We start from the raw sequence: 114,273 nt of genomic DNA on the forward strand, positions 1-114,273 counted from the left end.
CATATAATAAAAAACAGAATCTTTAATGAGGGCATGGAATATGACGCTTCGCCTCTTTTTCCATAGTGATGACCTCAAGGCTAACGTGGAAGTCCTGGATTGCTCGCCGCACGAGAACGAATTCGCTGTGGTGCTGCGCGCCACACTGTTTCATCCCCAAGGTGGCGGACAGCCCTTCGACACCGGCTGGATCGGCGAAAGCCGGGTGCTGCGTGTGGTCCAGGACCCGGACCGGATCATCCATTTCGTCGACCGCCCGGCCCCTCTCGGCATGACCCCGATTCGTGTCGATGAACCACGTCGCCAGTTCAACACACGCATGCATTCCGCCGGCCATTTGATCGGCCATTTCGTCCAGGCCATGGGCTGGATGCCGATCAAGGCGCATCACTGGCCGGACGAGGGACGCGTGCAGTTCAAACCCACGGACTCCGCGCTGGAGGTAGATGCCCGGACCATCGAATACGGCCTTGAACAATGGATCGCACATGACCTGCCGCGCCTGACATCGTTGCGCGAAGGTGTCCGGGAAATCGGTTTCGGTGAACTGCCCGCCTACGGCTGCGGCGGCACCCATGTACGTAGCCTGAAGGAGTTGGGCACGGTCACGATCGCTTCCGTTTCGCAAAAGAAAGGAACGCTGTCAGTCCACTACAGCGTGGACTGAGCACTTGAGCGATGCCGATTCCGGCATCGCTTGACGCCGGGGGAGCCTGCATTCGCCGGTTCCGTTGACTATCCGATAGATGGACCTGAACCATGATGCTTGACGTCGAGCGTCTCGATGAGACGTGCATAAAAAAACTGGCCAACGAAGAAGTCCTCGCCATCCGGGTCAAGGGCTTCCTGCCCCCGCCGTTGGCAACACAGATCGGCGACAAGATTCTTGCCCCCGGCTTCGAGGGCTACATCAACGCGCCGAGCATCGGTCGTATCGGCATGGCGTTTTATGAAGCGGAAAACCAGCCACTGCTGATCGAGGACTATTTCGAACGCGCCACACGCAACATCGCCGAATTGCGCGACCGTTGCGCGCCCTACTCGTCCCCGGTCGACACCCTGCGCTGCATGCTCGATGAGTCCTGGCCGGCGGGTGCGCACCTGGAAAACCTCTACGGCCGCAAGATGTATGTCGGGTTGTCCCGAGTGGTGAAACCCGGCGTGTGCTTCCTGGCCCACCACGACATCTTCGCCAAGGACGCTCCGGACAGTTACCAGGCCAAAAGCCTCGACGCGCAGTTCGCCTGCAATGTTTACCTGAACATGCCCGCCGAAGGCGGCGCATTGCAGATGTGGGATCACGACATTTCTCCGGACCAGTTCGATGAAATGCGTGGCGACAACTACGGCATTGATCCGGTGCTGCTCGGCGCTCCGATCCTGGAGGTCCTTCCGGAACCCGGTGATTTCATCATGTTCAATTCGCGCTGCATGCACTCGGTGACACCGGGTGTGGCCGATCCGCGCCTGAGCCTTTCGTTCTTTGTCGGTTATCGCGGCAATGCTTCACCCCTTACGTTCTGGAGTTGAGATGCAGTATTCGAATTACCTGGGCGAGTTCCTGGCGTTGGCGACGATTCACTTTCTGGCCGTGGTCGCCCCCGGTCCGGATTTTGCGGTCACCATCCGCCAGAGCGTGCGTTTCGGTCGATGGGTAGGCATCTGTACTGCGCTGGGCATCGGTGCGGGCATTTCCGTGCACGTGCTTTACACCCTGCTGGGTGTCGGCGCGCTGATGCACACCACGCCCTGGCTGCTGACCGTGGCCAAGGTGATCGGCGGCGCCTACATTTTGTACCTGGGTGTGAGCCTGTTGCGCAGCAAGCCCAAATCCGCACTGGAAGGTGACAAAGAAGCCGACGAGCCGGTAGTCGAACAAACGCTGCTGAAGGCGTTCACCACGGGTTTTTTGACCAACGCGACCAACCCCAAGGCCACGCTGTTTTTCCTCGCGATCTTCACCACCCTCATCAGCGCCACGACTCCACTGAACATTCAGGCGCTCTACGGCCTCTGGATGTGTTTCGTGAACGCACTGTGGTTTGTCATCGTTGCCCTGTTCTTCTCCAGCAGCCGGGTCCGCGTGCTGTTCATGCGCATGGGGCATTGGTTCGAACGCACCATGGGGGTGATTCTGATCCTGTTCGCCGGGCGCCTGATTCTGTCGATGTAAAACGCCGCCCATGCAAAAGGCCCGCTCAGTCTGACTGGCGGGCCTTTTTTTCAGGCTTGGATACATATTTTGCACAAACAAAAACGCCGCTCAATGAGCGGCGTTTTTGTGAATTTGGAGCGGGAAACGAGACTCGAACTCGCGACCCCGACCTTGGCAAGGTCGTGCTCTACCAACTGAGCTATTCCCGCAAATGGCGTCCCCTAGGGGACTCGAACCCCTGTTACCGCCGTGAAAGGGCGGTGTCCTAGGCCACTAGACGAAGGGGACACGCTGCCCGGAACACATGGTGTGTGTTTCGGTGCCCAGACCCGCATCCGAAGACTTGGTTCTGGTTTCACTCAGCCCTGCCCGAAAGCAACGCTGTTTAAAATTGGAGCGGGAAACGAGACTCGAACTCGCGACCCCGACCTTGGCAAGGTCGTGCTCTACCAACTGAGCTATTCCCGCATATTGGCGTCCCCTAGGGGACTCGAACCCCTGTTACCGCCGTGAAAGGGCGGTGTCCTAGGCCACTAGACGAAGGGGACACACGTACAACATTCACTCCCTACCGCGTTTCGCTGTGTGCTTTACGCTGTAAGTGGCGCGCATTCTATGGATGGATTGAGAGGTCGTCAACCCCCAGATATAAATTTATTTAAATCAATGACTTCGCCCTGCTTTGGGCGGCGAATACGGCTTTTTGCTCGCCCGGTGTTTGACGCCTATATTCTGACACCCGCCAAGACGTTATAGTCCACCCACGCAACAGATGATGGCAATGTGCACCTCGCACACGATTACTTATATAAGCAGGGTTGCGGTCGATACAGGCATAAGCCCGTTCGTTTCAACCCGTCGAGCGGCCCTATGCGCTCCCCTGCCAAGCCACTACACTCGCACGCGAATCCCATAAAGAGGTCTTACCGGTGACACCACTCATGATCACCCTGCTAGTCGTAGCCGGGATCGCACTATTGATCGCCATTGGGTACATGAACCATGTGGTGGAAAACAATAAACTGGAAAAGGCCCGCACCAAGGTTGAACTCAACGACCGTCTGCGTCGTTGTGGCGAAATTGCCGAAACGTTCCCGGGCCAGTTGATGACACCGGCGCTCAAGCTGCTGTTGACTCGCCTGGAACTGAACGTCTGCCAGCGTCTGTTGAATCTGGAAAAATCCAGCGCCAACCTCAAGGTGCGGATCAGCGAACTGAACACCCTGGTCGCGCAGGGCGAATCGATCCCGGTCAACAACCCGCCGGCACCGATCCAGACCGAAGCCAAAGCCAAGGATGTACGCTTCCTGCTCGAAGCCCTGCACGGGCAGATCACTCGCGCGGCACAGGACGGTTTTCTGCCGACCAACGAAGCCAAACGCTGGATCCGTGAAGTTCGCCACATGCTGGTCCTGTTACACATCGAATTCTTCAACAACCTCGGCCAGCACTCCTTGCAACAAAACCAGCCTGGCCAGGCTCGCCTGGCGTTCGAACGTGGCGTGCAGTACCTGCGCAAACAGCAAGAACCTCAGGTCTACGCCGAACAACTCGAATACCTGGAAAAACTCCTGGCCCGCGCGAACGCACAAGTCATGGACAACATTGCGCCGGCTGAAGGCGAAGTGAACCAATTGACCGAAGGCCTCAAAGATGTCGAGGCGGATGCGGACTGGAAGAAGAAAGTGATTTACGACTGATCAGAACCGTTGAGAAGAAACCACCTGAAGAGGTGGTTTTTTTTGGCGTTGAGTTTGATGGGCAATTACATCCGGTAAAAAGGGTCGGCTGTCAGGCCGCCATCACTGACAAGCCAGCGCCTACAAAAGCAGACTGGCGTATACCCGCTGTTCACCACTCAACAGGTCGAGCGTGATCTCCCCTGAGCTTTTGATTTGGTTCCTTTTGTGGCGTTTGCCGCAAGGGCGAAACCGGAAGTGGCCTTTACCGCAGAAATGGAGATGTGCACCAACAAGAGATTCTTCGGTTCAAGGGTCGTCATCGCCGGCAAGCCGGCTCCTACAGTGGATCAGCGTATACGTCAAAGCCTGAAATGCCCGACCATCCCCTTCAACTCAACCCCCAACTGAGCCAACTCGATACTCGACGCCGCATTCCCCTGCATCGCCAACGAAGACTGATCCGCACTCGCGCGAATACTGGTCACGCTGCGGTTGATCTCCTCGGCCACGGAACTCTGCTCCTCGGCAGCCGCTGCGATTTGCTGGTTCATCTGCTGAATCAACGACACTGCCGCTGCAATACTTCCCAAGGCACTTTCGGTCTGAAGTGCATCACTGACCGCCAGCTTCACCAACTCGCCACTACTCTGGATCTGATGCACCGACGCCTGCGCTGCCGAACGCAAGGCGCTGACCAGTCGTTCGATCTCTTCGGTCGATTGCTGGGTCCGCTTCGCCAGGGCCCGCACTTCATCGGCGACCACCGCAAACCCCCTGCCCTGCTCGCCAGCCCGTGCCGCCTCGATGGCCGCGTTCAGCGCCAACAGGTTAGTCTGCTCGGCCACGCTCTTGATCACGCTGAGCACCGTGCCGATATTCTGGATTTCCGCACTCAGACTCTCGATGCTGGAGCTTGCCGAAGACGCCGAGTCGGCCAGCTGTTCGATCCGCGCCATACTCTGGCGCACCACCACCTGGCCACTTTCGACCTTGTCGTCCGCCGTCTGCGCAGCCTGGGCAGCTTCTTCCGCGTTACGTGCAACGTCGTGCACGGTGGCGGTCATCTGGTTCATTGCCGTCGCGACCTGCTCGGTTTCTTCCTTCTGACTGCTGACTTCAAGATTGGTCTGCTCGGTCACCGCCGACAGCGATTGCGCGGAACTGGCCAACTGCTCGATGCCCGCCTGCAAACCACTGACAATGCTGCTGAGCCCCGCGCCCATTTGCTGCATGGCCTGCATCAGTTGGCCGATCTCGTCCCGACGGGTCACTTCAACCGTTGCACTCAAATCGCCCGCGGCAATCTGCTGAGCAACACGAATCACACTGCGCAACGGCCCCACGATCAATCGGGTAATCACCCACGCCGCGATCAGCCCGACCAGCAAGGCCAGGGCCGATGAACCGATAATCAGCAGCGAATTCTTTTTCAGCTCGGTCTGCATCGACTGGTCTTCGGCGACATAGGCCTGATCCACACGCTCCACCACCTGCGAGGCGCGCTGGTGCAGCTGTTCATAGACGGTTTTTTCCTGCGCCAGCAGGCCGGTGTACTCGGCAAGTTTTTCGCTGAAACCGCCAATGTGCCCGACCACCTCATTGAGGACAGTCTGATAGCCTTCATCCTTGACCGTGGTCTTCAGCTGCTCGGCCTGAGCCAGTGCCTGGTCGGCCTGCTCGATCTTGCCCTGGCCGGCACTGTCGTCACCCTTGCGGCTCTGGTCCAGACGCACGCGCGCTTCGTTCATGGCTTGCAACATCAGCCGCGAAACCTGGCTGACCTGATTGGCCTGTTCAATGAACTGGCTACCGTCCTTGCCTTCGGAATCCTTCAAGGTATAAGCGCCATCGTCGGCGAGGCCGGCCTGCAACACATCAAGGTTGTTGGCCACGCTGGACACCGACCAACTAGCCATCTCCAGCGCCAGGTCCTTGGCCTGACTCAGCGAGACAAACTCGTCAAACGCCTTGCGGTACGCTCCCAGCGATTGCTCGACGTCGTTCATCACCGCAACGTTGGCCGGTGATTGCGCCTTGAGCTGGTTTGCCAGGGCGACCAGGCCTTCAACGCCCTCATGCAACGCAGTGACGACTTTCGGGCTCCCGTGCAAGGCATATTCCTGCTCGAGCAGTCGTACCTTGAGCAGGCCACTGTTGAGCGACGACATCTGCTTGAGCCCGTCGAAGCGCTGGCTGATGGTTTGCAGGGACCATACGCCGATGGCCGCCACCAGGGCTGTCAACAGCAGCACCAGCAGAAACCCGACACCCAGTTTTTTTGCCATACCGAGGTTGGCAAAACGTCCTTGCACGGCCGAAATCATTGCACTTAGTCCCCTGACATAGTCTGTTAACGCAGATTCGCAACGGGCCTGTGTCAACACAAGTCTCTGGCGTCGGAATAATGGCAAAAAGCTACGCCAACGTCGCTTTCAGAACGCTTGAGGTCGATCCGAAGCGGTGGCCTGAAAAAACGCCCGGGCGCGCGGATCACAGGCATAAGCCACATTGATGCGCTGCCAGTCATTGGCTTCGCCGGCGGGACTGAAAGCTGTCGCAGAAGACAACAGGACACCACAGCGCCGAGCCTGCGTCCGCACGTGAGCGTAGTCGGACTTACGCGATCGCGCCCAGATGAACAGCCCCCCGACGGGTTTGCCGAAAACCTCCCACTCGGCGTCCTCCAGCATCTGCAATGCGGCCTCTCGGTCACTGCTCAAACGCTGCCGCAGACGCAGCACCAATTTGCGATAGGCGCCACTCGCCAACAGGCAGGCCAGCACCGACTCGCAAAACCCGGAAGTGCTCATGCTGCTGATTCTCTTGACCTCGGCCAGCCTTGAGATGACTTCAGCACCCGCCACGACAAACCCGACCCGCAACGAACTGCTGAGGATCTTGGAGTAGCTGCCGAGGTAGATCACGTTGTCATCGGTCTCCAGGGCAGCGAGCCGAGCGCCCGAGCCACTGTGCAAATCCGCGTAGACATCGTCTTCGATCACCAGCGCGCCATGGGTTTTCGCCAGTTGCAGGACTCGTTCTGCCACCGCCGGCGACAGGCTGCTGCCTGTCGGGTTGTGATAGAAGCTGTTGATGAACAATGCCCGGGGCTTGTTCTCCCGCAGCAATAGCTCGAGCACTTCGATGTCCGGCCCGCGCGGTGTGCGCGGTACTTCGAGCATGTGGACACCGCGAAGCCTGAGCAACTCGAACAGCAAGGAATAACCGGGACTTTCCACCACCACACAATCACCTGGCTTGAGCAAGGTGCGCACGATCAGGTCCAGCCCCTGACTGGCGCCGGTCGTTGTCATGATTCGACTTTCTTCTGCGGTGATATCCAGCTGCCTCAGGCGCTTGAGGATTTGCTGACGCAGCGCCCGCAAACCCAACGGCGTGCTGTAGTTGAACAGCGCAGCCATATCAGTGCGACTGACCTGACGGATCGCGTAGCTCAGGTCGTCGGTTTCACGCCAGCTTTCGGGGAGCCCGCCACACCCCAGCGGTAGCTCACTTCCTCTACCGCGCGGATCAACCTCTGCACCCTCGGACCACGGCGAATCCGCGGCCACCAACGCCGGGGTTGCGACGATGAATCCCGCGCCATGACGCGAAGCCAGCATGCCTTGAGCCACCAGGCGCTCACAGGCCTCAACGACGCTGGACTGACTGAGCAAATTGACCCGTGCGATTTGCCGAGCAGAAGGCAAACGCATCCCCGGCTCTATCTCGCTATGACGCAGCCAGAAGACCAGCGCGTCGACGATTTGCTGTACGACCGGCACCATTGCCTGTCGATCGATTCTCAATTCCATGAGCAAGCAAACTCCTGTTCGTTTGGCGGAAAACAGTTAATCACAGCCGCGCAGGATGGGCTGTGCGACAACGCCGCCAAAACTCATGGTTCTAACCATTTGAAACACATTGCCCGAGTCATTCCCGAGGCAAAAAAAACCCGCACATGTGCGGGTTTTCTGCCGTTGCATTGCCCGACTTCAGAACGCCGTGACGCCACCATCCACTGCCAGCGAATGACCGGTGGTGAACGCGGCACCGTCGCTGCACAGGTACAGCACCGCACTGGCGATTTCTTCGACTTTGCCGATGCGACCCACCGGGTGCATGGCGTTGGCGAACTCGCCCTTCTTCGGGTCTGCTTCATAGGCACGGCGGAACATGTCAGTGTCGATCACCGCCGGGCATACCGCGTTCACGCGAATCTTCTTCTTGGCGTATTCGATCGCCGCTGATTTAGTCAGGCCGATCACCGCGTGCTTCGACGCCGCATAGATGCTCATCTTCGGCGCAGCGCCGAGGCCAGCCACCGAAGCGGTGTTGACGATCGCGCCACCACCCTGAGCCAGCAGCAACGGCAGCTGATACTTCATGCACAGCCAGACGCCTTTGACGTTGACGCCCATGATCGCGTCGAACTCGTCGACCGTGCCTTCGGCCAGTTTGCCTTTCTCGATTTCGATGCCCGCGTTATTGAAGGCGTAGTCGAGACGGCCGTAGGTTTTCACCACTTCGTCCATCAGGTTTTTTACATCGCTTTCCAGGGTAACGTTGCAGCGCACGAAGGTCGCTTCGCCGCCCGCCGTGCGAATCAGTGCCACGGTGCCTTCGCCGCCGGCGGTGTCCATGTCGGCCACCACCACTTTCAACCCTTCGGCGGCGAACGCTTGGGCGGTTGCGCGGCCGATACCATTGGCGGCGCCCGTGACTACAGCGACCTGGCCGGAAAACGTCATGCTCATTGTGGTGCCCTCGAAGAAAAAAATGCGCAGGTTAACGTGCGACCAGTCTAGCCACAGGCACGACCCGCGCGGCAGCACTATCAGAAGGCCGGTTAAGTGACCATGAGTCGCAGTGATAGAACCGCCTCACCGACTATCACTGCACTGGATCGACATGCATTCGCCGCATCAGCCAAACTTGCGGGGGCGCCCATGAAGGTCTATCAACAAAGCTTCATTCATCTTGAGTGCCTGTCATGACTTCCCAGACCAATCGCCAGTTCCTGCTCGCCAAACGTCCGGTGGGCGCGGCGACCCGCGAGACATTTACCTATCAGGAAGTACCGGTCGGCGAACCGGCCGCGGGTCAGATCCTGGTCAAAAACGAATACCTGTCCCTCGACCCGGCCATGCGTGGCTGGATGAACGAGGGTAAGTCCTACATCCCGCCGGTCGGTATCGGCGAAGTCATGCGCGCACTGGGGGTAGGCAAAGTCGTGACGTCCAGCCACCCGGGTTTTGCGGTCGGGGACTACGTCAACGGCGCCCTGGGCGTGCAGGATTACTTCCTCGGCGAGCCGCGAGGCTTCTATAAAGTCGATCCGAAACTGGCGCCGCTGCCACGTTATTTGTCCGCGCTCGGCATGACCGGGATGACCGCCTACTTCGCCCTCCTCGATGTCGGTGCACCAAAAGAAGGTGACACCGTGGTGCTGTCGGGTGCTGCGGGAGCGGTGGGCAGCATCGCCGGGCAGATTGCCAAGATCAAAGGTTGCCGCGTGATCGGCATCGCGGGCGGTGCGGACAAATGCAAGTTCCTGATCGACGAACTGGGTTTTGACGGTGCCATCGATTACAAGAGCGAAGACGTCGTTGCCGGCCTCAAGCGCGAATGCCCGAAAGGGGTGGACGTGTATTTCGACAACGTCGGCGGCGACATTCTCGACGCCGTGCTGAGCCGTCTCAACCTGAAGGCACGAGTGGTGATTTGCGGCGCCATCAGCCAGTACAACAACAAGGAAGCGGTCAAAGGGCCGGCCAACTATTTGTCGCTGCTGGTTAACCGCGCACGCATGGAAGGCTTTGTGGTGATGGACTACGCCACGCAGTTCGCCGCAGCCGGGCAGGAAATGGCCGGGTGGATGGCCAAGGGGCAGCTCAAGAGCAAGGAAGACATTGTTGATGGGCTGGAGACATTCCCGGAGACGCTGATGAAGTTGTTCAGCGGCGAGAATTTCGGCAAGTTGGTGTTGAAGGTTTAACGCACTACCTGGCGGCAACAATACCCTGTGGGAGCGAGCTTGCTCGCGATGACGGACTGGGATTCACAACCAATGCTGAATGTTATGGCCCCATCGCGGGCAAGCCCGCTCCCACAGGTTTAGCGGCGTTTAGGCGATTTCGGCTACTACGGCAGCCAACGCCTTGGCCGGATCCGCCGCCTGGCTGATCGGACGGCCGATCACCAGGTAATCGGAACCGGCATCCAGCGCCTGACGCGGTGTCAGAATGCGGCGCTGATCGTCCTGGGCGCTGCCCGCCGGGCGAATCCCCGGGGTCACCAGTTGCAGCGACGGGTGCGCCGATTTCAAGGCCTGGGCTTCCAGCGCCGAGCACACCAGACCGTCCATCCCGGCTTTTTCCGCCAGCGCAGCAAGGCGCAGCACTTGTTCCTGCGGTTCGATGTCCAGACCGATGGCGGCCAGGTCTTCACGCTCCATGCTGGTCAGCACGGTCACGCCAATCAGCAGCGGTTTCGGGCCGGTGCGCTGATCGAGCACTTCACGGCAAGCCGCCATCATGCGCAGACCGCCGGAGCAGTGCACGTTGACCATCCACACGCCCATTTCCGCCGCAGCTTTTACCGCCATGGCGGTGGTGTTCGGGATGTCGTGGAACTTGAGGTCCAGGAACACTTCGAAACCCTTGTCGCGCAAGGTGCCGACGATTTCCGAGGCGCAGCTGGTGAACAGTTCCTTGCCAACTTTGACCCGGCACAGTTTCGGGTCCAACTGGTCGGCCAGCTTCAGTGCGGCGTCACGGGTGGGGAAATCCAGGGCGACGATGATAGGAGTCTGGCAGACGGACATGTGCGGGCTCTCAGGCAGGACGAAATCGGCGCGCATTGTAGCGGAACCAGCGCGGCTGCGGGACCCGATGATCGGTAAATCGTCGTCGGTGCTCAGCCAAGACTAGCCCTTTCGCCGATTGTGTCGAGACCGATACACACACGACACGCCCGCAACACCCTTCCCCGCTACCCTCGGCAGCCGCAACACGTCCTTACAGCACTTCCCGCCTCCGGGCCGGACGCCTATGCTGAAGCCACAACCTCGCAGCCCATCTTTGTGGTTGGCAGCCTACCTGGCAGATGAACGCACGCATGCACAACACCCACGCCCCTGTGAACGACGATCAAAAAGCGCCCGGCGACGACAAACGCTGGAGCATTCGCGCCCTGATCGTCGACGATGACGTCCCGATCCGCGAACTGATGATCGACTACCTGGCCCGGTTCAACATCCACGCCAGTGGCGTCACCGATGGCGCGGCCATGCGCCTGGCGCTGCAAGCGGAACATTTCGACGTGGTGGTGCTCGACCTGATGCTGCCCGGCGAAGACGGTCTGTCGCTGTGCCGCTGGTTGCGCGCCGAATCGGACATTCCAATCCTGATGCTCACCGCGCGTTGCGAACCCACCGACCGGATCATCGGCCTGGAACTGGGTGCCGACGATTACATGGCCAAACCGTTCGAGCCGCGAGAACTGGTGGCACGGATTCAGACCATTCTGCGTCGGGTGCGCGACGACCGCACCGAACAGCGTGCGAACATTCGCTTCGACAATTGGCGCCTGAACAGCGTGCTGCGCCAGTTGATTGCGGCGGATGGCCTGGTGGTGCCGCTGTCCAACGCCGAATTCCGTTTGCTGTGGGTGTTCATCGAACGTCCGCGCCGAGTGCTCAGCCGCGAACAACTGCTGGACGCGGCACGCGGTCGCTCGATCGAAGCCTTTGATCGCAGCATTGATTTGCTGGTCTCGCGCCTGCGCCAAAAACTCGGGGACGACCCGAAAGCCCCACAGTTGATCAAAACCGTTCGCGGCGAGGGTTACCTGTTCGACGCACGAGACATCGGCTGATGCGTGCGCGCTTCGATACGCTGTTCGGTCGCCTGTTTGGCGTGCTGCTGTTGGCGATCATCCTGGCGCATCTGCTCGCGTTTGCCTGGTTTCACCATTACGGCCCACCTCCGCCGCCGCCACCGCCCGAGTTCTCCCAAGGTGTCGACGGACAACGCCCACCGCCGGACGCGCGTTTCGACACCCGGCCACCACGACCCTGGTTCGGTGGGCCGCTGGTGCCACTGACATTCCAGCTGATTTCGCTGATCATTGCCGCCTGGTACGGCGCCAAACTGCTGAGCCGGCCGATCCAGCGCCTGAGCGACGCCGCCGAGCGCCTGAGCGAAAACCTCGACAGCCCGCCGCTGGATGAGTCCGGTCCACGGGAGGCCAGGCAAGCGGCCTACACCTTCAACCTGATGCAAAAACGCATCATCGAACAGATGCAGCAGCGCTCGCGAATGCTCGGCGCGGTTTCCCATGACCTGCGTACGCCGCTGTCACGCCTCAAGCTGCGGCTGGAACAGATCGACGACGACAGACTGCAAGGCCAGATGCGTCAGGATCTGGACGACATGATCAGCATGCTCGACGCCACCCTCACCTACCTGCACGAGCAGCGCACCAGCGAGGCACTGCAGTGGATGGACGTGCAGGCGCTGGTCGAATCCTTGAGTGAAAACGCCCAGGACCAGGGTGCCGATGTCGAGGCCAGCGGCCATTGCGTGCCGTTGCAGGTGCAGCCGATGGCCTTGCGCTCGTGCATCAACAATCTGCTGGATAACGCGCTGCGCTATGCCGGACAGGCGTTGATCGCACTCGAAGACAATCGCGAACATCTGGTGATCCGGGTCATCGACCATGGGCCGGGGATTGCGGCAGATCAACGTGAAGCGGTGTTTGAACCGTTCTTCCGTCTGGAAGGTTCGCGCAATCGCAACTCCGGCGGTGTCGGTCTGGGCATGACCATTGCCCGCGAGGCGGCTGAACGGCTGGGTGGTCAATTGACGCTGGAAGAGACCTCCGGTGGCGGTTTGACCGCAGTGATCCGCTTGCCCCGCGCCTGAGCCCGACACAAGTTCCCTTGCGGGAGCGAGTCTGACCGGCGACATGTGTACCACTCGGTACAAACCCCACATACCCAGGACAACTTGCTCCTTGAGGCTGCATAAGCCGGTGCACCCACCGGTTTTCCATTCCAGGGAGTGAGCCCAATGATCGGTAGCGTCAGCAACTACACGAGCTATACCAGCACCAGCAGCACCACAATCAGCAATGCACGCAGCCAGCAATTTCAGAAAGAACTGCTCACCAAACTCGACACCAACAGCGACGGTTCGGTGGATCAGGACGAGCTCACCAGCGCTCTGTCGCAGAAAACCGAGGACGGTCTACTGGTCAGCCTGAGCAAGAATTTCGCCGACCTGGACAGCGACGACAGTGGCAGCCTGAGCAGCGAAGAAATGGCCGCGATGGCGCCACCGCCAGCGCGGCCGCATGATCAGGCACCGAACACCGAACTGGCCGACGCGCTGATCAGCGCTCTGGACGCCGACAGTGACGGCGCCATCAGCAGCGATGAACTGAGCAACGGCCTGACCAGCGCCGGCAGCAGTGCCGACAGCACAGAGATCTTTTCGGCGCTGGACAAAAACGAAGATGGCGTCGTCAGCAAGGATGAACTCACCGCCAGCCTCGCCCCACCACCACCCCCGCCGCAACAGGTGTCCAGCGACGAATTGTTCAGCCAACTCGATGCGGACAGCGACGGCAGTGTCAGCGCCAGCGAATTGAGCAGTGCATTGCAGGCCAGCAGCAGTTCAACCACCAGCAGCGAAAGCAGTGGCGACGTCAGCAGCGACGAGTTGGAAGCCGCGCTGCAAGCCGGTCGCGAGAAAAACAGCAACAGCGCCACCGATCAGACAAACGTGACGCAAGCGTTGAACAAAATGATCGCCAACCTGAGCAAGCAGTACTCGCTCGACAAAGTGGCGACGGTGGGCAAGTACCTGAACGTCACGAGCTGATCTCGTAGGAGCCGGCTTGCTGGCGATGGCATCACTGCGGCGTTTCAGGTGAACCGCGGTGATGCTATCGCCGGCAAGCCGGCTCCTACAAGTGATGTGAAGGCAGTCAGGGCCGGCGGTCTTCCACCCGCGCCTGACTCTTGCTCCAATCGGTCAACAGGCTATAGGCCACGGCCAGCAACGTCGGCCCGATAAACAGACCGATGAACCCGAAAGCGATCAACCCGCCAAACACGCCCAGCAGCACAATCACCAACGGTAAATTACCGCCGCGACTGATCAGGTAAGGCTTGAGCACGTTGTCGACCCCACTGATGATGAACGTCCCCCAGATCCCGAGGAACACCGCCATCCCGTATTCACCTTTCCAGGCGAGCCACGCCGTGGCCGGAATCCACACCAACGGTGGCCCCATGGGAATCAGGCTAAGCAGGAAGGTGACGATGCCCAGCACCAGCGCACCCGGCACCCCGGCAATCAGGAAGCCGATCAGCGCCAACACCGCTTGCGCCGCCGCCGTCCCGATCACACCGTTCACCACCCGTTGCACCGTCCCCGCTACCAGTTCGATGTAGTAACCGGCGCGATCACCGATCAACCGCTGCAGCAGCCCATGGACAAACGCTGCTAAACGCGGCCCGTCCCGGTAGAAAAAGAATACAAACACAATGCTGAGTGTCAGTTCGAGAATGCCGCCGCCAATCTGCGCACTACGCGCCAACAGCCAGTTGCCGACCTGCCCCAGATAAGGTTTGAGCGACACCATCATCGCCGCGCCCTGCTGATCGATGCTGTTCCAGATCACCACCAGACGCTCGCCCACCAGAGGAACACTGCCCAGCCAGCCCGGGGCCTCCGGCAGGCCATCCATCTGTACGTCCTTGATGAACGCCGTGGCATCACGCACATGGTCCGCCAGGTTGAAACCCAGCCACACCAGCGGCACCGCCACCAGCAACATCCAGCCGAGGGTCAGCAAGGCCGCCGCCAGGGATTCTCGCCCATTGAGCCATCGGGTCAGCAAACGCATCAGCGGCCAACTGGCGAACGCCAGCACCGCGCCCCAGAACAAGGCCGACCAGAACGGCGCCATCACCCAGAAGCTCGCGCCAAACAGCACCAGGAGCAGGATCTGCACCAACAGCCGATCGTTATTGATCATCCACGTCTCGAAAAAAGTCAGTCAGCCAATAGAGTAGGCGAACGCGGCAAGCACGTTCGCCGGCCCCAGCTTATCGCAACAGCTCGATGTGCAGGCCAGAGCCTTCGACGGTGCCGGTTTCCATCCTGGCCGTACGCACACCCTGGCCGATCAGGGCCTGACGCCAGGCTTCGGCCTGCGGCCCGGAAACACTGACCCGCAACGTGGTGTCCAGATTCAGTCCACGGGATATCAAGCGCAGCCAGGTATCGTCAGGATCGCCGGTCAGCTTGGGGAAATCGAGTTCACCGGTGCTTTTGAGCTCTCGAAGCAAGGTGGCGGAAGTCGGCAGCAAATCACCCAACGGTGCGGCGGCGTCGAATTGCTCGACGTGCAGATAGGCTTTGCGGTTGCCGCGAGTGATGCTGTAAAGCGCCACCAGGCTGTTGTCCCGCGGCGCCGCCAGACGCAACAGCAAATACGCCTGCTGATCGTCGGCCCCATAGAGCTTGGCGTTGCCGAAAACCTCATTGGCCCACAGGCTGCTCTCGCCGCAATCGCGGGCCTGGCACCAGAACAGCAACTGGGCGTCCTGCTTCTGCAAGGCTTCGCGAGCGGCGGTGAAGGCTTCGGTGGAAGAATGCTCCGCAGGCAGCTCGTAGGTCACCGAGGTGGTTTGGCCGCGGGCGCTGACCTGACCGTCGAAGCGCAACTGTCCGCTGATCTTGCGGATTGAGCCCAACGGGTAGATTCGCTCAAGCTCAACCGGCGGGCGATAGTCGACGATCTGCGAATCGGCTAACCGCGGCACGATTGGCAGGTCCTGACTGCCCGACACATCGGCGGCAAACAACAAAGGACTGAAACAACACAGGGCCAGCAGGCTGATGGAGCGCATGGACAGGTTCATCGGATCAGCATGGCCTGGGCACCCTTGACGACACTGGCATCGTCGATGCGTTCCGGCACCAGCAGGCCGCGCTGCACCGCCGGACGCGCCTCCATCGTCGCCATCCAGCGTTGCAAGGCCGGCAAGCCGTCCACTGCCACACCGGACCACTCGTGACCGCGGACCCACGGATAGGTCGCGATGTCGGCAATGCTGTATTCGTCCGCCAGAAACGCTACGTCTTGCAGGCGCGTGTCGAGCACTTCATACAGACGACGGGTTTCATGCTGATAACGGTCGATGGCGCCCTGGAGCTTTTCCGGAAAGTAACGGAAAAACACGTTGGCCTGACCCTGCATCGGATCGACTCCGCCCATCTGGAACATCAGCCACTGCAACACCACCGAGCGCCCTTTCGGGTCCTTGGGCAGCAGCTTGCCGCTCAGTTCTGCCAGATAAATCAGGATGGCGCCGGATTCGAAAACGGCAAAATCGCCGTTGGCGCGGTCGACAATCGCCGGAATCCGGCCATTGGGGTTGATCTTGAGGAAGTCCGCGGACTTCTGTTCCTTTTTGTCGAAACTCAAGGCGTGCACCGTGTAGGGCAGGCCGAGTTCCTCGAGCACGATAGAGACCTTGTGGCCATTCGGAGTCGCAGCGGTGTAGAGATCTATCATGGTTGTCTCCCATTTCAACCCGCCCAGCCTCGACAGTTGCCCGGCGCAAGTCAAGGAACGGCGAAGAACCGATTGAAACAGTCTGCGACAAGGTCGGCGCCGGGTTCGTCATTCAGGTGCAAATGATGACCGCCAGGCAGCTGTTCACGGCTAAAGGGTAGACGCTCCAGCAACTCGGGATGTTTGGCGAGCATGCCGTCGGCCGCGACGACCAGCAGCGCAGGACAACTGACGCGCTGGACGAAGGCCATCGCTTGCTCGGTGGTAAGACGCAGCGGCGATGGCAGCGTCAGTCGGTTATCGGTGCGCCAGGTGTAACCGCCCGGCACCGGCATCAAGCCGCGTTGCGCCAGTAATTCGGCGGCTTCGCGACTGACCGCCACCAGGCCTTTCATGCGCGCTTCGATGGCGCGATCAAGGGTGTTGTAGACCGGCTTGCGTTTCTCCCGCAGGTCCAGTTGCGCTTGCAGGGCCATGCCCATGCGCTCGGCGGCATTTTCGCCTTTGTCTGTAGGAGGAATGATGCCGTCGATCAAGGCCAGGTGCGTGATCCGCTCCGGTAGCGACCCGGCAATGATCAACGAAGCGATTGCGCCCATGGAGTGTCCCATCAGCGCAAAACGCTTCAAGCCAAGCTGTTCGGCGACTTGCAGCACGTCATGGGCGTAGTCCCACATCGCGTAACCGGCACCTGCCGGGCGATGCCCGGAATGACCGTGACCGGCCATGTCCAGCGCGATGATGCGCAACCCTTTGAGCTTCGGTGCCAAGCGGGCAAAGCTGTTGGCGTTATCCAGCCAGCCGTGCAAGGCAATGACCGGCAAACCGTCCTCGGGGCCGAACAGGTGCGCTGCCAGCTCTATGTGCGGCAGGCTCAGGCGAACTTCCTCGACGGCATGGCTCATGCGCAATCCTGCAGATGGCGAGCGTCCCAGCGGCTGAACAGGTTTTTCAGCAGCGTGGCGGTGTCCTGGGGACGTTCGAGGGGAAACATGTGGCCGCCGGGCATAGTCAGGGATTCGCCCAACGGCATGCGCCCGACGGAACTGGCGTGATGACGCATCACCACGCGGCTTTTGTGCCCACGCACCACCGCCAGCGGCACTTTCAGTTGCCCTGCGCGACCGGGGCTGGTGTGCGGTACGCCCCGGTAGATACTGATTTCCGTGGCGGGGTCGAAACGCAGGCGCAGTTTGTCGCCGACTTTGTGCAAACCGTGTTGCAGGTAAGCGTCGAAACATTCCGGATCGAAACCGCGAAACAGGGTTTTGCCAGCAAAATAACGGCGGGCACTCTCGATATCGGCGAACTCTTCGCGCCGCCCCAGTGTGCGGCCGGCCGGCGTCAGGCGGTCGATAAAACCGAAACGCTTGGCGGCGCGGATCACCCATTGATCGGCACGGGTCAGCACTGGCGAATCGAGCATCACCACGCCGCGATAGAGCTCGGGACAGCGCAACGCCGCATGCAGGTGCAGCACGCCACCGAAGGAGTGGCCGACACCCCACACCGGTTCTGCCTGTTGCTTGAGGTGATGAATCAGCTCGTCCACCAGGTTGTGCCAGTTATCATCCGCCGGAAAACGCGGGTCATGGGCATGCTGCTGCAAATGGGCAACCTGATACTCAGGCGCCAACGCCGCGAACAGCTTGCCGTAGGTTCCCGAGGGGAAACCATTGGCGTGGGCGAAAAATATCTGCTGCGGCATACCGGTCGTTCCATCAACGAAAAACAGAACCCGATTGTCCGCAAGCCCACCGGGAACCGCAATGACCGTAACTGCCAGGAATGATGACAGTCGTGCCGTGGCTATGAGCGGCCCGGTGGGCCCGACCTGTTATTTCTGACAGTTGACAGGCAATCCTCATGACGCGGATAAGAGCACTTTCGCCAAGCCTCGGGCAACGCCTGTCATGACCCACGCCAACACGCCCGCCATTGCAGTGATCGACTCTCGCGGGCTGGGCGTGCGTGCTGTGGCCTATCACCGCCGCGATTACTGCGCAGCTGAAAGCTGCATCACCCAGCAGGTACACAATGTTGTCGGGCGGGCGGTGTTGAGTCGCGACCCACGGTTGTTTCTTTTACACCAGGCAGGCCAGAGCGCCGCCAATCAAATCAGCGTGTTCAGCCTGTCAGGGACGCTGTTGTTATCGGAAAACAGCGATGCCGGCTGGCGCCTGGGTTTGCCCGGCGAGGATGGACAAAGCGTCGAAGGATGGGATCAGAAACTCAGCCATAACCGCGTGCACTACGACGGACAGCGCCGGCCGATCGCTTCATTCGAGCACGCCCACGGTGACGCGGAACACTGCATCGCAAGGTTTTCCTACGCTGCCGCCAGCGCCGATGAAAGCCTTAACCGGCGTGGCCAATTGATTCGGCAGGACGACACCGCCGGCACCTTGCAATACATCACATTCGGCCTTGGCGGCACCCCACTGGAACACAGCCGTACCTTTGTCGAAGATCCGCAATGGTCCGTGGATTGGCCCGCGACGGAGAGCGAATGCGATGGTTATCTGGAAGCTGAACCTTTGATCACCCGCCTCCACTGCAACGCGGTGGGCGAACCCATCAGGCAGACCGATGCAAAAGGTAACGTTCAGAGATTCATTCAGACCCGTGCTGCAGAGTTGAAGGCAGTCCACCTGACACTTGCCGGACAGCCCCAGGAAAAAACCCTGGTCAGTGAAATCCAGTACAACGCCTTTGGACAGGTCAAACGGCAACGCGCGGGAAACGGCGTCATTTCATGTGCGACATTTCGCCCGGAGGATGGGCGGCTGGAACACCTGAAGACTTACGTGTCAAATCACTCCGGGCTTCAGGACCTGACTTACGAATACGATGCGGTCGGCAATATCACGGGCCTGAGCGACACCGCCGCCCCGACTCGCTTTCACCGCAATCAGCGAATCGACCCCACCCATCGCTACCGTTATGACAGCCTCTACCGACTGATAGCCGCCAGCGGCCGACAGCTTCGCAATGCCGCCAGTGGGCCGCAATTACCGGCCTTTCAATCTGCATCCGACCCAGGGCAACTGGAAAATTACACGCGTATTTACACCTACGATGTGGCCGGCAACCTGGAGCTCATGCAACACCTCGCGGACAGTGGCAACCGCACCGAACGCACAGCCATCGCCGCTTCCAGCAATCGCAGCCTGCCCGAAAGAACCGATGGCAAGCTGCCCAACGACAACGACATTGCTGCCGGATACGACGTGAACGGCAACCGAATGACCCTTCAACCGGGACAAGACTTGCTTTGGAATCTGCGCAACCAGTTGCGCCAGGTCGATCGGGTGGTGCGTGAGGACGAGCCCGACGACACCGAGATTTACCTCTACGACGGCAGCGGCCAACGCCTGCGAAAGATCCGCCAGACCTACACCGGCACGTTGACCCGCACCCACGAAACCCGCTACCTGCCGGACCTGGACATTCGCACATCGGCAGACGAGATCCTCCACGTCATCACGATCAAGGCCGGGCGCGGGACGCTGCAGGTACTGCATTGGGAACAAAAACCGGCGTCGGGCATCCCTCAGGACCAGCATCGCTACAGCTTCACCGATCACTTGAACTCCAGCACCGTAGAACTGGATGAAGAAGCCAGACTGATCACATCGGAACGTTACTACCCGTACGGAGGAACGTGCTGGTGGGCCTGGCGAAACACGCTGGAGGCGAGTTATAAAACCATTCGTTATTCGGGTCAGGAGCGGGATGCAACCGGGTTGTATTACTACGGATTTCGGTACTACGTGCCGTGGTGCCAGCGGTGGTTAAGTGCCGACCCGTTGGGTACGGCGGACGGGTTGAATTTGTTTGCAATGGTGCATGGCAATCCCATCGGACATGTCGACTTGCAAGGGTTGATCACTGCGGGTGAGGTTTTCAGCGCTGCCAGCGCCTCTATCGGCCGCGACGGCTTGAGCGCGTTGGCGGGCGGGCTTATTCGATACGGAGCAGCACAAGGGCTGATGCAGTTAGCCACAAACACCTCCGATGATCCGGACGCTCAGACCGTAGACGCCACCGCCAATTTGGCTTTAACCGTCGCAGGCACCGGCGTCGGTGCGTTGGTCGGAGGATCAATGGGCATGGGTGCGGGCAGCAACATCGTTTCCCGATACAGCAACAGTCGCACCGCACAAAGAATTGGAGCGGGCATCGGCGCTTTTTTGGGCGCGGCCACGGGAGCAGCGGCGCCAATCCATGCGTATTTGAGCAACCCTGAAGCACTGAACGTTGTCGCGCTCAGCATCGTCACCAGTGTGCCCGGGAATCTGACACGAGAAACAGGGCAGCGAATTTCCCCAGAACTCGGCCCCAGAGTCACGCTTGCCCCCTCCGGACTGGCGATGGCCCTTCGTACGCCAGTTTATGGAGCGTTACTGTTTGCGGGCGGAACAAGTCGCGCAGAGATGCCAGCCTGGGCCGGCGTGCTCATCAGCGCCGGCTTCGAAGGCCTCGACGGTGCGTCCATCACCGCCATCAACTCACTACTGGGAGGCACTTTTGTATCGGGCACCAACGAATTTTCCATGCCACGGTTTTGGGAGGTGATGTACGGGTGGTTTACCCGTACGGCCGGGTCAGGATTAACCGCTTCGTTAACATTCCTGTCCAGTCCGCTGACAAGCGCTATCGCAAACCCCAATGTGCAGATGGGCACCATGGCGACCATGGCCACGCCCACAGTAGCCCGCACCTACCTGGGGCAACATGTGCAACGCGGCACCGCCATGTTGTTCAGATTTGACGACAGTGATTTCAGACTGGACCGTTTCTCTCCGCCAAACCGCGAGTGGGCTACTTCTGCGCCCCAGAGCTATCACCCGGAGCTGCCCACTATGGGGGACTTGCCCATGACCTTAACCCGTCGCGGCTCTGCCCATGCCTGAACAGCCGGTTCAGCGCACCGGTGGATTCTCCCCCAACGGCACCACCGCCATGGTCAACCGCGACACACAACTGGCCTTGCCCTCATCGCTGGTCAGCCGAATGTCCCAGACATGCGTCGTGCGCCCGATGTGAATCGCCTTGGCCACCGCCGTCACCCGTCCGCTGCGCAACCCGCGCAAATGGTTGGCGTTGATCTCAAGGCCCACGCAGTAAAATTTGCTGGCATCGATGCACAGATAACTGGCCATGGAGCCGACCGTTTCGGCCAACACCACCGAAGCACCGCCATGCAGCAAACCATAAGGCTGGTGAGTGCGATGATCGATGACCATGCTCGCCGTCAGCGAGGCTTCGTCGAAGGCTTCGAAGCGGATATCCAGCACTTCGCCGATGGTGTTTTTCTGGATTGCGTTCAACTGCTCGATGTTGGGGGTGGTACGCCACAAACTCATTGCACACATCCTTTGTTGGTTTTATTCGTGACTCAATCCTGCCACAGCACCGCTTCGCTGCGCTCGCTCCATTCTTCGAACCGGGCCCCATAAGCCGCTTCGATCACATTGCGCTTGATCTTCAGGGTCGGTGTCAGGAAGCCGTTTTCTACGGCCCAGCTGTCTTTGACGACCACGAGCCGGCGCAGGCGCTCATGTTTATCGAGGGCGCCGTTGACCTCCTCAAGAAGTTTTTCCAGGCTTGAATGCAGGCCTGCACGCGCGGTTCCACCGGCGTCCTGCTGCCCGACCGCCGAGAGCACGCACAACCCCAGCGGCGCGCTCAACCCATCGCCGACCACGCAGACTTGTTCGATGCGTGAATGTATCGCCAAACGATTTTCGATCGGCGCCGGCGCCACGTACTTGCCTTTGCTGGTCTTGAAGATTTCCTTCAGGCGCCCGGTCAGGCGCAAATAGCCTTCGGCGTCCTGTTCGCCCTTGTCACCGGTGCGCAGGAAGCCGTCCTCGGTGATGGTATCGGCGGTCTTTTCCGGCTCCTTGAAATAGCCGAGCATGGTTGCGCCACTGCGCACCATGACCTCGCCCGATTCGGCGATCCGCACTTCAACCTCCGGGCAAGGCTGGCCAATCCAGCCCGGTTTGTTGTCGCCGGGCCGGCCGATGTGGGAGTAACCGCAGCTTTCGGTCATGCCGTAGACCTCCAGCACGTCCAGCCCAAGTTTGCGGTACCACAGCAACAACGTCTGCGGCACCGGCGCGGCGCCGGACAAGGCGACGCGCAAAGCGTCCAGCCCCAGCCCGGCGAGCACTTTGTGCCCTACCCGCTTACCGATGAAGGGCAGGCCGAGCAGGAAGTCGAGGCGTTTGGCCGGGATCTTGCCGTACACGCCCATCTGGAATTTGGTCCAGATACGCGGCACGCCAAACAGCGCCGTCGGCCGCGCACGCTGCAAATCGGTGAGAAAGGTGTCGAGGCTCTCGGCAAAAAACACGGTTTGCCCGGTATAGATCGACGCCAGTTCGACGAACATACGCTCGGCGACGTGGCACAGCGGCAGATAGGACAACAATCGATCCGACTCATTGAGGCCGAACAACTGCGAGCCGCGGGTGGTGGCAAACCCCAGGTTGCCGAAGCTGTGCATCACGCCCTTGGGCATGCCGGTGGTGCCGGAGGTGTAAATGATGGTCGCCAGTTTATCGGCGGTCGGTTGGGGATTGTCCTGGATCGGCGAGCAGGTTTGCAGGTCGGCCCAGCTGAAATCGAAGGTGCCAGGTGGATGCAGTGGCAGGCTGATGGTCGGCAGGTCGGGGTTGACCCCGCGGGCCATGCCCGGCCAGTCGTCGAGTTTGCCGATGAAGACCAGCGCTGCTTCGGAATGTTCGAGTACTTGCGCCACGGAGTCGGCGGTGAGGTTCGGGTACAACGGCACCGACACATGCCCGGCCATCCAGATTGCGAGGTCAGCGATGATCCAGTGCGCGCAGTTTTTCGAGATCAGGGCGATGTGGCTGCCTTGCGGCAGTTCGCGGGCGCGTAGCCAGTGCGCGGCGCACCGGGCCTGATGACCGACGTCCTCCCAGGTCAGGGTTTCGACCTGGCCGCCGCCCGTGGGCTGAACCAGGAAGCGCTGGCGGGGATGACGGGCTTCGCGCTCATAGAAGGCGTCCAGCGGCAAACGAAAAGCAGCAGACATGCGACTCGCTCCTTTATTTTTGATCTGGAGCAAGCGTAGTCAACCAAGCGGTTGCTTGGTTGACTATTTCATTACAAAAAATCAGTAACGCCACCGCCCCTGTGGGAGCGTGGCTTGCCCGCGATGCAGGCACCGCGGTGTATCAGGGAAACCGAGTAGATATCATCGCGGGCAAGCCACGCTCCCACAGTTGACCGAGGGCACCTGAGGCTACGGGTGCTTGATGCCGTTGAGCTTCATCGCCCCGGCCAGCGGCAAATCGCCTTCCAGCTCGGCAAGGCCGGCGGTTTTCACCGCTTCCGGTTGTTGTACATGGCCGTGTTGCAGGTAACCCAGCAGATTGCCCACCAGCGGGTTATGGCTCACCAACAACGCGTAATCGACCGACACCAATTGCTCTGCCACCGCTTGCGGGCGGTTGTCGGGGGTCAGCCATTCGACGGTGCGGATGTCCGGCTGGAAACCCAGTGCTTCCCGCACCAGTTCCGCCGTCTGCTGCGCTCGCAGATACGGACTGGCATAGATGGCCGTAATCGGCTGACCGATCAGCTCGGCCGCACTGCGCAGTGCCTCTTCACGACCGTGGGCGGTCAGTGCCCGCTCGGGGTCCGGACGCGAGCCGAAAGGCTCGGCTTCGCCATGACGCAATACCCAGAGTTTCATAGCTTGGGTTCCTCATCTCGGACCGGATGCGGGGCAGGCGCCACGACGTGGGGCGCTTCACCTTCCGGCGTACGCGGCGTCGGCCAGTCGGCGAACGGCCACGGTTTCTGGTCGCTGTGAAACGTGCCGAAACGACCGATCTGCGCCAGGAACTGGCTCAGGCTGTCGCCGAAATTCATCAGGCTGGCGCTCGGGGCGCCATAGATCAAACGATAGATCAGTTGCACCAGCACCACGGCGCCGAGGATGAACTGCGCCACCTGCCAGACCAGCAGGAAGACGATCATCCACAACACCCGCAGCAGGATGGATTCGTACTTGGCTTCTGTTTTCGGATCGTTCATGTGCAACTCCCTGCTTTTCTGGAAAGCGTGATCAGTTGAAACCACTGGTGGAAATAAAGTCGACGTCGGTTTTCGGTTCACCACGCATCAGCAGCTCAATCACCTGGTTCAGCGTGCGCCCTTCGAACAGGATCGCGTGCAGCCCGGCGACCAGCGGCATATACACGCCCACCTCTTGAGCTTTGGCCTTGAGCACCTTGAGGGTGTTGACGCCTTCGGCCACTTCGCCCAGGCGCGTCACCGCGTCTTCCAGGCTCAAGCCCTGACCGAGGGCGAAGCCGACCTGGTAGTTGCGGCTTTTCGGCGACGAACAGGTGACGATCAAATCCCCCACCCCCGCCAGTCCCAGGAACGTCATCGGGTTGGCACCCTGATTCACTGCGAAGCGGGTCATTTCCGCCAGCGCGCGGGTGATCAGCATGCTCTTGGTGTTTTCACCCATGCCCAACGCCACGGCCATGCCGGCGATGATCGCGTAGACGTTTTTCAGCGCCCCGCCCAACTCCACGCCGAAGCGGTCGGCGCTGGCGTACACGCGAAAGGTGCGCCCGTGCAACGCTTCCTGAACCCGCTGACAGAGTTCTTCGTCCTCGCTGGCGACGACCGTGGCGGTCAGCGCGTGCTCGGCGATTTCACGGGCCAGATTCGGTCCGGACAGCACGCCGATGCGCGCTTGCGGGGCGATTTCTTCGAGGATCTCGCTCATCAGTTTAAAGGTGTGGGCTTCGATGCCTTTGGTCAGACTCACCAGCAACTTGCCGCTCAAGCGATCGGCGTGCGGCACCAGCACCGAGCGCAGTGCGCTGGAAGGCAACGCGACAAAACACAGGTCGCAGGCGTCCAGCGTGGCTTGCAGGTCAGTGACCGCCTCCACGCCTGGCAGAATCTTGATGCCCTTGAGGTAACGCGGATTCTCGCGATTGACCCGAATGGCCTCGGCCTGTTCGGGGTCACGCATCCACTGTCGGACCTGATGCCCATTCTCGGCCAGCAGATTAGCCACGGCGGTACCAAAACTTCCGCCTCCCAGGACCGCAATTGGGCGCTGTTCAGTCATATGCAATCCGTTAATCCATACCAGTGGCGATGTCGGCATTATACGGAGCGGCCCAGTGGCGGCCAGCCCTCGTGTCAATTACCGGCACTTGTAGAAAGAAGACTGATAAAACCGAGGAAAATGCCGGCATCGTGACTGAAAAAGTCGACCCGCTCGGTTAACATGCGCGGCACCTAATCGCTATCAAGGATGTGTTGTGTCGTTTGGCCCTGCCGCACCTCGCTCGCCGCTGGTTCTGGCGCTGATCTTCAGCCCCCCATTGCTGGCTGACGACCTGTTTCTCGACAACGAGTCGCTGCCGCAAGTGCTGACGGCTACGCGTCTTAAACAGTCGCCGGCAGCGGTTCCGGGCAGCATGACGGTGATCGACAGCGAACTGATCAATGCCAGTGGCGCCCGGGACATCAGCGAATTGCTGCGACTGGTGCCGGGAATGATGGTCGGCAACATCAGCGGCAATCAGCCGGTGGTGAACTATCACGGCACCAACGCCAGCGAAGCGCGGCGCATGCAGGTGCTGATCGACGGCCGCTCGGTGTACCGCGCCGGCCTGGCCACGGTCGACTGGAGCGACATTCCGGTGGCCATGGAAGACATCGAGCGCATCGAAGTTTTCCGTGGTCCGAACACCGTCAGCTATGGCGCTAACGCGTTGATGGCGGTGGTCAACATCATCACCCGCAACCCGGCCGACAGCCACGGCACGCGAATGAAAGTCACCCGTGGCCAGCGCGGCATCGATGACTTTTACGCCAGTCAGGGGGTGGGTTGGGACGGTGGCGACCTGCGTCTGTCGCTGTCCGGCCAGCAGGACGACGGCTTTGACTCGGACCGCAAGGGCGCCGATTACCGCGACAGCCGCCGCTTGAACCGCTTCAACCTCGCCGTCAGCCAGACGCTCAACGAACAGCAAAGCCTCGACTGGCAATTGAATGCCAAGGACGGCAGCAACCAGCGGCCTTATACCTACCGCCCGGTGTTCTCGGGGATTACCGCCGCCGGGAACAATTCCGACGTTGTGGCCAAGGACTATGCCGGCTCTCTGCGCTGGAACCTCGATATAAATCCTGATCACAGCCTTTATATCCAGGGCTCGGCCCAGCACTGGGATCGTCAGCAGACTTGGCGCGCCTGCGACGCCGAGGTCTCGTTCAGCCCTGAACTGACCGAGCTCTGGCAGCTCAATCCGAATTACACCGAGCGTCTGGCGCGCAACATCGAGCGCTACGTCGTCCCCGGCGCTCCGTCCGGCACGCCGGCAGAACAAGCCTTGGCCAATAAAGTGCTCGACCAGTGGCGCAAGGGCGCCGGACAAACCCTGTGCGGCGACATCGACCAGAGCACCCGAGAATCGCGCTACGACCTCGAACTGCAAGACACCCTCAGCCTGTCCGACAGTCTGCGACTGGTCAGCGGCCTGAACTATCGTTACGACCGGGCAGACTCCGAGACCTACTTCAATGGCACACTCGACGACACGACGTGGCGTGCGTTCGGCCAGCTCGAATGGCGCGCCAGCGAACACTGGTTGCTACAGGGCGGTGCGATGTTCGAAGACACGCAATTGATCGGCAGCTCGCTGACGCCGCGAGTGGCGGTCAACTACCTGATCACGCCTCGCCACGGTTTGCGTGCGGTGTACTCGGAAGCCATCCGCTCGCCGGACATGTTCGAGAACAACGTCAACTGGAGTTACCGGGTGACCAACCTGCAACCCGCCGCCTATGGCCAGAACAGCGCCCGTTACTTCGTCAGGACCCGCGGTCCGGGTAACCTTGAGCAAGAACACATGCGCTCAAGAGAACTGGGTTACAACGGTTTCTTCGCCGAGTGGGGACTGGCGCTGGACGTGAAGGTGTTTCACGACGAAATCACCGGCATGATCAGCGAGCCGCTGCGCAACAATCAGTACATCGCCAGCAACGCCAACAGCTCGCGCTTCACCGGCACGGAAACCCAGCTCGACTGGCACCTGAGCAGTGCCGACCGCTTGCGCCTGACGTACGCCTACGTCGATGCCGAGGCGAGCAATCCGCTGGATGCGCAACAGACCGCGCGCAACAGCGGCTCCGCCGGCTGGCTGCGCGATTGGGGCCACGGGTGGAACAGCGCGCTCTTCTACTATGGTGACGACGCGTTGAACGGCTATCGCTTTGAGCGCGTCGACACGCGCATCGCCAAACACCTTGGCCTGGGCAAGGCCAGTCTGGAACTGGCAGGCGTGCTTGCGCAGCGCCTCGACAACCAACCCACGACGTTCATCGACAACCGCTACGACCAGCGGCGAGTGCTCTACTTCAGTGCGGAGCTGGCGTTCTAGATGCTGCGTTCTCTATCGCGGAAGATGCCAAACCCTGGCCGCCTGTTGGCCGGGTTGTGCCTGGTGTTTGCCGGGTGGCTGGGTAGTCACTCGGCCAGCGCTGCCGAGATTCTGCTGGCCGGTGCCGACGATAGCGCGGGCATGCAGTCTTTCGCCAAGGCCCTGAGCGACTTGCGCCCCGCCGACACCGTTCGCTTTCAACCACTGGCCAATCTGCCGGCACCGGACAAGCTACCCATCGGCACGCGGTTGATCCTGCTCGATCTGCCGAGCCTCGACTGGCGCCTGCAAGACGCCCGAGGCCCGGCGACGCTGGTGCTGCGCATCAGCCGCCTGCAAGCCCGTCAACGCCTGGGGGCGACCTTGCCGGCACATTTGAGTCTGCTGTGGAGCGATCCACCGCTGGAACGGCAATTACGCCTGACTCGAATCCTTTTGCCTCAGGTCAAACGGGTCGGGGTGCTTTACGACAGCCACAGCGAATTTCTCTTGGACGAACTGCGCGAAATCGCCAGGCCTTTGGGCTTCGAAATCGTCACTGAGCGCTGGGACAACACCCATGACAGCCGACCGCTGCAGACGCTGCTGAAAAACAGTGACGTGCTGCTGGGCCTCGACGATCCCGATCTGTACAACCCCAAAACCGCGAAAAACCTGCTGCTCAGCAGCTACGCACGGCAAACCGCGCTGATCGGGCCCAACGCCGGGTTCGTCAAGGCCGGAAGCCTGGCCAGCACCTACAGCGATCAAAGCGACTGGCTGGCGATTCTCGACGACCTGCTCGACCAGCCACCGGCCATGTGGCCGCGCACGCACTACGCCGATCGCTTCAAAGTCTTGAATAACCCGCAAGTGACTCGTTCATTAGGCATTGAACAGATCAATGAAGCGTTGGTCGCAACACAGTTGGCCGAAGGAGAACGCCGCCCGTGACTTTCCATCGTCGTTGGGACATCAACACGCGAACCCAGATCATCAGCCTCGGCCCTGCCCTGCTGCTGACCTTGCTGCTGATCAGCTTTTTCACCTTCGTGCGGATCCAGGACCTGCGTCAGGAGCTCAACCACACCGGTCAACTGATCGCCAACCAACTGGCACCGGCCGCCGAATACGGGGTGATTTCCGGCAACAACGAGGTGCTTGAAAGTTTGCTCAAAGCCACCCTGGCGACGCCCAATGTGCGCTTTCTGGAAGTACAGGACAGCGCCAACCGGATTCTGTTGTACGTCGAGCACCCCTCGGAAACCCACACCCGCTCGCAACAGGTTGAAGTGTTCCAGTCGCCGGTGCGTTTGCAACGCATCGCGTTGCACAATGATTTCTTCCAGGGCAGTAAAGCCGCCATCACCGTCCCCAGCGAGGATTATCTGGGTCGGGTCATCGTCGGTTTGTCGAATGACGCCTTCAACAAGCGCCAACAGGAAATCCTCCTCAAGGCCGGCATCCTGGCGCTGTTTGCCTTGCTGTTTACCTTCCTGATCGCCCGACGCCTGGCCGGCAGTCTGTCGCAGCCGATCCGCGATATCGGCAACGCGGTCAAGGCGATTCAGAGCGGCGACTACAAAACGCCGCTGCCGATTGTCGACGACACCGAACTCGGCGCGCTGTCGCAGCACATCAACAACCTCGCCAGCGGTCTCGAACAGGCTAGCCGCGAGCAGCACCAGGCCATGGCGCAGTTGATCCAGACGCGCGAAGAAGCGGAAAAGGCCAACAACGCCAAATCGGATTTCCTGGCGATGATGAGCCATGAATTGCGCACGCCGATGAATGGCGTGCTGGGCATGCTGCAACTGCTGGAAACTACCGAGATGACCGAGGAGCAGGTCGAGTACGCGGCGCTGGCCTCGGAGTCCACCGAACACCTGCTCAAAGTCATCAATGACATTCTCGACTTCTCGCGCATCGAACGTTCGGAGCTGGAACTGGAGCACATCCCGTTCAACCTCACGGACCTGATCAGCAGTTGCGCCCAATCGTTCTCGCACAGCGCGCTGCAACGCGGACTCGACCTGGCGTTGCTGATTCCCGAGGACATGCGTGCGTTGCAAGTGCAGGGCGACCCGACGCGGATCCGGCAAATACTGGTGAACCTGGTGGGCAATGCGCTGAAATTCACCGAGCAGGGTCGCGTCAGCATCGAACCGCAGTGGCAGTCGCTGGATCACGAACTGTTGTGGTTCACCTGCACCGTGCGTGACAGCGGGATTGGCATCTCGGCCGAAAGCCTGGAGTTGATGTTCAACGCGTTCCAGCAGGCTGACAGCTCTATTTCAAGGCGTTACGGCGGCACCGGGTTGGGCCTGCCGATTGCCCGCACCCTGGCAGAACGCATGGGCGGGACCTTGCGCGCCCAGAGTGAAGAAGGTCGCGGCTCGGTGTTCACCCTGGAAATCCCGTTGGCGCTGTATAAACAGAAGCTCCCGGTACTGGCACCGCGCACACCGACCGGCAGCGGCGATGGTGAAGGACGCAATGTATTGCTGGTCGAAGACAACCCGGTCAACCAGACCGTGATCGAAGCAATGTTGCGCAGTCTGGGCTTTACTGTCAGCGTCGCCACGGACGGCGCGCAAGCGGTGCGAAGTGCCGAAAGTCTGATTTTCGAAGCGATTCTGATGGACTGCCGACTGCCAATCATCGACGGCTACGAGGCCACCCGCCAGATCCGCCAACTGCCCGGCTGCATCGACCTGCCGATCATCGCGCTGACTGCCAATGCCCTGCAGGGCGACCGCGAAGCCTGTCTAACGGCGGGAATGAACGATTACCTGGCCAAGCCCTTCAAACGCACTGATCTGCAGCAAATTCTGCAGCGCTGGGTGCAGTAGTGCAGGCCTTTCGACCATCTGCGACTGGCGTGAAAGGCGAAAGTGCGGCAGTCTTAGGCACCCGAACAGGCCCGAAAAGGGGCTTGAATAAAAATTTCAGTGCACAAGTGTACATTCATGTCCTTGGTGCTGTGACTTTCACCACAACGCAATAGTCTATGAGTAGGCTGCAGACTCGAGGCATAAATGCTTCGATCGGCCGGGAAGATTTGCCCCACCTGCCGCATGGGACTATTGAGGAGCTCGCATGACCCAACAAAACGCCTTTACTCGGGAAGACCTGCTGCGCTGCAGTCGCGGTGAGCTGTTCGGCCCAGGTAACGCACAACTGCCCGCCCCGAACATGCTGATGGTGGATCGCATCACCCATATCAGTGCCGAGGGTGGCAAGTACGGCAAAGGTGAATTGGTCGCCGAGCTGGATATCACTCCGGACCTGTGGTTTTTCGCCTGTCACTTCGAAGGTGACCCGGTGATGCCGGGCTGCCTGGGCCTCGACGCCATGTGGCAACTGGTCGGCTTCTTCCTGGGCTGGCAAGGCCTGCCGGGCCGCGGTCGCGCGCTGGGTTCGGGCGAAGTGAAGTTCTTCGGTCAGGTCCTGCCGACCGCCAAAAAAGTTACGTATAACATTCAGATCAAGCGCGTGCTGAAGGGCAAGCTGAACCTGGCGATCGCCGATGGTTCGGTCAGCGTCGACGGCCGCGAGATCTACACCGCCGAAGGCCTCCGGGTCGGCGTTTTCACCTCCACTGACAACTTCTAAGGGTTATCCGCATGCGCCGCGTCGTTATCACTGGTCTGGGCATCGTTTCGTGCCTGGGCAATGACAAAGAGACCGTCTCCGCTAACCTGCGTGCAAGCCGCCCTGGCATCCGGTTCAACCCGGAATATGCCGAAATGGGTCTGCGTAGCCAGGTTTCCGGCTCCATTGACCTTCCCCTCGAAGAGCTGATTGATCGCAAGATCTATCGCTTCGTCGGCCACGCGGCGGCTTACGCCTACCTGGCCATGAAAGACGCCATCGCCGACTCCGGTCTGACCGATGAGCAAGTCTCCAACCCGCGTACCGGCCTGATCGCCGGTTCCGGTGGCGCCTCCACGCTGAACCAGATGGAAGCGCTGGACATCCTGCGCGAGAAAGGCGTGAAGCGCGTTGGTCCTTACCGCGTGACGCGGACCATGGGCAGCACCGTTTCCGCCTGCCTGGCCACGCCGTTCCAGATCAAGGGCGTGAACTACTCGATCTCTTCCGCCTGCGCCACCAGTGCTCACTGCATCGGTACTGCGGTCGAACAGATCCAGCTGGGCAAGCAAGACATCGTGTTTGCCGGCGGCGGTGAAGAAGAGCATTGGAGCCAGTCGTTCCTGTTCGACGCCATGGGCGCCCTGTCCACCCAGTACAACGAAACCCCGGAAAAGGCCTCCCGCGCCTACGACGCCAAACGTGACGGTTTCGTCATCGCCGGCGGTGGCGGCATGGTGGTGGTCGAGGAGCTGGAACACGCTCTGGCTCGCGGCGCGAAAATCTACGCGGAAATCGTTGGCTACGGCGCGACCTCCGACGGCTACGACATGGTTGCCCCAAGCGGCGAAGGCGCCATCCGTTGCATGCAGATGGCCATGTCCACCGTGGATACCCCAATCGACTACCTGAACACCCACGGCACCTCGACCCCGGTCGGCGACGCCAAGGAAATGGAAGGCGTGCGTGCGGTATTCGGTGACAAGGCTCCGGCCATCAGCTCTACCAAGAGCTTGTCCGGTCACTCCCTGGGCGCCGCCGGCGTTCATGAAGCGATCTATTGCCTGCTGATGATGGAAGGCAACTTCATCGCCGGCTCTGCCAACATCGACGAGCTGGACCCGGCAGTGGCTGACATGCCGATCCTGACCAAGACCCGCGAAAACGCCACCATCAACACCGTGATGAGCAACAGCTTCGGCTTCGGTGGCACCAATGCGACCCTGGTACTGAAGCGCTGGCAGGGTAAGTAATACCCCGCCTACGCAGCACACAAAAACGCCCCGACTGGTTCGGGGCGTTTTTTTGTGTCTGAAACAAGTGGTCAGACAATGCACAAAACCTGTGGGAGCTGGCTTGCCAGCGATAACGGAGTGTCAGGCAACATAAATTTTTGCCATGTCGACGCCATCGCTGGCAAGCCAGCTCCCACAGGTTTTGCGGTGTTCGAGCCATCGCGAACATGAAGCTTTTGTCATGAAACTAAGCACCCTGCGACCGAATGCCGCGTATTCCGCGGCCTGCAGGACTTTCTCCATTTTTGCAAAAAACCGTTGGCAAACTCTGTCGTTTACTTAGCAAGCTATCAAAATATATAACGGAGTCCTGCACACGCCTTGCTGCAGATATCACAGAGATTGGAGCCAGCAGATGACTGTAAAAGTAACTGAACGCGACGATTCACATAAATCCCACGAAGGCGTAGCCGCCGGTACCCGGATCTGGGACGTGCACCAACAAGGCATGTTGGTCGGGATGTTCCACTCCGAAACCGACGCCCACGGCTACAAGGCCGAACTGGAAAAACTGGAGCAGCAACGAGAGCTCCGGTCCGCCTGAGCAACGACAGCATTGAAAACGACAAACCCCGCCATGAGCGGGGTTTGTCGTTGTGGCAGCCGTTAACCGCTTACCACATCAGATCGTCAGGAATCTGATAGGCCGCGTACGGATCGTCTTCAGCCGCCGCTTCTTCAGTCTGCACGTTCAACTGAACGATGCGCTGCGGATCGCGCTCCTGAATTTTCAGGGCCGCCTCACGCGGGATCACCTCGTAGCCGCCGGCATGGTGCACGATCGCCAGCGAACCGTTGCTGAGCTTGTTGCGCATCAGCGCGTTGACGGACAGGCGCTTGACCTTCTTGTCGTCAACGAAGTTGTAGTAGTCCTCGGTGGTCAGCTTCGGCAGGCGCGAGACTTCGATCAATTGCTTGACCTGCGCGGCGCGGGCCTTGGCCTCGGCCTTCTCTTGCTGCTGACGGTTCAGTTCCTGGTCACGCTTGACCTTCTCGGCCAGTGCTTCCTGCGCCAGGCGCTGCTGGGTATCGTCCTGTTCGATCTGGCCTTTATGGACCAGACGCTGCTGTTTCTGTTTCTCTTTGCCGACCTGTTTGGCCTGCTTTTGGTTGACCAGCCCTGCTTTGAGCAACTGGTCGCGAAGGGAAATGCTCATGGTGCTTATTTCTCACTTAGGCCACTGCTCAACCGCAGCTGGGCAAATTCTTTTCCTGACGTTTGGCTTCGCCCCACAGGACGTCCAACTCTTCGAGGGTGCAATCTTCTATGGGACGGTGGGTGTCGCGCAATGCCTGTTCGATAAAACGGAAGCGTCTTTCGAACTTGCTGTTGGCACCGCGCAGGGCCGTTTCCGGATCAACCTTTAAATGACGCGCCAGATTGACCACGGAAAACAGCAAGTCACCGACTTCATCGGCAATCGCTGCCGAATCGTTATCGGCCATGGCTTCGAGCACTTCATCGAGCTCTTCGCGGACCTTGTCCAGCACCGGCAACGCGTCCGGCCAGTCGAAACCGACCTGCCCTGCGCGCTTTTGCAATTTGGCTGAGCGAGACAACGCCGGCAATGCGGCGGGCACGTCATCGAGCAGCGACAACTGCTCGGGCGCGGATGCCCTCTCGGCGCGCTCCTCAGCCTTGATCTCTTCCCAGCGCTGCTTGACCTGTTCTTCACTCAAACGCGGAACATCCAGCGGCGCGTACAGATCGCCGCTGGGAAACACGTGGGGATGACGACGGATCAGCTTGCGGGTGATGCTGTCGATGACGCCGGCAAATTCGAAGCGCCCTTCTTCCCGGGCCAACTGGCTGTAATAAACCACCTGGAACAGCAAATCGCCCAGTTCACCCTGCAAGTGATCGAAGTCGCCACGCTCGATCGCGTCGGCGACTTCGTAGGCTTCCTCAAGGGTGTGCGGGACGATGGTCGCGTAGGTTTGCTTGATGTCCCACGGGCAGCCGAACTGCGGGTCGCGCAGACGGTTCATCAGGTGCAGCAAGTCTTCAAGGCCGTACATCATTTATCTCTCACCACAAAACCTGTGGGAGCTGGCCTGCCAGCGATGGCATTACCTCGACTCTACTGAAAGACCGAGGTGCCTGCTTCGCTGGCAGGCCAGCTCCCACACGGGGGCATCTTCAAGGGGTACGGTTACGCCGGGTTTCGATGATGTTCGGCAACTGGGAAATCCGCCCCAGCAACCGCCCAAGCGCATCCAGTCCCGGAATCTCGATGGTCAGGGACATCAACGCAGTGTTGTCCTCCTTGTTCGAGCGGGTGTTGACCGCCAGCACGTTGATCCGCTCGTTGAGCAGCACTTGCGAGACGTCACGCAGCAAACCGGAACGGTCGTAGGCGCGGATGATGATGTCCACCGGATAGGTGAGCACCGGCACCGGGCCCCAGCTGACCTGGATGATCCGCTCCGGCTCGCGCCCGCCCAGTTGCAACACCGAGGCACAATCCTGGCGGTGAATGCTCACACCGCGCCCCTGGGTGATGTAACCGACGATGGCATCGCCCGGTAACGGCTGGCAGCAGCCGGCCATTTGCGTCATCAGGTTGCCGACGCCCTGGATCTGAATATCGCCGCGCTTGCCCGGTTTGTAGCCGGTGGCCTTGCGCGGAATCAGTTCCAGTTGCTCGTTGCCGCGTTCCGGCTCGACCAGTTGCTGCGCCAGGTTCACCAGCTGCGCCAGACGCAAATCGCCGGCGCCCAACGCGGCATACATGTCTTCGGCGGTTTTCATGTTGGCCTTGTCGGCCAGCTTGTCGAAATCCACCGCTGGCAAGCCAAGGCGACTGAGTTCGCGTTCGAGCAGGGTTTTACCCGCCGCGACGTTCTGATCGCGCGCCTGCAATTTGAACCAGTGGACGATCTTCGCCCGCGCCCGCGAGGTGGTGATGTAACCCAGGTTCGGGTTCAGCCAGTCGCGGCTCGGGGTGCCGTGTTTGCTGGTGATGATCTCGACTTGCTCACCGGTTTGCAGGCTGTAGTTGAGCGGTACGATGCGCCCGTTGATCTTCGCGCCACGGCAGTTGTGACCAATTTCGGTGTGCACGCGGTAGGCGAAGTCCAGCGGCGTAGCGCCTTTCGGCAAGTCGATGGCGTGACCGTCCGGGGTGAAGATGTAGACCCGGTCCGGCTCGATATCGACCCGCAGCTGTTCGGCCAGGCCGCCAATGTCACCCAACTCTTCGTGCCATTCGAGGACCTGACGCAGCCAGGAGATTTTCTCTTCGTAATGGTTGGAGCCGGATTTGACGTCGGTGCCCTTGTAGCGCCAGTGCGCGCAAACGCCCAGCTCGGCTTCTTCGTGCATGGCGTGGGTGCGGATCTGCACTTCCAGCACCTTGCCCTCAGGGCCGATCACCGCGGTGTGCAGCGAGCGGTAGCCGTTCTCTTTGGGGTTGGCGATGTAGTCGTCGAATTCTTTCGGGATGTGCCGCCACAAGGTGTGGACGATGCCGAGCGCGGTGTAGCAGTCGCGCATTTCCGGCACCAGCACGCGAACGGCGCGCACGTCGTAGATCTGGCTGAACTCCAGACCCTTGCGCTGCATTTTGCGCCAGATCGAATAGATGTGTTTGGCCCGGCCGCTGATGTCGGCATCGACGCCGGTGGCCTGCAATTCGTTCTTCAGTTGGCTCATCACGTCGGCGATGAAGCGCTCGCGATCCAGACGCCGCTCGTGCAGCAGTTTGGCGATCTGCTTGTACTGATCAGGCTCAAGGTAGCGGAAGGACAAGTCCTCCAGTTCCCATTTGATATGACCGATACCGAGGCGGTGGGCGAGCGGCGCGTAGATGTCGAAAACTTCCCGGGCCACACGGTTGCGCTTCTCGTCGTCGGCGGTTTTCACCGCACGGATCGCGCAGGTGCGCTCGGCCAGTTTGATCAGTGCAACACGCACGTCATCGACCATGGCCACGAGCATTTTGCGCAGGTTTTCCACCTGGCCCTGCGTGCCCAGCACCAACGATTGACGGGGGCTCAGGCTGGCGCTGATCGCGGCCATGCGCAACACACCGTCGATGAGTTTGGCGACCACCGGACCGAAGCGCTGGCTCACGGCCGGCAGTTCGATCTGGCCTTCGCGCACGCCGCGGTACAGAACCGCCGCAACCAACGAATCCTGATCGAGTTTGAGGTCGGCGAGAATCTCGGCGATCTCAAGGCCGGTGCGGAAACTCGAGGTCCCTTCGGACCACAGGTTTTTCGCCGCATTGGCTTGTTGTTCGGAGGTGCGAGCGAACTCGCACGCGTCCTTCAAGGCTTCGCGATCCAGTGCCAGATCGACACTGACCGCATGATCGAGCCAAGCCTCGAGATTGATACTGCCGTCGGTGTTGATCGGCTGGTGTGCTCTCACCTGTACCATCTTGCTTACCTTCCCTACGACGCAGATTCAATGCGTCAAATCGCTGACCTTCGCTGCCCATGAGCCCACATCGGGCTGGTACGCGGCTGCACGGGCGGGCCAGTCGGACCAGACGAGCCTTCCTAGCTCGCTTCAAATAACGCCATGGCTTCGACATGTGCCGTCTGAGGAAACATATCGAGAATCCCGGCACGTTTTAACCGGTAGCCCTGCTTGATCAATTCCACCGTGTCGCGCGCCAGCGTTGCCGGATTGCACGACACGTACACCAACCGTTCGGCACCCATCGACTTGAGCTTGCGCACCACCTCGAAAGCACCGTCACGCGGTGGGTCCAAGAGTACCGCACAAAAGCCTTCACGCGCCCATTCGGCATCGGTCAAAGGCTGGGATAAATCGGCCTGAAAAAACTTCACGTTATGCAGATTGTTGCTAGCGGCGTTCGCGGCTGCCCGCTCGACCATCGCCTGCACACCTTCGACCGCCACCACTTCGCGAACGGCTTTGGCCAGCGGCAAGGCAAAGTTACCCAAACCACAGAATAGATCGAGAACGCGTTCATCCGCGTTCGGCTTCAACCAGTCCAGCGCCTGGGCGACCATCGATTCGTTGACCGCCGCGTTGACCTGAATGAAATCTCCCGGCCGGTATGCCAGGTTCAAATCCCACTGTTCAAGGTGATAACCCAACGACTGATCGGCCTCGACCGGTTGCGGTCCGTCCTCGCCATGCAGCCACAATTGAGCTTCATGGAATGCGCAAAAATCTTTCAGGATCGTCAGGTCGGACTCGGACAACGGCGCCATGTGCCGCAGCAAAACCGCCAACGACGAACCACTGAACAGTTCCACATGCCCCAGTGCTTGAGGTTTGCTCAAGCGCCGCAACATTTCCGGCAAGCGGGTCATGATTGGCTGCAAAGGCTGTACCAGCACCGTGCATTCGTTGATCGCAACGATGTCCTGACTGCCCGCGGCGCGGAAACCGACCTCGAGATTTTTCGCTTTCATGTCCCAGCGCACCGCTACACGGGCGCGACGGCGGTAAGCGAACTCTGCACCGCTCAACGGCGCGGCCCATTCTTCGGGTTCGACACCGGCGACCTTGGACAGTTGCTCGGCGAGCATGCGCTGTTTCAGGGCGAGTTGTTCGGTATGCGGCAGATGCTGAACACTGCAGCCACCACAGCGACCGGCATGCGGACACGGCGCCGGGCGACGCAGTTCGCTGGCCTGGAACACCCGTTCGGTGCGCGCCTCGACCACTTTGCCGTGGGCACCCAACACGCGCGCCTCAACTTCTTCACCGGCCAATGCGCCGATGACGAACCAGGTGCGACCTTCGAAAAACGCGATACCACGACCGTCATTGGCCAGACGCTCGATGCTCAAGCGCTGCTTTTTACCGGTCGGAATTTGCGGGGCCTTGCTGCCGCCGGTGGGCTGGAAGCGCAGGCCTCTCTCGTGCTTGGCCATCAGTTGGGCGCGTCGAAAATGCCGGTCGACAAGTAACGGTCGCCACGGTCGCAGATGATCGCGACGATCACCGCGTTTTCAACTTCTTTGGACAGGCGCAGCATCGCTGCCACGGCACCGCCGGAGGAGACGCCGCAGAATATGCCTTCTTCGCGGGCCAGACGACGGGTCACGTCCTCAGCCTCGCTTTGCGCCATGTCGACGATGCGGTCGACGCGATCGGCCTGGTAAATCTTCGGCAGGTATTCCTGCGGCCAGCGACGGATGCCCGGAATCGCCGAGCCTTCCATCGGTTGCAGGCCAACGATCTGCACGGTGTCGCTCTGCTCCTTCAAGTAGCGCGACACGCCCATGATGGTGCCGGTGGTGCCCATCGAACTGACGAAATGGGTGATGGTGCCCTCGGTCTGACGCCAGATTTCCGGGCCGGTGGTGGTGTAGTGCGCTTCTGGGTTGTCACCGTTGGCGAACTGGTCCAGCACCTTGCCACGGCCTTCGGCTTCCATTCGCTGAGCGAGGTCGCGGGCGCCTTCCATGCCTTCTTCCTGAGTCACCAGAATCAGCTCGGCGCCATAGGCCGTCATCGCGGCTTTGCGCTCGGCGCTGGAATTGTCCGGCATGATCAGGATCATTTTGTAACCCTTGATCGCGGCGGCCATGGCCAGGGCGATCCCGGTGTTGCCCGAGGTCGCCTCAATCAGCGTATCGCCGGCGTGGATCTGCCCACGCAACTCGGCGCGGGTGATCATCGACAGCGCCGGACGGTCCTTGACCGAACCCGCCGGGTTGTTCCCTTCGAGCTTGAGCAAAAGGGTGTTGCTGGTGGCGCCGGGCAGGCGCTGCAAACGGACCAGCGGAGTGTTGCCGACGCAATCGGCGATGGTTGGGTACTGCAAGGTCATGGCGTATTCGCAATCCAGACTGCGGGGGCGCCTATCATACCGGCAAACGTTGGAAGGCCATATCACGCAAAGTGCGGTGCTTATGGCTTATGGGAATAAGGGGCGGAGCGTGGCTGGCTCTTGTGAATTTTCGTACATGCCTAAGGGCACTCTCCGTAGTCCTTTGACCCCACGATGATAAAAAAACATCCTCCGAGCGAGAAACCTTCTCACTTGTAGGACGATTCCTGCAAGTTGCAGCGACTTCGAAGAAGTACAAAATAAAACTATTTATCTATATTCTTTAAATACAAATTATCGCAGCGTGCTCTTAAGCAACTTAAAACTCGCGATTCAAACCGTGGGCTTGATTATTCGCATGCCAGCCAAGCAGAAAATAAAAAACGGAGATCTAAAATATGACGAATAGAGAACTGGAGATCCTAAGGCTGCTATTGAATGGAAAGAGCAACAAACAAATCGCAATTACGTTTGGTATAAGCGATTTCACAGTGCGTGACTACGTATCGTCGATTTTAAGAAAGAACAATGTAGGTTGCAGATCTGAACTTTTCGCAGCAACACTCAAAAACATTACAGCAGCAGAAAGCGATAAAAAGTCCGACTCCGTTGCCAACCACAATGAAACGGAACTTACACCCAATAGAAACAAAACAGGGTATTACCCATGAGCCTTCAAAAATCTCTTGCAGCACTATTCCACCACTCAAAAAATGAAGGATTGAGCGGCATATATCAGTTCAACTGCACAGATAGGCACATGTGGATTGATACAGATTTAGACAGTTGCGTGAATTGGGGTCTCCATCCAAAACCGGACGTCACTATCACGATTTCTGAGAACGACCTTTTTAATGCACTAAGCGGAAGCGCAGACATAGAGGAACTGTATGCAACTGGCGATCTCACAATCAATGGTGACATCGGCTTGGCAACGATTCTACCTCAGCTAATACAACGCAAACTAACCACCACCCATAATATAGAAACAACAACCACTAACAAACGCCATTCCGCACGCAAGCGCTTTAGTGAAATAATTTCAGCCAACGCAAAACCTATTTTAGAAATAGAACGGCGCACCCATGATGATTTTTCTATTGAACATTTTAGATCCCACTATGTAAACTCAGGCATACCATTGATAATTTGCAACTCGATTACTGATTGGCCATTACTCAATATTAGCAAACAAGACACCTTAAAATATTTTGAAGGACTCCAAGGGATTGCACGTAAAGGAGACTATGCAGATCAAGCCTTTTCAAACAAAAGAAAATTCCAAACTGTCTCAATGGTAGATTTCGTACAATCTATCGACACACCCGAAAGCACTCACACACGATCAGATCTGCCTGCATATCTAGGGAACAACATACTACCCGAGAAACTCTTAGAACTTATAAAGCACCCTTTGTATTTTGAGAAAAACCAGTACGTCGCTCCCAGAATTTGGATCGGACCAAAAAACACGCTAACACCTTTACACCGGGACGATGTAGATAACTTATTCGTACAAGTGCGCGGCTCTAAACGTTTTATACTTGCCGCCCCTCACAATAGAGCCGCGCTTGGCGCATGGTCAACCACAGCTGCTGGCGGGTTAGATGGTTGTGATTTTGATCCAGAAAACCCTGACTACAACTCCTTTCCAAACTCACAGCAAGTGCATTTTTTAATATTCGAATTGGAGGCTGGACAAATACTATATTTGCCAGAGGGCTGGTTCCACCAAGTTAGATCCTTAAGTTCATCGATATCAGTGAATTTCTGGACCCATTCGTTCCGGCATTAATAGCTGAGAGCCGAAGAAATCAACGCAGAGGAATAATGTCGCTGCATCGACGCCTTGCCCACGAGTTTCGCTTCACTGCAGCTACCACCCTGTACCAAAGAGACCAACACCTCTATTCAGAGACGGACTTGGCTTTTTGAGCCTCAGACAAACAGCGGGGGCATCAATAGCGGTGGTTATTTCAAAACCTCCATAGTTCCTGATCACTTGGTAATAGCGATAAGAGTTAGACTACTCCGCAACAGTGGTTTGAAATCCAGTAGCGAGATCATCGGCTTCAGCAAGTAGTGTCAACGCACCATCAAATGAAATTAGTCTATCGGTTGTGGCTTTCCAGTCAGCAAGACGGTGGTAGGCATTGATAAACCAACTCAGATTTTCGCACAAGTTGCCAAATGCCGAATTTATCTGCATGACATCACCGAACATGATGCTGCCGGAGAAAAATCGAGGAACGGCCAACAGGCTGCTAAACACTAGGGAGAGTTGGCTATAACTCTCGGTAAACAACGACAGACGCATTTTTACTCGAATGGTGCGGCGCATATTGGCTAAGCTGACCTCTAGCTTTTCGCTGATACTTTCTTTCTCGAAATGACGCCCGGTGTCGGTTGAGGGCACCTTTGAACCGTCACGAAAGCGTATAAGAAAATACCGGAGATCGGCCTCCGATCGCTGCTGGTTATTACTAAGGAGAACCAGCTTGAAACCGATTCTCTGGCTGATATACGTACCCAGCAAGGCGTAAAGGATCGCAGCCCAGAACATATAAGCCGGAACAGTAATCCCCCAGAACATCGCATCGCCCGAAATGCTGATCAGCACTGCACTGAAGGATACGATGCTGGCCAAGGTATAAATAAGGCCGCAGGCGAGGTCAATGGTTTCAAAGGTGAACTTGTTGATGTCCTCGGCGATACGTTGATCCGGGTTGTCGACACACTGCTCAACCTGATCGGGCCGGATCGACTTGACGATCCATGCAGAAAGATAGTAGTTGGTCAACCAGCGTCGCCATCTTAGTGCAAATATATCCACCAAATAGGTGATCAGCACTGACCGCCCCACTGAAAACGAAATGATAGCGAGGAACGCTGCCACCAAGTTGTAAAACTTATGGGCGTCGAGATCTTGAATGGCATTGTAGAAATGTTTGTACCATTCGTTGATAGCCAGGGCAGTCGCGACGGCCAGCAGCGAGAGTACAACGAGCGCAGTAAGCGCACACCAAGCAAAAATTTTCTCCTCGCCTTTCCAGTACAACGAAAGTACGGAGAGTGTATTTCGCAGGAAGGGCTTTTCACTGAAGTTCGTAGCCTCCTTGTTTGTCGTATTGTGATCCATTAGTGCCTCTCGATAGCGTCCTGAGTTTTATTTACGTGCTTATTGCTAATAAGTTCTACCTATTCGTGCTCAGAGGCACTCGACTATAACGCCCAAAACCCCAAGCGCCCTAGGCTCGCCGCCAGTTTTAGTCGAGCCAACTGCCAGTTTTTCAATGTATTTATATGTTGTTGTTCCGCTGCCGCATATGCACTCAATGCGTTAAGAAGTTCGGTCATATTTCCAGCACCAGAGCTATAGCGGCCTTGCACAACTTGTAGAGCCTGATTGGACTGATCCACCCAATCAGTGGTTCTTTCCAGTGAGCGCGTTTCAATAGTCAGCGTTTGATAGTTGGCCCACAACTCCAACGAGATACGCTGCTCCACATCCGAAAGTTCCGCTTCACTTGCCTCGAACTGTGCCTGAGCCCCTCGTAGCTGATAGACCCGCTCGAAACCTTCAAACAGCGGAATATTCAGTTGCAGACCAACGCTGTTATCACGCGTTCGACTATCGCCGTTGTAGTCCATTGATTGGTTGGTCCGTACATCGGAGATGTTTGCGATAAACGATAGGGTGGGACGCCCGACAGCTCGGCTTTCGTCAATGGCAGCCTTCGCCGCATCCAGCTTGGCCTTGGCGGCAATAAGCGATGGATGATCCTGCCGGGCTTGTTCCAGCAACTCGTCAACGCTTTTGATAAACAGGGTGTCCGGACGCCGACTTAGGCTCCCTGCCAACTCTAAAGATGTTTGCGGCGGCAATCCCATACGCAATGCGATAAGGCCTTTGGCGTTTCGCAAGGCACCAGTGCTGCGAACTTTGTTCAGGCTCGCCTGCGAGTATGCTGTTTGCGCCTGCAGACGGTCAGAGAGCGCTGCGGCTCCCGCTGCATACTTGGCGCTTGCGGCGTTGAGGTTTTCGGCCGCCAATGCGGCGACCCTGTTTGCGGCAGTCTGGCTACCTTGCGCAGCGAGAGTGTCGTAGTAAAGTTGCGCTGCCAGCACAAAGGCTTCCTGCAACTGCCTGTCCTGATTGGCGTTTGCTGCAATTAGCAGTTGCCGAGCATTTCGCAGCGCCGCTTCGCGGCGCCCGAAATCAAACAACACCCAGCTCAGGCTCAAGCGATTTTCGAGCTGACGCTGATGACCGCGACGAGAGTATTCCCCACGCTGTTCATACGAGGTGTCGTTACGACCACCGTTGACACCAGAACTACCGTTGAGCCTTGGGAGATAAGCCGATTGCTTCACGCCGACTAAGGCAGCTTGGACCTTGGCATTAGCCCAGGAATGACGTAACTGCGGATCGTGACAAAGTACACGCTCTATCATTTCTTCCAGCGTCAAAACTGCAGGCACCCCTCCCACTTTGCACGACCAAGTCAAGCTATCATCGTCCCTGATCGCAGTGCGAGAGAAATCCCGATCGGTCTTAAATACATCCATTTCCAAAGCCACGGCACACGGTGTCCAGACGCAAAGACAAGCCAGTAGGTTGTTTGCCAAAGTTATATTCATCACAGTGCGACAACACCAGTCGAATGAAACATCGATACTGTGGTGGGCTGGTCCAAGACAATCCGGCCACCTTCCAGTATCACCACTCGATCTGCTGAGGCGATCGTCTCCAAGCGATGAGCGACAATGATGCGAGTAATCTCAAGTGTTCGTATTCCGTCATTTACCTGCTGCTCGCACTTTACGTCCAAATGACTTGTTGCCTCGTCAAGAATCAGAATGCAGGGTTTCCTGTAGAGCGCTCTGGCAAGCAACACACGCTGCTTCTGCCCGCCGGACAACACCGTCCCCATGTCACCAACCAGGGTGTTGTAGCCCATCGGCATAGCCACTATGTCGGTATGAATTGATGCCCTGCGTGCGCATTCCATCGCCCACTCCAGGTCTGGCTTGGATTCGAAGAATGCTATGTTGTCTGCAAGTGAGCCGGCAAACAGACAATCATCCTGCATCACCGTGCCGATCATGCTGCGGAGGGCCTCCGTACCCAAGTGGTGCAGTTCGTTACCGGCAATTTTTATGTGGCCTTGGGTGGGCTGGAAGATTCCCAGCAACAGACTGATCAGCGTGCTCTTTCCGCAGCCCGAAGCTCCAGTGATGGCCACCGACTCACCCTGAGCAATGTGTAGATCTATGTCATCCAGCACGAACGGTTCTTGATCGGAATATCGGTACTTCAAACCTTTGATATCAATATCAACCGGGCACGGGATACAGGTCACGGAACTCAAACTTCCGCGGTTGTCTTCTGGTGGTTGCATGACAATGTCGGCGAGGCGTTCGCCTTGCAAACGCAGCATGTGCAGTTCGAACAGATGATCGACCAAACTGGCCACGCGACTTACAAACTGGGATTTGTAAGCGATAAAAGCCATTAGCACGCCGACGCTGAATTGATTGTTCATCACCATGGATGCGCCCAGCCCGAGTGCCAGTAGATTTTCCAGTCCGAAAATCAAGCCATTGAGCTGGGTGTAGATCAGTTGCAGTTTTTGGGTTCGCAAACCCGCATTGATCTGCTCCACGAGCAATCCAAGCCAGGTGGAGCGTCGTTCACTCTGGCGTTGGAACAGTTTTATTGTGCGCATGCCGCGCACCGTTTCCAGAAAGTGGCTTTCCTGTCGAGCAGCGTGAGTGATCTGCTCTTCGCTCGCTCGGCGTAAGGGTTGGTACCAAGCCCAGCGAACCATTGTGTACAAGGACATGGCAGTCACCGCAATGGCTGCCAGCAACGGACTGTAGATAATCATGAGGACGAGCGTCGCGATGGTTATCAGCCCATCCAGAATCGTAGAAAAGAAGGCCGCTGTCAGTGTTCCTTGTATCGCGCCAATAGCACCGAAGCGCGAGACGATATCGCCCAAATGGCGCTTTTCAAAGTATTGGATCGGTAGGCGGAGCAGGTGGCTGAATACGTTTGCCTGCCATTGCACGCTCAACAGGGTGTTCGTGTGCATCATCACCCAGGCTCGTATAGCGCTGACTAGTTGTTGCATCAGCAGTAACAGACCAAAGCCGATGATCAACGTAGTCAGCAGGTCACGGTCTTGAGTGACTAGTACGTTGTCGATGATCCACTGCAGCAAAAAAGGACTAATCAGCGAGAATACTTCCAGCACCAGAGCCAGTAACAGAATCTGCGCCAAGGCGCGATAAAGACCGCTTACCCGTCCCAGCATGCTCATCAATTTGACTTGGGGCTTGGCTTCCTGCTTTTCAAAGTCGCTGCTTGGCCATACCTCAAGGGCAACACCGGTGAACGACTTGCTAGCCTCGGTCAGGCTCAACTGGCGGATGCCATGAGCCGGGTCATGCAAAGTAAGACGCTGACCGTCTACGACCTTGAGCACGACGAAATGGTTTAAGTTCCAATGCAATACACAAGGCAGATTGAGCTTGCTCAAGTCCTCCAGTTCAAGCCTCACCGCCCTGGTGCCGAGCTTCATCTGATCAGCTGTCTGTATCAGCTGTTTGAGCGTAACTCCCTTTAGCGACACGCTGAACTGGCGTCGCAATTCCATCAGTGTTGCATGACGACCATGGTAGCCCGCAACCATCGCAAGACAGGCTAAGCCGCACTCTGTCGCTTCGGTCTGTAGGATCAGGGGCAGCCGCCGGCCCAGGCGCAAACTGATTGCGTCGAGATAGTTCATGCATCCGCTCCTAGAGCTTTCCAGTCAAGCTGTAGAGAGGCTCAAGTACCCACTCATAGAGGCGGCGAGTCTCATGCAGAATGTCTGCATCAACCAGCATGCCGGTTTGTAACGGTCTTGGTTTGCCGTAAGCCAATACGGACTGCGCTTCGATATCAACACGAATGCGATAGATCTGTTCGCCACTCAGCCCCAGCCCCGGCACACTTCCGGTCATGCTCGCAAGCTCAGCGGCAGACATAGTGGCTTTGGAGAGAGACAACACATTGCCGCGATGTTGGCCGAATTTCTGGTATGGATAAGCCTGGTAACGAACCATTACTGGGTCGCCTTTACGAACGAAGCCGATCGCTTTACTCGGTGCGTACAGCTCTACTTGTAGGCGGGAATTTGCGGGCACGATGCTCATCAATGATCGTGAGCTATCAACGGTCTGGCCCGCCTCAACAAGAATGGCGGTTGCTACGCCTTCTTGGGGGGCCGTAATGATCAGCGTGCGCTTGGCTTCGCTTTCGATAAGCTCCTGCTGGACACTGGACAATGACCGCTGGATGCTGGCGAGCTGATTCTCGTGCAATGCCGAGAGCCCCGAAAACTCGTGTCGGCGCTCGACCAATTGCTGTGTCAGCGCCGTAGTTTCACGAGCCAGGCCCTGAAGAGTCTGGCGCTGGCTCAAGAGTTCAGCCTGACGTTGCTGAAGCTGATCCATGGAGATGTAGCCTTTATCCATCAATCCCTGATAACGACCGGCGGCATTGGTTGCCAGCTGTACAAGCTTCTCCTGGCTGGCCGCTTGCTTCGCCAATGTCACCAACTCTTGTCGTAAACTTTCGAGCTTGCTTTTCAGGCTTTGGCGCTCTTCAGCCTGAAGCTGCTTTTGTTTCGTCAACTCTTCACCCAGGGATCGATGTCGTTGCGCAAGCTGATCGCTGACTTCTGCCTGTATCGGTCCCAAATTCCCCGCAAAACGCTCACTGGAAAGGAGAAACAGTTGTTCCCCCTGTTTGACTGACTGCCCTTCATCAACAAAACGCTCGAGCACCACACCGTATTGTGGCGAGTAAATTTTCAGCTGCCCCGAGGATGGAACCAACTGACCCGGCACCGTACTGCGCTTGGTATAGCTCCCGCAGATGAAAAACGTGACTACCAACGCGGCAAACAACACTGCAATCAGCGTCAGTACGGTGAATGAAACAGGCCTGACCAGCACGATTTCACCGAGCCAGTTACCCTGCCGCGAGGCCAGCGCTTCAAGTCGAAACAGCGGTGTCTTTGGTGTCACATATCTTTCCTTCACTAGACCGTGCCCAGATCGTTACCTAGACACTACGTTTCCCCGGCATGAATGCCAACTTACATACCCTTTGAAGACATTAGCGGCAAACAGAGCTCCGGGAGGCAAATTCATAACTTGTACATTTGAATCAACCACAACATTTCTGCATCAATTCTCCGTCGGAATGGCGCGCCTGCCCCAAAACTTTAGCTCATCACCGCTCCATCTGAGCGTCCGTGCGCGGAGAATAACTCTAAAAGTACAGGCAAATAGCGTGATGTAACGCGCCTATTATTAGATGAACGAACTAAGTATAAATTAGCCGCAAACTGCCCCCCCTAATTACACCGCAAAGACTCACATATCAAACTTTCGCACGATGCTAAGCCCGCGACCACCCCTACAGATGTAGGGTCGACTTGGTCAGTATTTAGAGATAACGTATTTGCCTGAAGTCACCATTATGTTTTCTTTTGCATGTGAAGGTATTTCCCGATGGCTACTCGATGGCTACTGCTTATGAGGACAGGTGAAATTTGCCGGCAAGGTAAAGGCCTAGTCGTTGATCGGGTTCGGAATAGAAGTGACCAACTATGAAAGAAGGAATGCAGCTGTCTGATTTACAGGAACTTTTTTTAAACTTTGAAACCATCAAGCTTGAAGGATGCCGGGTTGTTTACTTAAACAAAACACTGGCCGATGGAAAATCTTCGGAAGCTATTCTCGAAGCCTACAGCTATGCCGTGAGTTCTGACTCAACGCCCCCCCTTGGCCAATCTTCAGTCAAAACATTCATGGCCGAGCGCTATGGTGGCGACGGCATACTCAGTAATGGCGGCGGAGGACGCTGCGGCTTCGATGGTGTATGGCAACTTAAAGGGCTCGGACCCAATCAATTGGTTGGCAAAGATGTCGATGCAGATCATGGCGATGGCAATCTATCTTTAGACACGGCTATATATGAATCTATCTGGTCCGAAATTATAAATGCGGCACTTCCCTTCGGTGCCATTCGGACCGTTGCAGTCTTGGACTCTGGACGCTCGTTTGAAGAGCGGGGGATTTCAACTCCCCGTGGACTATTGGTTCGCCAGCCCGTCGTGCGCCCGGCTCACTTTATTAGAGCTATCTACTTCAAAGAACAACAGTTCGACAGGCTAAGCGAGGATGCTCTGCGAGTTAAAGCTGTAATAGTGAAGTTGATTGATTTTCTACCTGGTACAGGTGTTGCGACAACAACGAGCAATATGAGCGATCGATTGAGACTCGGATTATTTGAGCTGGCTGCGCGATTTGCAGAACAGTTTGCCGCGGCCAAGGCGAAACATATTATTCATTACAACGTGAGCGCATCGAATCTCTCACTTGATGGGGCGTGGCTAGACTTGAGCGGCACCCGTTTATTCACTAAACTTATTGGAATTGATCAAGTTGATATTGACAGATTCAACCTTGAACATTTCCCCGCAGTACAAAGCCTGCAGAGCTTATGTTATTACTTGGGCAAATATTCTGTAATTTCTGCCGAAGACTCTGTTCATATCCTGGATAAAACAACCAAGCACTTTGCGAAAATCTACAACGAGCAGTTGAGTCTATATCAGGTAGCGCAGGCGGGTTTCCCTCTATGGATACTACGGCTGACAATGGGTAGCCCGGAGCTTTCAAAATTTTCCCGTAATCTGGGTAAAGTTCTGGCGCTCAATGATTTTACGGTCAATCAAATTACCTCGGAGGGAGGATGGAACGGTTATGAACGCTGGACTGCTCGGCTGTTCAGTGAATTACTATTAAGCAGAGTCAATGCTTCAGCGACCAATTTATCCTGGCTCAAAGCGGATGCCACGGTGATCAATAAATTGCTATCAAGTTACAGACAACTATTTATCCTAGCCTCAAAAATTGCCAACGAACAAAATGTAAACCTGCAAAATTTTAATCGCTGCGTGTTAATAAACCTAACACGACTTAATCGTAGCCATAGTGTGCTGCACGATCTAAAAATAGAAATTGAACGCATCAGAATCAATACATCGGGGGATGAAATGGTAGCGTATAAAGCGCTGTCAGACGAGGCTACGCTTGCCGCAACACTAAATCTAGGTAATGAGCAAGGGCGAAGTGTTCCATTCTGGTTAAGTCGAACGCTATCGATCTGGTTTGATCCTGCGTCAGGAATGTTTACGTTGCAAGAGGCTGATAGCCGCTCGCTGTCGATCGAGTCTCTTCTTGAACTCAGTGAACAGCGACCAAACATCACTATAGCACTGAGTTTTTACCGTAACGACTGGAACAATATCAATGAAACAAAAATTTGATCTTTTTACAGAATGCCATAATATCACTATCAAGGATAAGGCTATATTGCTCGGCTATGCCAACATGATCATATTTATGTGCCGGCCCTATTCAGACTTTCGGATTCTAACATTGGATTTTTGGATATCACCAGCGATTGAACATAGACAAATTATGTTCTTGTTTGATAGTACAGCCAAACCTATTGGTTATGTCACTTGGGCACATCTAGCACTCGATACGGAGCAACGCCTGCTGAAGGATCAAAATTTTATTCTCCATCCTTCTGAGTGGAATGAAGGTGGGCGAACTTGGATCATTGATTTTTGTTTTCCTCGTGGAGGGGTGAAAGAAGCTATTCACAAGCTAAAAGTATTTTTTCAGAATGAAAATATTAACCATATATTTTGGGTACGGAAGAACATTGATCCTGCTCAAAAAGGTAAAAAGCCTTATGCTTCGATGTCCAAGTTAGATACTCGACTAAAGAGATTCTAACAAAAAAACATTACAGAGGAAATACGACATGCACTACTTATAGATGTGTCACACTAAAACAATCTGGAAATTAAATATTAACACTATGGATACTAACTAATGCGCGATTTAACGTTGGCCGAAGCTGAAGCTGTAAGCGGTGCTGTTGGACCTCCTGGAGCGGCGGTTGGAGCGGTTGTCGGCGGCATCGGATATATCGGAGCACAAGCCGGCGCAGGATCGGCGCCTACAATTTCAGGAGCCGCAACTGCCGTAGTAGCCGGTGGCATAGCTGGATTCTTCACGCCGACTACCACCGCACAAGCCGCTGGAGCGGGCTTGGCTGGCTTTTATGCTGGATTCGGAGGCGGGCTTATTGGTCGAGCGTTTGGCGGCGGCAGTGAAGCCGCCTAATTTACTTCTGATCGAAATCTTGGTCGATACTGACTGAGATTTCACAACTTCGATATAAACATAGACTTTCGTTTCTTTGCTATCAACCTTTACCCGAAATGCTGTCGTCGTTCACACCCTACTATTGCACACTTAGGAGCACTTCCATTGATAGAGTCTTTTAATATTTTTGGGTGGAGCATGATCGTTTTGATTTTCACCAAACTCGTTCTATTTTTTTTAAAACAAACTACTAATCTTGAGCTTCCACAAAATATCAAAGCAGTTTTTTTTGTCCCATTCATCATTGGCACAGCGCTAATGTGCGCAAAAATTATGCCTATATTTTAACCACCCAAACTCAACATGCAAAGTCTTAAACAAAGCAGGGAAACTGCTCATCAGTAGCCCTAAGGTGTGATCGAAAAAAATAAAACATACAGGAATTAACGCCACTTTAACTCATTAAAAATCGGCACCAGCGACTATAAATGAATTAATAGCCTCTGACAAAAAAACATGAACCCCCACCTCAAAATAATCCCACAAAAATCGCGAACTATACAATACCCATGACCTTAACAATAATTTTATCAACACTCTTGGCTGCAACAATGACAGTCACATTGAAAGGGGTTTTGAAACTCCTTAAAATTTGGTTCATCACGGATTACCGGGAAAGACGCTCTTGATCTTCATGAAGAAGAATTCGCTATCCCGGTAACCGTACGCCATCCGTTTGATGACCTTTATTCGGTTGTTTATTCCTTCCAACTGACCTGTGTGCATCGGCCAGCGAACCCGGCTCACGATGCCCCGCCAGTAGCCTTTTAGCCGTTTGGCGAACTGGATCAGAGCCGGTATTTCGCTTTCATGAGCATGCCGCAGCCATTGCTTCCAGGCCGATCGTCAGCCCCAGGCCATGGTCGGTGTCCAGAGTGTTTTGAGTTCAGCCTTCATCAAATAGACCGTCATCAACGCTTGGTTGGCCGCCAGCAGATCCTCCAAGCGGACCTGTTGCTCTGGCGTTTTCAAGTTCTGCGGATTGCGCAGCAACAGCCATCGCGCTTGCTTGATGACCTTGCGAGCCGGCTTGTCGTGACGCAGCCGGTTAGCTTCATCGACGCGGACCCGATCAATCACCTCGCGGCCATATTTGGCCACCACTTGGAACAGGTCGTAGACCACTCGCGCTTTCGGGCAGTGCTGACGAACCTCCAAGTCAAACGCAGTGTTCATGTCCATTGCCACTGCCTCAATTCGAGCACACCCCTTTGGCCCCAGCTCTTCGAAAAAGGGCCGAACTGCCGCCCGGCTGCGGCCTTCGCCGATCCATAGCACTCGTCGCGTATCGGCATCCAGCACAACACTGGCGTAACGATGCCCTTTGAACAGCGCAAATTCATCCATCACCAGACGCCGTGGTTGCGCCTTCGGCAACTCGCTCAACACCGTCTGCAAGGCTCGACGCTCCAGCAACCGAACGGTGTCCCAATGCAGCCCAAACATCTGGGTCACGTGCAAGGTGGGAAGGCGCTCACAGGCCTGAACAACTGCATCGGCCAAGCGGCGCGTCATGCGCGCATAGCGATCCAGCCAACTGACGGCCTCCATACGTTTGCCGCAATCACGGCAGCCCACACGTCTGAGCAACACACTCAGACGCACCGCACGACCGAGGATGGGTAAATCACGAAAAGTTCGCTCGCAATACTCATGAGTGGTTGAACAGGGCTTTTGACACCTGCCACAGGAAGGGAATCGGGTGGCGTGGGGTGTCAAATCGATCTGGAGGGCGTCACCATCAGGCTTGATCGTGACGACAGAAAAGTCCTCCCAAAAAGGAAGGAAAGTATCAATATCGCGCATAAGAACGCCGGTTTGTTAGATGTGTTTGCTCGCACGAACATCATCAAACAAATCGGCGTTCTTGTTTCTGTCTTTCCCGGGATTCCGTGATGAACCTAAAATTAGATTCGGCCGCACCCTCTCCGGCTCCTATATCTGGTCATTCATTACTCCGGCCATAGTAATTTGCGCAACAATTATAATTCAAAAACTGCAAACCCACTTAGTACCGCTTTAAGTGATGTGCAAGAACTGCAGCTATTCTTCAAATCATCTGCGATGATGCGCGCATTAAACCACAGTGAAATCTTGATGCTATTGACTGAGACACTCATCACTATCATATAATAATAGCTCATCATTCACCGCTGTTAATCTTCACCCAATATATCGTCATTAATGATCACCAACCACGCATCCAGGACGCACTTCTGTTTATAAAGCCCATTAATATTTTCGAATGAAACATGATCGTTTTTACTTAGACAAATCTCATTTTTCTTTAAAACAAATAACTTTAAGCCTCTTCAGAACATAAAAGCAGTACTCTTTTCCAATTCATAGTTAACACAACGCTAATGTGCGCAAAAAAATTGCGCTTGCCATTCAACAATATGAACTCAAGAATTAATGCAACGAGAACTTTATGCCTATTCGTGTACTGCACACAATAGTGTCGGCAGTGCTGACACTATTGGAGATTGGGTGATTATGAGTTCAAGTTCGAAATGTGCGCCTTTGATCGAGGTTTGCTCTGGGTGAAATGATCAGGTTGTGCGATTAGGGAATTGTCGCACCGGCGGTGCGACTCTCACTCAGTTTGGCAGGTCTTAAAGATCCGACGGTTGTGGGCCCAGGATAATTGCCTCACCCGCGGTGAAACTTTTTCGTGAGGGTGACCCGAAGGGCCTCTTCGCGGGCAAGCCCGCTCCCACAGGGTCCGGGGATTGTTCAAACAAACTGTGGCCGACACGCATCCACTGTGGGAGTGGGCTTGCCCGCGAAGGCGTCTTCACTGACAACACCATCATCGGCCAATAGCCGCATATTCAGCCGCAACCCGGCCCCGCTGTTCTCCGCCCAAAGCCGCCCGCCCTGCCGCTGCACCGCATTGCGCGCAATGCTCAACCCCAACCCGAATCCGCCATTTCCGGGCCGCGAACCATCAAGCCGCGTGAACGGCGAGAAGATCCGTTCCAGTTCCTCTTGCGCCACCCCGCCCCCTTCGTCCTCAAGCCACAGGTGCCAGAAGTCGCCATCACGCCTTCCGTCCAGACGCACAACCCCGCCCTTCGGTGAATGGCGAATGGCATTGCGCAGGATGTTTTCCAACGCCTGCGCCAAGGTGTTGAGATTGCCGCGCACCCAGCAGGATGACTCCACCACGCACTGCAGTTGGTCGGAGGGACAGCAACTTTCATAGCAAGCGTTTTCCGTGAGCATTTCCCACAGTGCCTGAATCTGGATCGCTTCGTCGGGCAAGGGCGTCCGTTCGGTGTCGAGCCAGGCCAGTTGCAGCGTGTCTTCGACCAACCGCTGCATGCCATCGACTTCGCGGCCAATGCGTTCGCGTAGTTGCGTCAGGCTTTGCTCGCCCTCGCTCGCCACGCGTAAACGGCTCAAGGGTGTGCGCAATTCGTGGGACAGGTCGCGCAGCAGCTGTTGTTGCAGGGCCACCGTGCTTTGCAGGCGCTCGGACATGTGATCGAACGCGCGGCCCAGCTCACCCAGTTCATCGCTACGATTGGTCGTGCGGCTCGACAGGCGCACGCCCAACTGGTCGGCGCGCCACGCGTTGGCCTGCTCGCGCAGTTGATTGAGGGGCACAACCAGCAATCGATACAGCCCGACACACAACAGCAAAGTGAACAGTCCGGGAATCACGCCGTTGGTGATCACGCGCCAGAACACCCGGTAGCGCCCGGGCATGAACCGCTGGGGCATTTCAATGACCAGGCTACCGACAGATGAATCGCCGGGAAACGGCACGCGCAGCCACGGCAGGCGTTTTTTGTGAATGGGCCAGTCCAGGCCACGCAGAAAAGTCAGGTGCTGGATTTCCGGGTCCGTCAGCGCATAGCTGCTCAACGACTGTAGATCCCCGCCAATCACGCCCACCCAGCCAGCTTCGCGTTGTCGCATCTGTTGCAGCCAGGCATCGACGCCTGCACTTTGCCCCTGCTGCCACGCCTGTTCGGCTTCGGCGGCATACCCCGTCAGAGTGCCTCGGGCCTCGTCCGACAGGAACTGGTTGCGCTCCTCCATGTAACGGCCCCAGGACCAGCTCAGCCAGATCATCAGCAAACAGAACGCCACCAGCAGGCAAGCAAGTTTCCAGAACAGCGAATGCCTGCCCGGCAGGTCAGACCACTTCATGGTCAGCACTCAAGACATAGCCTTTGCCCCACACCGTGCGCACTTCCCGCTCGGTGTAGCCGATGGCCTTGAGCTTGCGACGGATCTGACTGATGTGCATGTCGAGGCTGCGGTCGTGAGCTGCGTAGCCCCGTTGCAGCACGTGCTGATAAAGGAAGGCTTTGCTCAGCACCTCATCGCCGTTGCGGTGGAGCGTCTCCAGCAACCGGTACTCGCTGCGGGTCAGGCCGGCGGAGTGTTCACCATAGAACACCTCGGCGCATTCATCGTCGAAACGCAGACTGTCCGCCGCCAGGGCAACCGGCGCGGGTGCGGGTGCGGGTGCGGGGCGACGATCCAGTGCCACGCGCCGCAGGATCGCTTCGATACGCACGCGCAACTCAGCCATGCTGAAGGGCTTGGGCAGATAATCATCGGCGCCGAGGCGAAAACCGCTGATGCGATCGGCTTCGGCACCCAGCGCCGACATCAGCACCACCGGGGTGGAATGGCTCTGGCGCAATTGGGTCAGCACATTCAGCCCGTTCATGCCCGGCAGCAGAATATCCATCAGCACCACATCGAAGGCTTGCTCACGGGCAATCGCCAGGCCCTCCTGGCCGTTTTGGCACCAGGTCACCTGGAACCCATTGCGGCCCAGTTGCTCATGCACGTAAGCGCCGAGCACCAGGTCGTCTTCGATGGAAAGGATGCGGGGATGGCCAACAGAGATGGGAGTCATGAGTATCTGCAAATAATTCTCAGTTGGAGATTATTCAAGATTGCCTCGCCAGGAGCAACCCAAGGTTTGCCAACCACGCAAAAGCGCTGGACTGCCCGACGAATGACGACATCAATTTTACGAGGATTGCCCGCAAGCAAATCGATACACTGCGCAAGTGGCGTGTACCGGATGTACGCGCAGGTTCTTAAATGGCTGGATGCAGGAGAGATGCGTGCTCAAGAAACTGGGAATAAAAGGCCGCGTGCTGTTGCTGACCTTGCTTCCGACCAGCTTGATGGCCTTGGTTCTGGGCGGCTATTTCACCTGGATGCAGCAATCCGACCTGCAAACCCAACTCATGCAGCGTGGCGAAATGATCGCCGAACAGCTCGCGCCCCTTGTCGCGCCGGCCATGAGCCACAGGGACACTGAACTGCTGGAACGCATCGCCACCCAATCGCTGGAAACGCCCGACGTGCGCGCGGTGACGTTCCTCGCCCCGGACCGCGCGTCACTGGCGCATGCCGGGCCGACCATGCTCAATCCGGCGCCGCAGGGCAATGGTTCGCAGATGCTGCGCCGCAGCGGCAACGATGCGACGCGTTATCTGCTGCCGGTGTTCGGCAAGCACCGCAACCTCGCCGGCGACCTGATACCGGATGAAGCTGACCGGCTGTTGGGCTGGGTCGAACTCGAACTGTCTCACAACGGGATGTTGCTGCGCGGTTATCGCAGCCTGTTCGCCAGCCTGCTGTTGATTGGTGCGGGCCTTGCCGGTGCGGCGCTGCTGGCGTTGCGCATGGGCCGTACGATCAATCGGCCGCTGAGCCAGATCAAGCAAGCGGTGGCGCAGCTCAAGGAGGGTCATCTGGAAACCCGACTGCCACCGCTCGGCAGTCAGGAGCTGGATGAACTGGCGTCCGGCATCAACCGCATGGCCGGCACCCTGCAAAACGCCCAGGAAGAATTGCAGCACAGCATCGATCAGGCCACCGAAGACGTGCGCCAGAACCTGGAAACCATCGAAATCCAGAACATCGAGCTGGACCTGGCGCGTAAAGAAGCCCTGGAAGCGAGCCGGATCAAATCCGAGTTCCTGGCCAACATGAGCCATGAAATCCGCACGCCGCTCAACGGCATTCTCGGTTTCACCCATCTGTTGCAAAAAAGCGAGCTGACCCCGCGTCAGCTCGACTATCTGGGCACCATCGAAAAATCCGCCGACAGCCTGCTGGGGATCATCAACGAGATCCTCGACTTCTCGAAAATCGAGGCCGGCAAACTGGTCCTCGACCATATTCCGTTCAACCTGCGCGACTTGCTGCAGGACACCCTGACCATCCTCGCCCCCGCCGCCCACGCCAAACAACTGGAACTGGTAAGCCTGGTCTATCGCGATACGCCGCTGTCGCTGGTCGGCGATCCCTTGCGACTGAAGCAGATCCTCACCAACCTGGTGAGCAACGCGATCAAGTTCACCCGCGAGGGCACTATCGTCGCCCGCGCCATGCTCGAAGATGAGCATGAAGACAGCGTGCAATTGCGCATCAGCATTCAGGACACCGGCATCGGCCTGTCGAACGAGGACGTGCGCGCACTGTTCCAGGCCTTCAGCCAGGCCGACAACTCGCTGTCCCGGCAACCGGGCGGCACCGGCCTGGGGTTGGTGATTTCCAAGCGCCTGATCGAACAGATGGGCGGCGAGATCGGCGTCGACAGTACACCGGGCGAAGGTTCGGAATTCTGGATCAGCCTGAGCCTGCCGAAAACCCGCGACGATGCCGAAGACTTGCCCGGCCCGCCGTTGCTCGGACGCCGGGTCGCGGTGCTGGAAAACCACGAACTGGCCCGTCAGGCGTTGCAGCACCAACTGGAAGACTGTGGCCTGGAAGTCACACCGTTCAATACCCTGGAAAGCCTGACCAATGGCGTGACCGGCGCGCACCAGACCGATCAGGCAATCGACCTCGCCGTGCTCGGTATCACCAGCAACGACATGCCGCCGGAGCGCCTCAACCAGCACATCTGGGACCTGGAACACCTCGGCTGCAAAGTGCTGGTGCTGTGCCCGACCACCGAACAGACGCTGTTCCACCTCTCGGTGCCGAACCCGCACAGCCAGCTCCAGGCAAAACCGGCCTGCACGCGCAAGCTGCGCCGAGCCTTGTCCGATCTGGTCAATCCGCGTCAACTGCGCAGCGACCCTGGCGAGCCGGTGGCCAGCCGTGCGCCGAAGGTGCTCTGCGTCGACGACAACCCGGCCAATCTGTTGCTGGTGCAAACCCTGCTCGAAGACCTCGGCGCCAAGGTGCTTGCGGTGGAAAGCGGTTACGCCGCGGTCAAAGCGGTGCAGACCGAGACCTTCGATCTGGTGTTGATGGACGTGCAGATGCCCGGCATGGACGGACGCCAGACCACCGAAACCATTCGCCAGTGGGAAAGCGAACGGCATTGCACGCCGCTGCCGATCGTGGCCCTGACCGCTCACGCGATGGCCAACGAAAAACGCGCGCTGCTGCAAAGTGGCATGGACGATTACCTGACCAAACCGATCAGCGAGCGGCAATTGGCGCAGGTGGTGTTGAAGTGGACCGGCCTGGCACTGCGTAATCAGGGGCCCGAGCGTTCCAGCGACAGTCATGGCGGCAGCCACGAGTTGCAGGTGCTGGATCACGAAGAAGGGCTGCGGCTGGCGGCGGGCAAGGCGGATTTGGCGGCAGACATGCTGGCGATGTTGCTGGCATCGCTGGAGGCCGACCGCGAAGCCATCCGTTTCGCCCGCGAAACCAACGATCACAACGCATTGATCGAACGCGTGCATCGCCTGCACGGCGCCACCCGTTATTGCGGCGTGCCGCAGCTGCGCGCGGCCTGCCAACGCAGCGAAACCCTGCTCAAGCAACAGGACCCGAAGGCTCCCCGGGCCTTGGAAGACCTCGACCGGGCTATCAATCGCCTGGCCGCGCATGCCCGTATAAATGCTTGATGCAACGCAATTGCACTGATCACCATCAGCGCTAGTCTCACCGCAATCCCTGTAGGAGCTGGCTTGCCAGCGATGGGGCCGTCGAGTTCTACGTTGCCCTTGAGGCCGCCATCGCTGGCAAGCCAGCTCCTACAAGGGACCGGGGCGAGATTGAAGTTTCCGGCCGCAGGCACACAGCGTGAATTTTCCAGGAGGACCGCATGCGCACGATTCTTTTCAGCAGCCAGACCTACGACCGCGAGAGTTTTCTCGGCGCCGACCTCCCCGACGGCATCGAGCTGCACTTTCAATCGGCTCGACTAAGCCTCGACACAGTAGCGCTGGCGGACCATCACGAAGTGGTCTGCGCCTTCATCAATGACGACCTCAGCGCCACGGTACTCGAACGCCTGGCGGCGGGCGGCACCCGTCTGATTGCCCTGCGTTCTGCCGGTTATAACCATGTCGACCTGGCGGTGGCGAAGCGGCTGGGTTTATCGATCGTGCGGGTTCCGGCCTACTCGCCCCACGCGGTCGCCGAGCACGCAGTGGCGCTGATTCTGGCGCTCAATCGACATCTGCACCGCGCCTACAACCGCACCCGCGAAGGCGACTTCAGCCTCCACGGGCTGACGGGTTTCGACCTGGTAGGCAAAACGGTCGGTGTGGTCGGCACCGGGCAAATCGGCGCGACCTTCGCGAAAATCATGAACGGTTTCGGCTGTCAGCTACTGGCCTACGACCCTTACCCCAATCCGCAGGTCGAAGCCCTCGGCGCACGTTATCTGAGTTTGCCCGAGCTGCTGGCCGAATCGCAGATCATCAGCCTGCATTGTCCGCTCAATGAGCACAGCAAACACCTGATCAACCGCGAGTCACTGGCGCACATGCAAGCCGGCGCCATGCTGATCAACACCGGTCGCGGCGGACTGGTGGACACGCCGGCGCTGATCGACGCGCTGAAGGACGGCCAACTCGGTTATCTGGGACTGGATGTGTATGAAGAAGAGGCGCAGCTGTTCTTCGAGGACCGTTCCGATCTGCCACTGCAGGACGATGTGCTGGCGCGCCTGCTGACTTTCCCGAACGTGATCGTCACCGCGCACCAGGCCTTCCTGACCCGTGAAGCCCTGGGCGCGATTGCCGCGACGACGTTGCAGAACATTGCAGCCTGGGCGGCCGGCACGCCGCAGAATCGGGTCGAGGGCTGACCGGATCAGGCCTTGGACAAAAGGATCATCAAGGCCAGCCAGCCAAAACCGAGCAAGCGCTGTCCCACTGAATGCCCACGACGCAGCAGGAACCAGACAAAGAACGGCGGCAGAAAGAAAATCATCAGTTTCAGCCAGAGTTCTACCGGACGCGGACCATTGAGCGTCGGCGCAGTAACCTGAGTCTCGACATCGGTTTTGCGTTTACGCCCGAACGCGGCCGGAGTCACCCTGGGCACGCTTTCATTGCACGGTAACCGCCCGAAAGAAAGCCCTGCCGACGCAGGCTCTGCCGTCGAAGTGGTCGCTTGCGCCCTTCCTGCTGGCGCACCGCAATGAATGCAGGCAGGCGCTGTTGAACTGATGCGTTGCTTGCACTCAAAACATTCGATTAACGCCATGTCCCTTCCTTAGAAACGCAAAAGCGGCAGTTTGCCATGAGTTGCCAGGTCATTTGAACCTGATCGAAGGTCATCTGCTTGCGCAATGCTGCGTGCAGGCCCGTGCTAGCATACCGCGCATATTTGGAGGACCCATGGTCGAACACGATTTTCGCTATAGCCTGATGAACCCGCAACACACCCTCACCGAATGCCGTGCCCTCGTGCCGGGGCGTTATCAAGTCACCGGCAACGGTGGCTCGATTCGTAACAACGACGTGCTGGTAGTGACCCTTAAAGGCAGCAAGGACTTGTCCATGCGCCTGACCGTCGAAACCGTTCGCCATTTGATCAACCCGCCCGGTCAATGGGTGGCGGTGGCCAGTGGTCCGATGTTCGGTGAACTGGCGATCCACACCTGGAAAGTCAACTGCGACAGCTGCGCCAAAGAGCTGAGCTTCGAGTTTGCGGTCGATGCCAAACTGGGTAACAAGGCTGAAAAGCCTGCCGCCACCGCGCGGATCGCCGAGTTGGGCTGGACCGCCATCGGCGAAAAGCACCTGTGCCCGAAATGCCAGGAGCCTGCGTGATGAAACGCCTTGCTCTGACCGCAATGGTCGGCGCCAGCCTGCTGGGCTGCGCCGCCGAGCCGGTCCAATTGCAGCAGAACCGCAGCTACATCCTGGAATGGATCGGCGAACGCCCGCTGATGGATTACAGCCACCTGACCATCACCCTCGGCGAAGACGGCCGGGCCTACGGTAACGGTGGCTGCAACCACTGGTTCGCGCCGTACACGCTCGAAGGCGACAGGCTGAGTTTCGGCAAGGTCGGCAGCACTCGCAAACTGTGCGCACCAGCGTTGATGGAGCAGGAAAAACGCTTCCTCCAGGCCCTGGAAAACGTGCAGCGCTGGGATGTTTCACCGATCGACCAGATGCGCTTCTGGCCGGAGCAAGGCAAGCCGTTGCGTTGGTGGCTTGAAGAGGGTTAACCCTCATACCTTTGTAGGAGCTGGCTTGCCGGCGATGGTGGCGGACCCATCAACATTGATGGTGTCTGACACACCGCTATCGCCGGCAAGCGGGCTCCTACGGGTCCGCGTATCAATTCGTCGCTTTTAACGCCTCAAGCTTCGCCATTACCCCCGCCGCCGTCTGTTCACCCATCAACTGTTCCCGCACCTTGCCCTTGTTGTCGATGATGTACGTCACCGGCAACGCCTCGCTGCGCGGCAGTTCGAACAACTCCGCCGGATCCGAGGCCAATACGGTGAACTTGATCCCCAGTTTCTCACTGGCGCTTTTCAGCTCTTCACCTTGCACGTTGTCGAAATTGACCCCGAACACTCCGATCTTCTTGGCCTTCAACTGCTCGGCCAGCCCGTTCAGTTCCGGGATCTCAGTCCGGCACGGACCGCACCATTCGGCCCAGTAATTGAGCACCAGCCATTGTTTGTCCAGACGTTCGGCAGCGACTTTATGGCCGTTCTGATCGATGCCATAGTCGTTGCCGCAGCCCCCCAGCATCAGCGAACCGATGATCGCCAATGCCGCTGCCAGTCGCCTTGTCATGTCGTGATCCTTGTTCAAAATTGAATGCGCCTGCGACCCATCGCCTCCCAAGGTTCTGGATTACGCGCTGCACAGTTAGAATAGCCGCCACCTTACGCAAGATGCGACCCGCACATGACCGATCTGACGCTTTATCACAACCCGCGCTGCTCGAAATCCCGCGGTGCGCTCGAACTGCTCGAAGCCCGGGGCCTGACCCCGACCGTGGTGCGCTACCTGGAAACGCCGCTGAACGCCGCGCAACTCCAGAGCCTGCTGAGTAAACTCGGGATCGGCGCCCGGCAATTGCTGCGCACCGGTGAGGACGAGTACAAAACCCTCAACCTCGCCGACGCCAGTCTGAGCGAGGCGCAGTTGATCGCCGCCATCGCTGCGCACCCGAAACTGATGGAGCGACCGATTCTCGAAGTCGGCGACAAAGCCGTCATCGGCCGTCCGCCAGAGAACGTGCTGGAGTTGCTGCCGTGAGCGCGCCTTACATTCTGGTTCTGTATTACAGCCGCAGCGGCTCGACCAATGAAATGGCACGGCAGATCGCCCGTGGCGTCGAGCAGTCCGGGATGGAAGCGCGCCTGCGCACCGTGCCGGCGATCTCTACCGAATGCGAAGCGGTGTCGCCGGACATTCCGGACGAAGGCGCGCTGTACGCCAGTCTCGACGACCTGAAGAACTGCGCGGGCCTGGCACTCGGCAGTCCGACGCGCTTCGGTAACATGGCGGCACCGCTCAAGTATTTCCTCGACGGCACCAGCAACCTGTGGCTGACCGGCGCGTTGGTGGGCAAACCGGCTGGCGTGTTCACCTCCACTGCGAGCCTGCATGGCGGTCAGGAAACCACTTTGCTGTCGATGATGCTGCCGTTGCTGCACCACGGCATGCTGATCACCGGCCTGCCGTACAGCGAGTCCGCGCTGCTGGAAACCCGTGGCGGCGGTACGCCGTACGGCGCCAGTCATCACGCTGGCGCCGATGGCAAACTCGGTTTGAATGAACATGAAGTGGCGCTGTGCCGGGCCTTGGGTCTGCGGCTGGCGAAGACTGCGCAAAAGTTGGTGAGCTGACATGGCGAAGAAGCCGAAGGTACTGCCTTCCATCGAATGGCTCGAACCACGGGTTCGGGCGATGCGCGTCATTAGCCTGCTGTGCTACTTCGGCCTGGTGGGATTGCTCTGCGCTTATTACCTGGTGGTCGCCGACCTGCACGGCGCGCGACCGTGGGTGATTCTGCTGATCGAACTGGTGCCGTTGCTGTTGCTGGCGCCGGGGATGATCGTCGGCAGCGCGCGCGGGCATTCGTGGATGTGTTTTGTGGTGAACCTGTATTTCATCAAGGGCGCACTGGCGGCGTATGACCCGAACCGGCAGCTGTTCGGTTTGCTGGAGATGGGCGCAAGCCTGGCGGTGTTCTGCTCGGCATTGTTGTATGTGCGGTGGCGGTTTCAGTTGAATCGCAAACTGGCTGGCGAGGGCGAGATCTCCGTCGCCTGATATAACGCCATCGCGGGCAAGCCCGCTCCCACAGGGTTCATGTCGTTCACAAATAATGTGTTCACAGCGATCCTTGTGGGAGCGGGCTTGCCCGCGATGGGGGCCACTCGGTCTTTAATGATTGGCGGTGTACGCCAGCATCATCGAAATCTGGCTCATCGGCCGCCCGCCGCTCTCTTCATGCCACTGGTTGAACACGCCCTGCACCGTCGCCAGATCCCGCAGGCTGGTCGGCACTTTGTCGACGATCTTCTGCGCGTTCAACGCCGCCACCACGTCATAGCTCGGCACGAACGTGTCCTTGCCGACCATGCGCAAGAAGCGCGGAGCCGATAACCCGCCCAGTTGATGACCGCGTTTTTTCAGGTAGGTCCACAGCCCGACGATATCGGTCACCGGCCATTCGGCGATCAACTCACCAAAGCTGCCCTTCTCATGCGCCACGTCCAGCACGAACTGCGCATTGCGCGGCACGCTCTTGAGCTTGCCCAGGTGGCGGATGATCCGCGCGTCCTGCATCAGGCGTTCAAGGTGTTCGGCGCTCATCAGCACGACTTTTTCCGGGTCGAACTTGAAGAATACTTCCTCGAAGGCCGGCCACTTGGCGTCTACCAGGCTGTGCTTGAGCCCGGCACGGAACACGCGTAGCGCCATGGTCGAGAGGTAGCGGTCGTCGCTGATCTGGCGCAATTGCGCCGCAGTCTTGGGAACGGGCAGATGGGCTTCCAGTTCAGCTGCTGAACCGAAGCGGTTCAGACAGTATTCGTGCAGCCACTTGTAATCGCGCATGCCCTCTCCTGAGGTAAAGAACAACCTGTGGGAGTCAGAGGTTGACTACGTTGACGAACCGCGACATCGCGGTTTCGTCGATCCGCAGATTGGTGAAGTCAAACAGGTTGCGGTCCGCCAATTGCGACGGGATCACGTTCTGCAAGCTGCGGAAAATGCTTTCGGTACGGCCCGGCGTCTTGCGCTCCCACTCTTGCAGCATGTCCTTGACCACCTGACGCTGCAGGTTTTCCTGGGAGCCGCAGAGGTTGCACGGGATGATCGGGAATTGCTTGAGGTCCGAGTAGGCCTGAATGTCTTTTTCGTTGCAGTAGGCCAGCGGGCGGATCACCACGTTGCGGCCGTCGTCGGCGCGCAGCTTGGGCGGCATGGCCTTGAGCGAACCGTTGAAGAACATGTTGAGGAAAAATGTTTCAACGATGTCGTCGCGGTGGTGACCGAGGGCCATTTTGGTCGCGCCGATTTCGTCGGCGAAGGTGTAGAGCGTGCCGCGACGCAGGCGTGAGCACAGTGAGCAGGTGGTCTTGCCTTCCGGAATCAGTTCCTTGACCACCGAATAGGTGTCTTTCTCGACGATGTGGTACTCGACGCCCAAGGTTTTCAGGTAAGCCGGCAGCACGTCTTCAGGGAAACCCGGCTGCTTCTGGTCCATGTTCACGGCCACGATCTCGAACTTGATCGGGGCGACTTTCTGCAAATGCATCAGCACGTCGAGCATGGTGTAGCTGTCTTTTCCACCGGACAGGCAGACCATGACCTTGTCGCCGTCTTCAATCATGTTGAAATCGGCAACAGCCTCGCCGGCCTGTCGGCGAAGGCGCTTTTGCAGTTTGTTCTGGTTGACCGTGAGAGTGCCCATGACGCGGAATCCGTGAGGTGTGACGAGAGGCCGGCATTTTACGCAAAAACCCAGCGCCGGCGAAGTACCCGCTCCCACAGGGATTTTCGCCGACAGTCCCTGCGGCGATTAACAGGTTGGTTTACAGCGCGATTTGCTCTAAGCCCCTATCACCTGCGTGGTTAAGACCTTTCTATACTGCGACATAAGGTCGCACACATATCCAGACCTTTACTTACGTGGCCACTTTGGCCTGTAGGCGCTCCACTGGGGGGCGACGGTAAAACCAAGAGGAGTGACTGGCATGATCCATCACGTAGTGGGGCTCTTCACCCACCCCGACCAGGAATGGAAAGAAATCCGTGGCGACCAAGAGGAAAGCATCAGCCACATGTACCTGACCCACACGCTGATTCTGGCGGCGATCCCCGCCGTGTCGGCGTTTATCGGCACCACGCAGGTCGGCTGGGTGATTGGCAGCCGGGCGCCGGTGATGCTGACGCAGGAAAGCGCGCTATGGATGACGATCATGTCGTACGTGGCGATGCTCGGCGGCGTTGCCGTGATGGGCGCGTTCATCCACTGGATGGCCCGCACCTATGACGCCAACCCGAGTCTGGCCCGTTGCGTTGCGTTTGCGACCTATACCGCGACCCCGCTGTTCATTGGCGGCCTTGCGGCGCTGTACCCACACATGTGGCTGGGGATGGTCGTCGGGACGGCGGCCATTTGCTACACGGTGTACCTGCTGTATGTGGGGCTTCCTACTTTCATGAACATTCCATCTGACGAGGGATTCCTGTTTTCAAGTTCGGTGCTCGCCGTCGGTCTGGTGGTGTTGGTGGCCATCATGGCATTCACGGTTATTGTCTGGGGACTCGGCGTGGGCCCGGTCTACACGAATTAGTCACGCTCTCCACCCAAAAACAAGATCTGCCAATACAGGCCGCCGCAAGGCGGCCTTTCAATGTGGAGGTAACGACCATTCGGCGCCTGAGCGATTCGCAAGGCCTGAGCGTTGCGGCATACTCGACGTCTCTGGAGATCCATCAAGCATGCCCGAGCCACTCAATACCCGCGTCGAAGACTGTTACCAACTGGCTGAATCCTTTTTCAAACGAACCTTCAAACGCCCCGTGGTGAGCCTCAAGCTGCGCGGGCAAAAAGCCGGTGTCGCGCACTTGCACGAGAACCTGCTGCGCTTCAATCCGCAGCTGTACCGCGAAAACACCGAAGACTTCCTCAAGCAGACCGTCGCCCATGAAGTCGCGCACCTGATCGCTCATCAACTGTTTGGCGATCGCATCCAGCCGCACGGTGAAGAATGGCAACTGATCATGCGTGGCGTGTATGAACTGCCGCCCAATCGCTGCCACACCTATGACGTCAAACGCCGCAGCGTGACGCGCTACATCTACAAATGCCCGTGCGTCGACAGCGATTTCCCGTTTTCGGCGCAGCGCCATGGTTTGGTGCGGCAGGGGCGGCGGTATTTGTGTCGCCGCTGCCGCAGCACGTTGGTGTTCAGTGGCGAGATGCGGGTCGAGTAAGCTGGATTTGTGGTGCCTGTCCTGGCCCCTTCGCGAGCAAGCCCGCTCCCACATTTGAAATGCGTTCCAAAGTGGGAGCGGGCTTGCTCGCGAAGGAGCCAGAACAGGCGCTAGAGAATCACCTTGGCACGCCGCAACTCGGCAATCCGCTCAGCACTAAACCCCAACTCTTCCAACACTTGATCCGTATGCTGCCCCAGCGCCGCGCCGATATGCCGAGGCTCAGGCAACCCCTCTGAAAACTTCAACGGACACGCCATCTGCGCCTGGCTCATGCCATCCCCCCGCGGCACGTCGGTTACCAATTCCCGCGCCTGCAACTGCGGGTGCCGAACCGCCTCACCCAAGGTCAACACTGGCTCGACACACGCATCGAGTTCGGCAAACAGCGCACACAATTCGGCAAAGTCGTGTTTCTCGAATTCAGTCTGCAGCGCTTCCTTGAGCTTCTTTCGCTGGGCCGGTTGCGGCGACAGGCCCAGCGTCGCCAATTCCTCCAGCCCCAGCGCTGTGCACAGTTGCTTCATGAACGGCGGTTCCAGGCTGCCTACCGACAACCAGCGGCCATCCCGCGATCGGTAATAGTCGTAGAAGCTGCCGCCATTGAGCAACTGGTCTTCCCGACCCGGTTCGTCGCCGCAGGCCAGGTACCCGGCACCGGCCATGGCGTTCAGGCTGAACGCGCAGTCGGTCATGCTCACATCCAGATGCTGCCCCAACCCGCTTTGCTGCCGGGCGATCACCGCCGCCAGCAGGCCGATTACCCCATGCAACGAGCCGCCGGCGACATCCGCCACTTGCATGCCCAAGGGCAACGGGCCGTTGTCGGCGCGGCCGGTATAGCTCGCCAGCCCCGCCAACGCCAGGTAATTGATGTCATGGCCGGCGCGGTCCTTGTAGGGACCGGTCTGCCCGTAACCGGTGATCGACACGTAGATCAGCTTCGGATTGATCGCCTTCAGCGCTTCATAGCCCAGGCCCAGACGCTCCATCACCCCCGGGCGGAATTGCTCCAGGACGATGTCGTAGTCCTGTAACAGCTGCTTGATCACCTCCAGTGCCTCAGGCTGCTTGAGGTCAAGCGCCAGGCTGCGCTTGTTGCGATTGAGGTACGCGTGGCTGGCCGACACGCCTTGGTCATGGGGCGGCAGCACGCGCAACAGGTCCATGCGGGTCGGCGATTCGATGCGCAATACCTCGGCGCCCATGTCGGCCAATAACAGCGAGGCGAACGGCCCCGGCAACAGTGTCGAGAAATCCAGAACCTTGAGTGATGCCAATGGACCGAGCATGTGTGATCTCCAATGCGATGCCTCCAGCCTAGGCAGCCAATCGCATTGCAGCAATCACCTGATGTGTCAGCAACTGTGACCGTTACGCTCAAATGCCGGGCAAGAAAAAACCCGCCGAAGCGGGTTTTTTCATAACAACACGTGTTACTTGACGTTGCTTGGGGTTGGGCCTTCAGCCACGCCCAGGTCGTCTTCTTCACGCTCGTCGGAGATACCACGACCGCCCGAGGCCAGCTCGGCTTGCAGCACGTCGGTGTCCAGCTCTTTGACCCACTTGGCCACAACGATGGTGGCAACGGCGTTGCCGACCAGGTTGGTCAATGCACGGGCTTCGGACATGAAGCGGTCGATACCGAGGATCAGCGCCAGGCCGGCAACCGGCAGGTGGCCGACAGCGGACAGAGTAGCGGCCAGTACGATGAAGCCCGAACCGGTCACGCCAGCTGCGCCTTTGGAGGACAGCAGCAACACCACCAGCAGGGTGATCTGGTGCGTGATGTCCATGTGCGTGTCGGTTGCCTGAGCAATAAACACTGCCGCCATGGTCAGGTAGATCGCAGTACCGTCGAGGTTGAACGAATAACCGGTCGGGATCACCAGACCCACCACGGATTTCTTCGCGCCCAGACGCTCCATCTTGATCAGCATGCGTGGCAGTACCGATTCCGAGGAGGAAGTACCCAGCACAATCAGCAGCTCTTCACGGATGTAGCGAATCATTTTCAGGACGCTGAAGCCGTGAGCGCGAGCGATACCGCCCAGTACCACCAGGACGAACAGCAGGCACGTGATGTAGAAGCACGCCATCAGCTGACCCAGTTGCACCAGCGAACCGACACCGTAGGCACCGATGGTGAACGCCATGGCACCGAAGGCACCGATCGGCGCGAGCTTCATGATCATGTTGATGATGTTGAACATCACGTGGGCGAAGCGATCGATGAAGTCCAGGATCGGCTTGCCGTAGGCACCCAGGCGATGCAGGGCGAAACCGAAGATCACCGAGAACATCAGCACTTGCAGGATGTCACCCGTGGCGAACGCGCCGACGATGGTGGACGGGATCACGTTCAGCAGGAAGCCAACCACGCTTTGATCAGCACCGGCCGCGACATAGGCCGCCACTTTCGAGGCATCCAGCGTGCTCACGTCGATGTGCATGCCGTTGCCCGGCTGGACGATGTTGACCACCAGCAGGCCGACCAGCAACGCGATAGTCGAAACGATTTCGAAGTAGAGCAGCGCGTAACCGCCGGTCTTGCCGACCGACTTCATGTTCTGCATGCCGGCGATACCGCTGACAACGGTGCAGAAGATGATAGGGGCGATGATCATTTTGATCAGTTTGATGAACCCGTCACCCAGCGGCTTGAGGGCTACACCGGTCTGCGGGTAGAAGTGACCAAGCAGGATGCCGATGGCGATGGCAACGATCACCTGGAAATACAGGGATTTGTACAGTGGCTGACGAGTCGTCATTGCAAAGTTCCTCAAGAGTGCCCGGTGACAACATCCATCTGTTGCCCACGACACCTGAATTGCGAACCCTCCTGCACTGGAGGGATTTGTTTTTTCGAGCTGCGCGACGGCAGGCATCTGCTCGTCACATCGCAAGCGGCGTGCCACCTTTGCCAAATCCCTTGCGAGCCTTTTGACATCAGGGGTTACAGGTTCACCGTGCCATGGACGCCTTACCAAACGGTGGCGGGTTTCCGCCCATCCGCCAAACCTCGTCCTGCAATTTGGCGGATATCCGCCTTGTTCATCCTTAGGCAGCATGCCTACCATCCGCCGTCCAATGACGGATTTGCCTGTTATGCGCGAACGCACCATCGCCAGTCATTTCGCCCGTGCCGTCCTTGGTGGCGCGCGCCGCCTGGGTTACGACTGTTCAGACCTGCTGCAACAACTCGGTATCAGCCCGGAGTTGCTCGATGAACCACGGGCGCGAATCGCGCCTGAGCAGTTCACCCGATTGATTCAGGGATTGTGGCTGGCACTCGACGATGAGTACCTCGGCTTCGGGCCGGTGCCGAGCAAAACCGGCAGCTTCGCGATGATGTGCCACGCCGTGATTCACTGCCGCAATCTGGAGAAGGCGCTGCATCGCGGGTTATTGTTTTATAGCCTATTCCCCGGCGGTCCGCGTCTGACCCTGACCCGCGAAGACGAAATGATCCGCCTGAGCCTGGACGATTCGAAGTTTCAGGACCCCGACCATTTCCTCACCGAAAGCCAATTGATGGTCTGGCATCGCCTCGGCAGCTGGCTGATCGGCCAACGCATTCGTCTGGAACAGGCCACTTTCAGCTACCCGAGACCCGAACACGGCGCCGAATACGAGTTGCTGTTCCCCTGCCCGATGGAGTTTTGCGCGTCGCAGAGCAGCCTGCTGTTCCACAGTCGCTACCTGAACATGCCGCTGTTGCAGGACGAGCGGACCCTCAAGCATTTCCTCGAACGCTCCCCCGCCGACCTGTTGTCGCGCCCGGACGACGGCGACAGCCTGAGCAGTCAGTTGCGCCGTTTGCTCAGCCGCGACAGTGCGCGCTGGCCGGACCTGGAAGCGGTGGCCGCGCACCTGCACATCAGCCCGCAGACGTTACGCCGGCATTTGCGCGAAGAGGGTTCGAGTTTTCAGGAATTGAAGGATCAGTTGCGCCGCGACATTGCGATTTATCACCTGGGACGCGCGGACCTGTCGTTGCAACAGATCGCTGAACAGCTGGGGTTTTCCGAACCTTCGGCGTTTCATCGGGCGTTCAAGAAGTGGACCGGGCTGACGCCTGGCGCTTATCGCGCGCAGGAAAATTGAACCTGTAGGAGCCAGGCTTGCCGGCGATGGCGATTTCATGGACGCCATCGCCGGCAAGCCGGCTCCCACAGGGATCTCTGCGAACGCAGAATTTGTGACCGACGATAAAACCTGTGGGAGCGGGCTCGCCCGCGATGGGGCCCGAAAGAACGCTAAAGAATTCAGATCAAACCACCGGAAAATGAATCCGGAACGCCGCCCCGCCCATCGGCGAATCGCCCAGGGTCAGCTTCGCGTTGTAACTCTCAATGATGTCCTTGACCACCGCCAGCCCTATGCCCTGCCCCGGATGCTGACGGTCCAGCCGTTCGCCGCGCTGCAGAATCCGCGCACGCTGATCCGGCGGGACACCCGGCCCGTCATCCTCGACGCACAACTCGACGCCGCTGAGGGTTTCGCGCGCGCTGATGCGCACTTCGCCGAGGCACAGGCGATAGGCGTTTTCCAGCAGGTTGCCCAGCATTTCCAGCAAGGCGCCCTGCTCGATCGGCACGTAGCATTGCTCCGGCAGATCGAAGGCCACTCGTACGCGTTTGTCGCGGTAGACCTTGTCCAGTGTGTCGCAGAGGCTTTGCAGCACCGGCCGCAGACGCACCTGATGGCGCACCAGGCCGCTTTTGCGCAGGCTGGCGCGCTGCAACTGATAGCTGATCTGTTGGCTCATGCGCTCGATCTGGGTTTGCAGCACCCAGGCCTGATCGCGATCCGCCGGGCGTTGCGCCATGTCTTCGCTTACGCCTTGCAACACCGTCAACGGGGTTTTCAGGCTGTGCGCCAGGTCGTCGAGGGAATCCCGATAACGGCTGCGCTGTTCGCGCTCGCTGTGCAGCAAGCGGTTGAGCGAGCCGGTCAGGCGCAACAGTTCACGCGGGTGCTGTTCGCTGAGGCTTTCGCGGGTGCCGCTTTCGATTTCGTCGAGTTCCTGACTGAGCCGGCGCAATGCCTGCAAGCCCCAGGTCAGACCGATCCACAACAATGCCAGCAGCACCAATAACGCGGCACCGAAACCCAGATAGAGATTTTCCCGCAGGCCTTCGAGGGTGACTTCGTACTCGCGCACCGGTTGCAGTGCGACGATGCTGAACGCCGCGCTTTTGCCGCCGAGCAGCTTGACTTCAACGTCATAGACGAAGAATTCCTGGCCGCTGGCTTCGCGGATCCTCGCGAACTCGTTACCGCGCCCGTCGTAACGCGGTTTGTAATTGATGTCCTCTTGCTGGGTGCCCTTCGAGCGCCAGACCAGGTGACCTTCGCGGTCGTAGATGTAGCCGAGCAAACGGCTGTCGGTGAGGTTGAAGCGCTCATCGGGCAATTGCGCCGGCATTTGCAAGCGGTTGCCCTCGACCCGGGCGGCGGAGATCAACGTGGTGACGTCCGACGCCAGGCGCTGTTCGATGGAATCCTGCAACGCCAGGCTGAACGCGCCCTGCATTGCCGGCAGCAACGCCAACATGAACAACACCGCCAGGATCGTGGCGGCGAGCATCAAGCGGACACGAAGCGAACGAATCAAGTGCAGCGCTCATTGAACAGGTAGCCGAGGCCGCGCACGGTGTCGATCGGCTTGAAGCCGGCCGGGCCTTCGAGTTTGCGGCGCAAGCGGCCGACCAGCACTTCGATCACGTTCGGATCGCGCTCCTCGTCATCCGGGTAGAGCTGCTCCATCAAGCGATCCTTGGCCACCACTTGCTGGTGATGGCGCATCAGGTATTCGAGGATTCGGTACTCGTACGCGGTCAGCGCCAGCGGTTGTTCATCGAGGGACGCCTGTTTGCGATTGAGGTCGAGCAACAGCGGCCCGGCGACGATGGTCGACTGGGTGAAACCGCTGGAACGACGCAGCAAGGCATTCAGGCGCGCATCCAGCTCTTCGAACTGGAACGGCTTGACCACGTAATCGTCGGCGCCGGCGGCGAGGCCTTCGACCTTGTCCTGCCAGTTGCCGCGCGCGGTCAGGATCAGGATCGGGAAGGCCTTGCCCCGCGAGCGCAGTTGACGGATCAGGTCGAGCCCGCCCATGCCCGGCAGGCCGAGGTCGATAACTGCCAGGTCGTGGTTGAACTGCTCGGTCTGGTACAGCGCCTCCTCGGCGTTGGCCACGGCCTCGACCACGTGGCCACTGTCCGTCAGGCGGGTTTGCAGGTGATGGCGCAACAGCGCTTCATCTTCGACGACCAGCAATTTCATAACGCTCTCCCGGGCAAATCAACCTCTGCTGAGGTGCAACGGCGTAGTTCAAGACAGATCATAGCGGCCCATGAGGTCCTCCTGACGGAGTTTAATGCCATTGTGAGAGACCGACACGTTGGCGTAAGTGGCGCAGTAATCGGCCTGGTGGTTCGGTTGGCCCAACTGCGCCCCCCAGGCACTGTCATGACTGACCACGCCGTTGGTGCTGAGGCTGTGCAGGACGAGGGACTTTTTCGGTCTCTCGCCGGTCTTCCCAAGAGCAAGGCTGGCGACATTATCGTCGGCAGCGAACGCCACGGTGCTCGCGCTCAAAACGGTGAATGCCAGCAGCAGGTTTTTAAAGCCAGTCATTGGGAGTGTCCTCATGCGCAGATGCTTTGGGTACGAAGCTAAATTACGCAGCGGCCCCTGAACTCCCCCTGAACGCACTCTGAACCTGAGCTGAACCAGATCGACTAGGCTGTGTTGACGACTTTTTTGCAGGAGATCCGACCATGCGTGTATTCCTTGCCCTGTTTTTGCTGGCCGTGAGCGGGCTCAGCCAGGCGACCATCAAGGCTCAGGAAATTCCCTACCAGAGCCCCGACGGCACGAAATTGATCGGGTATTACGCTTACGACGACGCGGTCAAAGGCCCCCGCCCCGGCATTGTGGTGGTGCATGAATGGTGGGGCCTCAACGACTACGCCAAGCGCCGCGCCCGCGACCTCGCCGGTCTGGGCTACAGCGCCCTGGCCATTGACATGTATGGCGACGGCAAAAACACCGAACATCCCAAGGACGCCATGGCTTTCATGCAAGCGGCGATGAAAGACAGCGACGCGGCCGGTGCGCGGTTTCAGGCCGGGCTGGACCTGCTGAAGAAACAGCCGCAAACCGATCCGGAAAAAATCGCTGCGATTGGCTACTGCTTCGGTGGCGGCGTGGTGCTGAATGCGGCACGTCAGGGCTTGCCGCTGGCGGGCGTGGTGAGTTTCCACGGGGCGCTGGCGACCAAGACCCCGGCGACACCGGGCAGCGTGAAAGCGAAAATCCTGGTTGAGCATGGTGCGCTGGACAGCATGGTCACGGCGGAGAACGTCGCGGCGTTCAAGAGCGAGATGGACAAGGCCGGGGCCGACTATCGATTCGTCAGCCTCGAAGGCGCCAAACATGGGTTCAGTAATCCGGACGCGGATCGCTTGAGCCATGGCGATCATGGCGGACCGGATATTGGTTACAACAAAGCGGCGGATGAAAAATCGTGGGCGGATATGCAGGCGTTTTTCAAAAAGATTTTTAGCTAGGCAATCGGACCCAGGCGCGGGCTGATGTCAGGACTACCCAGCACGAAGGCAACCCGGCAAAATGCCCGACATGAATCACGTCCCCGCCCTGCCCGCCTGCTGCACCCCACTCGATGCCCATTGGCCACTGCCGTTCGTGCTGCCCGATACGGTGCTACTGAGCACGCACTTCGATCCTTCGCACCTGGCCGTCGATGACTTTCAACGCAGCGCCATCGAGCCACCCGCGACCATCCAGCGTTCGGTCGCCAAGCGTCAGGCCGAGTTTCTCGCCGGCCGGGTTTGCGCCCGCGCCGCGTTACAGCAATTGGAGGGGCTGAGTTTTATCCCGGCCATTGGCGAAGACCGGGCGCCGGTCTGGCCCGCGCACATCTGCGGTTCAATCACCCACAGCACCGGCCGGGCGGCGGCGATTGTCGCGCAGAAAACCCACTGGCGTGGCTTAGGGATGGACCTGGAAAACCTGCTCAACCCAGAACGGGCCGAGCGCCTGGCCGGGGAAATTCTCACCCCGCCCGAGTTACAGCGCATGGTCGCAGGCCGTCACGATCAATTGGCGCTGCGGGTGACACTGACGTTTTCGGTGAAGGAAAGCCTGTTCAAGGCGCTGTATCCGATTGTTCAGCAGCGCTTCTACTTCGAGCATGCCGAGGTGCTGGAGTGGACCGAGCGCGGGGAGGTGCGACTTCGCTTACTGACCGACCTGTCCAGCGAATGGCGCCATGGCACCGAGCTGGATGCGCAGTTTGGGGTCAAGGATGGGCAATTGTTGAGTCTGGTCAGTATCAAGGCTTGAGGATTTGCGGTGCACGGTTTGGCCTCATCGCGGGCAAGCCCGCTCCCACAGGTTCATTGGTGTTCATAGATTTTGTGTACGACACGGACACCGTGGGAGCGGCGGTGCGACGATTCGACTTGCCCGCGATGAGGCCATCCCAGATAACGAGGGTCTCAGCGCTTCTCCTGATTGCGCGGCCAACTCAGGCTAAAGCAAGCCCCGCCCAGGCTCTTGCTCTTGCTGATCAACGCCCGTCCGTCATGCCAGTGGATGATTCGCCGCACGATCGACAGCCCCAATCCATGCCCGCCCGAAGCACGTGTTCGGCTGTCATCGAGGCGCAGGAACGGCGTAAAGATTTTCTCCCACGCCGATTCCGGCACACCCGGCCCGTCATCCTCGATGTCGACCCGACACCGCTGCTGCCCGACCTGATAGCTGACGGTCACCCGCGATGAGGCATGGCGCATGGCGTTGCTCACCAGGTTCTGGATCGCCCGGTGCAGGTAACGGGGCTCGGCCTCGACCCAGGCGTCATCGCAATCGGCAGCCGAGAGGCACAAACCACGCTGCACCGTGACGTCAGCGCGCAACGGCGCCAATTCTTCGATTACCTGATTGACCAACGCATCCAGGTCGATCCGCTGGAAATTCAGCGCCGGCGAACCCTGTTCCAGCCGCGCGTAAGTCAGCATCTCGTCGACCAGCCGATCAAGGTCTTCAATGTCGTGGTCCATGCCCTCGCGATACTTCTCCAGCGCCTGCGGCGTGGTGGCCGAGCCGATCATCTCCAGGCCAAAACGCAGGCGCGCCACGGGCGTGCGCAATTCGTGGGACACCGCGCGGACCAGTTCACGCTGAATCGCCAGCAACTGCTGCAGGTGTTCGGCCATGCCGTTGAACGCAGAGGCCAGGCGCCCCACCGAGTCGGCGCCGCGCGCCGGCACACGGGTTTCCAGGCTACCTTTGGCGATGCGCGTGGCGGCCGCTTCGAGCCCGCGCAAGCGGCGCTCCAGTTGCCGCACCAAGAGATAGACGATCAACCCGATCAGGCTCAAGCCCAGGGCCGCGATCAGCACCAGCCACTCCGGCGGGTAAGGATTCATCTGATACAACGGACCGATTTCCAGCACCCACGGCGTGCCGACCATGCCGGCAAACACCCGGATCGAATCGCCGCCCTTGCCCAGCGCCATCACCGTATCGCCTTCGGCCACCCGGCGGCTCTGGTCTTCGTCCATGTCCGCTTCGCCGACCGTGACCAGCCGCAAGTCGAAACCAAACCCCTTGTCCTCTTTCAACTGCGCCAGACGCTTGGGCTGCTCGGCCACCGGCACGCGCACCAGCTCATCGGCGAGCAGATAAATGGTCGCGCGTGCCAGCTGCTCGCTGATCTGCTGCACCTCCCCCGTGAGCACCAGTTGCTCCTTGTCGCTGATCAGTCGATAGACCTTCGCCGCGTGCGGACCGGTCTGCTCCACCAGCGCCTGACCGCGCAGCACGCGGGTGCGCTGGGTCAGATCGAGGTCGGTCTGGGCGAAGGTCTTCAGCGCCAACGGAATACCAAGCAGGCGCTCCCACACCAGCAAGGCGCGATGACGCTGGGTTTCATTCATCGGTTGCAGGTTGTCGGCCATCAGCGAGAACGTGCCGTGGGCCAGGCGCTCGCGGTATTGCTCGCTGCGCACCTGGTTGAGCAAGTGCAAGGCCAGCACGCCGAGCACTGCCACCAGAATCAGCGCCGCGCACATGCCGCCATAGATACGAAGGAAGATCGAATTCACAGCGAAGGGTCTACGCAGGCTTCCGGCACGAACAGGTAGCCCTTGCTGCGGATGGTTTTGATCAGTCGCGGATGGTCCGGGTCATCGCCGATTTTCGGCCGAATGCGCGAGATACGCACGTCGATGGAGCGGTCCTGGCCGTCATAGCCGATGCCGCGCAGCGCGGTGAAAATCTCTTCACGAGAGAGGATGCGCCCGGCATTGGCCACCAACAGCCAGAGCAGGTCGAACTCGGCGCTGGTCAACTCGATGCCGTTGTCATGCAGCCAGGCTTCACGCAAGGCGTTGTCGACCACCAGCGGGCCGAACTGCAGGCGCCGTTGTTTTTCCGGGACGCTTTCAGGCGCTTCGCTACGCCGCAACAAGGCCTGGATACGCGCCAGCAGCAGACGCGGGCGAACCGGTTTGCAGACGTAGTCGTCGGCGCCCAGGTCGAGGCCGAGAATCTGATCGGTGTCGTCGGTGCGCGCGGTGAGCATCAGGATCGGCCCGTCGTACTTGTCGCGGACCTTGCGGCAAATGCTCAAGCCGTCTTCGCCCGGCAGCATCAGGTCGAGGATCACCAGGTCCGGTTTCTCCTTGATGATGCGCGCGGCCGCCAGGGCGCCGTTGCCTTCGATCGATACGCGCAGGCCGTTGGCTTCCAGGTATTCGCGGGTCAGTTCGGCCAGACGCTGGTCGTCTTCCACAATCAATACCTGCCAGGCTTCTTGCTCCACGGTGACCTCTGCTTGCCAACAACACTTATAAGGAAGGATCCGCCCGTCTTTTTGTAATGATTGGGGAGGATAAGAATGCGTAACCATCGGCCGATTGTATAAACGTCGTTCGTCGAGAACACAAGCTGGCAAATGCGTTCGGACAACCCGGTTTTTTGTGATAGGGTTCGCGCCCTTAAAAATCCGGATGACTGTTTTCAATCGCTGAAAATCAGCGAAAAACGGTCCGCTCCAGCTAGGTCGCGGCCTACACGCTCGTTCCACCTTTCACACACAATTTACGCACAGGTTTATCCACAGGTAGTACGTTGCAACACCCTCCAAAACGCATTATCTTGTACCCCGGCGCGAAAAAAACCCTACATGTAGGGTTTTACGCCAAAAACCAAACACAAACCGGACACCGATTTCAAGCGCTTTTATTGCCTCTTTCCGGTTGAACCAAACGTATTTTCGAAAGACCAAACCGCGCGTGCGGATGGCTACTGTTTTTGAGCCGGAAACGGCGTTAACGGTACGGGTGTTGCAGTCGATTACTGTCACCCAAAAGGATCCTGGTGTCAGGCTCAAGGCCTGGGACCAAAGACTTCGGCATGGAAGCGGCGCCCCAATAGCCCCCTTCCTGATCTGTCCCGAAGTTGGTATGCCCGGCCCCGCCGGTTGTAGTGCTTCAGGACGGAACGGTGGGCACCGTGATGGTGCCCAAACAAACATAGAGAATGTGGAGACAACCCCCCATGCAAACCGACACAACTCGCGAGAACCCGCAGGGCACCTTGCCGCAGGCCGCTGATTCGACTTCGGATCTGTCCGCCACCGCGCCTGGCCAACTGCGCGTGATCAAGCGTAACGGCACTGTCGTTCCTTACACCGATGACAAAATCACCGTCGCGATCACCAAAGCGTTTCTCGCAGTTGAAGGCGGCACCGCTGCCGCTTCGTCGCGAATCCATGACACCGTTGCCCGCCTGACCGAACAAGTCACCGCGACCTTCAAGCGTCGCATGCCATCGGGCGGCACCATCCACATCGAAGAAATCCAGGACCAGGTCGAACTGGCCCTGATGCGTGCCGGCGAGCAGAAAGTGGCTCGCGACTACGTGATCTACCGTGACGGTCGCTCGAAACAGCGCGCTGCCCACGCCCCGGCAGAAGAAGCGGTCAACGCGCACCCGTCGATCCGCATCACCCGCGCCGACGGCACTTTTGCCCCGCTGGACATGGGTCGCCTGAACACCATCGTCACCGAAGCGTGCGAAGGCCTGGAAGAAGTCGACGGCGACCTGATCCAGCGCGAAACCCTGAAAAACCTGTACGACGGCGTGGCCCTGACCGACGTCAACACCGCCCTGGTGATGACCGCCCGTACCCTGGTCGAGCGTGAGCCGAACTACTCGTTCGTGACCGCCCGCCTGCTGATGGACACCCTGCGTGCCGAAGGCCTGAGCTTCCTGGAAGTCGCTGAAAGCGCGACCCACCACGAAATGGTCGACCTGTACGCCAAGGCCTTGCCTGCCTACATCGCCAAGGGTATCGAATTCGAATTGCTGAACCCGGTCCTGGCCACCTTCGACCTGGAAAAACTCGGCAAGGCGATCAACCACGAGCGCGATCAGCAGTTCACTTACCTGGGCCTGCAAACCCTGTATGACCGTTACTTCATCCACAAGGACGGTATCCGCTTCGAACTGCCGCAGATCTTCTTCATGCGCGTGGCCATGGGCCTGGCGATCGAAGAGAAGAACAAGGAAGACCGTGCGATCGAGTTCTACAACCTGTTGTCGTCCTTCGACTACATGTCCTCGACCCCGACCCTGTTCAACGCCGGCACCCTGCGTCCACAGCTGTCCAGCTGCTACCTGACCACCGTGCCGGATGACCTGTCGGGCATTTACCACGCGATCCACGACAACGCCATGTTGTCCAAATTCGCCGGTGGCCTGGGCAACGACTGGACCCCGGTTCGTGCACTGGGTTCTTACATCAAGGGCACCAACGGCAAATCCCAGGGCGTCGTACCGTTCCTGAAAGTGGTGAACGACACCGCCGTTGCCGTCAACCAGGGTGGCAAGCGCAAGGGCGCTGTGTGTGCCTACCTGGAAACCTGGCACATGGACATCGAAGAGTTCATCGAGCTGCGCAAGAACACCGGTGATGATCGTCGTCGTACCCACGACATGAACACCGCCAACTGGATCCCTGACCTGTTCATGAAGCGCGTCTTCGATGACGGCCCATGGACCCTGTTCTCGCCCTCCGAAGTACCGGATCTGCACGACCTGACCGGCAAGGCCTTCGAAGAGCGTTACGAGTACTACGAAGCCCTGTCCCAGTACCCGGGCAAGATCAAGCTGTTCAAGACCATCCAGGCCAAAGACCTGTGGCGCAAAATGCTGTCCATGCTGTTTGAAACCGGCCACCCATGGCTGACCTTCAAAGACCCGTGCAACCTGCGCAGCCCGCAACAGCACGTCGGCGTGGTCCACAGCTCGAACCTGTGCACCGAGATCACCTTGAACACCAACAAGGATGAGATCGCTGTTTGCAACCTGGGCTCGATCAACCTGCCGAACCACATCGTCAACGGCAAGCTGGACACCGCCAAGCTGGAACGCACCGTGAACACCGCAGTCCGCATGCTCGATAACGTAATCGACATCAACTACTACTCGGTGCCACAAGCGAAGAACTCCAACTTCAAGCACCGTCCGGTCGGCCTGGGCATCATGGGCTTCCAGGACGCGCTGTACCTGCAGCACATTCCTTACGGTTCCGACGCTGCCGTCGAGTTCGCCGACAAGTCGATGGAAGCGGTCAGCTACTACGCGATCCAGGCGTCCTGCGACCTGGCCGACGAACGTGGCGCGTACGAGACATTCCAGGGTTCGCTGTGGTCCAAAGGCATCCTGCCACTGGATTCGCAACAGATCCTGATCGAGCAACGTGGCCAGAAGTACATCGACGTTGACCTGAACGAATCCCTGGACTGGGCACCGGTTCGCGCCCGTGTACAGAAAGGCATTCGTAACTCCAACATCATGGCCATCGCACCGACCGCGACCATCGCCAACATCACCGGCGTATCGCAGTCGATCGAACCGACCTACCAGAACCTCTATGTGAAATCGAACCTGTCGGGCGAATTCACCGTGATCAACCCGTACCTGGTTCGCGACCTCAAGGCTCGCGGTCTGTGGGACTCGGTCATGATCAACGACCTGAAGTACTACGACGGCTCGGTTCAACAGATCGAGCGCATCCCGCAAGAACTCAAAGAGCTCTACGCGACTGCCTTCGAAGTGGACACCAAGTGGATCGTTGACGCGGCCAGCCGTCGTCAGAAGTGGATCGACCAGGCTCAATCGCTGAACCTGTACATCGCTGGCGCCTCGGGCAAGAAACTGGACGTGACCTACCGCATGGCCTGGTACCGTGGCCTGAAAACCACTTACTACCTCCGTGCCCTGGCCGCGACCAGCACCGAGAAGTCGACCATCAACACCGGCAAGCTGAACGCTGTTTCCAGCGGCGGCAACCACGGTGAAGATTCGGTCCTGGCAGCACCCGCCGGCCCTGCTCCAGTGCCGAAGGCTTGCGCCATCGACGAGCCGGATTGCGAAGCTTGCCAATAAGCTGAGCCGGTAGGCGCTGAAAGCGCGCTTACTCGACAACCCCCGATCAGTCCTCTGGATTGGTCGGGGGTTTTCTTTTGCCCGGAGGAATGTGCTGCCTCGTCTGACGCCATCGCGGGCAAGCCCGCTCCCACAGGAACTGCGCCGCTCACGGAACGATACAAAACCCTGTGGGAGCGTGGCTTGCCCGCGAAGAGGCCCGACCTGACGACACAAAATCCTGCACCCGAGACAAATCCCGGGCATAAAAAAACCCCTCTTGCGAGGGGTTCTTTTTGCAGCAATCAGCCAACCAACATCAGGTCATCTGAATGATGGTCTGCATGATGGTGCTTTGAGTCGAGATGGTCTTGGCGTTCGCCTGGTAGTTGCTCTGCGCCTTGATCAGGTCGACCAGTTCATTGGTCAGGTTGACGTTGGACTCTTCCAGGGAGTTGGAGTGGATCTCGCCCAGGGTACCGGTGTTCGGCGCGTCGTAACCCGGGATACCCGACGAGTAGGTTTCTTTCCAACTGGTGCCGCCTACTGGCTGCAGGCCTTGCTCATTGGTGAAGCTGGCGAGCGAGATCTGGCCGATAGCCTTGGTCTGGCTGTTGCTGAAGTTGGCCAGCATCACACCGCTGCCATCGATGGTCAGGTTGGTGATCTGGCCGGTGGCGTAGCCGTTCTGCGTAGGAATCGAACGTGCGGTGTCGGCGTTGTACTGCGAGGTTTTGGCCATGGAGATCGTAACGACGCCGGAAGTAGCGCCGTTCGCTGCCCACACGCCATTGGTCACGGTACCTGGAATCCAGCCGGTGACCTTCAGGTCAGGGCTGACGATCGGCGCCGGAACGGCCGGTGTGGTGACCGAAACCAGATTGCCCGAGGTATCGAACACCATGGTCGAAGCAACCGGCGGGTTCAACGGAACTGCGGTAGGACTAGGGTCGCTGCCATTCGGGTTGCGACCATCAATCAGGGTGTAGGTTTTCCAGGTGTTCGCGCCCGTCTTGACCATGTACTGGTCCATGACGTGCTTGTTACCCTGAGTGTCGTAAATCGGGGTACTGAACTGCTTGGTGAAGGAGGCTTCTTTGCTTGGGTCGAACGGGGTGGCAACCTGATCGATAACCGGTGCAGTGGAGTTCAGGTTGATCGTCGACGACACCGTGGAGGTGTTTTTTGGCGCCAGGTTCGAAGTATCGATACGCAGGTCGGTCAACACGCCGTTGATGATCTTGCCGTTAGCGTCCACGCCGTAACCTTGCAGACGCGCAGTGCCATCGCTGTTAGTGACGTAACCGTCCTTGTCGACCTTGAACGTGCCGGCACGGGTGTAGGACAGCGAGCCGTTGTCGTTCAGCACGAAGAAGCCGGAACCGTTGATGCCCATGTCCAGCACGTTGCCGGTGTTGTTGACGTCGCCCTGGGTGAACTGCTGGGAAACGTTGGCCAGGCGTACACCGTTACCGATGGTTTTGCTGCCGGAACCCAGCTTGGTCGCCGAGTAAACGTCCGAGAATTCCGCACGGGACGATTTGAAACCGGTGGTCGCGACGTTGGCGATGTTGTTGCCGGTCACGTCCAGTTGCTTGTTGGCTGCATAGAGACCGCTAAGGCCGATATTGAAAGACATATTCCACTCCTTTGTGCCGTGTTAGTCGGCTCTACATACCAATGGTTTGTACTTTGGACAGGGCAATGCTGCCCAGCCCGGCAAGGTTAAGCATCAACTCACCGCCGGTCTGGCTGATGGTGACGCTGTTGACCGTTGCCGGCAGGTACGTCACCAGCGAGGTTGCCTTGCCGTCGTAAGTTGCGGTGGCGCCGAAGGTATACGTGCCCGCCTTGGCCACTTCGCCGGCATCGTTCTTGCCGTCCCAGATGAAGCTGGCGGTGCCGGCTTTCTGGCTGCCCAGGTTGATGGTACGGATGACCTTGCCGTCGGCATCGGTGATGCTGACTTTCACCGGGTCCACCGATGCAGGCACCGCGATGGTCCCGGTGAAGCTCTTGGTGGTATCGACCACGGCTTTGCTACCCGGCGCGATGACCGAACGCCCCACCAGCGACGAAGCCTGCAAGGCCTGGGACGAGTTGTAGTTGCTGGCCAGACCACTCACGGTAGTGTTGAGCGTAGTGATGCCTTCCAGGCTGCTGAATTGCGCCAGCTGGGCAACGAACGCGCCGTTGTCCTGTGGCTCCAGCGGGTTCTGGTTCTTCAGTTGTGTCACCAGCAACTGCAGGAACGCGTCCTTGCCCAGAGCCTTTTTGCCGGTGGCGCTGTTCGTGGCGGACGCCAGGCCGTCGGCACTGGTGTTGGTCTTGATCGAGGAGTTGGCCAGGATGTCTTTGAGGCTAAGGCCACTGGTGGTATCGGTAACACTCATCTGAGTCGCCCCTTATCACTGACCGAGGGTCAGGACCTTCTGCATCATTGTTTTGGCGGTGTTCATCATTTCGGCGTTGGTCTGGAACGAACGGCTCGCGGAAATCATGTCGGCCATTTCTTCCACCACGTTGACGTTCGGGTAGTAGACGTAGCCCTTGGCGTCGGCCGCCGGGTGGTTCGGCTCATAGCGCGCTTCCAGATTGCTCTGGTCTTCGACTACGCCCAACACTTGCACGCCTTGACCGGCCGCCTCCTGGTTCTGGAACAACGAATCGCTGCCGCCGCTCTGCCCGCCCTGGAACATGGTGGCGAACACCGGGTGACGCGCACGGTAGGTCTGGTCGATGCTCGACGAGACAGTCTCGGCGTTAGCGATGTTCGAGGCCACGGTGTTCAAGCGCGTGGTTTGCGCACTCATGCCGCTACCGGCAATGTTGAAAACACTGGATAGGGACATGACTTACTCTCCGCGAAGGGCTGACATCAGCCCTTTGAATTTGCTGTTGAGCAGGGTGAAGCTGGCCTGGAAGTTGATCGCGTTTTCCGCGTAGTTCGACTGTTCCAGTTGAGCGTCCACGGTGTTCTGGTCGATCGACGGTTGCATCGGCGTGCGATACAGCAGCGACTCGTCGCCATTGCCCATGCCTTCGGCTTCGATATGACGGTTGTTGGTCATGTTCAAGGCGAACGAGCCGCTCTTGGTTTTCTCGTTCTGCTCGGCGAGCACTTTCGAGAAGTCCAGATCCCGAGCCTTGTAGTTCGGGGTGTCGGCGTTGGCAATGTTGTTGGCCAGGACTTCGGCACGCTGAGCGCGGAAGCCCAGGGCTTGTTCGTGGATACCGAGCGCTTTATCGAAGCTGATGCTCATGTCGGGAAACCTTCGGGTGACCTGATTTTTCGTACGATGGACATAGCAAGCGGCGTGCCAATTCAAAAAAGCCCGTAAACCGGGGCTTTGCGGGCAGAGGCAAAGCGGCAATGCCAGAAAAGCGGCAACGGGTTTCCGCCGTCTGCCGCTTTTCTGCCGCTTTTTTCAAGGCAATACCTTTCCCTGTGGGAGCCGGGCTTGCCCGCGATGGCGGTGTGTCAGTCACCTCAACTTTGCGAGTAACACCGCAATCGCGGGCAAGCCCGCTCCCACGGCGGGTGCGGTGATTTCGAGAGATCATCACAGGCATAAAAAAACGGGAGCCCCTGAGGACTCCCGTTTTTCGATACCACCAACCCATCACTTCGCCTGGTAAATGATCCCCGGACTGCACTGGACCATCTGGTAATGATCCGGCAAACCGTTCAGCGCTTCGGAGGCGCCGAGGAACAGATAACCGCCGCGTTTCAACGTGCCATGGATGCGCAACAGGATGTCTTTCTTCACCTCGGCGGAGAAGTAGATCAGCACGTTGCGGCAAAACACGATATCGAACTTGCCGAGGCTCGCGTAGCTGTCCAGCAGGTTGAACGAGCGAAACTCCACTCGACTCTTGATCGGCGCCTTGATTGCCCAGCGCCCCGGCCCTTTCGGGTCGAAATAACGCTGAAGACGCTCGGGCGACAACCCGCGGCCGATGGCCAGGCTGTCGTACTCACCCGTCTTGCAGTTGGTCAGCATGGTACCGGACAGGTCAGTGGCAACGATCTGCACGCCCATCTTCAACTGACCCATGTTGACCCGCTCGAACTCGTCGATGGACATCGACAGCGAATACGGTTCCTGACCCGACGAGCAGGCCGCCGACCAGATTCGCAAGCGTTGCCCCGGCGCCGCCTTGATCGCTTCGGGCAGTACCTTGTTCTTCAAGACTTCAAACGGATAGGTGTCACGAAACCACAAGGTTTCGTTGGTCGTCATGGCATCGACCACCAACTCGCGCAAACCGCTGCGCGGCTGGGTCTGGATGCGCTGGACCAGCTCACCCAGGGACTTGATGCCTTGCTGTTCCATCAGTTTGTTGAGACGGCTCGAGACCAGGTACTGCTTGTTTTCACCGAGCAAAATGCCACAGGCTTTTTCCAGGAAGACCCGGAACTGTTCGAAATCCAAATTACCCGTAGACAAAGATGCCGCCTCTTAAATCGTGTTAACCGCCAGGGGCAGAAGGCCCCTAGCTGATGTCTGCTGCTTTGATCCGGTCAACTAACCGGGATGCCAGGTCATCAGGACGGAATTTGGCCAGGAAGTCATCGGCGCCAACTTTCTTGACCATCGCCTGATTGAATACACCCGACAACGAAGTATGCAGGATGATATGAAGCTTTTGCATGCGCGGGTCGTTGCGGATCTCGGCCGTCAGGGTGTACCCGTCCATCTCCGGCATTTCAATGTCGGAGATCATCATCAGGAACTCTTCTTCCGGCTTCTTGCCCTCGTCGACCAGCTTGCGCAGGTAATCCAGCGCTTGCCGCCCGTCGTTCAACGCCACCACTTCGACACCGATCGTTTGCAGGCAACGCGTGACCTGCTTGCGCGCCACCGACGAGTCATCGACCGTCAGCACCCGAAGCGACAGCGCCTTGTGCTGGGTCTCGACATCGACCACGCCGACGGAAATCGCTTCCGGCGTCGGGGCCACTTCCGCCAGCACTTTCTCGACGTCGATGATTTCGACTAACTGATTGTCGACCCGAGTCACAGCCGTCAGGTAATGATCGCGCCCGGTGCCCTTGGGAGGCGGATGAATCTCCTCCCAGTTCATGTTGACGATACGTTCCACCGAGCGCACCAGGAAACCCTGGGTCTTGGTGTTGTACTCCGTGATGATCACGAAGGGATTGCTTTGATCTTTAAGCGCCCCGGAACCGGTCGCCATTGCCAGATCAAGGATCGGAATGGTCGCCCCCCGTATATTCGCCACACCGCACACGACAGGACTGGACTTGGGCATCACGGTCAGTTTGGGGCATTGCAGCACCTCACGAACCTTGAATACGTTGATCCCATACAGCTGCTGGCCGTCGAGACGGAACAACAACAGCTCCAGGCGATTCTGCCCTACCAGTTGCGTGCGCTGGTTTACCGAATCCATTACACCAGCCATGCCCAGACTCCTACACCAACGCTAAGTGTGTTGCGACGCACATTCATCACTAAACGGCACGGCGCTTGCTTTTTAACTCTTATGAACACAGAACCGACATTTTTCCGACGCCTGACATCAACCTGCCGCAGATTGCTCTGCGCGATGTCGGCCGTTTGCCTGTTCAACGCTGGCAGCCCTGCCCTTGCTGACGCGGTTACCTTGCCTGACATACTTATCGGCGTCACTCAGGGCTTTCTTGAATTCACCGTAGAAGACTATCTGGCTACCAGTCAAACGGAAGGTCGCTACGAAATCCAGGTCAACCAGCTCGACCCCCGGCTGCGCATGCCCATGTGCGACAAGGAATTGACAGCCAGCCTGGAGAGTCCGGCCAAGCCGCTGGGCCGGGTCACGGTCAAGGTTCGCTGCGAGGGTTCATCCCCCTGGACGGTCTTCGTACCCGCTCAAGTCCGCCTGTTTCGCGACGTTGTGACCGTGACCCGGCCGCTACGCCGCGCCGGGATTGTCGAGCCCGAAGACGTGACTCTGCGCGAGCGTGACATCAGCCTGATCGGCCAGGGCTATTTCACGTCGGTCGACCAGGCGATCGGCCAACGACTTACCCGACCAATGGTCACCGATCAAGTCATTACCCTGGTTCATCTCGAACAGGCGGAAGTCATTCGCAAAGGCGATCAGGTGGTGATTACCGCCCGCAGTGGTACGCTCAGCGTGCGAATGCCCGGCGAGGCCCTGTCAAATGGCGGTATGGCCGAGCAAATACGCGTGAAAAACCTCAATTCCAGGCGAGTCATCAAGGCGCAAGTTACCGCGCCGGGCCAGGTAGAAGTGTCTATGTAGGATTCTCTGTTCGTGAAGAGTGGCGTTGCCCGAGGCTGTTCCCTAAACTGTGCCGCATGCAGGAGAAGTGCTGGCGCATGCAGGCTCATTTGATAAATGAGTCTAAAGTTTTCACAGGGAGAGCCGAAAACATGGCAAGCGTCCAAATACTCAGAGGTTTTTTACCATGGTCATCGATTTCAGCCGTTTGAATAGCTCCTCGTCACTTACGGGCAGTACACGTACCAGCGTTGCCAAGGAAACCGCCGAAGCCGGCAAATCCGCGCCGCTGAATACCCCGGCCGAACAGGCCACTGCCGTCAAAAGCGGGGAATCGGTACACCTCAGCAATGAGGCTCAACAGTTGCAAAAGGTCACTGACAAGCTGCGCGATCAGCCTGCCGTCGACAACGCCCGTGTGGCCGAGTTGAAAGCAGCGATTGCCGATGGCAGCTATAAAGTCGACAGCAGCCGTGTAGCCAGCAAACTGCTCAACTTCGAAGCCCAGCGCTAGGCCACGGCCCGCGCCAGGCTTTTGGACGCTTAAAACCCAAGGCCAGCCATGCAAGACACTAATTTACTGCAACTGATCACCGACGACTTTGCTCCAGCGCAACACTTGCTCGAGTTACTGCAAACCGAGTCCCTCGCCTTGCACGGTCGCGACATGCCACTGCTCGAAGACATTCTGGCGCAGAAACAGGCATTGATCATTCTGCTCGAACAGCATGGCCGCAAGCGCAGTGAAATCCTCGCCAGCCTCAACCTGCCGACTAATCGTAACGGCCTGGAGCAACTGGCCAGCCATTCGAGCATTGGCGACGAGTTGCTGACCCAGAGCGATGTGCTGACCGATCTGCTGGCTCAATGCCAAGCGGCGAACGCCAACAATGGTCAGTCAATCCTGGTCCAGCAGGCCGCCACGGCCAATCAGTTGAAAATCCTGACCGGCGGTGAACCGCCAGCGCTTTATGATGCCCGCGGATCAACCGCCAAGCTTGCGAAGCCGCGCCCACTCAGTCAGGCTTGAGCCCGCAAATGACCACGCCCTATCAAGACTAGCAACATGCTGGCAATATAATGGCCAGCCGTAGTCATATTTTGTCTGGAGATTGATGAACCGTGTCCAATGCCTTAAACGCGGAAGATGCCCCGCAGCCACCCAAGGTGCTTACCACACCGTTGGAAATCTCCGGCAATCTGCGCCAACTGCAAGACAGCCATGATCCGCTGATCATCACATTCCATGAGCGCACCCAGCGCTTTCAGAGCTACCTGGTGGACGTCGACCGCGAGCGCGGCACCATTGCGCTCGACGAAATGATTCCGCGTGACGGTGAGCGCTTCATGCTGGCCGGCGAACCGTTCAAGGTCGAAGGCTTTCACGAAGGCGTGCGCATTGCCTGGGAAAGCAACGGTCAACTGACCATCGACGAGTCCGGTGACACTCGCTGCTATCGAGGCTCGCTGCCGGACGAGGTGGTTTATCACCAGCGCCGCAACGCCTTTCGCGCAGCCTTGAAGCTGGCGCAACTGGTCAACGTCGATCTGGACGGAGAAAAGCTCAAGGCGCCGATCAGCGGCAAGCTGCTGGACATCTCCGCCACGGGCTGCAAATTGCGCTTTGAAGGTGACATCACCGACAGCCTGCAACTGGGCCAGGTCTACGACCGCTTTGCTGCCGCCCTGCCCTTTGGCAAAATGACTGCACCGGTCGAACTGCGTTACCTGCACTTCGAAGAAAGGATCTCCACCACGTTCGCTGGCATCCGCTTTCACAACATGAGCGGCCTGGTGCAGCGTCAGGTCGAGCGCTTCGTCTATCAGCTTCAGCGCGAAGCACGACGTTTCGACAAAGACGACCTGTAAGTCGAAGCGGCAAAAAAACGGGCAGTCCCTTGCGGTGACTGCCCGTTTTTTATGCCTCGGTTTTAAGGCCTGGCCTCGGTGAAGCTTTGCTCGCGACCCGAGTCAGGACCCTCCGCAGGTGGAGGGGTTGGTGTCTCTGTCTCCGGTTCAGGCGCTGGATCAGGACTGACCGGGCTCTGCATCTGGTCCTGCACCACCTGCTCATCGACACGCGGATCGAGGCAAGCCACCAGCGGCGAACTCGACATGCTGTCCGGCATGGCGACGTGATGCAGCGGCGCGTCGTCCACCTGGTGCAGGTTGGTCACCGCTTTCGGACGGATCCGCCACACCAGCACCAACGCGAAGAAACTGAAGAAGGCGTAGAGCATCTGACTGCCGAACATCTTCATCAGTACCCCGGCGACCAACGGCCCGATACTCGCGCCGACACCGTAGGTCACCAGCAACATCGCCGTCAGTGACACCCGCCGATCAGCCTCGACGTGGTCATTGGAGAACGCGACCGCCAGCGGGTACAGGCAGAACTTCACCAGCGAGCAGATAAAACCGGTGATGAACAACACCTCCAGCGGCACCTGTTGCATCACTGCCAGCGGCAACGCGGCAACGGCCAGCACCAGCGCAAAACAGCGGATCAACAGCGCCCGGTCATAGCGATCGGACAACCAGCCCAACGGCCACTGCACCAGCAGGCCGGCAAAAATGCAGCTACCCATGAACAGACCGACCTGCTCCGTGGACAACCCTTGCTGCGAGGCATACAGCGGCGCCAGACCGTAGAACGAACCGATGATCAGCCCCGCCCCCAACACTGTGCTCAACGACTGCGGCACACGCTTGATGAAGAACCGCGGCTCCATTGGTGCCGGGTGCAGAGGCGCCGGGTGAATCCGCCGCGTCAGGGCCACCGGTACCAGGCACAAAGCAAAGCACAGGGCGACCAGCATCAACAGCTCCAGACCGAGGCCCGGGTGCATGACCAGAATCAGTTGCCCCAGCACCAGGCCAAGATAAGAAGCGATCATGTACCCGCTGAACACCGCCCCACGCTGCGAGGCTTCGGCCTGCTCATTGAGCCAGCTTTCGATGACCATGTACTGGCACATCATGCCGAGGCCGACGATGACCCGCAGGAATATCCACGCCGGCAACCAGTCCACCAACCCATGCCCCAGCACTGCCGCGCCGACAATCCCGGCGCAGGCCGAATAGGCCCGGATATGCCCGACCCGGGCAATCAACCGGTGACCGATCTTGCCCCCCAGCACCAGGCCGAAATAGTTGGCCGCCATCAACGCACCTACCCACAGGCTGTCGACATGGTCGGCCGCCAGGCGCAAGCCCAGGTAAGTACTCAGCAAGCCGGAGCCGATCAACATCATCAGCGAGGCGAAATACAGCGCTCGAAAGGGTTTCCAGATTTGGCGCATCGGCGTTCCGAGCGGCTCCTTGCGGTGAGAAACGGGCTATCCGAAAAGATAGCCCGAAGACGAAGGTTCGTCAGGCCTGGGCGGCTAAAACACGGCGCTCCCAGGGGGTAATTTCATCAAAAAAGCTGGTCAACTCCATGGTCTTCGAAGCGACGTAGCCTTCGATGAACTCCTTGCCGAACAGTTCCTTCGCCAATTGACTACGTTTCAGACGCTCGAGGGCGGCATGCAAGGTACACGGTAACGAAAGATTATCCGGCACCTCGAATTCGCCCTGGATCGCTTCGCTCGGCTCCAACCTGTTTTCAATGCCATACAACCCCGCCGCCAGGCTCGCGGCAATCGCCAGATAAGGATTTGCATCCGCCCCCGGCAGGCGATTCTCGACCCGACGCGCCACCGGCGAACTGGCCGGAATGCGCAAACCGGCCGCCCGATTGTCGTGGGACCAGCAGGCATTATTCGGTGATGCGAACGGATGGCACAAGCGCTGATAGGAGTTCACGTTCGGTGCGAATAACGCCGTGAAATCCGCCATGCCGGCCTGCTGGCCGCCGATGAAGTGACGGAAGGTCGCCGTCGGCTCACCGTTGCCGTCGCTGAACACGTTACGCCCGGTGGCGATCTCGACGATGCTCTGGTGAATATGCATCGAGCTGCCCGGCGTGTGCGCCAGTGGCTTGGCCATGCACACCACCGTCAGCCCATGCTTGAGCGCCACCTCTTTAAGCAGATGCTTGAACAGCAACGTCTGGTCGGCCAGCAGCAGTGGATCACCGTGCAACAGGTTGATCTCGAACTGACTCACGCCCATCTCGTGCATAAACGTATCGCGCGGCAAACCGAGGGCCGCCATGCATTCATAGACTTCACTGAAGAACGGCCGCAAGCCGTTATTGGAACTGACACTGAACGCCGACTGACCGTCCTCGCGTCGACCATCCAGACCCACCGGCGACTGGAACGGCTGCGTCGGGTCAGTGTTGGGCGCGAAGACGAAAAACTCCAGTTCGGTGGCCACCACCGGCGCCAACCCCAGGGCCGCGTAACGCGCGATAACTGCCTTGAGTTGACCGCGAGTCGACAGACGGGAGCTTTCGCCCGTCAGTTCGTCCGCATCGCAAATGGCTAAGGCGCGCGGCCGCTTGCTCCAGGGCAAGCGGTGGATCTGCGCAGGATCGGGCACCAGCGCCAGATCGCCGTCATCGCTGCCGTAAAAACGCGCTGGCGGATATCCGCCCATGATGCATTGCAGCAGCACACCCCGCGCCATCTGCAAACGCCGCCCTTCGAGAAAGCCCTCGGCCGTCATAACCTTGCCACGGGGCACGCCGTTCAAGTCTGGCGTAACACATTCAATCTCATCAATGCCCGTCAGTCGCTGCGCGAGTGAACGCTGGCCATCGGTTGTCATGACGCAATCCTTTGTAGTTGTGCAAGCCGCGAACGGCGACCCGTACAAAATAGGCTTCGCGTGTTCGGAATATCAAGCAGCGGCAAACAAAAACGTCATGGCGGACAACTACGCCGGACCGGCTCCTACAGGGGTTGCGGGTATTCAGGGAAGATAGAGGCTGAACACGCCGCCGCCCAACGGGCCACCGTTGCTGATTTCAGTGCGCCCACCGATGCCGTTGCGCTGATGCAACGCCGCAATCCGCCCAGCGAAATACAGGCCCAGGCCGGTGCTGCCACTGCTGTGATTGATGCCCTGCACGTAATCGGCCTGACGCTCGATCATCTCGGCCGGGTAACCCTCGCCATCATCGTTGATGGTCAGCACCAGTTGCCCGGCCTCGTCACTCACCGTGATCAACAATGCGTGACGGGCGTAACGGATGGCGTTGTTGATGCTGTTGGCCAGCACCGACGCAATCAGCTCGCGGTCGAAGAAACCCAACGGGCTCAACGGGTCCACTTCGTAGGTCGCCATGATGCCGCGACTGGCGAACACGTCCTGATGGCAGGCCAGTTGCGCTTCAATAAAGTCGTCCAGTTCATGGTAAGCCGGCTGCAACGGCATCTGGTTGACGCCGAGCTTGTACAGCCCCAGCAACTGCACCAGCATGCCGTTGAGGTGGGCGAACTCGAACTCGATCACGCCCTGCTCCGGGGTATGCCGCGCCGGGTCGGGCAAGCGCGCCAGCCATTGGCTGTGCGCCTGCATCAGCATCGCCAGCGAGTTCTTCATGTCGTGCACGGTGGAAGCAATCACCGTGGAGAAATCCAGTGCCGGGTTGTCTTGGTTCATCCGCTGAACGCCTTGATTTTCAGTTTCTGATAACGCGCATACCGCGCATCGGTGTCGGGCATCAGGCCGACCGTTTTCAGGCAGGCGCGACATTCTTCAAGCTCCGCCGACGGCACGCTGGTATCGGTGCCATGCAGCAGCGATTGCGCCATGTTCAACGCAATACTGATGTTCTTCGGTTGCAGCGCCAGGGCCTTGCGGAACTGCGCCCGCGCCTCCACCAGGTTGCCGGTCTTGTACACCCGCACCCCTTGACGGTTGAGCTCCGCCGCATCGTTACCGGAGTTGAGGATGGCCGGGTCGTCGGTCAGCTTGGCGATGCCCTGCATCACCGTCGGGTCGTCGCCATAGATTTCCGCGCAGTTTTTCAGCATCGAAGCACCGGCGTCAGCCTGACCGAGCATTTGCAGTTGCTTGGCCACCAGCAGCGCAGCTTCGGCGCTCATGAACTGCTCCATGCCATCGAGGCGCAACATCGCTTGCTCGGTGAGCTTCTCCGCGGTTTCGGCATCGTTGAGCAACAGGCTGGTGGCTTTCATCAGTCGCGCACGAATCTGCAGGCCCGGGTCGGAAGGGTTTTCCTTGGCCACGGCACTCAGCGTGGTGTTGATTTCCAACCGGGTCCGGGTATCCAGGCCCTTTTCGCTGCCCTTGCTGATCAACGCATGGGCAAGGCCGAGGTTGCTTTCGGCATCTTTGAAACGTGACTGCGCACCTTGGCTGACAGCCTGACGATAGGCTTTGGACGCGGTGTCGAAATCTTCGTTGGTCATCGCCAACTTGCCCAACAGCGCTTGCCGGCGCACGGCCAGCGGCGACAAACGAATCGCCTCCTCCAACACCCGCTGCGCAGCCTTGGTGTCGCCTTCGGCGACCAGCACGTCAGCCATGCCGTCATAGAGCGCCGGCATCATCGGGAACACTTTCAAGGCTTTTTCGTAAACGCCCTTGGCCTGGCTGACCTGACCGCGCTTGAACAGCAACTGGCCCAGCCCGGCGAACGCCCACGGCAAAGGTCGATCGGCAATGATGCCGTCGTAGAGACGCTCCAGCGCCTCGTTCTGATTCAAGTCGCGCAAGGCATCGGCGCGGTAGCGTAGGCACAGCGGCGAGTAGCGGATGTCCTGCTTGCACAAGGCGATGCAGGCGTTGAGCACTTCAACCGGTTTGCCGCGATCGAGCGCCTGCAGGATCGGTTTGAGCAAGGTCTTGCGCTGCTCCAGCCGTTCCAGGCGCTGGGCCAGGCCAGAACGGTTGAACGGTTTGGTCAGGTACGCATCGGGCTCGTGCTCCAGGGCGCTGAGCACCATCGCCTGACTGGTCTCGGCGGTGACCATGACAAACACGGCTTCATGGCTGATCAGCTTCTCGACCATCAGGTCTTCGAGAACCTGCTGACCGTTCTTCTTGCCATCGCCGAGGTGGAAATCCTGCAGGATGAAATCGTAGGACTTCTGCGAACACATGCGCAGCGCCTGCTCGCCAGTGTCCGCGGTGTCCACGTCCTTGACGCCCAACTCACGCAGCATGGACCTGACGGAACTGCGAAAATCCGAGAAATCATCGACGATCAGAAAACGCTTTTGGTGATACGACAGCATCGAAGATTTCCAGGCAATGTTAAGAAGAAGATCATGACTGTCCGGGTTATCGGCCAGCAGGGCCATTCACTTGAAGAAATGGGCATGCATTTACGCAGTGACAGCCCAAATTTCAGGGGGCTGCGAATGTGGGCTGAAAATTTGAAGGGGTTGATCCATAACCAGAATTGGACGCCCCTGTGTGGCCTCTATTTCGCTCCTTGAGTGGTCTGGGAGCCAGAACAGCAACTAGCGCCTCGCTCATGTCGATCGTCGGGTGAACGCCCACGAAAAAGCCCCGCCGGATGCAGGATCCTTGCGGGGCTTTTTTGACAGCCATACGGCTGGAATTTTGTGGTGTCCCAGGGCAGGTTCGAACTGCCAGCCTTCCCCTTAGGAGGGGGATGCTCTATCCAATTGAGCTACTGAGACACAAGTCGCCCGCGAGAAATGCGGCGCGATGGACGGCGTGCATGTTAACGGGCGGGTCTGCGTTTGTCATGTCGTCCGTAGGCTTTTTAAGTGTAGGCAAGCGCCCCTCGACAGGACGGGATTTGTTTACCGTGCAAATTGCATCGCCGCAAAAAGCCATCATTGCAAATTGCAATGCGAGCGACTTGCGTGATTATCTTAATTGTTTGTTTTTAAAGGATTTAATAGTCGTTAGACTCTTGGCACGTCGGCTGCTTTAGCTGTTCTCAGGAACAATGGAGGTCAGCCTCATGAACAGCGCCCTTTTACTCTCGAACGCGATCGCTCTGGCGGTTTTGCTGGGTTTTCATTTTGCCCCCGAGAGCGGTGCTGACCCGGTGGCTCAACGCATGCCTCATTACCTCCAGGTACAGAGGGCGCCTCAGTTGGCGGTGTTGAGCGATCAGCGCGGCTTTGTCGGTCAAGCAGTAAGCCAGGAAAACATCCTGCTGCCGGCGCAGTCTTCAGAACGCCTGGTATTTTGAACAACCCCTCAGGAGCACAGCATGTCCAAATCAGCCGCGGGATTTTTCGTCCTCGCCCTACTGAGCGGCATCCTTCATTTGTCACTGGTCGAAGATGCAATTGTCACCCTGCCGTTGATTGCCTGCGGCGTTTTCAGTGCGCTGTTCGTGTTGGCGCTGGTCGCTGGCCGCAAGATCAAGTTTGACCCTGTGCTGCGCTGATTTGTAGCAGATTCATCAGATTGGCCACCGTGACCGACAGTTCGCCTGAGTTGTCCAGTCGGTGGATTGGCGTATCACCCTCTGAAGCGTGCGCCGTGAACAGTTCATTTCTGCGCAATCTAGCCTCAATCTCCACCGCCCCCTCGCGCCCTCGCCGCAGCAAGCGCGCTCGCAGCACGTCCTCCTTGACCGTCAACAGAATCGGCAGCAGCGCTGGATAGCGTTTCAGAGCCTGAGCCAAGTGCCCGCGGGAGCCATTGATCAGGACATCCCGGCCTTCCTTGAGCCATTGATCGATCACCCCGGGAATGCCGTAATCCAGGCCATTGGCATGCCAACACAACGCGAAATCACCCCGGTCCTTGCGGCGCCCAAATTCTTCGCGAGAAACACCGATAGCCTCCTCGCCCACGGATTCGGCTGAACGCGTAATGACCCGACGCACCACTTCGCAATTGATTGCCTGCAAAGGCGCACGAGCAGCCTCGATGAGACTGTCCTTGCCGGATCCGGAAGGCCCCATCAGGTAAATCAGTCGGCCATCCATCTTGAAATAGCCCCTCATGACGTGGTTGCCACTAGTAAATCGGCCATTTGCCACTATCCTGTATAAGGTAAGGAATCGTGATCGAAATCCGCCCAGCATGCACCTTCAGGCGTCCTCGGACATCTCCTGTCGGGCAACAGGATGCGGCCAGCGATACGGACGTGGGCAATCTTTTCAGAACAGTCCGCATTTCTGATAATTGGTGCTGGCATAACGCCTTTATCCAGTTCAATATTTGTCACAGAATTGACGCCAATGATCTGGCTTCTTTGAGGCATGATGCGAGCCTCTATCAATTCAGGTTGAACATTTGGCCAGAGTCCTTGTCCTATCAGACATCGTGCGGCCAATCCCGAGAACCGCTCCCCTGAACTAACCGGTTAAATATATGCGCCCATTGAAACAGGCAATTTATTCCAGCCGTACGGCTGACAAGTTCGTCGTACGTCTGCCAGACGGAATGCGTGAACGCATTGCCGAGGTGGCTCGCAATCATCATCGCAGCATGAACTCCGAGATCATTGCGCGCCTTGAGCAGAGTCTTATTCAGGAAGGCGCACTGGGAGAAGAGTTGAGCATGCGCCTGGACAGCCCGGAGCTGTCATTGCATGAACGCGAACTGCTGCAGCGTTTCCGCCAACTTTCCCACCGTCAGCAAAATGCACTCGTTTCGCTGATTGCCCACGATGCCGAAATGGCCGCAGACGCCTCCTGATTACATCCGAACGCTCAAGCCAGCATAATCGCTGGCTTTTTTTTGCCTGAAATTCGGCAACAAAAAACCCGCCGATTGGCGGGTTTTGATTGTGTGGCGTCAGAGCAGGAAGATCGTCGCCAACCCAAGGAAGATGAAGAATCCGCCACTGTCAGTCATCGCCGTGATCATCACGCTGGCCCCCATCGCCGGGTCGCGCCCCAGTTTAACCAGGGTCATGGGAATCAACACACCCATCAACGCCGCGAGCAACAGGTTGAGTGTCATGGCGGCGGTCATCACCACGCCAAGGGACCAACTGCCGTAAAGCAGGTAGGCCACCACACCAATCACCCCACCCCATACCAAGCCGTTGATCAAACCGACGGCCAACTCCTTGCGCATAAGTCGCGAGGTATTGCCGGTACTCACCTGGTCCAGCGCCATGGCGCGAACGATCATGGTGATGGTCTGGTTACCCGAGTTGCCACCGATACCCGCCACGATCGGCATCAACGCCGCGAGCGCCACCAGCTTCTCGATCGAGCCTTCGAACAGACCGATCACACGGGAGGCAATAAATGCCGTAATCAGGTTTACCGCCAGCCAAGCCCAACGGTTACGCAGGGACTTCCAGACCGACGCGAAAATATCTTCTTCTTCACGCAGACCCGCCATGTTGAGAACTTCGTTTTCGCTCTCTTCACGAATCAAGTCGACCATTTCATCGATGGTCAGACGGCCGATCAGCTTGCCGTTCTTGTCGACCACGGGCGCCGAGATCAAGTCATAACGCTCGAATGCCTGTGCGGCATCGTAGGCATCTTCGTCCGGGTGAAAACTCACCGGATCACTGGCCATGACTTCCGAAACCTGTTTTTCCGGGTCGTTGACCAGCAAACGCTTGATCGGCAACACACCCTTGAGCACGCCGTCGTAATCGACCACAAACAGTTTGTCAGTGTGACCGGGCAACTCCTTGAGCCGACGCAGATAACGCAGAACCACCTCGAGACTGACATCCTCACGGATCGTCACCATCTCGAAGTCCATCAGCGCACCGACCTGCTCCTCGTCATAGGACAACGCGGAGCGAACGCGCTCACGCTGTTGACCATCGAGGGTTTCCATCAGCTCGTGGACGACGTCCCGCGGCAGCTCGGAGGCCAGGTCGGCCAGTTCGTCGGCATCCATGTCCTTGGCCGCCGCCAGGAGCTCGTGATCGTCCATGTCGGCGATCAGGGTTTCACGCACCGAGTCGGAAACTTCGAGCAGGATGTCGCCGTCGCGGTCAGCCTTGACCAATTGCCAGAGCGTCAGACGATCGTCCAGCGGCAAGGCTTCAAGGATATAGGCAACGTCGGCGGAGTGCAGGTCATCGAGCTTGCGTTGCAGTTCGACGAGGTTTTGCCGGTGAACCAGGTTTTCAACCCGGTCGTGATGCGGACCTTCCTGGCGATGAGTCAGGTCTTCGACCACCCGCTGACGATGCAGCAGCTCAATCACTTGAGCGAGGCGGTCCTGCAGGCTTTCTTGCGTTTTCTTTACTTCAACTTCAGACATAGGCGAACTCCACTCCCAGCAGCGGGGCACGCCGGAAGGATCAATCAGTCAATTCATGATTGGAAAAGCGGTTTACTGAGTTACTACTGGGTAAGTCCATGGAGGTATTCCACAAGCCCCGGCGGGGCTGACGGGCGCAATGATACACCGCCCAACGGTTTTAAATGTTAAAAAATCGCGTCTGAAACAAGCGCTTGCGAGACAAACCTGAGCGCCGTCCTGATGCTTGAAAATGCGACGACTCATTCTGAAAAGAAAACACACCCGCGTTGAAAAATGCAGCGGCTACCCTTGAATCAGACCGTCATGGAGGACGTTTGATGCCATTGAATGCACATTATTTTCTACTGATCCCTCTGCTCTGCCTACCGCCTGAGGCACTCGCCTCAACCGTTCACCGTTGCGAGGCAGCAAACGGCCGCATCACCTTCACCACGTTGAGCTGTGCGGCCGGTGAGAGCCTTTCACTTCAGGAGGTGCGCACGCTCGCGCCCGGCAGCACGGTGACACTCATGCCGAAAGCGGACTTTCGCGAAACATCACGTATGAATATCAAAAGGAAGGAGCCCACGGTCGTCGGCCAGACCGAGGACAGCTGTGGAAACCTGATCAATGCCCGGGAACGCAGGGAAGCAATCATCAATCAACGAATTGTCGCTGGCATGAGCCAGCAAGATGTCGAAAGCGCCCTCGGCAAGCCCGACAAGATCAGCATTAGGAATTCGGCCACGAGCTACCGATACGACACCAAGCGAGGTCGCAGCGCACACGTCGAGTTCGATGAGAAAGGATGCACCAAAGGAAAAGCCAAATCCCGGACGGCAAAAAGCCCGCGTTAAACGCGGGCTTTTTGGTGTTTGGTGCACTCGACAGGATTCGAACCTGTGACCGCTCGGTTCGTAGCCGAGTACTCTATCCAGCTGAGCTACGAGTGCAATTTGTGTTTTTAGACCAGATCACAACTGGTTGAAACAGAGTAGCTCACATTACTGCAAACAACTCTTAAATGGTGCACTCGACAGGATTCGAACCTGTGACCGCTCGGTTCGTAGCCGAGTACTCTATCCAGCTGAGCTACGAGTGCATTTGTTGCCGCGCATTATAGGCCGTTGAATCTTTTTGTAAAGCGCTTTTTTCTAGTAATTTCAACAACTTACCGAAGAAGCCAGATTACAACGTACTACGCAAATAATGGCGGAGAACGGGGGATTCGAACCCCCGACACCCTTTTGAGGTGTACTCCCTTAGCAGGGGAGCGCCTTCGGCCACTCGGCCAGCTCTCCGCAACACGGGGCGTATATTAACCAGCTTCTTCCCCGTTTGCAAACATAAAAAACGATAAAAATTAATGGCTTGGTTCGTCGTCCTTCTCTTTCTTGATCCGCAAGTAGATTTCCTCGCGGTGAACAGCAACCTCTTTAGGCGCGTTAACGCCAATACGCACTTGATTTCCTTTAACGCCGAGCACGGTCACGGTGATTTCGCCATCACCAATAATCAGGCTTTCTGCGCACCGACGAGTCAGAATCAGCATACCTTTCTCCTCACGCATTACAGTTCAGGGACAACAGTCTGCAAAAAAAAGGCACTCGACCTACAACCGTTACGATCGCAGCCCTACATGCCTGAGTATTGACCAGCGCGAGCAAAAGAACAGAGTCCTGGGTCGCGCCATTCAAAAAAGACGAAGGGCGCGGTCAGACCGCGCCCTTCGGTAAACGCATCACTCACCCTGACGGGCAGGCGCGTCCAGTTCGAAAGCCGTGTGCAGAGCGCGCACAGCCAGTTCCAGGTACTTCTCTTCAATCACCACGGAGACTTTGATTTCCGACGTCGAGATCATCTGGATGTTGATGCTTTCCTTGGCCAGGGATTCGAACATGCGGCTGGCCACACCTGCGTGGGAGCGCATGCCGACACCGACGATCGAGACCTTGGCGATCTTGATGTCGCCAACGACTTCACGGGCACCGATCTCGCGAGCGGTGTTTTCCAGTACGGTTTGCGCGGCCTGGAAGTCGTTGCGGTGCACGGTGAAGGTGAAGTCGGTGGTGTTATCGTGCGCAACGTTCTGCACGATCATGTCGACTTCGATGTTCGCGGCGCTGATCGGGCCGAGAATCTTGAATGCCACGCCCGGGGTGTCTGGCACGCCACGGATGGTCAGCTTGGCTTCATCGCGATTGAAAGCGATGCCGGAAATGATCGGCTGTTCCATGGTTTCCTCTTCATCAATAGTAATGAGGGTGCCGGGACCCTCCTTGAAGCTGTGCAGTACGCGCAGCGGAACGTTGTACTTGCCGGCGAACTCGACCGCACGGATCTGCAACACCTTGGAACCGAGGCTGGCCATTTCCAGCATCTCTTCGAAGGTAATCTTGTCCAGGCGCTGGGCCACGGACACCACACGCGGGTCGGTGGTGTAGACGCCGTCGACATCGGTGTAGATCTGGCATTCGTCAGCCTTCAAGGCCGCCGCCAGCGCCACGCCGGTGGTGTCGGAACCGCCACGCCCGAGGGTGGTGATGTTGCCGTGCTCGTCGACGCCCTGGAAACCGGCGACAACCACCACGCGACCTGCTTTCAGATCACCACGGATCTTCTGGTCATCAATCTGCAAGATACGCGCTTTATTGTGCGCGCTGTCCGTCAGGATCCGTACCTGATTGCCGGTGTATGACACCGCTGGCACGCCGCGCTTGATCAGCGCCATGGCCAACAGGGCAATCGTCACCTGCTCACCGGTGGAAACGATCACATCCAGCTCACGCGGAACCGGCTGGCCATCGCCACTGATTTGCTTGGCCAGATCGATCAGACGGTTGGTTTCGCCGCTCATTGCAGACAGCACGACCACCAGGTCATCGCCGGCATCACGGAATTTCTTAACCTTGTCGGCGACCTGCTCGATTCTCTCGACAGTGCCGACCGAGGTGCCTCCAAATTTCTGTACGATCAAAGCCATTTCAAAGCCGCCTCTGCCCATGAAGGGCGCCCAAATAATCACTCAAACAGTTCCGGCCCGCCACTAGACTGCGGGCCGGAGACGCTGCCTTATAAACCCTGCTCTACAAATGGAACGGTGAGGGCCAATGCGGCATCCAGTGCGCCAGCGTCAGTACCACCGCCCTGCGCCATGTCTGGACGACCACCGCCCTTCCCGCCCACTGCCGCAGCGGCTTGCTTCATCAAATCACCGGCTTTGAGTTGGCCAGTCAGGTCTTTGGTTACGCCTGCAACCAGAACGACCTTTTCCTCATGGACACTGCCGAGCAGGATCACTGCGCGGCCGAGTTTGTTTTTCAGTTGATCGACCAGCGCCAGCAGCGCCTTGCCGTCCTGACCGTCCAGACGCACGGCCAGCACTTTCACGCCTTTGACGTCCAGGGCAGAGGCCGACAGATCGTCGCCCGCCGCGCTGGCCGCCTTGGCCTGCAACTGCTCGAGTTGCTTCTCCAGCAGACGGTTGCGCTCCAGCACAGCCGACAGCTTGTCGATCAGGTTGTCGCGGCTGCCCTTGACCAGGTTGGCCGCTTCCTTGAGTTGTTCTTCGGCAGCGTTCAAGTATGCCAGCGCCGCGGCGCCGGTGACCGCTTCGATACGACGCACACCGGAAGCCACACCGCCTTCGCTGATGATTTTCAGCAGACCGATGTCGCCGGTACGGTTGGCGTGGATCCCGCCGCACAGCTCGACGGAGAAATCACCGCCCATGCTCAGCACGCGTACGTTGTCGCCGTACTTCTCGCCAAACAGCGCCATGGCGCCTTTTTTCTTGGCGGTTTCGATGTCGGTTTCTTCGGTTTCAACCGCGGAGTTCTTGCGAATCTCGGCGTTGACGATGTCTTCCAGCGCTTTCAACTGCTCAGGCTTGATGGCTTCAAAGTGGCTGAAGTCAAAGCGCAGGCGCTGACTGTCGACCAACGAGCCTTTCTGCTGAACATGATCGCCCAGCACTTTTCGCAATGCAGCGTGCAGCAAGTGCGTTGCCGAGTGGTTCAGCGATGTCGCGTGACGCACGTCGGCTTCGACGTGGGTTTCGACCGGCGAACCGACGGTCAGGCTGCCCAACGCCAGCACACCGTGGTGCAAGAACGCGCCGCCGGTTTTGGTGGTGTCGCGCACGTCGAAACGGCCGTTGTTCGATTGCAGGTAACCGCAGTCGCCAATCTGGCCGCCGGATTCAGCGTAGAACGGGGTCTGATCGAGAACGACCACGCCCTCTTCGCCTTCGCTCAAGACGTCGACGGACTTGCCTTCTTTATAGATAGCGACAATTTTCGCCGAACCGCTGGTGGCCTTGTAGCCGGTGAATTCGGTTGCCACGTCAACCTTGACCAGGCTGTTGTAGTCCAGACCGAACGAACTGGCGGAACGGGCACGCACGCGCTGGGCTTCCATTTCGCGCTCGAAGCCGACTTCGTCGACGGTCAGGTTGCGTTCGCGGGCGATGTCAGCGGTCAGGTCCATCGGGAAACCGTAGGTGTCATACAACTTGAACACCACGTCGCCCGGCACCACGGTGCCTTTGAGTTCCAGCAGATCCTGCTCGAGGATCTTCAGCCCGTGCTCCAAAGTCTTGGAGAACTGCTCTTCTTCGGCCTTGAGCACGCGCTCGATGTTGGCCTGTTGCTGCTTGAGCTCCGGGAACGCCTCGCCCATCTCGGCGACCAGCGCCGCGACGATCTTGTAGAAGAAGCTGCCGGTCGCGCCCAGTTTGTTGCCGTGACGGCACGCACGACGAATGATCCGGCGCAGCACATAGCCGCGACCTTCGTTGGACGGCAGCACGCCGTCGGCAATCAGGAAACCGCACGAACGAATGTGATCGGACACAACTTTCAGTGAAGACTGATCGCCATTTTCGCAGCCAATCGCTTCCGCCGAAGCGCTCAGCAGGTTCTTGAACAGATCGATTTCATAGTTGGAATTGACGTGCTGCATCACCGCACTGATCCGCTCCAGGCCCATGCCGGTGTCAACCGACGGCGCAGGCAACGGATGCAACACGCCATCGGCGGTGCGGTTGAACTGCATGAACACGTTGTTCCAGATCTCGATGTAACGGTCACCGTCTTCTTCTGGCGAGCCCGGTGGACCGCCCCAGATGTGGTCGCCGTGATCGTAGAAAATTTCAGTGCAAGGACCGCACGGGCCGGTATCGCCCATGGTCCAGAAGTTGTCCGACGCGTACGGCGCGCCTTTGTTGTCGCCGATGCGGATCATGCGCTCGACCGGAACGCCGACTTCCTTGGTCCAGATGTCATACGCTTCGTCGTCAGAGGCGTAGACAGTGACCCAGAGTTTTTCCTTCGGCAGCTTCAGGACGCCGGTCAGGAAGGTCCAGGCAAAGGTAATCGCATCGTGCTTGAAATAGTCACCGAAGCTGAAGTTACCCAGCATTTCGAAGAACGTGTGGTGACGAGCGGTATAACCGACGTTTTCCAGGTCGCTGTTCTTGCCACCGGCACGCACGCATTTCTGGCTGCTGGTTGCACGGGTGTACGCACGTTTTTCCTGGCCCAGGAAACAGTCCTTGAACTGGTTCATCCCCGCGTTAGTGAACAGCAGGGTTGGGTCGTTGCCCGGAATCAAAGAGCTGGAGGCTACACGGGTGTGGCCTTGCTCTTCGAAGAAGCGAAGGAAGGCTTCACGGATTTCTGCGCTTTTCATTAGGTTCTTCCACGGAGGCTGCGGCCAAAGGCCTGTGCGAAACGTCAACAGACGAAGCGACGGCAAAGGGCCGCATTATATCGGCCCAGCGCGCGGGGTACAGCGTGTTTATACGATAGAAACGGTCAATTGGACGGCTAACGCAGTCAGTTGCGCGAAAACTCGACGAATGTCGCGATGACTTGCTCGATTTGCGCATGGCTGACGTCCATGTGCGTGACCATTCTAAGGCGGCCGGCGGCGCTGAGCCTGATCCCGCGCTCGGCGGCAAAGGCCTTGATCGCCTCGGCCTTGTCGCCCATCTGCACATAAACCATGTTGGTTTGCACCGGTTCGACTTCGTAACCTGCTTTTCGGAGTCCGTCCGCGAGGAACTGCGCATTGGCATGGTCGTCGGCCAGACGCTGAACGTTATTGTCCAGAGCGTACAACCCCGCCGCTGCCAGAATCCCGGCCTGACGCATACCGCCGCCAACCATCTTGCGCAAACGGCGCGCCTTGCCAATCAACTCGACCGAGCCGCACAACACCGAACCGATCGGCGCGCCCAGGCCTTTGGACAGGCAGACCGAAACAGAATCGAAGTGCTGCGCGATGTCCCGGGCATCGACACCCAGTTTGACTGCCGCGTTATACAGGCGTGCGCCGTCGAGGTGCAGTTGCAACCCGTGCTCGCGAGTGAAGCTGCGAGCCCGGGCCAGATACTCCAGCGGCAGCACCTTGCCCTGCATGGTGTTTTCCAGTGCCAGCAATCGGGTGCGGGCGAAATGGAAGTCGTCCGGTTTGATTGCCGCCGCCACCTGGGCCAGGTCCAGTGAGCCGTCTGCCTGCACTTCCAGCGGTTGTGGCTGGATTGAACCGAGCACCGCCGCGCCGCCACCTTCGTACTTATAGGTGTGTGCCTGTTGGCCAACGATGTATTCATCGCCGCGCTCGCAGTGTGCCATCAGGCCCAGCAGGTTGCTCATGGTGCCGGTCGGCACGAACAACGCCGCGGCAAAACCCAGGCGTTTCGCCAACTCGGCTTCCAGATGATTGACCGTCGGATCTTCCCCGTAGACATCGTCACCGGTGGCCGCGCTGGCCATCGCGTCGAGCATCCCTGGAGTCGGTTGGGTGACGGTGTCGCTGCGAAGATCGATAACGCTCATGAATCTGGCCTCGGTTAGCAGGGGGAAATCCCTTTCAGAATGGAATTACTGCGGTCATGACGACGAATAATCAACCCTTGGGCGAGGAAAAGGCCGGTCAAGTGAGTGAAAAAGTCGATAACAATCATCAGATCGCAGCAATGCACAGCGCACAAATATGTGTTAAAAACGCTGCGCCGCCAGACAATCTGTCGGCAAAACGTTCTCAGGGCGGGGTGCAACTCCCCACCGGCGGTAATTGCGCGCAACGCGCATAGCCCGCGAGCGCTTGGCGACAGCACGGCTTCGGCGGTGACTGGCGACAAGGTCAGCAGACCCGGTGTGATCCCGGGGCCGACGGTCATAGTCCGGATGAAGAGAGAACGGGATTGGCGCCAAAGGGCCGTCCGCAGGCATTCGTGCGAGCGTACGTACCCTTAAATCCCATTCGATTCATATGCCCTGTTTTTTACATAAACAGGAGTCAGAACATGCAACCCACCGCAATCGACAGCAAAAGCAAACACCATCAGGGCGAGCGCGTTGCGTTCATCCAGGCCTGCTGGCACAAGGAAATCGTCGATCAGAGCCGTAAGGGCTTCGTCGCCGAGATGATTGCCCAGGGTTATCACGAATCCGACATTGATTTCTTTGAAGTCGGCGGCGCCTTTGAAATGCCCTTGCACGCCAAACTGCTGGCCAAGACCGGGCGTTATGCCGGCATCGTCGCGGCAGCCCTGGTGGTGGATGGCGGGATCTATCGTCACGAGTTCGTCGCCCAGTCGGTGGTCAGCGGCCTGATGCAGGTTCAGCTGGAAACCGAAGTGCCGGTATTCTCCGTGTCCCTGACACCGCACCACTTCCACGCCGGCGAAGAACACCAGAAGTTCTTCTTCGAGCACTTTGTGCACAAGGGTCAGGAAGCGGCGAAGACCTGTGCGGATACGCTGCACAAGATGCGAGCGTTGCGTCGCAGCGAGCCGCGTGCGGTAGCGGTCTAAACCCGAAACCCTGTGGGAGCGGGCTTGCCCGCGATGGCGGAGTGTCAGGCACCATCGTTATCGACTGACAGTCCGCTATCGCGGGCAAGCCCGCTCCCACAAGGATTTACATTGTGTTTGAAATCGTGATCAGGCGAGGTTTTCGTCGGTAGTCGGCACGATCAGGATGCCGGCGCGCAGGCCATTTTTCACCTTGGGGTTGGGGAAGATGATCCGGGCGCCCTCTTCCTCGATGATCCAGCGGGTCTGGGCGATGTCTTCGGCCAGCAGATAACCCACTTCCAGTTCCGAAAAATTCTCGATATCCGCTGGCAGGTTCATGCGGAAGCTATCGCTGTGCTTGATGATTTCCCGTGCCACGCTGAACAACTGTAAACCGTCCAGTGATGCTTCGGTCAGCGGCGGCTCGGTGCCTTCGATGATCTGCTTCAGTCGGGTTTCCAGCAGATCGACATTGACCCCGTCGTTCTGCCCGAACGGCCGCGCCTTGCCCAACTCCAGGGTGAAAGACTCGGCACCCAGCTTGTCGTAGGTGTAGGAGCTGAAAACGATGGACGGCTTGTTTTGCAGCAGCACCGCTTCCATGCCGGCGGCACGCAGGCGAGCCAGCTCCAGACGTGAATGCTGGCGATCTTCCTTCCACGGATACAACGCAAACTGCTCGATCTTCGAGCCGCGAATTGCGGTGTGCAGGTCGTAATGCAAGCGCTTGCGGTCCGGCAGGCTGAAGAAACTGGCGGCCAGCCGTTCCAGCTCGCAGGCGCGCAGAGCTTCCGAGCCGCTGGTTTGTTCGTGACGGCCGTTGAACAGCCGATTGACGTCCTGTTCGATGAAACGCTCGCCTTTGCGAATCGCTTCGGGGTTGCCGAACAGGAACAGAATACGTGCACGCGGCTTCAAATCGCCGCGAGCGATGTCATGCAACAGGCGATCGAGCAACTCGATCGGCGCTGTTTCGTTGCCATGGATGCCCGCCGACAGCAGCAGGTCCAGACCATTGTCGCGCGCCTCAGGTGGCCGGACTTCCAGCGCACCTTCGCTCAACCAGCGCATCCGCACGCCTTCGACAGTCAGTTGAGTCTTCTCCGCCGGTTCACGGCCGGCGAGGGTCAGTTCAAGCAGTTTGCCGAGGGCGAGCATAGAGCGGTTTCCTTAGTGGTCGTGTGCGCAATCCGGGCCGTGCACGTGGTCTTCGTCACCGACTTCAGCCGGCTCCATTTCCAGTTGCAGACTTACCAGATTAGTCGCCAATGGGCGCAGCAGCAGGTTGGCGTATTCGGCGTCACCTTCTTCGACGTCCACGCCGATCAGCAATTGGCCGCGGCCGTCGTGCTGAATCCACAGCTCTTTGCCTTGCCAAATGACCGCGACGCGGGTGCAGGAAGTTTCCAGTTGCGTGCCGTCGGTGTCTTCAAGGATCAGCTGCAGGGTATCGCTCATGTGTTTTACGCTCTCGACGTTCAATTGATCTGGAATGGATAAACCGCGCCCAGTTTAAGGATTTGCGTCAGTTCATCCAGTGCCGTCCGGCACTCAAGCAGCAATTGCGGGTCCGCGAGATCGTTTTCGGCCATGCGGTCGCGGTAGTGCTTGTCGACCCATTCGGTCAGCGTGCCGTACAACGGTGCCGTCATGATAACGCCTGGGTTGACGGCCGCCAGTTCGGTTTCATTCAGTGCCACGCGCAAACGCAGGCACGCCGGGCCACCGCCGTTCTGCATGCTTTGCTTCAAATCAAAAACTTTGACTTCGCGGATCAGGCCGCCAGAGCTGGTCAGGCTTTGCAGGTATTGCCAGACGCGTTCGTTGCCACGGCACTCTTCCGGCACGATCAACAGCATCGAGCCGTCAGGACGCGTCAGCAACTGGCTGTTAAACAGGTAGGAACGCACCGCGTCTTCGACGCTAACCGCCGAACGGGGTACGCACACCGATTGGAATTTCCCACCGACCTTGGCGAGTTTGTTTTGCAGCTCGGCCAGCATCTGCTCGGTGTCGAGGAACGCGTCCTCGTGATAGAACAGCACCTCGCCGTTACCCACCGCGATCACGTCGTTGTGGAACACGCCCTGATCGATCACCGAAGGATTCTGCTGGGCGTAGACCACGCCGTCATCGCTCAAACCGTGCAGACGCGCAACGGCTTGCGAGGCTTCGAGGGTCTGGCGCGCCGGGTACTTCTGCGGTGCCGGGTAGCGGTTATCGAACGCGCTGCGACCGAACACAAAGAACTCGACGCCGGCCTCACCGTACTCACGGCAGAAACGCGTGTGGTTGGCTGCGCCTTCGTCCCCGAATTGCGCCACGGCCGGCAACGCCGCGTGGTGAGCGAAGTGCTTCTGATTTGCGAACATCGCGCCCAGCACGCGGCTGGTGGTCGGGTGTTCGATGCTGCGGTGGTATTTGCAGTTGAGGTTGGCGGCGGTGAAATGCACGCGACCGTCGGCGGTGTCGGCGCTCGGGCTGACCGTGGCGGCGTTGGCCACCCACATGCTCGACGCCGAGCAACTGGCGACCAGCAATGGCATCGCGTCTTTGGCCGCTTGTTCGATCACTTGCGCGTCGGTGCCGCTGAAGCCCAGGCGACGCAGGGCAGCGACATCAGGACGCTCTTGCGGAGCGAGAACGCCTTGCTGAAAGCCCATTTCCATCAGCGCTTTCATTTTCGCCAGGCCTTGCAGCGCGGCTTCCTTCGGGTTCGAAGACTGCTGGCTGTTGCTCTGGGACGCGACGTTGCCGTAGGACAGACCGCCGTAGTTATGGGTCGGCCCCACTAGACCGTCAAAATTGACTTCATAGGATTTCATCAGCGAGGCTCCACGAGAATCTGTTGTTATGGCTTCAGTAACTATTCAGTAAGACCGCGTTGCGGCCATCGCCAGCAGGCTGGCGATGGGCATCACGCCATCTTCACTCCAGGCGTCAGGGCCGCTGGCAAGGTCAGGCTCGGCGTTTCCAGCGAGGCCACCGGGTACGCGCAATAATCCGCCGCGTAGTAGGCGCTGGCGCGGTGGTTGCCCGAGGCGCCGACGCCGCCGAACGGTGCGCTGCTCGCGGCACCGGTCAGCTGTTTGTTCCAGTTGACGATACCGGCGCGGCTTTCCAGCCAGAACTGCTGATAACGCGCTTCGGAATCCGAGAGCAAACCGGCCGCCAGGCCATAGTCGGTGTCGTTGGCTTCAGCGATCGCCGCTTCAAAATCAGCGTAGCGGATCACTTGCAGCAACGGGCCAAACAGTTCTTCGTCAGGACGGTCAGCCACTGCGGTCACGTCCAGAATGCCTGGGGTCAGCAACGCGGCTTGCGCCTGTGGCTGAGTCATTTCCAGCAGCGTCACGGCGCCGTTGGCCAGCAGATGTTCCTGCGCGTCCATCAAGGCTTTCGCGGCACCGAGGGAGATCACCGAGCCCATGAACGGCGCGGGTTGCTGATCGAACGCACCGACTTCAATGGTCGCGCTGACCGCCACCAGACGCGCCAGCAACGTGTCGCCCCAAGTGCCCTGCGGCACCAGCAAGCGGCGAGCACAGGTGCAACGCTGACCGGCAGAAATGAACGCCGACTGGATGATGGTGTAAACCGCGGCATCAAGATCAGCGACCTCATCGACCACCAGCGGGTTGTTACCGCCCATCTCCAGTGCAAGGATCTTGTCCGGACGACCGGCAAACTGCTGGTGCAGATGATTGCCGGTACGGCTCGAACCGGTGAAGAACAGACCGTCGATGCCCGGGTTCGCCGCCAGGGCGATACCGGTTTCGCGAGCGCCTTGCAGCAGGTTCAACACGCCGGCCGGCAGGCCCGCTTCGATCCAGCACTTGACTGTCAGCTCGGCGACTTTCGGCGTCAGCTCACTCGGTTTGAACAGCACGCTGTTACCAGCCAGCAGGGCCGGCACGATGTGACCGTTCGGCAAGTGGCCCGGGAAGTTGTAAGGACCGAACACCGCGACCACGCCATGCGGTTTGTGGCGCAACACGGCAGTGGCGTCGCCCAGCGGGCCGCTCTTCTCGCCAGTGCGCTCGCGGTAGCTCTGCACCGAAATCGCAATCTTGTTGACCATGCTGGTCACTTCAGTCGCCGATTCCCACAGCGGTTTACCAGTTTCTTCACCGATGCAACGCGCCAGTTCGTCAGCGTGGTTTTTCAGCGCGGCAGCAAAGGCTTCCAGCACCGCAATGCGCTCGTCCAGGGTGCGACGGGCCCAACCCGGAAACGCCTGACGCGCAGCTTGCACGGCCGACTCAACCTGGGCGGCGGTGGCACCTTCGCCGGCCCACAGCACTTGCTGGGTCACCGGGTTCAGCGACTGGAAGGCTTCACCCTGACCGGCCAGCCACTCACCTGCGATGTATAGCGAATTCATTATTTCGACTCCCTGGCAGCAGACAACGGAACGGCGCGCACTTGATCGCCGGCGTTGAGTTGAAGACGTTTGGCGGTCAGCGGATCAACGACCAACGTGCCGGCGGCGAAGCGTGCTGGCGCAGCAGTGATGCGGCAGTCTTCGCGTTTGCGGTTGTGAATCAGGAACGGCGTGGCGTCGTCACCCGGCGTGCCAATGGCCAACACCAGCGCCTGGCTGTCGCGCACGGCGCGGATCTTGCTGGTTTCGCATTCCACCGCCGGGCCAGCGTCGAAGATATCGACGTAGCCTTGATAGCTGAAACCTTCGCTCTTGAGCATCGACAGCGCGGGCTCGGTGTCGGGGTGTACCTGACCGATCACGTTGCGCGCATCCGGCGACAGGAAGCAGGTGTACAGCGGGAATTTCGGCATCAATTCGGCGATGAACGCCTTGTTGCCCACGCCGGTCAGGTAATCGGCCTGGCTGAATTCCATTTTGAAGAAATGACGACCGAGGCTTTCCCAGAACGGCGAACGCCCGGCTTCGTCGGACACGCCGCGCATCTCGGCGATGATCTTGTTGCCGAACAGCTGCGGGAACTCGGCGATGAACAGCATCCGCGCCTTGGCCAGCATGCGACCGTTGAGGCCCGTGCGGTAATCGGCGTGCAGGAACAGCGAGCACAATTCAGAGTTGCCGGTCAGGTCGTTGGCCAGGAACAGCGTCGGAATTTCGCGATAGATGTTCAGCTCTTGCGACGCGCTGACCGTCAGGCCGACCCGGAAGTTGTACCAGGGTTCACGCAGGCCAACGGCACCGGCGATGGCGGAAATCCCCACCACGCGGCCGTCATCATCCTCGAGCACGAACAGGTAGTCCGCATCGCCCCGCCCGGCTTCGCCACGGAAGGTTTTCTCGGCCCAGCCGACCCGGTGGGCCAGACGTTCTTCGTTGGCTGGCAACGTGGTCAGGCCGGTGCCGGTGCTGCGGGCCAGGTCGATCAGAGCGGGTAAATCGCTGCTGCGTACGGGACGAACGATCATGCTATCTCCTCAAACGGGCCGCTTGCGCCACCCGCGAAACTCTCTGCTTTTCAGGCAATAAAAGCAGTCGTTAAACCGCTACCAGGCGCACGCTCGCACCTTCGCCGACGCCCAAGGCTTCGGCCGCTTCCAGATCCAGGGTCACGGGTTTGCCCGGCGCGTAATCGAGCTCGAGCAACACGGCGCGGTAATCCTGCAACTGCGCATTGGCCACCAGGTACTGACGGCCAACGCCCTTGACTGGCTCACCGATTTTCACTGGCACGACGCGGCTTTGGGCAATCGAACGGATCCCCGAAACGCGGGCATGCAACGTCGGGCCGCCGTCGAAAATGTCGATGTAGTGATCGGTCTCGAAGCCTTCGCGCATCAGGATGTCGAAGGTGATCTGCGCCCGGGGGTGCACCTGGCCCATCGCTTCTTGCGCGGAGTCCGGCAGCAGCGGCACGTAGATCGGGTAATGCGGCATCAGCTCAGCGAGGAACGTCCGGCTCTTCAGACCGCACAGGCGCTCGGCTTCGGCGTAGTTGAGGTCGAAGAAGTTGCGACCGATGGCGTCCCAGAACGGTGAGTCGCCGTTTTCATCGCTGTAACCGACGATCTCGGTCACCACGGAATCGGCAAAACGTTCCGGATGGCTCGCTACGAACAGCAAGCGGCCACGGGAGTTGAGTTCGGCCCACGGCGACCCCACCAACTCGCGCTGCACGTAGAAACTGGTCAGCAAACTGTTGCCGGTCAGGTCGTGGCACTGGGAGAGCACGTGGATCTTGTTATGAATCTTCAGCTCGCGGGAAGCGTGCACGAAGGTTTCATTACGGAAACTGTAGAACGGCTCGGAGTAACCGGCCGAAGCAACGATGGCCGAGCAGCCGGCCAGTTTGCCGGTGGTGGTGTCTTCGAGGACGAAGAAATAGCTCTCTTCACCGTTGAAGCTGACTTCGGCGGCGAACGAGGCTTCAGACGCGGCGATCTTGTCGCTCAGGCGTTCAACGTCATCCGGCAAGGAAGTGACACCAATCGGGCTGTCCGCAGCCAGACGCTGTACCTCGCCCAGATCAGCCATTTGCGCGGGGCGCATCACCAGCATGGTGTCACTCCTTTCTCATCTAACACTTCAGGAAAAATAACCGGGCAGTCATTGAAGACACTCGGACTAATGTGGGAGCGGGCTTGCTCGCGAAAGCGGTGTATCAGTCGACATTGCAGTTGTCTGACCCACCGCTTTCGCGAGCAAGCCCGCTCCCACATTTGATCCGGTCCGGCATAAAAATTGGGTTCGACGCCTGAAGGGTCAGGCGTCGAAGGGTCTATCAGGCTTGCGTCAGTTTTGCCGCAGCGCGCTCGAAACGGTTCAGACCTTCGTCGATGTCCGCATCTTCAACCACCAGGCTTGGCGCAAAACGGACCACGTCCGGGCCTGCTTGCAGGATCATCAGGCCTTCACGCTCGGCGGCGTTGAAGATGTCCTTGGCCTTGCCTTTCCAGGCATCGCTCAAGACGCAGCCGATCAACAGACCCAGGCCACGCACCTGAGTGAACAGGCCGTATTTCTCGCCGATCTGTTCCAGGCGAGCCTTGAACTTGTCGTGCTTGGCGTTGACGCCGGCCAGCACTTCAGGGGTGTTGATCACGTCGATCACGGCTTCAGCGACAGCGCACGCCAGCGGGTTGCCGCCGTAAGTGGTGCCGTGAGTGCCGACAACCAGGTGTTTGGCCAGGTCTTCGGTGGTCAGCATCGCCGCGATCGGGAAACCGCCGCCCAGGCTCTTGGCGCTGGTCAGGATGTCCGGAGTCACGCCGTAATGCTGGTAGGCGAACAGCTTGCCGCTGCGGCCCATGCCGGTTTGCACTTCGTCGAACACCAGCAGTGCGTTGTGCTCGGTGCACAGTTCGCGGGCGCCTTGCAGGTAAGCCAATTCGGCCGGCATTACGCCGCCCTCGCCCTGGATCGGTTCCAGCACCACGGCGCAGGTCTTGTCGGAAACGGCGGCTTTAAGAGCCGCCAGATCGTTGTAAGGAACGTGGGTGATGCCGGTGATTTTCGGACCGAAGCCGTCGGAGTATTTCGACTGGCCACCGACGTTCACGGTGAACAGGGTACGGCCGTGGAAGCTGTTCAGCGCGGCGATGATTTCGTACTTCTCGGTCCCGAAACGATCGAAAGCGACGCGACGGGCCAGCTTGAAAGCCGCCTCGTTGGCTTCGGCGCCGGAGTTGCAGAAGAACACGCGCTCGGCAAAAGTGGCGTCGATCAGCTTATGGGCCAGGCGCAGGGCCGGCTCATTGGTGAACACGTTGGACACGTGCCACAGCTTGTTCGCCTGTTCGGTCAAGGCACCGACCAGCGCCGGGTGCGCATGGCCCAATACGTTGACGGCAATCCCGCCGGCGAAGTCGATCAGCTCGCGGCCAGACTGGTCCCAGACGCGGGAACCGGCGCCACGCACAGGAATGAAGGCGGCAGGCGCGTAGTTGGGAACCATTACCTGGTCGAAATCGGCGCGTTCTACCGCAGCGTGCTCAACGGACATCGGAGTCTCCTGAAAAGGAACACTCGCCTGAAACTGGCGAGCGATGAGGGGGATTGTAAGGACAGTTTTCAGCCCGGCCTTGCCGCCAAGCGACAACTTCTTATAGCGCAAACCCCGGATTTTCCCGGGTTTACGGCAATGCGACATATAGCGTCGCAAAGGCGCAGTTTAAACCGGAGGCACAGGTTACAGGCAGGCTTGTGAAGCGAAGCGGTAATTATGTACCGCACGCCATGCTTCATCGTCT

The 114,273-nt window shown here is 58.6% G+C and carries 100 protein-coding genes, 8 tRNA genes, 2 pseudogenes and 1 riboswitch; of the genes and pseudogenes, 41 read left to right on the plus strand and 69 right to left on the minus strand.

What is annotated here, in order from left to right; translation table 11 throughout:
* The first annotated feature begins 40 nt into the window (after positions 1 to 40).
* The 3 genes from ACI77H_RS15210 (at position 41) to ACI77H_RS15220 (ending at position 2,173) form a co-directional block, all read left to right on the plus strand.
* Complete coding sequence (locus tag ACI77H_RS15210) at positions 41 to 667, plus strand: alanyl-tRNA editing protein (RefSeq protein WP_407012605.1); 627 nt, start codon at positions 41 to 43, stop codon at positions 665 to 667.
* Between the two features lie 92 nt (positions 668 to 759).
* A complete protein-coding gene (locus ACI77H_RS15215; RefSeq protein WP_407012606.1) occupies positions 760 to 1,530 on the plus strand; it encodes a 2OG-Fe(II) oxygenase in 771 nt (256 codons plus the stop codon).
* A gap of 1 nt (position 1,531) precedes the next feature.
* On the plus strand, positions 1,532 to 2,173 hold the full coding sequence (locus ACI77H_RS15220) for a LysE family translocator (protein WP_407012607.1): 642 nt from the start codon (positions 1,532 to 1,534) through the stop codon (positions 2,171 to 2,173).
* Between the two features lie 115 nt (positions 2,174 to 2,288).
* Here ACI77H_RS15220 and ACI77H_RS15225 read toward each other — a convergent pair.
* From ACI77H_RS15225 to ACI77H_RS15240, 4 genes are all read right to left on the minus strand, one after another.
* Positions 2,289 to 2,364: transfer RNA gene (locus ACI77H_RS15225), tRNA-Gly, on the minus strand.
* Positions 2,365 to 2,367: 3 nt separating this feature from the next.
* Positions 2,368 to 2,443, minus strand: a tRNA-Glu gene (locus ACI77H_RS15230).
* A gap of 104 nt (positions 2,444 to 2,547) precedes the next feature.
* Positions 2,548 to 2,623, minus strand: a tRNA-Gly gene (locus tag ACI77H_RS15235).
* A 4-nt stretch (positions 2,624 to 2,627) separates the two neighbouring features.
* Positions 2,628 to 2,703 (minus strand) — tRNA-Glu (locus ACI77H_RS15240).
* Between the two features lie 393 nt (positions 2,704 to 3,096).
* On the opposite strand from ACI77H_RS15240, the gene ACI77H_RS15245 reads away from it, so the two are divergent.
* Positions 3,097 to 3,855, plus strand: a complete 759-nt coding sequence (locus ACI77H_RS15245) for a hypothetical protein (RefSeq protein ID WP_407012608.1) — start codon at positions 3,097 to 3,099, stop codon at positions 3,853 to 3,855.
* A 341-nt stretch (positions 3,856 to 4,196) separates the two neighbouring features.
* Here ACI77H_RS15245 and ACI77H_RS15250 read toward each other — a convergent pair whose 3' ends face one another.
* The 4 genes and pseudogenes from ACI77H_RS15250 to ACI77H_RS15265 all read right to left on the minus strand — a co-directional run bounded on the left by ACI77H_RS15250 (position 4,197) and on the right by ACI77H_RS15265 (position 8,594).
* Entirely contained in the window at positions 4,197 to 5,078 is an 882-nt protein-coding gene (locus ACI77H_RS15250) for a methyl-accepting chemotaxis protein (protein WP_407012716.1), read from the minus strand.
* A 27-nt stretch (positions 5,079 to 5,105) separates the two neighbouring features.
* A pseudogene (locus ACI77H_RS15255) lies at positions 5,106 to 6,161 on the minus strand (methyl-accepting chemotaxis protein); the annotation flags it as partial.
* Between the two features lie 108 nt (positions 6,162 to 6,269).
* Entirely contained in the window at positions 6,270 to 7,652 is a 1,383-nt protein-coding gene (locus tag ACI77H_RS15260) for a PLP-dependent aminotransferase family protein (RefSeq protein WP_407012609.1), read from the minus strand.
* Between the two features lie 180 nt (positions 7,653 to 7,832).
* Entirely contained in the window at positions 7,833 to 8,594 is a 762-nt protein-coding gene (locus tag ACI77H_RS15265) for an SDR family oxidoreductase (protein ID WP_407012610.1), read from the minus strand.
* A 236-nt stretch (positions 8,595 to 8,830) separates the two neighbouring features.
* On the opposite strand from ACI77H_RS15265, the gene ACI77H_RS15270 reads away from it, so the two are divergent.
* Positions 8,831 to 9,835 carry an NADP-dependent oxidoreductase gene (locus tag ACI77H_RS15270; protein ID WP_407012611.1) on the plus strand — a complete coding sequence of 335 codons (1,005 nt, stop codon included), beginning with the start codon at positions 8,831 to 8,833 and terminating at the stop codon, positions 9,833 to 9,835.
* 129 nt (positions 9,836 to 9,964) lie between these two features.
* Here the strand turns inward: ACI77H_RS15270 and pyrF are convergent, their stop codons facing one another.
* On the minus strand, positions 9,965 to 10,663 hold the full coding sequence (gene pyrF, locus ACI77H_RS15275; protein ID WP_407012717.1) for an orotidine-5'-phosphate decarboxylase: 699 nt from the start codon (positions 10,661 to 10,663) through the stop codon (positions 9,965 to 9,967).
* A gap of 293 nt (positions 10,664 to 10,956) precedes the next feature.
* Here pyrF and ACI77H_RS15280 point away from each other — a divergent pair, with 293 nt between their 5' ends.
* The 3 genes from ACI77H_RS15280 to xopAW all read left to right on the plus strand — a co-directional run bounded on the left by ACI77H_RS15280 (position 10,957) and on the right by xopAW (position 13,724).
* A complete protein-coding gene (locus tag ACI77H_RS15280) occupies positions 10,957 to 11,715 on the plus strand; it encodes a response regulator (protein ID WP_008029291.1) in 759 nt (252 codons plus the stop codon).
* Positions 11,715 to 12,764, plus strand: a complete 1,050-nt coding sequence (locus ACI77H_RS15285) for a sensor histidine kinase (RefSeq protein ID WP_407012612.1) — start codon at positions 11,715 to 11,717, stop codon at positions 12,762 to 12,764. The genes ACI77H_RS15280 and ACI77H_RS15285 overlap by 1 nt, the downstream gene beginning before the upstream one ends.
* Positions 12,765 to 12,911: 147 nt before the next feature.
* Entirely contained in the window at positions 12,912 to 13,724 is an 813-nt protein-coding gene (gene xopAW / locus ACI77H_RS15290) for a XopAW family type III secretion system calcium-binding effector (RefSeq protein WP_407012613.1), read from the plus strand.
* Between the two features lie 106 nt (positions 13,725 to 13,830).
* Here xopAW and ACI77H_RS15295 read toward each other — a convergent pair whose 3' ends face one another.
* The 5 genes from ACI77H_RS15295 to ACI77H_RS15315 form a co-directional block, all read right to left on the minus strand.
* Positions 13,831 to 14,886 (minus strand): AI-2E family transporter, encoded by a 1,056-nt coding sequence (locus tag ACI77H_RS15295; RefSeq protein WP_407012614.1) that lies wholly within the window; start codon positions 14,884 to 14,886, stop codon positions 13,831 to 13,833.
* A gap of 70 nt (positions 14,887 to 14,956) precedes the next feature.
* Complete coding sequence (locus ACI77H_RS15300) at positions 14,957 to 15,763, minus strand: DUF4892 domain-containing protein (RefSeq protein ID WP_407012615.1); 807 nt, start codon at positions 15,761 to 15,763, stop codon at positions 14,957 to 14,959.
* Positions 15,764 to 15,771: 8 nt separating this feature from the next.
* Positions 15,772 to 16,431: a glutathione S-transferase family protein gene (locus ACI77H_RS15305; RefSeq protein WP_407012616.1), complete on the minus strand. Its 660-nt coding sequence runs from the start codon at positions 16,429 to 16,431 to the stop codon at positions 15,772 to 15,774.
* A 50-nt stretch (positions 16,432 to 16,481) separates the two neighbouring features.
* Positions 16,482 to 17,336, minus strand: a complete 855-nt coding sequence (locus ACI77H_RS15310) for an alpha/beta hydrolase (protein ID WP_407012617.1) — start codon at positions 17,334 to 17,336, stop codon at positions 16,482 to 16,484.
* A complete protein-coding gene (locus tag ACI77H_RS15315) occupies positions 17,333 to 18,139 on the minus strand; it encodes an alpha/beta fold hydrolase (protein ID WP_407012618.1) in 807 nt (268 codons plus the stop codon). The genes ACI77H_RS15310 and ACI77H_RS15315 overlap by 4 nt, the downstream gene beginning before the upstream one ends.
* 205 nt (positions 18,140 to 18,344) lie before the next feature.
* Between ACI77H_RS15315 and ACI77H_RS15320 the strand changes: the two genes are divergently transcribed.
* A complete protein-coding gene (locus tag ACI77H_RS15320; protein WP_407012619.1) occupies positions 18,345 to 21,347 on the plus strand; it encodes an RHS repeat-associated core domain-containing protein in 3,003 nt (1,000 codons plus the stop codon).
* Positions 21,348 to 21,356: 9 nt separating this feature from the next.
* Here ACI77H_RS15320 and ACI77H_RS15325 read toward each other — a convergent pair whose 3' ends face one another.
* The 5 genes from ACI77H_RS15325 to ACI77H_RS15345 form a co-directional block, all read right to left on the minus strand.
* A complete protein-coding gene (locus tag ACI77H_RS15325; RefSeq protein ID WP_407012620.1) occupies positions 21,357 to 21,800 on the minus strand; it encodes a hotdog fold thioesterase in 444 nt (147 codons plus the stop codon).
* A 32-nt stretch (positions 21,801 to 21,832) separates the two neighbouring features.
* A complete protein-coding gene (locus ACI77H_RS15330) occupies positions 21,833 to 23,500 on the minus strand; it encodes an AMP-binding protein (RefSeq protein WP_407012621.1) in 1,668 nt (555 codons plus the stop codon).
* 210 nt (positions 23,501 to 23,710) lie between these two features.
* Complete coding sequence (gene sixA, locus ACI77H_RS15335; RefSeq protein WP_407012622.1) at positions 23,711 to 24,163, minus strand: phosphohistidine phosphatase SixA; 453 nt, start codon at positions 24,161 to 24,163, stop codon at positions 23,711 to 23,713.
* On the minus strand, positions 24,160 to 24,507 hold the full coding sequence (locus ACI77H_RS15340) for a DUF4389 domain-containing protein (RefSeq protein ID WP_407012623.1): 348 nt from the start codon (positions 24,505 to 24,507) through the stop codon (positions 24,160 to 24,162). Before ACI77H_RS15340 ends, sixA begins: the two co-directional genes overlap by 4 nt.
* Before the next feature lie 31 nt (positions 24,508 to 24,538).
* A complete protein-coding gene (locus tag ACI77H_RS15345; RefSeq protein ID WP_407012624.1) occupies positions 24,539 to 25,564 on the minus strand; it encodes an NAD(P)H-dependent glycerol-3-phosphate dehydrogenase in 1,026 nt (341 codons plus the stop codon).
* A 196-nt stretch (positions 25,565 to 25,760) separates the two neighbouring features.
* Between ACI77H_RS15345 and ACI77H_RS15350 the strand changes: the two genes are divergently transcribed.
* The 6 genes from ACI77H_RS15350 to ACI77H_RS15375 all read left to right on the plus strand — a co-directional run bounded on the left by ACI77H_RS15350 (position 25,761) and on the right by ACI77H_RS15375 (position 33,296).
* Positions 25,761 to 27,884 carry a TonB-dependent receptor plug domain-containing protein gene (locus ACI77H_RS15350; RefSeq protein WP_407012625.1) on the plus strand — a complete coding sequence of 708 codons (2,124 nt, stop codon included), beginning with the start codon at positions 25,761 to 25,763 and terminating at the stop codon, positions 27,882 to 27,884.
* On the plus strand, positions 27,885 to 28,817 hold the full coding sequence (locus ACI77H_RS15355; RefSeq protein WP_407012626.1) for an ABC transporter substrate-binding protein: 933 nt from the start codon (positions 27,885 to 27,887) through the stop codon (positions 28,815 to 28,817).
* Positions 28,814 to 30,715, plus strand: coding sequence for an ATP-binding protein (locus ACI77H_RS15360; protein WP_407012627.1), 1,902 nt, complete (start codon positions 28,814 to 28,816; stop codon positions 30,713 to 30,715). Before ACI77H_RS15355 ends, ACI77H_RS15360 begins: the two co-directional genes overlap by 4 nt.
* A gap of 247 nt (positions 30,716 to 30,962) precedes the next feature.
* A complete protein-coding gene (fabA, locus tag ACI77H_RS15365; RefSeq protein ID WP_008148022.1) occupies positions 30,963 to 31,478 on the plus strand; it encodes a 3-hydroxyacyl-[acyl-carrier-protein] dehydratase FabA in 516 nt (171 codons plus the stop codon).
* An 11-nt stretch (positions 31,479 to 31,489) separates the two neighbouring features.
* Positions 31,490 to 32,710, plus strand: coding sequence for a beta-ketoacyl-ACP synthase I (gene fabB, locus ACI77H_RS15370; RefSeq protein WP_407012628.1), 1,221 nt, complete (start codon positions 31,490 to 31,492; stop codon positions 32,708 to 32,710).
* A gap of 397 nt (positions 32,711 to 33,107) precedes the next feature.
* On the plus strand, positions 33,108 to 33,296 hold the full coding sequence (locus ACI77H_RS15375) for a hypothetical protein (protein WP_407012629.1): 189 nt from the start codon (positions 33,108 to 33,110) through the stop codon (positions 33,294 to 33,296).
* 70 nt (positions 33,297 to 33,366) lie between these two features.
* Here the strand turns inward: ACI77H_RS15375 and ACI77H_RS15380 are convergent, their stop codons facing one another.
* The 5 genes from ACI77H_RS15380 to cysM all read right to left on the minus strand — a co-directional run bounded on the left by ACI77H_RS15380 (position 33,367) and on the right by cysM (position 39,513).
* Positions 33,367 to 33,909, minus strand: a complete 543-nt coding sequence (locus tag ACI77H_RS15380) for a DUF2058 domain-containing protein (RefSeq protein WP_008041629.1) — start codon at positions 33,907 to 33,909, stop codon at positions 33,367 to 33,369.
* A gap of 28 nt (positions 33,910 to 33,937) precedes the next feature.
* Positions 33,938 to 34,771, minus strand: coding sequence for a nucleoside triphosphate pyrophosphohydrolase (gene mazG, locus ACI77H_RS15385; RefSeq protein ID WP_407012718.1), 834 nt, complete (start codon positions 34,769 to 34,771; stop codon positions 33,938 to 33,940).
* Between the two features lie 121 nt (positions 34,772 to 34,892).
* A complete protein-coding gene (relA, locus tag ACI77H_RS15390) occupies positions 34,893 to 37,136 on the minus strand; it encodes a GTP diphosphokinase (protein WP_407012630.1) in 2,244 nt (747 codons plus the stop codon).
* Between the two features lie 122 nt (positions 37,137 to 37,258).
* The gene (rlmD, locus tag ACI77H_RS15395) at positions 37,259 to 38,611 is read right to left on the minus strand and encodes a 23S rRNA (uracil(1939)-C(5))-methyltransferase RlmD (RefSeq protein ID WP_407012631.1); all 1,353 of its coding nucleotides are present in this window, start codon (positions 38,609 to 38,611) and stop codon (positions 37,259 to 37,261) included.
* Entirely contained in the window at positions 38,611 to 39,513 is a 903-nt protein-coding gene (cysM, locus tag ACI77H_RS15400; RefSeq protein ID WP_407012632.1) for a cysteine synthase CysM, read from the minus strand. Before cysM ends, rlmD begins: the two co-directional genes overlap by 1 nt.
* A 398-nt stretch (positions 39,514 to 39,911) precedes the next feature.
* Here cysM and ACI77H_RS15405 point away from each other — a divergent pair, with 398 nt between their 5' ends.
* Both ACI77H_RS15405 and ACI77H_RS15410 read left to right on the plus strand, forming a co-directional pair.
* Complete coding sequence (locus ACI77H_RS15405; protein WP_407012633.1) at positions 39,912 to 40,184, plus strand: helix-turn-helix transcriptional regulator; 273 nt, start codon at positions 39,912 to 39,914, stop codon at positions 40,182 to 40,184.
* On the plus strand, positions 40,181 to 41,308 hold the full coding sequence (locus ACI77H_RS15410) for a cupin-like domain-containing protein (protein WP_407012634.1): 1,128 nt from the start codon (positions 40,181 to 40,183) through the stop codon (positions 41,306 to 41,308). The genes ACI77H_RS15405 and ACI77H_RS15410 overlap by 4 nt, the downstream gene beginning before the upstream one ends.
* A gap of 231 nt (positions 41,309 to 41,539) precedes the next feature.
* Here the strand turns inward: ACI77H_RS15410 and ACI77H_RS15415 are convergent, their stop codons facing one another.
* From ACI77H_RS15415 to ACI77H_RS15430, 4 genes are all read right to left on the minus strand, one after another.
* Positions 41,540 to 42,652, minus strand: coding sequence for an SbmA/BacA-like family transporter (locus tag ACI77H_RS15415; protein WP_407012636.1), 1,113 nt, complete (start codon positions 42,650 to 42,652; stop codon positions 41,540 to 41,542).
* Between the two features lie 83 nt (positions 42,653 to 42,735).
* On the minus strand, positions 42,736 to 44,154 hold the full coding sequence (locus ACI77H_RS15420) for a TolC family protein (protein ID WP_407012637.1): 1,419 nt from the start codon (positions 44,152 to 44,154) through the stop codon (positions 42,736 to 42,738).
* Entirely contained in the window at positions 44,154 to 46,307 is a 2,154-nt protein-coding gene (locus ACI77H_RS15425; protein WP_407012638.1) for a peptidase domain-containing ABC transporter, read from the minus strand. The genes ACI77H_RS15420 and ACI77H_RS15425 overlap by 1 nt, the downstream gene beginning before the upstream one ends.
* Before the next feature lie 10 nt (positions 46,308 to 46,317).
* Positions 46,318 to 47,574, minus strand: a complete 1,257-nt coding sequence (locus ACI77H_RS15430; protein ID WP_407012719.1) for an HlyD family secretion protein — start codon at positions 47,572 to 47,574, stop codon at positions 46,318 to 46,320.
* Between the two features lie 605 nt (positions 47,575 to 48,179).
* On the opposite strand from ACI77H_RS15430, the gene ACI77H_RS15435 reads away from it, so the two are divergent.
* Together ACI77H_RS15435 and ACI77H_RS15440 are read left to right on the plus strand one after the other, a co-directional pair.
* Positions 48,180 to 49,904, plus strand: a complete 1,725-nt coding sequence (locus ACI77H_RS15435; RefSeq protein WP_407012639.1) for a hypothetical protein — start codon at positions 48,180 to 48,182, stop codon at positions 49,902 to 49,904.
* A complete protein-coding gene (locus ACI77H_RS15440; RefSeq protein ID WP_407012640.1) occupies positions 49,888 to 50,382 on the plus strand; it encodes a toxin-activating lysine-acyltransferase in 495 nt (164 codons plus the stop codon). The genes ACI77H_RS15435 and ACI77H_RS15440 overlap by 17 nt, the downstream gene beginning before the upstream one ends.
* A 1,035-nt stretch (positions 50,383 to 51,417) precedes the next feature.
* Here the strand turns inward: ACI77H_RS15440 and ACI77H_RS15445 are convergent.
* The 3 genes and pseudogenes from ACI77H_RS15445 to ACI77H_RS15455 all read right to left on the minus strand — a co-directional run bounded on the left by ACI77H_RS15445 (position 51,418) and on the right by ACI77H_RS15455 (position 55,699).
* Positions 51,418 to 52,623, minus strand: a pseudogene (locus ACI77H_RS15445) (ISL3 family transposase).
* Between the two features lie 930 nt (positions 52,624 to 53,553).
* Positions 53,554 to 54,978, minus strand: coding sequence for a histidine kinase sensor domain-containing protein (locus tag ACI77H_RS15450; RefSeq protein ID WP_407012641.1), 1,425 nt, complete (start codon positions 54,976 to 54,978; stop codon positions 53,554 to 53,556).
* Positions 54,965 to 55,699: a response regulator transcription factor gene (locus ACI77H_RS15455; RefSeq protein WP_407012642.1), complete on the minus strand. Its 735-nt coding sequence runs from the start codon at positions 55,697 to 55,699 to the stop codon at positions 54,965 to 54,967. The genes ACI77H_RS15450 and ACI77H_RS15455 overlap by 14 nt, the downstream gene beginning before the upstream one ends.
* 214 nt (positions 55,700 to 55,913) lie before the next feature.
* Between ACI77H_RS15455 and ACI77H_RS15460 the strand changes: the two genes are divergently transcribed.
* Complete coding sequence (locus ACI77H_RS15460) at positions 55,914 to 58,667, plus strand: response regulator (protein WP_407012643.1); 2,754 nt, start codon at positions 55,914 to 55,916, stop codon at positions 58,665 to 58,667.
* 200 nt (positions 58,668 to 58,867) lie between these two features.
* Entirely contained in the window at positions 58,868 to 59,857 is a 990-nt protein-coding gene (locus ACI77H_RS15465; RefSeq protein WP_407012644.1) for a 2-hydroxyacid dehydrogenase, read from the plus strand.
* A gap of 5 nt (positions 59,858 to 59,862) precedes the next feature.
* On the opposite strand, the gene ACI77H_RS15470 is transcribed toward ACI77H_RS15465, so the two are convergent.
* Positions 59,863 to 60,258, minus strand: a complete 396-nt coding sequence (locus ACI77H_RS15470) for a hypothetical protein (RefSeq protein ID WP_407012645.1) — start codon at positions 60,256 to 60,258, stop codon at positions 59,863 to 59,865.
* Positions 60,259 to 60,392: 134 nt separating this feature from the next.
* On the opposite strand from ACI77H_RS15470, the gene ACI77H_RS15475 reads away from it, so the two are divergent.
* Complete coding sequence (locus ACI77H_RS15475) at positions 60,393 to 60,827, plus strand: hypothetical protein (protein WP_407012646.1); 435 nt, start codon at positions 60,393 to 60,395, stop codon at positions 60,825 to 60,827.
* Complete coding sequence (locus tag ACI77H_RS15480; protein ID WP_407012647.1) at positions 60,827 to 61,231, plus strand: META domain-containing protein; 405 nt, start codon at positions 60,827 to 60,829, stop codon at positions 61,229 to 61,231. Before ACI77H_RS15475 ends, ACI77H_RS15480 begins: the two co-directional genes overlap by 1 nt.
* Before the next feature lie 112 nt (positions 61,232 to 61,343).
* Here the strand turns inward: ACI77H_RS15480 and ACI77H_RS15485 are convergent, their stop codons facing one another.
* Entirely contained in the window at positions 61,344 to 61,811 is a 468-nt protein-coding gene (locus ACI77H_RS15485) for a TlpA disulfide reductase family protein (RefSeq protein WP_407012648.1), read from the minus strand.
* 114 nt (positions 61,812 to 61,925) lie between these two features.
* Here ACI77H_RS15485 and arsC point away from each other — a divergent pair, with 114 nt between their 5' ends.
* Genes arsC through ACI77H_RS15500 form a run of 3 tightly spaced genes read left to right on the plus strand, consistent with a single transcriptional unit; the run spans position 61,926 to position 63,299 of the window.
* Positions 61,926 to 62,279, plus strand: a complete 354-nt coding sequence (gene arsC, locus ACI77H_RS15490; RefSeq protein WP_407012649.1) for an arsenate reductase (glutaredoxin) — start codon at positions 61,926 to 61,928, stop codon at positions 62,277 to 62,279.
* The gene (gene wrbA, locus ACI77H_RS15495; RefSeq protein ID WP_150634163.1) at positions 62,276 to 62,872 is read left to right on the plus strand and encodes an NAD(P)H:quinone oxidoreductase; all 597 of its coding nucleotides are present in this window, start codon (positions 62,276 to 62,278) and stop codon (positions 62,870 to 62,872) included. The genes arsC and wrbA overlap by 4 nt, the downstream gene beginning before the upstream one ends.
* Position 62,873: 1 nt before the next feature.
* Positions 62,874 to 63,299, plus strand: coding sequence for a DUF2069 domain-containing protein (locus tag ACI77H_RS15500; protein ID WP_407012650.1), 426 nt, complete (start codon positions 62,874 to 62,876; stop codon positions 63,297 to 63,299).
* A gap of 114 nt (positions 63,300 to 63,413) precedes the next feature.
* On the opposite strand, the gene ACI77H_RS15505 is transcribed toward ACI77H_RS15500, so the two are convergent.
* Positions 63,414 to 64,088, minus strand: a complete 675-nt coding sequence (locus ACI77H_RS15505; protein ID WP_407012651.1) for a DNA-3-methyladenine glycosylase I — start codon at positions 64,086 to 64,088, stop codon at positions 63,414 to 63,416.
* Between the two features lie 34 nt (positions 64,089 to 64,122).
* Positions 64,123 to 64,947, minus strand: a complete 825-nt coding sequence (ttcA, locus tag ACI77H_RS15510) for a tRNA 2-thiocytidine(32) synthetase TtcA (RefSeq protein ID WP_407012652.1) — start codon at positions 64,945 to 64,947, stop codon at positions 64,123 to 64,125.
* Positions 64,948 to 65,230: 283 nt separating this feature from the next.
* On the opposite strand from ttcA, the gene ACI77H_RS15515 reads away from it, so the two are divergent.
* Positions 65,231 to 65,833 (plus strand): Yip1 family protein, encoded by a 603-nt coding sequence (locus ACI77H_RS15515; RefSeq protein ID WP_150633350.1) that lies wholly within the window; start codon positions 65,231 to 65,233, stop codon positions 65,831 to 65,833.
* Positions 65,834 to 65,981: 148 nt separating this feature from the next.
* Positions 65,982 to 66,476, plus strand: coding sequence for a SprT family zinc-dependent metalloprotease (locus ACI77H_RS15520; protein WP_407012653.1), 495 nt, complete (start codon positions 65,982 to 65,984; stop codon positions 66,474 to 66,476).
* 110 nt (positions 66,477 to 66,586) lie between these two features.
* On the opposite strand, the gene ACI77H_RS15525 is transcribed toward ACI77H_RS15520, so the two are convergent.
* Both ACI77H_RS15525 and ACI77H_RS15530 read right to left on the minus strand, forming a co-directional pair.
* Positions 66,587 to 67,768 carry a CaiB/BaiF CoA transferase family protein gene (locus ACI77H_RS15525; RefSeq protein WP_407012654.1) on the minus strand — a complete coding sequence of 394 codons (1,182 nt, stop codon included), beginning with the start codon at positions 67,766 to 67,768 and terminating at the stop codon, positions 66,587 to 66,589.
* 144 nt (positions 67,769 to 67,912) lie between these two features.
* Positions 67,913 to 69,247, minus strand: coding sequence for a dicarboxylate/amino acid:cation symporter (locus tag ACI77H_RS15530; RefSeq protein WP_407012655.1), 1,335 nt, complete (start codon positions 69,245 to 69,247; stop codon positions 67,913 to 67,915).
* A 337-nt stretch (positions 69,248 to 69,584) separates the two neighbouring features.
* Here ACI77H_RS15530 and ACI77H_RS15535 point away from each other — a divergent pair, with 337 nt between their 5' ends.
* Positions 69,585 to 70,583, plus strand: a complete 999-nt coding sequence (locus ACI77H_RS15535; protein ID WP_407012656.1) for an AraC family transcriptional regulator — start codon at positions 69,585 to 69,587, stop codon at positions 70,581 to 70,583.
* Between the two features lie 166 nt (positions 70,584 to 70,749).
* Here the strand turns inward: ACI77H_RS15535 and ACI77H_RS15540 are convergent, their stop codons facing one another.
* From ACI77H_RS15540 to ACI77H_RS15550, 3 genes are read right to left on the minus strand one after another with little or no spacing between them, the layout of a single operon-like run.
* The gene (locus tag ACI77H_RS15540) at positions 70,750 to 72,096 is read right to left on the minus strand and encodes an ATP-binding protein (RefSeq protein ID WP_407012657.1); all 1,347 of its coding nucleotides are present in this window, start codon (positions 72,094 to 72,096) and stop codon (positions 70,750 to 70,752) included.
* On the minus strand, positions 72,093 to 72,770 hold the full coding sequence (locus tag ACI77H_RS15545; protein WP_407012658.1) for a response regulator: 678 nt from the start codon (positions 72,768 to 72,770) through the stop codon (positions 72,093 to 72,095). The genes ACI77H_RS15540 and ACI77H_RS15545 overlap by 4 nt, the downstream gene beginning before the upstream one ends.
* 48 nt (positions 72,771 to 72,818) lie before the next feature.
* Positions 72,819 to 73,124 (minus strand): hypothetical protein, encoded by a 306-nt coding sequence (locus ACI77H_RS15550; protein WP_407012659.1) that lies wholly within the window; start codon positions 73,122 to 73,124, stop codon positions 72,819 to 72,821.
* Positions 73,125 to 73,267: 143 nt separating this feature from the next.
* Between ACI77H_RS15550 and ACI77H_RS15555 the strand changes: the two genes are divergently transcribed.
* Positions 73,268 to 74,059 carry a dienelactone hydrolase family protein gene (locus ACI77H_RS15555; protein ID WP_407012660.1) on the plus strand — a complete coding sequence of 264 codons (792 nt, stop codon included), beginning with the start codon at positions 73,268 to 73,270 and terminating at the stop codon, positions 74,057 to 74,059.
* A 70-nt stretch (positions 74,060 to 74,129) separates the two neighbouring features.
* Complete coding sequence (locus ACI77H_RS15560; RefSeq protein ID WP_407012661.1) at positions 74,130 to 74,855, plus strand: 4'-phosphopantetheinyl transferase; 726 nt, start codon at positions 74,130 to 74,132, stop codon at positions 74,853 to 74,855.
* A gap of 155 nt (positions 74,856 to 75,010) precedes the next feature.
* On the opposite strand, the gene ACI77H_RS15565 is transcribed toward ACI77H_RS15560, so the two are convergent.
* Together ACI77H_RS15565 and ACI77H_RS15570 are read right to left on the minus strand one after the other, a co-directional pair.
* The gene (locus tag ACI77H_RS15565; protein WP_407012662.1) at positions 75,011 to 76,621 is read right to left on the minus strand and encodes an ATP-binding protein; all 1,611 of its coding nucleotides are present in this window, start codon (positions 76,619 to 76,621) and stop codon (positions 75,011 to 75,013) included.
* Positions 76,618 to 77,340, minus strand: a complete 723-nt coding sequence (locus ACI77H_RS15570; protein ID WP_407012663.1) for a response regulator — start codon at positions 77,338 to 77,340, stop codon at positions 76,618 to 76,620. Before ACI77H_RS15570 ends, ACI77H_RS15565 begins: the two co-directional genes overlap by 4 nt.
* 737 nt (positions 77,341 to 78,077) lie before the next feature.
* Here ACI77H_RS15570 and ACI77H_RS15575 point away from each other — a divergent pair.
* Positions 78,078 to 80,972: a ribonucleoside-diphosphate reductase subunit alpha gene (locus ACI77H_RS15575; protein WP_407012664.1), complete on the plus strand. Its 2,895-nt coding sequence runs from the start codon at positions 78,078 to 78,080 to the stop codon at positions 80,970 to 80,972.
* Between the two features lie 298 nt (positions 80,973 to 81,270).
* Here the strand turns inward: ACI77H_RS15575 and flgE are convergent, their stop codons facing one another.
* The 6 genes from flgE to ACI77H_RS15605 form a co-directional block, all read right to left on the minus strand.
* Positions 81,271 to 82,590 carry a flagellar hook protein FlgE gene (flgE, locus tag ACI77H_RS15580; protein ID WP_407012665.1) on the minus strand — a complete coding sequence of 440 codons (1,320 nt, stop codon included), beginning with the start codon at positions 82,588 to 82,590 and terminating at the stop codon, positions 81,271 to 81,273.
* A 31-nt stretch (positions 82,591 to 82,621) separates the two neighbouring features.
* Positions 82,622 to 83,344: a flagellar hook assembly protein FlgD gene (flgD, locus tag ACI77H_RS15585; protein WP_407012666.1), complete on the minus strand. Its 723-nt coding sequence runs from the start codon at positions 83,342 to 83,344 to the stop codon at positions 82,622 to 82,624.
* 15 nt (positions 83,345 to 83,359) lie between these two features.
* A complete protein-coding gene (gene flgC, locus ACI77H_RS15590; protein ID WP_096509466.1) occupies positions 83,360 to 83,803 on the minus strand; it encodes a flagellar basal body rod protein FlgC in 444 nt (147 codons plus the stop codon).
* A gap of 3 nt (positions 83,804 to 83,806) precedes the next feature.
* Positions 83,807 to 84,214, minus strand: coding sequence for a flagellar basal body rod protein FlgB (gene flgB, locus ACI77H_RS15595; RefSeq protein ID WP_407012667.1), 408 nt, complete (start codon positions 84,212 to 84,214; stop codon positions 83,807 to 83,809).
* 360 nt (positions 84,215 to 84,574) lie between these two features.
* The gene (gene cheR / locus ACI77H_RS15600; protein ID WP_407012668.1) at positions 84,575 to 85,402 is read right to left on the minus strand and encodes a protein-glutamate O-methyltransferase CheR; all 828 of its coding nucleotides are present in this window, start codon (positions 85,400 to 85,402) and stop codon (positions 84,575 to 84,577) included.
* Positions 85,403 to 85,448: 46 nt separating this feature from the next.
* Positions 85,449 to 86,381, minus strand: a complete 933-nt coding sequence (locus ACI77H_RS15605) for a chemotaxis protein CheV (protein ID WP_407012669.1) — start codon at positions 86,379 to 86,381, stop codon at positions 85,449 to 85,451.
* Positions 86,382 to 86,462: 81 nt separating this feature from the next.
* Here ACI77H_RS15605 and flgA point away from each other — a divergent pair, with 81 nt between their 5' ends.
* From flgA to ACI77H_RS15625, 4 genes are all read left to right on the plus strand, one after another.
* Complete coding sequence (flgA, locus tag ACI77H_RS15610; protein WP_407012670.1) at positions 86,463 to 87,224, plus strand: flagellar basal body P-ring formation chaperone FlgA; 762 nt, start codon at positions 86,463 to 86,465, stop codon at positions 87,222 to 87,224.
* Positions 87,225 to 87,390: 166 nt separating this feature from the next.
* A complete protein-coding gene (gene flgM / locus ACI77H_RS15615) occupies positions 87,391 to 87,717 on the plus strand; it encodes a flagellar biosynthesis anti-sigma factor FlgM (RefSeq protein WP_407012671.1) in 327 nt (108 codons plus the stop codon).
* 48 nt (positions 87,718 to 87,765) lie between these two features.
* The gene (locus ACI77H_RS15620) at positions 87,766 to 88,233 is read left to right on the plus strand and encodes a flagella synthesis protein FlgN (RefSeq protein WP_407012672.1); all 468 of its coding nucleotides are present in this window, start codon (positions 87,766 to 87,768) and stop codon (positions 88,231 to 88,233) included.
* Between the two features lie 92 nt (positions 88,234 to 88,325).
* Positions 88,326 to 89,072 carry a flagellar brake protein gene (locus ACI77H_RS15625; protein ID WP_407012673.1) on the plus strand — a complete coding sequence of 249 codons (747 nt, stop codon included), beginning with the start codon at positions 88,326 to 88,328 and terminating at the stop codon, positions 89,070 to 89,072.
* A 62-nt stretch (positions 89,073 to 89,134) separates the two neighbouring features.
* Here the strand turns inward: ACI77H_RS15625 and ACI77H_RS15630 are convergent, their stop codons facing one another.
* From ACI77H_RS15630 to ACI77H_RS15650, 5 genes are all read right to left on the minus strand, one after another.
* Positions 89,135 to 90,505 (minus strand): MFS transporter, encoded by a 1,371-nt coding sequence (locus tag ACI77H_RS15630; RefSeq protein WP_407012675.1) that lies wholly within the window; start codon positions 90,503 to 90,505, stop codon positions 89,135 to 89,137.
* A gap of 70 nt (positions 90,506 to 90,575) precedes the next feature.
* On the minus strand, positions 90,576 to 91,817 hold the full coding sequence (locus tag ACI77H_RS15635; protein WP_407012720.1) for a glutamine synthetase family protein: 1,242 nt from the start codon (positions 91,815 to 91,817) through the stop codon (positions 90,576 to 90,578).
* 246 nt (positions 91,818 to 92,063) lie between these two features.
* Positions 92,064 to 92,756, minus strand: a complete 693-nt coding sequence (locus tag ACI77H_RS15640) for a sensor histidine kinase (protein ID WP_407012677.1) — start codon at positions 92,754 to 92,756, stop codon at positions 92,064 to 92,066.
* Positions 92,753 to 94,357 carry a response regulator gene (locus tag ACI77H_RS15645; protein ID WP_407012678.1) on the minus strand — a complete coding sequence of 535 codons (1,605 nt, stop codon included), beginning with the start codon at positions 94,355 to 94,357 and terminating at the stop codon, positions 92,753 to 92,755. The genes ACI77H_RS15640 and ACI77H_RS15645 overlap by 4 nt, the downstream gene beginning before the upstream one ends.
* A 334-nt stretch (positions 94,358 to 94,691) precedes the next feature.
* Positions 94,692 to 94,768, minus strand: a tRNA-Arg gene (locus ACI77H_RS15650).
* A gap of 290 nt (positions 94,769 to 95,058) precedes the next feature.
* On the opposite strand from ACI77H_RS15650, the gene ACI77H_RS15655 reads away from it, so the two are divergent.
* Positions 95,059 to 95,292, plus strand: a complete 234-nt coding sequence (locus ACI77H_RS15655) for a hypothetical protein (RefSeq protein ID WP_407012680.1) — start codon at positions 95,059 to 95,061, stop codon at positions 95,290 to 95,292.
* 21 nt (positions 95,293 to 95,313) lie between these two features.
* Positions 95,314 to 95,493: a PA3371 family protein gene (locus tag ACI77H_RS15660; RefSeq protein ID WP_008033091.1), complete on the plus strand. Its 180-nt coding sequence runs from the start codon at positions 95,314 to 95,316 to the stop codon at positions 95,491 to 95,493.
* Here the strand turns inward: ACI77H_RS15660 and phnN are convergent.
* Entirely contained in the window at positions 95,468 to 96,040 is a 573-nt protein-coding gene (gene phnN / locus ACI77H_RS15665; protein WP_407012721.1) for a phosphonate metabolism protein/1,5-bisphosphokinase (PRPP-forming) PhnN, read from the minus strand. The genes ACI77H_RS15660 and phnN overlap by 26 nt on opposite strands.
* 388 nt (positions 96,041 to 96,428) lie before the next feature.
* Here phnN and ACI77H_RS15670 point away from each other — a divergent pair, with 388 nt between their 5' ends.
* Positions 96,429 to 96,755 carry an Arc family DNA-binding protein gene (locus tag ACI77H_RS15670; RefSeq protein ID WP_003178899.1) on the plus strand — a complete coding sequence of 109 codons (327 nt, stop codon included), beginning with the start codon at positions 96,429 to 96,431 and terminating at the stop codon, positions 96,753 to 96,755.
* A 99-nt stretch (positions 96,756 to 96,854) separates the two neighbouring features.
* Here the strand turns inward: ACI77H_RS15670 and mgtE are convergent, their stop codons facing one another.
* Positions 96,855 to 98,297: a magnesium transporter gene (mgtE, locus tag ACI77H_RS15675; RefSeq protein ID WP_407012682.1), complete on the minus strand. Its 1,443-nt coding sequence runs from the start codon at positions 98,295 to 98,297 to the stop codon at positions 96,855 to 96,857.
* Between the two features lie 320 nt (positions 98,298 to 98,617).
* Here mgtE and ACI77H_RS15680 point away from each other — a divergent pair, with 320 nt between their 5' ends.
* Positions 98,618 to 99,136: a cell envelope protein SmpA gene (locus ACI77H_RS15680; RefSeq protein ID WP_407012684.1), complete on the plus strand. Its 519-nt coding sequence runs from the start codon at positions 98,618 to 98,620 to the stop codon at positions 99,134 to 99,136.
* Positions 99,137 to 99,155: 19 nt separating this feature from the next.
* On the opposite strand, the gene ACI77H_RS15685 is transcribed toward ACI77H_RS15680, so the two are convergent.
* The 7 genes from ACI77H_RS15685 to ltaE all read right to left on the minus strand — a co-directional run bounded on the left by ACI77H_RS15685 (position 99,156) and on the right by ltaE (position 105,121).
* A tRNA-Arg gene (locus tag ACI77H_RS15685) sits at positions 99,156 to 99,232 on the minus strand.
* Between the two features lie 72 nt (positions 99,233 to 99,304).
* Positions 99,305 to 99,381 (minus strand) — tRNA-Arg (locus ACI77H_RS15690).
* Positions 99,382 to 99,489: 108 nt separating this feature from the next.
* A tRNA-Ser gene (locus tag ACI77H_RS15695) sits at positions 99,490 to 99,580 on the minus strand.
* Positions 99,581 to 99,642: 62 nt separating this feature from the next.
* Positions 99,643 to 99,831, minus strand: coding sequence for a carbon storage regulator CsrA (csrA, locus tag ACI77H_RS15700; RefSeq protein WP_003178872.1), 189 nt, complete (start codon positions 99,829 to 99,831; stop codon positions 99,643 to 99,645).
* A 189-nt stretch (positions 99,832 to 100,020) separates the two neighbouring features.
* Positions 100,021 to 101,262, minus strand: a complete 1,242-nt coding sequence (locus ACI77H_RS15705; protein ID WP_031319071.1) for an aspartate kinase — start codon at positions 101,260 to 101,262, stop codon at positions 100,021 to 100,023.
* An 89-nt stretch (positions 101,263 to 101,351) separates the two neighbouring features.
* Positions 101,352 to 103,970, minus strand: a complete 2,619-nt coding sequence (gene alaS, locus ACI77H_RS15710; RefSeq protein WP_407012685.1) for an alanine--tRNA ligase — start codon at positions 103,968 to 103,970, stop codon at positions 101,352 to 101,354.
* Between the two features lie 146 nt (positions 103,971 to 104,116).
* Complete coding sequence (ltaE, locus tag ACI77H_RS15715) at positions 104,117 to 105,121, minus strand: low-specificity L-threonine aldolase (protein ID WP_407012687.1); 1,005 nt, start codon at positions 105,119 to 105,121, stop codon at positions 104,117 to 104,119.
* A gap of 197 nt (positions 105,122 to 105,318) precedes the next feature.
* Positions 105,319 to 105,489: riboswitch (FMN riboswitch) on the plus strand.
* 102 nt (positions 105,490 to 105,591) lie between these two features.
* Here ltaE and ACI77H_RS15720 point away from each other — a divergent pair.
* Positions 105,592 to 106,101, plus strand: a complete 510-nt coding sequence (locus ACI77H_RS15720) for a 6,7-dimethyl-8-ribityllumazine synthase (RefSeq protein ID WP_407012688.1) — start codon at positions 105,592 to 105,594, stop codon at positions 106,099 to 106,101.
* A gap of 129 nt (positions 106,102 to 106,230) precedes the next feature.
* On the opposite strand, the gene astE is transcribed toward ACI77H_RS15720, so the two are convergent.
* The 7 genes from astE to ACI77H_RS15755 all read right to left on the minus strand — a co-directional run bounded on the left by astE (position 106,231) and on the right by ACI77H_RS15755 (position 114,026).
* Positions 106,231 to 107,241: a succinylglutamate desuccinylase gene (gene astE, locus ACI77H_RS15725; RefSeq protein ID WP_407012690.1), complete on the minus strand. Its 1,011-nt coding sequence runs from the start codon at positions 107,239 to 107,241 to the stop codon at positions 106,231 to 106,233.
* A gap of 12 nt (positions 107,242 to 107,253) precedes the next feature.
* Positions 107,254 to 107,541, minus strand: a complete 288-nt coding sequence (locus tag ACI77H_RS15730; RefSeq protein ID WP_008033108.1) for a hypothetical protein — start codon at positions 107,539 to 107,541, stop codon at positions 107,254 to 107,256.
* 20 nt (positions 107,542 to 107,561) lie between these two features.
* Positions 107,562 to 108,908 (minus strand): N-succinylarginine dihydrolase, encoded by a 1,347-nt coding sequence (gene astB, locus ACI77H_RS15735; RefSeq protein WP_407012691.1) that lies wholly within the window; start codon positions 108,906 to 108,908, stop codon positions 107,562 to 107,564.
* Positions 108,909 to 109,000: 92 nt separating this feature from the next.
* Positions 109,001 to 110,470 (minus strand): succinylglutamate-semialdehyde dehydrogenase, encoded by a 1,470-nt coding sequence (astD, locus tag ACI77H_RS15740; protein WP_407012722.1) that lies wholly within the window; start codon positions 110,468 to 110,470, stop codon positions 109,001 to 109,003.
* Positions 110,467 to 111,492: an arginine N-succinyltransferase gene (gene astA, locus ACI77H_RS15745; protein ID WP_407012692.1), complete on the minus strand. Its 1,026-nt coding sequence runs from the start codon at positions 111,490 to 111,492 to the stop codon at positions 110,467 to 110,469. Before astA ends, astD begins: the two co-directional genes overlap by 4 nt.
* Before the next feature lie 70 nt (positions 111,493 to 111,562).
* On the minus strand, positions 111,563 to 112,582 hold the full coding sequence (gene aruF / locus ACI77H_RS15750; protein ID WP_407012693.1) for an arginine/ornithine succinyltransferase subunit alpha: 1,020 nt from the start codon (positions 112,580 to 112,582) through the stop codon (positions 111,563 to 111,565).
* A gap of 223 nt (positions 112,583 to 112,805) precedes the next feature.
* Positions 112,806 to 114,026: an aspartate aminotransferase family protein gene (locus ACI77H_RS15755; protein ID WP_407012694.1), complete on the minus strand. Its 1,221-nt coding sequence runs from the start codon at positions 114,024 to 114,026 to the stop codon at positions 112,806 to 112,808.
* Positions 114,027 to 114,273: the final 247 nt, after the last annotated feature.

Source organism: Pseudomonas sp. O230 (assembly GCF_045447035.1).
Taxonomy (GTDB): Bacteria; Pseudomonadota; Gammaproteobacteria; order Pseudomonadales; family Pseudomonadaceae; genus Aquipseudomonas.

Excerpts from the sequence above, each read along its gene's own strand:
- ACI77H_RS15440 (WP_407012640.1), top strand. The coding sequence starts at position 49,888 with ATGAAACAAAAATTTGATCTTTTTACAGAATGCCATAATATCACTATC.
- arsC (WP_407012649.1), top strand. The coding sequence starts at position 61,926 with ATGACCGATCTGACGCTTTATCACAACCCGCGCTGCTCGAAATCCCGC.
- ACI77H_RS15630 (WP_407012675.1), bottom strand. The coding sequence starts at position 90,505 with ATGCGCCAAATCTGGAAACCCTTTCGAGCGCTGTATTTCGCCTCGCTG.
- pyrF (WP_407012717.1), bottom strand. The coding sequence starts at position 10,663 with ATGTCCGTCTGCCAGACTCCTATCATCGTCGCCCTGGATTTCCCCACC.
- ACI77H_RS15245 (WP_407012608.1), top strand. The coding sequence starts at position 3,097 with ATGATCACCCTGCTAGTCGTAGCCGGGATCGCACTATTGATCGCCATT.
- ACI77H_RS15435 (WP_407012639.1), top strand. The coding sequence starts at position 48,180 with ATGAAAGAAGGAATGCAGCTGTCTGATTTACAGGAACTTTTTTTAAAC.
- ACI77H_RS15325 (WP_407012620.1), bottom strand. The coding sequence starts at position 21,800 with ATGAGTTTGTGGCGTACCACCCCCAACATCGAGCAGTTGAACGCAATC.
- ACI77H_RS15720 (WP_407012688.1), top strand. The coding sequence starts at position 105,592 with ATGCAACCCACCGCAATCGACAGCAAAAGCAAACACCATCAGGGCGAG.
- ACI77H_RS15560 (WP_407012661.1), top strand. The coding sequence starts at position 74,130 with ATGAATCACGTCCCCGCCCTGCCCGCCTGCTGCACCCCACTCGATGCC.
- phnN (WP_407012721.1), bottom strand. The coding sequence starts at position 96,040 with ATGGATGGCCGACTGATTTACCTGATGGGGCCTTCCGGATCCGGCAAG.
- ACI77H_RS15415 (WP_407012636.1), bottom strand. The coding sequence starts at position 42,652 with ATGGATCACAATACGACAAACAAGGAGGCTACGAACTTCAGTGAAAAG.
- ACI77H_RS15550 (WP_407012659.1), bottom strand. The coding sequence starts at position 73,124 with ATGACTGGCTTTAAAAACCTGCTGCTGGCATTCACCGTTTTGAGCGCG.
- ACI77H_RS15280 (WP_008029291.1), top strand. The coding sequence starts at position 10,957 with ATGCACAACACCCACGCCCCTGTGAACGACGATCAAAAAGCGCCCGGC.
- ACI77H_RS15250 (WP_407012716.1), bottom strand. The coding sequence starts at position 5,078 with ATGCAGGCCATGCAGCAAATGGGCGCGGGGCTCAGCAGCATTGTCAGT.
- ACI77H_RS15260 (WP_407012609.1), bottom strand. The coding sequence starts at position 7,652 with ATGGAATTGAGAATCGATCGACAGGCAATGGTGCCGGTCGTACAGCAA.
- relA (WP_407012630.1), bottom strand. The coding sequence starts at position 37,136 with ATGGTACAGGTGAGAGCACACCAGCCGATCAACACCGACGGCAGTATC.
- ACI77H_RS15655 (WP_407012680.1), top strand. The coding sequence starts at position 95,059 with ATGAACAGCGCCCTTTTACTCTCGAACGCGATCGCTCTGGCGGTTTTG.
- ACI77H_RS15605 (WP_407012669.1), bottom strand. The coding sequence starts at position 86,381 with ATGGCTGGTGTAATGGATTCGGTAAACCAGCGCACGCAACTGGTAGGG.
- ACI77H_RS15310 (WP_407012617.1), bottom strand. The coding sequence starts at position 17,336 with ATGAGCCATGCCGTCGAGGAAGTTCGCCTGAGCCTGCCGCACATAGAG.
- ACI77H_RS15345 (WP_407012624.1), bottom strand. The coding sequence starts at position 25,564 with ATGACTGAACAGCGCCCAATTGCGGTCCTGGGAGGCGGAAGTTTTGGT.
- ACI77H_RS15405 (WP_407012633.1), top strand. The coding sequence starts at position 39,912 with ATGACGAATAGAGAACTGGAGATCCTAAGGCTGCTATTGAATGGAAAG.
- ACI77H_RS15640 (WP_407012677.1), bottom strand. The coding sequence starts at position 92,756 with ATGAACCAAGACAACCCGGCACTGGATTTCTCCACGGTGATTGCTTCC.
- ACI77H_RS15305 (WP_407012616.1), bottom strand. The coding sequence starts at position 16,431 with ATGATAGATCTCTACACCGCTGCGACTCCGAATGGCCACAAGGTCTCT.
- ACI77H_RS15420 (WP_407012637.1), bottom strand. The coding sequence starts at position 44,154 with ATGAATATAACTTTGGCAAACAACCTACTGGCTTGTCTTTGCGTCTGG.
- ACI77H_RS15535 (WP_407012656.1), top strand. The coding sequence starts at position 69,585 with ATGCGCGAACGCACCATCGCCAGTCATTTCGCCCGTGCCGTCCTTGGT.
- flgE (WP_407012665.1), bottom strand. The coding sequence starts at position 82,590 with ATGTCTTTCAATATCGGCCTTAGCGGTCTCTATGCAGCCAACAAGCAA.
- ACI77H_RS15380 (WP_008041629.1), bottom strand. The coding sequence starts at position 33,909 with ATGAGCATTTCCCTTCGCGACCAGTTGCTCAAAGCAGGGCTGGTCAAC.
- fabA (WP_008148022.1), top strand. The coding sequence starts at position 30,963 with ATGACCCAACAAAACGCCTTTACTCGGGAAGACCTGCTGCGCTGCAGT.
- ACI77H_RS15545 (WP_407012658.1), bottom strand. The coding sequence starts at position 72,770 with ATGAAATTGCTGGTCGTCGAAGATGAAGCGCTGTTGCGCCATCACCTG.
- csrA (WP_003178872.1), bottom strand. The coding sequence starts at position 99,831 with ATGCTGATTCTGACTCGTCGGTGCGCAGAAAGCCTGATTATTGGTGAT.
- astE (WP_407012690.1), bottom strand. The coding sequence starts at position 107,241 with ATGCTCGCCCTCGGCAAACTGCTTGAACTGACCCTCGCCGGCCGTGAA.
- fabB (WP_407012628.1), top strand. The coding sequence starts at position 31,490 with ATGCGCCGCGTCGTTATCACTGGTCTGGGCATCGTTTCGTGCCTGGGC.
- ACI77H_RS15680 (WP_407012684.1), top strand. The coding sequence starts at position 98,618 with ATGCCATTGAATGCACATTATTTTCTACTGATCCCTCTGCTCTGCCTA.
- astB (WP_407012691.1), bottom strand. The coding sequence starts at position 108,908 with ATGAAATCCTATGAAGTCAATTTTGACGGTCTAGTGGGGCCGACCCAT.
- ACI77H_RS15220 (WP_407012607.1), top strand. The coding sequence starts at position 1,532 with ATGCAGTATTCGAATTACCTGGGCGAGTTCCTGGCGTTGGCGACGATT.
- ACI77H_RS15285 (WP_407012612.1), top strand. The coding sequence starts at position 11,715 with ATGCGTGCGCGCTTCGATACGCTGTTCGGTCGCCTGTTTGGCGTGCTG.
- ACI77H_RS15645 (WP_407012678.1), bottom strand. The coding sequence starts at position 94,357 with ATGCTGTCGTATCACCAAAAGCGTTTTCTGATCGTCGATGATTTCTCG.
- ACI77H_RS15320 (WP_407012619.1), top strand. The coding sequence starts at position 18,345 with ATGACCCACGCCAACACGCCCGCCATTGCAGTGATCGACTCTCGCGGG.
- ACI77H_RS15635 (WP_407012720.1), bottom strand. The coding sequence starts at position 91,817 with ATGACGGCCGAGGGCTTTCTCGAAGGGCGGCGTTTGCAGATGGCGCGG.
- ACI77H_RS15575 (WP_407012664.1), top strand. The coding sequence starts at position 78,078 with ATGCAAACCGACACAACTCGCGAGAACCCGCAGGGCACCTTGCCGCAG.
- ACI77H_RS15295 (WP_407012614.1), bottom strand. The coding sequence starts at position 14,886 with ATGATCAATAACGATCGGCTGTTGGTGCAGATCCTGCTCCTGGTGCTG.
- ACI77H_RS15555 (WP_407012660.1), top strand. The coding sequence starts at position 73,268 with ATGCGTGTATTCCTTGCCCTGTTTTTGCTGGCCGTGAGCGGGCTCAGC.
- ACI77H_RS15670 (WP_003178899.1), top strand. The coding sequence starts at position 96,429 with ATGCGCCCATTGAAACAGGCAATTTATTCCAGCCGTACGGCTGACAAG.
- ACI77H_RS15315 (WP_407012618.1), bottom strand. The coding sequence starts at position 18,139 with ATGCCGCAGCAGATATTTTTCGCCCACGCCAATGGTTTCCCCTCGGGA.
- ACI77H_RS15215 (WP_407012606.1), top strand. The coding sequence starts at position 760 with ATGATGCTTGACGTCGAGCGTCTCGATGAGACGTGCATAAAAAAACTG.
- ACI77H_RS15450 (WP_407012641.1), bottom strand. The coding sequence starts at position 54,978 with ATGAAGTGGTCTGACCTGCCGGGCAGGCATTCGCTGTTCTGGAAACTT.
- ACI77H_RS15425 (WP_407012638.1), bottom strand. The coding sequence starts at position 46,307 with ATGAACTATCTCGACGCAATCAGTTTGCGCCTGGGCCGGCGGCTGCCC.
- ACI77H_RS15265 (WP_407012610.1), bottom strand. The coding sequence starts at position 8,594 with ATGAGCATGACGTTTTCCGGCCAGGTCGCTGTAGTCACGGGCGCCGCC.
- ACI77H_RS15620 (WP_407012672.1), top strand. The coding sequence starts at position 87,766 with ATGCAAGACACTAATTTACTGCAACTGATCACCGACGACTTTGCTCCA.
- ACI77H_RS15340 (WP_407012623.1), bottom strand. The coding sequence starts at position 24,507 with ATGAACGATCCGAAAACAGAAGCCAAGTACGAATCCATCCTGCTGCGG.
- flgB (WP_407012667.1), bottom strand. The coding sequence starts at position 84,214 with ATGAGCATCAGCTTCGATAAAGCGCTCGGTATCCACGAACAAGCCCTG.
- ACI77H_RS15300 (WP_407012615.1), bottom strand. The coding sequence starts at position 15,763 with ATGCGCTCCATCAGCCTGCTGGCCCTGTGTTGTTTCAGTCCTTTGTTG.
- flgC (WP_096509466.1), bottom strand. The coding sequence starts at position 83,803 with ATGTCCCTATCCAGTGTTTTCAACATTGCCGGTAGCGGCATGAGTGCG.
- ACI77H_RS15465 (WP_407012644.1), top strand. The coding sequence starts at position 58,868 with ATGCGCACGATTCTTTTCAGCAGCCAGACCTACGACCGCGAGAGTTTT.
- alaS (WP_407012685.1), bottom strand. The coding sequence starts at position 103,970 with ATGAAAAGCGCAGAAATCCGTGAAGCCTTCCTTCGCTTCTTCGAAGAG.
- ACI77H_RS15755 (WP_407012694.1), bottom strand. The coding sequence starts at position 114,026 with ATGTCCGTTGAGCACGCTGCGGTAGAACGCGCCGATTTCGACCAGGTA.
- mazG (WP_407012718.1), bottom strand. The coding sequence starts at position 34,771 with ATGTACGGCCTTGAAGACTTGCTGCACCTGATGAACCGTCTGCGCGAC.
- aruF (WP_407012693.1), bottom strand. The coding sequence starts at position 112,582 with ATGCTGGTGATGCGCCCCGCGCAAATGGCTGATCTGGGCGAGGTACAG.
- ACI77H_RS15705 (WP_031319071.1), bottom strand. The coding sequence starts at position 101,262 with ATGGCTTTGATCGTACAGAAATTTGGAGGCACCTCGGTCGGCACTGTC.
- ACI77H_RS15500 (WP_407012650.1), top strand. The coding sequence starts at position 62,874 with ATGGCGAAGAAGCCGAAGGTACTGCCTTCCATCGAATGGCTCGAACCA.
- ltaE (WP_407012687.1), bottom strand. The coding sequence starts at position 105,121 with ATGAGCGTTATCGATCTTCGCAGCGACACCGTCACCCAACCGACTCCA.
- ACI77H_RS15375 (WP_407012629.1), top strand. The coding sequence starts at position 33,108 with ATGACTGTAAAAGTAACTGAACGCGACGATTCACATAAATCCCACGAA.
- ACI77H_RS15355 (WP_407012626.1), top strand. The coding sequence starts at position 27,885 with ATGCTGCGTTCTCTATCGCGGAAGATGCCAAACCCTGGCCGCCTGTTG.
- ACI77H_RS15730 (WP_008033108.1), bottom strand. The coding sequence starts at position 107,541 with ATGAGCGATACCCTGCAGCTGATCCTTGAAGACACCGACGGCACGCAA.
- ACI77H_RS15525 (WP_407012654.1), bottom strand. The coding sequence starts at position 67,768 with ATGCTCGGTCCATTGGCATCACTCAAGGTTCTGGATTTCTCGACACTG.
- cysM (WP_407012632.1), bottom strand. The coding sequence starts at position 39,513 with ATGACCTTGCAGTACCCAACCATCGCCGATTGCGTCGGCAACACTCCG.
- ttcA (WP_407012652.1), bottom strand. The coding sequence starts at position 64,947 with ATGGGCACTCTCACGGTCAACCAGAACAAACTGCAAAAGCGCCTTCGC.
- ACI77H_RS15455 (WP_407012642.1), bottom strand. The coding sequence starts at position 55,699 with ATGACTCCCATCTCTGTTGGCCATCCCCGCATCCTTTCCATCGAAGAC.
- flgA (WP_407012670.1), top strand. The coding sequence starts at position 86,463 with ATGAACACAGAACCGACATTTTTCCGACGCCTGACATCAACCTGCCGC.
- astA (WP_407012692.1), bottom strand. The coding sequence starts at position 111,492 with ATGATCGTTCGTCCCGTACGCAGCAGCGATTTACCCGCTCTGATCGAC.
- ACI77H_RS15470 (WP_407012645.1), bottom strand. The coding sequence starts at position 60,258 with ATGGCGTTAATCGAATGTTTTGAGTGCAAGCAACGCATCAGTTCAACA.
- ACI77H_RS15480 (WP_407012647.1), top strand. The coding sequence starts at position 60,827 with ATGAAACGCCTTGCTCTGACCGCAATGGTCGGCGCCAGCCTGCTGGGC.
- ACI77H_RS15485 (WP_407012648.1), bottom strand. The coding sequence starts at position 61,811 with ATGACAAGGCGACTGGCAGCGGCATTGGCGATCATCGGTTCGCTGATG.
- flgD (WP_407012666.1), bottom strand. The coding sequence starts at position 83,344 with ATGAGTGTTACCGATACCACCAGTGGCCTTAGCCTCAAAGACATCCTG.
- ACI77H_RS15660 (WP_008033091.1), top strand. The coding sequence starts at position 95,314 with ATGTCCAAATCAGCCGCGGGATTTTTCGTCCTCGCCCTACTGAGCGGC.
- ACI77H_RS15330 (WP_407012621.1), bottom strand. The coding sequence starts at position 23,500 with ATGTCTGCTGCTTTTCGTTTGCCGCTGGACGCCTTCTATGAGCGCGAA.
- rlmD (WP_407012631.1), bottom strand. The coding sequence starts at position 38,611 with ATGGCCAAGCACGAGAGAGGCCTGCGCTTCCAGCCCACCGGCGGCAGC.
- ACI77H_RS15515 (WP_150633350.1), top strand. The coding sequence starts at position 65,231 with ATGATCCATCACGTAGTGGGGCTCTTCACCCACCCCGACCAGGAATGG.
- ACI77H_RS15410 (WP_407012634.1), top strand. The coding sequence starts at position 40,181 with ATGAGCCTTCAAAAATCTCTTGCAGCACTATTCCACCACTCAAAAAAT.
- ACI77H_RS15530 (WP_407012655.1), bottom strand. The coding sequence starts at position 69,247 with ATGACGACTCGTCAGCCACTGTACAAATCCCTGTATTTCCAGGTGATC.
- ACI77H_RS15505 (WP_407012651.1), bottom strand. The coding sequence starts at position 64,088 with ATGCGCGATTACAAGTGGCTGCACGAATACTGTCTGAACCGCTTCGGT.
- sixA (WP_407012622.1), bottom strand. The coding sequence starts at position 24,163 with ATGAAACTCTGGGTATTGCGTCATGGCGAAGCCGAGCCTTTCGGCTCG.
- flgM (WP_407012671.1), top strand. The coding sequence starts at position 87,391 with ATGGTCATCGATTTCAGCCGTTTGAATAGCTCCTCGTCACTTACGGGC.
- ACI77H_RS15270 (WP_407012611.1), top strand. The coding sequence starts at position 8,831 with ATGACTTCCCAGACCAATCGCCAGTTCCTGCTCGCCAAACGTCCGGTG.
- mgtE (WP_407012682.1), bottom strand. The coding sequence starts at position 98,297 with ATGTCTGAAGTTGAAGTAAAGAAAACGCAAGAAAGCCTGCAGGACCGC.
- xopAW (WP_407012613.1), top strand. The coding sequence starts at position 12,912 with ATGATCGGTAGCGTCAGCAACTACACGAGCTATACCAGCACCAGCAGC.
- ACI77H_RS15475 (WP_407012646.1), top strand. The coding sequence starts at position 60,393 with ATGGTCGAACACGATTTTCGCTATAGCCTGATGAACCCGCAACACACC.
- ACI77H_RS15520 (WP_407012653.1), top strand. The coding sequence starts at position 65,982 with ATGCCCGAGCCACTCAATACCCGCGTCGAAGACTGTTACCAACTGGCT.
- ACI77H_RS15210 (WP_407012605.1), top strand. The coding sequence starts at position 41 with ATGACGCTTCGCCTCTTTTTCCATAGTGATGACCTCAAGGCTAACGTG.